The organism is Sulfitobacter sp. R86518, assembly GCF_042466275.1.
In the GTDB taxonomy this organism is placed as follows: Bacteria; Pseudomonadota; Alphaproteobacteria; order Rhodobacterales; family Rhodobacteraceae; genus Sulfitobacter; species Sulfitobacter pontiacus.
On record NZ_JAXHCA010000005.1, the window covers coordinates 2,950,315 to 3,064,187 of the forward strand.

A 113,873-nucleotide genomic window follows, 5' to 3' on the forward strand; every position below is an offset into this window, starting at 1 on the left:
GTGCGTTCATTCTGGTCTGCCTCGTGTTCAACGTGCTGACCGACGGGCGCTTTCTGACGCCGCGCAATATTTTCAACCTCACGATCCAGACGGTCAGCGTTGCCATTATGGCGACCGGTATGGTCTTCGTGATCGTGACCCGTCACATCGACCTGTCGGTCGGCGCGATGCTGGCCACCTGCTCTGCCGCGATGGCGATGACCCAGACCGATATCCTGCCGCGTATGCTGGGCATGGGGTTGGGGCATCCGATGATCCCCTGGATCGCCATCGTCGTCGGCCTGCTGTTTGGCACCATCATCGGCGCGTTTCAGGGCTGGCTGATCGGGTTCCTCACGATCCCCGCCTTCATCGTGACCCTTGGCGGGCTGCTGATCTGGCGCAACGTGGCGTGGTATATGACCGACGGTCAAACCATCGGGCCACTGGATGAAACCTTCCGCAAGTTCGGCGGCATCAACGGGACCTTGGGCGAGACATGGTCTTGGGTCGTCGGGCTGATCGCCGTGGTTCTGGCGCTTTGGGCGCTGTGGTCGTCACGGCGCAACAAGGTCACCCACGGGTTTCACGTGAAACCGGTTTGGGCCGAGGTGCTGGTGGGTCTGATCATCGCCGTGGGCATTCTGGGCTTTGTCGCCATCCTGAACGCCTACGAGGTTCCGACCGCGCGTCTGATGCGCGAGTTCAAGGCCCGTGGCGATGTGATGCCCGAAGGCTATACCGCGTCTTACGGTATCCCCTATTCGGTGTTGCTGCTGATCGCGCTGGCGATTGGCATGACCGTGATGGCCAAACGCACGCGGCTGGGGCGCTATATCTTTGCCACGGGCGGTAACCCCGACGCGGCAGAGCTGTCGGGCATCAACACCCGTCTGCTGACGGTCAAGGTCTTTGCCCTGATGGGGGCCTTGGTGGCGCTGTCCGCGGTTGTTGCCTCTGCCCGTTTGACCAACCACTCGAACGACATCGGCACTTTGGACGAACTGCGTGTCATCGCGGCGGCTGTCATTGGCGGTACGGCTCTGGCGGGCGGTATAGGGACGATCCACGGGGCCATTCTGGGTGCCTTGATCATGCAATCGCTGCAATCGGGCATGGCTATGGTGGGCGTTGACGCACCGCTGCAAAACATCGTCGTCGGTGCGGTTCTTGTCTTCGCCGTCTGGATCGACATCGTCTATCGCCGCCGTATGGGAGGGAAATCATGACACCGCTTGTAGAGCTCAAGAATATCTCGCTGTCCTTCGGGGGGGTGCGTGCCGTCGACAACGTGTCGCTGGACCTGTATCCGGGCGAGGTCGTCGGCCTGTTGGGGCACAATGGTGCGGGGAAATCCACGCTGATCAAGATCCTTGCCGGTGCCTATCAGATGGACGAGGGCGAAATCTGGATCGAGGGCAAGAAAGCCAGCATCCATTCGCCCCGTGACGCCCGCCGCCACAACATCGAGACCATCTACCAGACACTGGCGCTGGCCGACAACCTTGATGCGCCCAGCAACCTGTTTCTGGGCCGCGAACTGACCAATAAATTCGGCCTCGTGGATGATGCGCGGATGGAGGCAGAGACCCGCAAGATCATGGCGCGTCTCAACCCCAACTTTAAGAAGATAAGCGAGCCTGTCTCGGCGCTTTCGGGCGGTCAACGGCAATCGGTTGCGATCGCCCGCGCGGTCTATTTCAACGCCAAGATCCTGATCATGGACGAACCGACCGCCGCCCTTGGGGTGCATGAAAGCAAGATGGTTGCCGATCTGATCAAAGAGCTGAAGGCCCAAGGGCTTGGCATCTTCCTGATCAGCCACGACACCCGCGAGATGCTTGAGCTCTGCGACCGTGTGTCGGTGATGAAAAACGGCGCGCTGATCGGCACCGAAAAGGTCGGCGACGTGACCGAGGATGACATCCTGAGCATGATCATCATGGGCAAGGCGCGCGACGCCGCATAGGCGCTGACAAAGGGGAAAACCATGTTTCTGGGGCTTGATCTTGGCACCTCTGGGCTGAAGGCCCTGCTGGTGGACGACGCCGAAAACATCATCGCGGAAAGCGTGGCACCCTTGCAGGTGTCGCGCCCCCACGATGGCTGGGTCGAACAGGACCCGCGCGATTGGTTCACCGCCTGCGCCGATGCGATTGCAGGGCTGGGGGTTGATCTGGCCGCTGTGCAGGGCATCGGGCTTAGCGGGCATATGCATGGCGCGACCCTGCTGGATGGTGCGGGCACGCCGCTGCGCCCCTGTATGCTGTGGAACGACACCCGCGCCGCAGCTCAAGCCGCCGCGATGGATGCTGACCCCCTCTGGCGTGCGGTCACGGGCAACATCGTGTTCCCCGGTTTCACCGCGCCCAAAGTGGAATGGGTGCGCGACCATGAGCCCGATATATTCGCGCGGATCGCCAAGGTGCTGCTGCCCAAGGACGCGCTGCGCTTCTGGCTGACCGGCGACGCCGTTTCAGAGATGTCGGATGCCGCAGGCACAAGCTGGCTGGATACCGGCGCGCGCGACTGGTCCGACGCTTTGCTGGAACGATCTGGCCTGACGCGGGCGCAGATGCCATCACTGGTCGAAGGATCGCAGGTGTCAGGGCACCTAAGCGGCTCTATCGCTGCGCAACTGGACCTACCTGCGGGGATCCCCGTTGCGGGGGGCGGCGGCGATAATGCCGCCTCGGCCATCGGGATGGGTGTGGTGAAACCGGGTCAGGCGTTCGTCTCGCTTGGCACCTCGGGCGTGCTGTTTGCCGCGACGCCGGGCTATGCCGCGGCACCTGAAAGCGCGCTGCACAGCTTTTGCCACGCGTTGCCGGACCTGTGGCACCAAATGGGGGTGATCCTGTCGGCCACGGATTCGCTGAATTGGCTGGCTGGTGTTTTGAACGAGGACGCGCAAACGCTCACCTCTGATCTGAGCGCGCTACAGGCCCCCGGCCGCACGATCTTTATGCCCTATCTGGGGGGCGAGCGGACGCCCCATAACGACGCCAATATCCGGGGTGGTTTCCTGCATCTGGCCCATAACACCGACCGCGCCGCCATGACCCGTGCGGTGCTGGAAGGGGTCACCCACGCCCTACGCGACAGTTTCGACGCGATGCGGCACACCGGCACCCACATCGACAGCCTGATCGCCGTCGGCGGCGGGTCTAAATCCGACTACTGGCTGTCGGCCATTGCAACGTCGCTGAACATGCCGATCCAGCTGCCCGCCGCGGGTGACTTTGGCGGTGCCCTTGGGGCTGCGCGCTTGGGCCGTATGGCCGCCACTGGTGCCGGGGCCGAGATCGCCGTGCCGCCCCCCATTTCCCGCGTGATAGAGCCTGTTCCGGCCCTGGTAGATGCCTTTTCAGAGGCCCACGCCCGATATTCAGACACGTATAGCGCCGTAAAACATTTGCGCTAAGACAAGAAGGACCATCCCCATGACCAGCTTTTTCGACGGCATCCCGACGATCTCTTACGACCCGCAAGCGGACCATGATTTCGCCTATCGCAGCTATAATCCCGACGAGATGCTGATGGGCAAGACGATGGCAGAGCATCTGCGCTTTGCCGTCGCCTACTGGCACAGTTTCGCATGGGAAGGCGGCGACCCTTTTGGCGGCCAGACCTTCCTGCGCCCGTGGTTTGACACCACGATGGACGCCGCCCGCGCCAAGGCGGACACCGCGTTTGATATGTTCAAGATCCTCGGACAGCCGTATTTCTGCTTCCACGACGCTGATGTCCGGCCCGAGGGCGATACCTTTGCCGAAAGCACCGCGCGGCTGCACGAGATCACCGATTACTTTGGCGAAAAGATGGAGCAGACGGGCACCAAGCTGCTGTGGGGCACGGCCAACCTGTTTTCCAACCGCCGCTATATGTCCGGCGCTGCCACCAACCCCGACCCCGATATTTTTGCCTATGCCGCCGCGACGGTGAAGGAATGTATCGACGTCACCCACAAGCTGGGCGGCGAGAATTATGTGCTGTGGGGCGGGCGCGAAGGCTATGAAACGCTGCTGAACACCGACCTGAAACGCGAACGCGAACAGGCGGGGCGTTTCTTGCAGATGTCCGTCGAATACGCCCGCAAGATCGGCTTTAAAGGTGCCATCCTGATCGAGCCTAAACCGCAGGAACCGACCAAACACCAGTATGATTACGACGTTGCCACCGTCTATGGTTTCCTCAAGGATTACGGGCTTGAGAACGAGGTGAAGGTGAACATCGAACAGGGTCACGCCATCCTTGCCGGGCATTCGTTTGAACACGAATTGGCCATGGCCTCGGCGCTTGGGATTTTCGGGTCGATCGACATGAACCGCAACGATTACCAGTCAGGCTGGGACACCGACCAGTTCCCCAATTCCGTCCCCGAAGTCGCGCTGGCCTATTACGAAGTGCTGAAAGCGGGCGGTTTCACCACCGGCGGCACCAACTTTGACGCCAAACTGCGCCGCCAGTCGCTGGACGCCGAGGATCTGATCCTTGCCCATGTCGGTGCGATGGATGTCTGTGCCAAAGGCCTGAAAGCCGCCGCCGCGATGCTGGAGGATGGCAAGCTCGAAGCGGCGCGTGACGCGCGCTATGCCGGTTGGGCCTCTGAACGCGGCCAAGGCCTGCTGAACAGCGATCTGGAGACGATCAACGCGCAGGTCAAAGCCGATGCGCTGAACCCGCAGCCCGCCTCGGGGCGTCAGGAAGCGCTGGAAAATCTGGTTAACCGCTATCTTTAAGCTGTTACATGGCGCTGTTAGGGGTCTAGGCTGACCGATAAGGGGGCCCGAGATGTTCAAACGCTACGCCATTTACTATACGCCGCCGCCGGGGGATTTCGCCCGGCGGGGCGCGGCTTGGTTGGGCTGGGATGTGCAGGCGGGCAAAGCTGTGGCACATCCCGATATCGCAGGGCTTGATATTGCCAAGCTGACCCAAAGACCACGCAAATACGGGCTACACGGGACGGTCAAGGCGCCGTTCTTTCTGGCCGACGCCACCAGCGCGGCACAGCTGACCGAAGGCCTCGCCGCCTTTTGCAAGGGGCAAGCGCCGGTGCAGTTGGATGGGCTGGCGCTGTCGCAGATCGGGCGGTTTCTGGCGCTGGTGCCGCAGGGCGACACGACCGCGCTTGGCAGTCTTGCGGCCTCGGCCAATGTGGTGCTGGACGCGTTCCGCGCGCCGCTGTCGGATGCGGAGTTCACGCGCAAGAACGCCCCCTATCTGACCGATCAGCAGCGGATCTACCTCAAAACCTACGGATACCCCCATATTATGGAGTATTTCCGCTTTCACATCACCCTCACCGGGCCGCTTGCGCCCGATCAGATCGACCCCGTAAAGACGGCTCTGCACCGCTATTTAGGGTCCTATACCCCTGCCCCCTTCACCATCGATAGTCTGACGCTTTGTGGCGAGGATGCGCAGGGACGTTTTCACGAGGTCGAACGCTTCGCGTTTGGCAGCTGACCCACGAAAAACGCCGCCCTGCATTCCTGCAAGGCGGCGTTTTGTCAGACGGTATGAACCGGCTTAGTAGCGGTAGTGTTCCGGCTTGAACGGGCCTTCGGGTGTGACGCCGATATAAGCGGCTTGTTCGCTGCTCAGCTGGGTCAGTTTCACGCCGATACGATCAAGGTGCAAACGGGCGACTTTCTCGTCCAGATGCTTGGGCAGGATATAGACCTTGTTCTCGTATTTGCCGGTGTTTTCCCACAGTTCGATCTGCGCCAACACCTGGTTGGTGAAAGACGCGGACATGACGAAGGACGGGTGACCGGTGGCGTTGCCAAGGTTCAGCAGACGACCTTCGGACAGCAGGATCAGACGGTTGCCCGAAGGCATCTCGATCATGTCGACCTGTTCCTTGATGTTGGTCCACTTGTGGTTCTTCAGCGCGGCAACCTGGATTTCATTGTCAAAGTGGCCGATGTTGCCAACAATCGCCATGTCCTTCATCTCGCGCATATGCTCGATGCGGATCACGTCCTTGTTGCCGGTGGTGGTGATGAAGATGTCGGCACTGTCCAGCACGTCTTCCAGCAAGACAACCTCGAACCCGTCCATTGCGGCTTGCAGCGCGCAGATCGGGTCGGCTTCGGTCACTTTCACGCGGGCACCGGCACCGGCCAGCGATGCGGCAGAGCCTTTTCCAACGTCGCCATAGCCACAGACGACAGCGACCTTACCGGCCATCATCACATCTGTCGCGCGGCGGATACCGTCGACCAGTGATTCACGGCAGCCGTATTTATTGTCGAACTTGGATTTTGTGACGCTGTCGTTGACGTTGATCGCGGGGAAGGGCAGCTGGCCTTGCTTCACCAGATCATACAGACGGTGGACGCCAGTGGTGGTTTCCTCGGACACGCCCTTGATCTGGTCGCGCATCTTGGTGAACCAGCCGGGGGATTGTTCCATCCGCTTTTGGATCTGCGCCTTGATCGCGACTTCTTCTTCCGACGACGGCACGGGGATCACGTCTTCGCCAGCTTCGGCACGGGCGCCCAGCAGGATGTACAGGGTCGCATCGCCGCCATCATCAAGGATCAGGTTCGGGCCGTCGGGGAACTGGAAGGATTTGTCCAGATAATCCCAATGCTCTTCCAGCGATTGCCCCTTGATCGCGAAAACAGGCGTGCCGCCTTCGGCAATCGCCGCCGCCGCGTGATCCTGGGTAGAGAAGATGTTGCACGACGCCCAACGGACATCGGCCCCCAATGCGACAAGCGTTTCGATCAGAACAGCGGTCTGGATCGTCATATGCAGAGAGCCGACGATGCGCGAACCGGACAGCGGTTTGCTGTCGCCGTATTCCGCGCGCAAGGCCATCAGGCCGGGCATTTCGGTTTCTGCGATATCAAGTTCCTTGCGGCCATAGGTGGCAAGGCTAATGTCTTTAACGATGTAATCGTTGGCCATCGGGGCATCCCTTTTCAAAAGATCGGCTATGTATCGTATATTTGAAAAGGGCCGTAGCACTTTGATGCGGTGATCTCAACGGTGGCGGTCAAGCGTCACACGAAACGGTTACTCTGCCGAGGCGACGATCATCTCGTCCGTGGTCATCCCCGCCATCCAGTTTGCGCCCTGCGCGGTGACGCAGGCCATCCCGTTCGACAGGGTTTTTACAGCAGACCATGTGCCCGTGTCATCCGAGGCCCAGATTTGGACCGCGCCGTCGTCCTGTCCTTCAACCGGTGTTTCGCCGTACCAATCCACCAGCGACGCCTTCAGCTCTTGCGCGGGCATGCAGACATCGCTTGCCATTGCGGGTGCGGCCACGGTCCCGAGGCCAAGTGCGAGTGTGAGAGCAGAAATAACAGGTTTCATGATCGTCTCCTTCGTGGGAAGAACACGGCGAAACCCGCAAATGTTCCACGTGTCAAAGGCAGAGCAATAGAATGGCGCAGCAATCCCGTGCATGGCAACGTATGTTATCCGGCCGCAGGCTTGACCTGCTGGACCCGACGCCGGTCGATATAGAGATCGAGGATATCGCCCACGGGCTGGCCTTTGTCGCGCGGTGGAACGGGCAAACGCGGGGTGATTTTGCCTATTCCGTGGCCGAACATTCGCTGCTGGTCGAGACGATTTATGGCCGGATGAACCCCAAGGCCCCGCCGAAGTGGCGGTTGGCCGCGCTGCTGCACGATGCGCCGGAATATGTGATCGGCGATATGATCTCTCCGGTGAAGGCGGCGGTCGGGCCGGAATATGGCGCGCTGGATGACCGGTTGATGTCCGCGATCCATATCCGCTTTGGCCTGCCTGCGGCGCTGCCGAAATCGGTCAAGCAGCAGATCAAGCGCGCCGATAAGGTCAGCGCCTGGATGGAGGCGACGCAGATCGCCGGTTTCTCGGAGGCAGAGGCGTCCAAGTTCTTTGGCCGGCCCAACCCCGATCTGATGGAGGGGCTGTCGATTGTGCTGCGCCCGCCGGTGGACACGCGCAATGACTTCACCGCGCGGCATCTGGATTTGCTGGGCGCGCTGTGATGGTCAAGGTCCGCCCGCCAATCGCGCTGGATGCCGGCAATATGGCGCAACTGCTGAACGAGATCATCACCATCGGGGGCACCACTGCGATGACCCGCCCTGTCACCGGCAAGGATCTGACCGAATGGATGGCCAGCAACGCCGATCAAAGCGCGTGGCATGTGGCGCTGGACGATCAGGAGAACGTCGTGGGGTTCCAGTGGATCAGCCCGCACCCCGATCTGCCGCCCGAGGCCTGCGACATCGCGAGCTTTGTGCAGGTTGGTCGTACCGGTCTGGGCATCGGGTCGGCGCTGTTTGATGCCACCGCGCAGGCAGCGGCACGGCTGGGGTATGTCTGGATCAACGCCACGATCCGCGCCGACAACCACGGCGGGCTGACCTATTACCAAAGTCGCGGGTTTCGCGACTGGCACTATGACGAAGGGGTCTCGCTTGCCTCGGGTCAGGTCGTGGACAAGATCAGCAAACGCTACGACGTGTAGCGCGTTACTGCGGGGACCGTTTTGCCAGGATGCGCTGCAAGGTCCGGCGGTGCATGTTCAGCCGCCGCGCCGTTTCGGACACGTTTCTATCGCACAGCTCGTAGACACGCTGGATATGTTCCCACCGCACACGATCCGCGCTCATGGGGTTTTCCGGTGGCGGCGGCATGTCATCGCCCGTGGCCAGCAGAGCGTTCACGATGTCATTGGCATCAGCGGGTTTTGACAGATAATCCGTCGCACCGATCTTGACCGCGGCGACGGCGGTGGCGATGGCACCGTAGCCGGTCAGCACCACAACCCGCGCATCGGGGCGTTTGTCGCGCAGCACCTCGACCACATCCAGCCCGTTGCCGTCCTGCAACCGCAGATCGACCACCGCATAGGCCGCGGGCCGCGCGGTCGCGATGGCCACACCGGCGGCGACGGAACCGGCGGTTTCTACGTCAAAGCCGCGCTTCTCCATCGCCTTGGCAAGGCGTCGCAGAAACGGTTCGTCATCATCCACCAGAAGGAGGGACCGATCCTCGCCGAGATCAAGCGCATTTTCCTGAACCATATCATGCTCCGCTGGTTGAATGTTGTACCGGGACTTTATCCAGATATGTGGCTGTGGCCTAGCTTGGTCAAACTTTTACTGATGTTCCACAAAGCAGGCGACCTTGTCGGCCAGCTGCTCTGGCGGGACATCGCGGCGGAAGAAATCGACGAAACCTTCGCCCGGCATCACCAGATAGCTAAAGGTAGAATGGTCCACGAGGTAGTCTTCGCCTTCATCCTCATGCGCCTTGTAATAGGTGCGATAGGCATCGCTTGCCGCTTTGACCTGTGCGGGCGATCCGGTCAGACCGATCATCTTGGGGTGCATGTTGGCGGCGAAATCTCCAACAACTTCAGGGGTATCGCGGGCAGGATCGACGGAAATGAACACCGGCGTCACGGACATACCACGCGCCTCCAGCTCATCCACGGCGCGGGCGTTCCGGTCCACATCCAGCGGGCAGACGTCCGGGCAGAAGGTATAGCCAAAGTAAACGAGGCTGGGCTCGGTGATCACATCCGCGTCCGTCACGGTCTGGCCTTGGGCATTCACCAGTTCGAACGGCCCGCCCAATTCGGCACCACCGGCCACGGCAGAGTTCTTGCACTGCGCGTATTTGTCGCTGTCGCCATCGGTCCGGTATACCAGCATCAGGGACACCGCCAGAAACGCCAGCACGACCAACACCGCGCCAATTGCCAACACTCTTCTCATATTCATTCTCCTGCGCGGTTAGGCGCTCTTGATCCCGGTCGGACACAGACCTACGCTTTCCCTTTATCAACGTAACCGACATTTTGAAAAGGTGCGCCGATGACGCAGGCCGCTAACATTCCCGTGGGTAGAGGCCTGGGCAAGGGCGCGCGTGCCAACTGGATCCGCCTGCGCACAATGATCGTGCTGCGGTGGGTGGCGATTGCGGGGCAACTGACGGCGATCACCGTCGCGCAACGCATCTTTGGCCTGCAGCTGGAACTGGGGTTGTGCTATTTCGCGATTGGCGTGTCGGTGATCGGCAATCTGATCGCCATTCTGGTGTTTCCCGAAAACAAGCGTCTGTCTGAATATGAAAACCTGCTGATGGTGCTGTTCGATCTGGTGCAGCTAGCCTTTCTGCTGTTCCTGACGGGCGGGCTGCATAATCCGTTTTCGCTGCTGTTGCTGGGGCCGGTGACTATCTCTGCCACGGCGCTGAGCCTGCGGTCGACCATCGTGCTTTGTGGCACAGCCATTGGGCTGGCGACGGGGCTGGCGCTGTTTCACCTGCCGTTGATCACACAAGATGGGGGCGTGCTTGAGCTGCCGGGCATCTTTATCTTCGGCATCTGGATCGCGCTGGTGATCGCGATTGTGTTCTCTACCGCCTATTCCCGCCGCGTCACCACCGAGATCCATTCGATGGCCGACGCCTTGGCCGCCACCCAGATGGCGCTGGCGCGCGAACAGAAGCTGACCGACCTTGGCGGCGTGGTGGCCGCTGCCGCACATGAACTGGGCACGCCCCTTGCCACGATCAAACTGGCCAGCAGCGAGCTGTGGAATGAACTGCAAGACCAGCCCGATCTGGCCGAAGATGCCGCGCTGATCCGCGATCAGGCCGACCGGTGCCGCGATATTCTGCGCGACATGGGGCGGGCGGGCAAAGACGATCTGCATCTGCGCCAAGCCCCCTTGATGACGGTGCTTGAAGAAGCCGCCGAACCGCACCGGATGCGCGGCAAGAGTTTTACCTTTACCCTCGGGCCAGATGCAGGGGACGCCGCCGACCAGCCCGCGATCCTGCGCCGGCCAGAGGTTATCCACGGCCTGCGCAACCTGATGCAGAACGCGGTGGATTTCGCCGCCACAACAGTCTGGGTAGAGGCGAACTGGTCTGACACGGTGATCTCGGTCCGGATATTTGACGATGGTACGGGCTTTCCGCCGCATATCCTTGGCCGCATCGGTGACCCCTTCATGCGGCGGCGCCCTTCGGACCGCAGCAACGCGCGGCGCCCCGAATACGAAGGCATGGGGCTGGGGCTGTTTATCGCCAAGACCTTGCTTGAACGCTCGGGTGCGGAGCTTCGTTTTGCCAATGGGCCGGACAGCGCACCCAAGACGGACACCCCCGTCGGTGCGGTGGTCAAGGTCACATGGCCCCGCGAAAAGCTGGACGCGCATCACGGCGAAACGCCCCTGCCCACCGGAGAGAACACACGCTTCACGTGATCCCTGCGGCAGCGGCGTGGGGGGCACCAAAGACGATCTCGGCGATTTTCCGCGGTAGGTCACACGGCCATTCACACGGCGGTTAATAAACTGTTAACTATTTGGGCGCTTAACTGAGTGGAACCCTAAAGAATTGAGTCCCGCCGTGGCTTCCACCTTCGACATTGCGCTCGTGATCTTTGCCATTCTTTCGAGTGGCTATATCGCCTATCTATGGCTCGATAACGCAGAGACCGCCGACAAGGCCGATCCGCGGGGGGAGCCCGAGCTGTCCTATCTTTTTGACCACGGGGTGTTGCAGCACGCCTCTGGCACGACAGCGCAGTTTTGCCCGCTAGAGGCGGGGTTTCACGAATGGTCCGACTTGCATCACAACGTGTCAGGTCGCTTTGCGATGTTCCCCGACAAACCCCCTTCGACGCCCGAAGGCCAGTTGATCGTCCCGGCCACCGACCCCAAGATTCACACGCTGATCCGCATCACTTGGGAAAAACACCTGTGCCGCGTGGTGGTGCTGGACCCCAATGATATGGGTGTCGATCTGCGGTCAGAGGCGGAGGTCACGCTGACGCGGCTACGCTCTACCGTGTCGGTGCCGCTTTGGCATACGGACCATGCAAACCGACTGCTTTGGTACAACGATGCCTATCACGAGTTGTTTAACGCCTGTCACCCCGGTCAGGCGATTGAAACCCAGCGGCTGTTTCCCAGCGATTTCAGCAACGCGACCCACCGTCTTTCCTTGCGCGACCGGACCACGGGGGTGAAAGACTGGTACGCGGTCACCCACAGCCAATCGCGTAGCATCAACTGTTATCAGGCGACCTGCATCACCACATTGGTCCGCGCCGAAGAGGCGCAGCGCAATTTCGTGCAAACGTTGACCAAGACCTTTGCCCAGCTGTCCATCGGGCTCGCGATATTTGACCGCAAAAGCCAGTTGGTGCTGTTTAACCCGGCGTTAATCGACCTGACCGGATTGGGGGCGCAGTTCCTGAGCGCCCGCCCCGCGATCCAGACCTTCTTCGACAAGCTGCGCGAGGCGCGCAAAATTCCCGAGCCCAAGGATTATGCCACCTGGCGCACCACCGTGTCCGAGCTGATCAGCGCCGCCCATGATGGCCGCTATGAAGAGATATGGTCGCTTGAGTCAGGGCAGACTTTTCGGGTCAAGGGTCGGCCGCACCCCGACGGGGCCACGGCCTTTCTGATAGAGGATATCAGCGCCCAGGTCAGCCTGACCCGCACCTTCAGGGCAGAGCTGGAACAGGGGCAGGCGATGCTTGATACGCTGGACGATGCCATCGTCGTCTTTTCGTCGTCGGGTATTCTGACCTTCTCTAACACCGCGTATAATGACCTTTGGGGTGTCGATCCCGACATGACCTTTGCCGATATCTCTATCCACGACGCCATACAGGGCTGGCACCGCCGGTCCGCCCCCAATCTGCTGTGGCAGGAGATAGAGGATTTCGTGACCAACCGCGAAGATCGCATGAAGTGGAGCATGCCGCTGTATCTTGCCAATGGGACAGAGCTGACCTGCCTGTTTTCCCCCATCGTGGACGGGGCCACGCTGATCCGGTTTCACCAGCCGAAAAAGCCGGTGGCAGAGATTGAAAACCCCGAAGCCGAGAAACCGCCGCAAGACGCCTGACGCCCCGGTTTCGCCTTGCGGCGCACCACCGCGCCCAAGTAACCTTGGCGCATGGCATCACACGCACTTGATCTTACGCTGCATGACGCAGACCAAACCGCCCGATTGGCCGTGACCCTTGGGCGCGCGCTCACTGCCGGCGACATTGTTTTACTGACCGGCGACGTTGGCGCGGGCAAGACGCATTTCGCGCGGGCGCTGATCCAGTCGCTGCTGGCGGTGCCCGAAGACGTGCCCTCGCCCACCTTCACGCTGGTGCAGACCTATGACGCCCCCGCCGCCGCGATCTGGCATGCGGATCTGTATCGTCTGACCTTCTGTCTACGAGATCGAAGAACTGGGACTGACCGATGCGTTCAGCGATGCCATCTGCCTTGTGGAATGGCCCGACAGGCTGGGCGATCTGCGCCCCGAAGACGCGCTTGATCTGACGTTGACGGTCACCGGCGACGACACACGGCGGCTCTCTGCCACGTGGAACGACGATAAATGGCCCGAAAAGCTGGGGGCCTGGCGCAAATGAACGACCGTATGACTGCTATGGACCGCTTTCTTGCCGATGCGGGGTGGGCACAGGCGCGGCGCGATCTGCTGGCCGGGGACGCATCGAACCGCCGCTATGACCGTCTGATCCTTGATGATGGCCGCACCGCCGTGCTGATGGACGCCCCCGCCGACAAGGGCGAAGACGTGCGCCCCTTTGTCCGCATCGCCGATTGGCTGCGCGCCCAAGGGGCCAGCGCGCCCGAGATTTACGCGCAAGACGCAGGCAACGGCTTTCTGCTGATCGAGGATCTGGGCGATGACCTGTTTGCGCGGCTGATGGTCCAATCGCCCGCGATGACGCGGCAGCTTTATACCGCCGCGACGGACTGTCTGCTGGACCTGCACAAGGCCCCGCCCCCCGATTTGCCGCTCTGCGATGCCGATTGGCTGACAGAGGCGGCGCAGATGGTGTTTGACTGGTACGCCCCCGACAGCGGCGCCGCGGCGGAGTTTAATACCCTCTTCACCCCGCTGGCCCGTGCGCTGGACAATAGCCCCCGTGTGATCATCCTGCGCGATTACCACGCTGAAAACCTGTTGTGGCGGCCCGAGCGGACGGGCTCTGCCCGCGTGGGGCTGCTGGATTTCCAAGACGCGCTGCAGGGTCACCCCGCCTATGATCTGGTGTCGATCCTGCAAGATGCGCGGCGCGATGTGACCCCGCAGATCGAGGCGGCGATGATCGCCCATTACATCCAGCACAGCGGTCAGGATGATGCCGCCTTCCGCAGCGCCTATGCCTTGCTTGGCCTGCAACGTAACCTGCGGATCTTGGGGATCTTTGCACGGCTTTGCCTGCGTGACGGCAAGGCGCATTACGTCGATTTCATCCCCCGTGTTTGGGGCTATGTGCAGCGTAACCTTGATGACCCGGCGCTTGCACCCTTGGCCAAAGTGCTGCGTCCCGCCCTCCCCGCGCCGACCCCCGATTTTCTGAAGGATTTGAAAGCCAGATGCGCCACGCCCCAGATGCCGTGATGATGTTTGCCGCCGGCTTCGGCACGCGGATGCAACATCTGACCAAAGACCAGCCCAAGCCGATGATCCCAGTCGCGGGCAAGCCGTTGATCGACCACGCGCTTGATCTGGCGCGCGGTGTCGCGCCGCGGCGGATCGTTGTGAACCTGCACTATAAGCCCGACGCGCTGCTGGATCATCTGGCAGGGCGCGACGTGCAGACGATTGTGGAACAGCCCGATATTCTGGAAACCGGCGGCGGGCTGCGCAATGCGCTGCCGCTTTTGGGCGACGGACCGGTCTTTACCATGAACACCGATGCGATCTGGGCGGGGCCCAACCCGCTGTCCTTGCTGGCGGACGCATGGGACCCCAACAGGATGGATGCGCTGCTGATGGGCGTGCCGGTGGCGCAGGCCGTGGGGCATGGGGGCGACGGAGACTTTACGATGGGCACCGACGGCGCATTGAAACGCGGGCCGGGGGTTGTCTATGGCGGGGTGCAAATCATCAAAACCGACTTGTTAGAGACGATTTCAGAGCGTGCATTCTCGCTCAACCTCTTGTGGGATGTGATGCTGGACCGCGGGCGGATGTACGGGCTGTCCTATCCCGGCGGCTGGTGCGATGTCGGCCACCCCGGCGGGATCACCCTTGCCGAAGACATGCTGGACGCCGCCGATGTTTGAACCGCAGGACGCACCGCGCGTTTTTGGGCTGGCCCCGGGCGTCGACTTCCCCAAGGAACTGGTGCGGGGTTTGCTTGCACGGCTGGAAGGGCAACCCGCCCATGCCATCGGGCGGATCGATCTGGTGGTGAACACCCGCCGGATGCAACGGCGTTTGCGTGATATCTTTGACGCGGGCCCGCCCAGCCTACTGCCGCGCATCCATCTGATCGACAACCTTGATACCCTTGGCAGCGGCCTTGACCTGCCGCGCCCCGGTCCGGCTCTACGCCGCCGGTTAGAGTTGATTACGCTGGTGTCAAAGCTGCTGGATCAAGCGCCTGAACTAGCCCCGCGCGCGTCGCTTTATGACCTGTCGGACAGTCTGGCGCAGTTGATCGACGAAATGCAGGGCGAAGGCGTACCGGTCGAGGCCGTGACCGAGCTGGATGTCAGTGACCAATCGGGCCATTGGGAACGCGCGAAACAGTTCCTCGCCATCGCGCACCAGTATCTGGGGGAAAGCGTCACCCGCCCCGATCCGCGTGCGCGGCAACGTCAGGTCGCTCAGCGCCTGATCGCAGAGTGGGAGCAGAACCCGCCCCAACATCCGGTGATCGTCGCGGGCTCTACCGGATCGCGGGGCACCTCTGCCCTGCTGATGGAGGCGGTGGCAAAGCTGCCACAAGGCGCGCTTGTGCTTCCCGGTTTCTGTTTCGACATGCCGCAAGCGGTCTGGACCGATCTGGGCGAGGATCAGGAAAAGATATCGCAGGATCATCCGCAATACCGGTTCCGCGACCTGCTGCGCCAGCTCGAGATGTCGCGCAGCAAGATCGAGGCCTGGACCGACACACCGCCGCCCTCTGCCGCGCGCAATGCGTTGGTGTCGCTGTCCCTGCGCCCTGCCCCTGTGACCCACGTCTGGCTGACCGAAGGGCCGAAACTGCCCGATCTGCATCAGGCCACCGAAGGGTTAACCCTGATACAGGCCCCCACCCCGCGTGCCGAAGCGCTCGCGATTGCGCTGCGCCTGCGCCAAGCAGTCGAGGACGGTAAAACCGCCGCGCTGATCACCCCGGACCGGATGCTATCGCGTCAGGTGACCTCGGCGCTGGACCGGTGGAACATCCTGCCCGACGACAGCGCGGGCCTGCCGCTGCATCTGTCGCCTCCGGGTCGGTTCTTGCGCCACGTGGGCGATCTGTTCCTGCGCAAGCTGGATTCCGAAGCCTTGCTAACCCTGCTGAAACACCCGCTGACCCACAGCGGCGGCGATCGCAATTTTCACCAGCTCAACACCCAACGGCTGGAACTGCAACTGCGCCGCGACGGGCTGCCCTACCCTGATGCGGAAGGTGTGTTGAAACTGGCGCGCAAGACGGTATCGCGGTCGAAAGACCCCGCGCAGATGGATGTCTGGGCCGATTGGGTCGGCACCCATCTGACCGATTGCGAACTCACCGGCGACCGGCCGCTAGAGGAATGGGTCGCCCTGCATATGGCGCTGGCCGATGCCATCGCCGACGGTGCCACGCCAAGCCAGCCCAACGGGTTGTGGCAGCATCACGCGGGCGAAGAGGCGGCGAAGGTGATGAACGACCTTGCCGAAAACGCGCCCTATGGGGGCGAGATGTCGGCGGCGGATTACACCGATCTGGTGGGTGCCCTGCTGCAACAGGGCGAAATCCGCGACCGCGACGCGCCGCATCCCAACGTCATGATCTGGGGCACGCTCGAGGCCCGCGTGCAGGGCGCCGATCTGGTGATCCTTGGCGGGCTGAACGACAGCACATGGCCCGAAGCCCCGCCGCCCGACCCTTGGCTGAACCGCCAGATGCGCCTGAAAGCCGGTTTGCTGCTGCCCGAACGGCGGATCGGCCTGTCGGCCCATGACTATCAACAATCCATCGCCGCGCCCGAGGTCTGTTTGACCCGCGCGATCCGGTCGGACGAGGCTGAGACCGTGCCTTCGCGTTGGCTCAACCGTTTGGGCAACCTGCTGAACGGTTTGCCCGCGCAGGGCGGAGATGCGGCGTGGACGGCGATGATCAAACGCGGCGACCACTGGCTGGATCAGGCCCGCGCGCTGGAAACCGTGACCCGTGTGCCCCCCGCGCCGCGCCCGTCGCCGCGCCCGCCCCGTGCCGCACGCCCCCACGCGCTGTCGGTAACAGAGATCAAGCGCCTGATCCGCGACCCCTATGCGATCTACGCAAAACACAGCCTGAAGCTGCGTGCGCTGAACCCGCTGGTGCAATCGCCAGACGCGCCTGTGCGCGGCATCATCGTGCACGAGATCATGGAACGGTTCATCAAATCGGTGACAGCGGAGCCTGCGCTTTTGACGAAAAGCCACTTGTTAGAGACTGCCCGCACCGTGTTAGAGGCCGAAGCCCCCTGGCCCGCCGCGCGCGTCATGTGGCTGGCCAAGATCGAACGGATTGCCGATTGGTTCATCGAAAACGAATTGCAGCGACAAAGCTATTCCACCCCCGCCGCTTTTGAAAAAGCCGCCAAGGGCAGTCACGAGTTCCCCGATCTGGGCTTTACCCTTATGGGCTTTGCTGACCGGATCGACCGGACGGAAGATGGCGATATTCTGATCTATGACTACAAGACCGGCACGCCGCCCAGTGTGGCCGAGCAGAAAGCCTTTGATAAGCAGTTGCTGCTCGAAGCCGCGATGGTCGAGGAAGGCGGTTTCAAGGAAATCGGCCCCGCCCCCGTTGCCCAAGCCGCCTATATCGGGCTTGGCAGCAAACCGGTGGAACGCCCAGCGCCGCTTGAGGATGAACCCCCGCACGAGGTTCTGGCCAAGCTGCACGCGCTGATCACCAGCTACCTGTCGGATGAACAGGGGTTTACCGCGCGCCGTATGGTAAAAACCACCGATTTCGCGGGCGATTATGACCAGTTGGCCCGGTTTGGCGAATGGGATGCCACGACCGAACCCACGCCGGAGGATCTGACATGACCGCCCCCTTTGACGACGCCACCCGCGCCCAGATCGACGCGGCGCGGCCCGATGCCTCTACGTGGTTGGGGGCGAATGCGGGGTCGGGTAAGACCCGCGTGCTGACCGACCGCGTGGCGCGGCTGTTGCTGAACGGGGTCGAACCGCAGCATATCCTGTGCCTGACCTACACCAAGGCCGCCGCGTCAGAGATGCAGAACCGGCTGTTCAAACGGCTCGGTGCCTGGGCCATGCTGACCGACGCCGATCTGCGTCATTCGCTGTCGGAGCTGGGGGTCGAGGATGGCTTCACCCCCGAAAATCTGCGCATGGCCCGCACCCTGTTTGCCCGCGCCATCGAAACCCCCGGCGGGCTGAAAATCCAGACGATCCATTCGTTCTGTGCGTCTCTATTACGGCGCTTTCCACTAGAAGCAGGGGTCAGCCCGCAGTTCACCGAGATCGAAGACCGCGCCGCCGATCTGCTGCGGGCAGAGATCGTGGACACCATGGCCGAGGGGCAGGATGCCGCGCTGATCACCACGCTGGCGCGGATGTACACAGGCGAGGATTTCAGCAAGCTCACCCGCAGTATCGTCGGGCAGCGCGAAGGCTTTGCCACGGTGCTGTCATGGGAAGATGTGCTGGCGCTGTTCGATCAGCCCGCCGACCTGACCGAGGACAAGATCACAACTTCGGTGTTTCTGGGATCAGAGGCGATGATCCTTGAACAGATGATCCCGCCGATGCGGGCCAAGGGCGGGCTGGACGGCAAAGCGGCGGAAAAGCTGGCGACGATCCAGACAATGGATATCTCTGCCCTGCCCGTTCTGGAAGACGTGATGCTGACCGGTGCGGGTGCCAAGGAACCCTTTACCGCCAAGGTCGGCAGCCTGCCCACGAAACCGACGCAAAAGCTGCTGTTTGATCTGATGCCGCAGGTCGATGACCTGATGCGGCGGGTCGAAGATGCCCGTGACGCGCGGTTGGCGCTGCGGGCGGCGCAAAAGACCCATGTGCTGCATCAATTCGCGCATCGTTTCCTTGAAATCTATGCCCACGAGAAACAGAAACGCGGCTGGCTCGACTTTGATGATCTGATCCTCAAGGCGCGGGCGCTGCTGACCAACCCTGCGGTCGCGGCTTGGGTGCTTTATCGGATCGACGGTGGCATTGATCATATTCTGGTGGACGAAGCGCAGGATACCAGCCCGCGCCAATGGGATGTGATCGAACGGCTGGCGGATGAATTCTACAGCGGCGACGGCGCCCGAGAAGAGGAAGACCGCACGCTGTTTGTCGTGGGCGATAAAAAACAGTCGATCTATTCCTTTCAGGGGGCCGACCCGCGCGAGTTTGATCACAAACAGGATCTGTTCGAACAGAAAATCACCCAAGCGGGTCAGATCTTTCAACGGCGCAGCCTTGAATATTCGTTCCGATCGTCCTCGGCGATCCTGCAACTGGTGGATACAACGCTCGCCCCGCATACGGATGCAGGGTTTCAGGCCGATGCGGCGCATAAGGCGTTCAAATCCGCCCTGCCCGGCCGTGTTGATCTTTGGCCCGTGGTCGAGAAAACCGATGAACCCGATGACCGTGAATGGTCCGATCCTGTCGATCAGAAGTCGGCCCATCACCATACGGTCGTTCTGGCCGACCAGGTCGCGTCGCAGATCAAGGAGCTGACCGAGGGCGAACATTATCTTCCCGTCGATACCGATACCCCCGGTGCCTTTGCGCGGCGGCGTATTCGGGCGGGTGACTTTTTGATCCTTGTGCAGCGGCGCAGTGATCTGTTCTCGGAAATCATCCGCGCGTGCAAAACCGCCGGTGTGCCGATTGCGGGCGCGGACCGGCTCAAGGTCGGGGCCGAACTGGCGGTCAAGGATCTGGCGGCGCTGCTGAGCTTTCTTGCCACGCCCGAAGACAGCCTGTCGCTTGCGACGGCGCTGAAATCGCCTCTGTTCGGGTGGACAGAGCAGATGTTGTTCACCCTGTCCCACTACCGCAAGGAAGATCACCTGTGGCAGGCCTTGCGCAGCAGCGATGCCTACCCCGAAACCGTTGCCATCTTGCGAGATTTGCGGGCGCAGGTCGATTTCCTGCGGCCCTATGACCTGATCGAACGTATCCTGACCCGCCATGACGGGCGCCGTAAGCTGCTGGCGCGGCTGGGGTCAGAAGCAGAGGACGGGATCAACGCCATGCTCTCGCAGGCGCTATCGTATGAACGCGGCGCGATCCCCAGCCTCACGGGGTTTCTGGTGTGGATGCAGACCGACGACCTTGAGATCAAGCGCCAGATCGACAATGCCTCGGATCAGGTGCGGGTGATGACCGTGCACGGGGCCAAGGGGCTAGAGGCGCCGATTGTGATCCTGCCGGACACGGGCAAACGCCCTTTGGTGATCCGGGACGAGATCATCAAGATCGGTGACACGCCTGTGTGGAAACTGTCCGAAGGGGATATGCCCGCTGCCATGCGCGGCGCGCTGGACGACCGCAAGGCGCGCGAGATGGCCGAACGGCTGCGGCTGCTCTATGTGGCGATGACGCGGGCCGAAAAATGGCTGATCGTGGCCGCGGCGGGGGAGCTGCCCAAGGATGGCAACAGCTGGTATCAGATGGTCGGTGCCGCGATGGGTCAGGCCGGTGCCAAGCCGGTCGGCAGCTCGGGCGGGATGCGGTTTGAACATGGCGAATGGGATGCGCTGCCGGTGATCGACTCCGCCCCTAAAACCCACACCACGCCAGTGTTAGAGCCTGCTTTTAACACGCCCCTTACCGTTATCCCACTACGTGCCAAAACGCTTGCCCCCTCTGATCTGGGCGGCGCCAAGGCCCTGCCCGGCGATGATGGCCAATCGGAAGATGCGGCGAAATCCTACGGCAATCTGGTGCATAAGATGCTGGAAACCCTGCCCATGATGCACAGCGACCGCTGGAACGGTGTGCTGCAAACGCTGGCGCAGGGCTATGATGAAACCGTCGCCCAAGCCGCCTTGAGAGAGGCGATCGCGGTCTTGGATACGCCCGAACTGGCGCATGTCTTTGGCAAGGACGCCTTGGCAGAGGTGCCGATCACCGCGCCCTTGGGCACCGAACGGCTGCACGGGACAATCGACCGGCTGCTGGTGTCGGATACGGATGTATTGCTGGTGGATTACAAAACCAACCGCGTGGTACCCGATACGCCTGATCGCTGCCCCGAAGGGCTGTTGCGCCAGATGGGGGCCTATGCCGCCGCGCTGGCGCAGGTGTTTCCCGATCACCGCATCCGCACCGCTATTTTATGGACCCGTACCGCCACGCTGATGGAACTGCCCGACGCGCTGATCACAAACGCCCTATCGCGGGTGCGCGATCTTGACGGGACGCATGGGGCTACATAGGTTCCCACTCTAACCAACCCCGTGCAGGAGCAGCAACATGGCAACCGTCGCAGTCACAGACGCAACATTCGACGCAGAAGTTAAGAATTCCGATATCCCCGTTGTGGTGGATTTCTGGGCTGAGTGGTGCGGCCCCTGTAAGCAGATCGGCCCCGCGCTCGAGGAACTTTCCTCCGAGATGGACGGCAAGGTAAAGATCGTCAAAGTCAACGTTGACGAGAACCCGAACAGCCCCGCCCAGATGGGTGTCCGTGGCATCCCTGCCCTGTTCATCTTCAAGAACGGCGAAGTCGTATCGAACCTGGCGGGCGCCCGCCCCAAGGCCGCGCTGCAAGGCTGGATCGAAGAGTCGATCTAAGCTGCCGCACCCGCAGTAAGCACATTCAATGGCGCGTCAGGCAAAGGCTTGGCGCGCTATTTTTTTGATCCGCTCGAACCGCATGACATTGGCGATAGATCCATGTTCTTGAATCCGGTTCCAGTCGGTCAGGATCTGCACCCGCGTCAGGAAGTGCACCGTGGGATCATCGGGCGGCACCAGCGTGTACCCTTCAAAGAACGCGCCCCAGGCGGCGGGAGGAACGCTATGGCCTTTGGGCAAGGCGTCAAGGTCGCCGACCATCTGGGTATAGCTTTGCAGCAGCCGCGCGATGTCATAGCCCACGGGCGACGGTGTGGTCGCTGAAAAATCGAACGCTGCCGTCTCGTCGGGCGCCATCACCAGATTATACCCGTTCAGGTCGCCATGTTTCGCCGCGATCTGGCCCGCGTGCCCTTGGGCCTGCGGCGCGTAGTCCGCGATACTTCCCACATAGGCTGCAAAACGTTGCTTGCCGTTGATCCGGCGCGCACCGCTTTCAACACGCGCCACCAGACGGTGCAGGTGATTGACCATGAACCGCGGCTGAAACGGATGGGTGCCTTGCAAAGTGGCCCCGTGAAACGCCGCCAGCCAGCCGCCCGCCCGTCGCAACAAGGGGGCGTGATCCTCTGTCTGGCGGCACAGGTCCAGAAACGTATCGCCCTTGGCAAAGCGCATAAGATAGGCCTGCTGGCCCGGGTCCGCCGCAAGGATCTGTGGCACGCTAAAGCCGGGCACGCCGTCGAGCGCGTCACAGGCTGCCTGATGGGCCGCAAGCATCGCGGTGAACCTGTCGGTATCCCACGGGCGGGCCACGTGTTTGAGCACGACAGAGGCCCCGTCACGCCCGTCATAGCGCTGCACGATCTGGCGCTGGTTGCTGTCATCCTTGATCCACTCGGCCCCGCAGGTACAGGTTTCGGGCGCAATCCCCGCCTTGGCCGCCAATCCCTCAAATATCTGAAATCCCTTGGTTTTCAGGTCGTCTACCGGGGGCATTCAAATCCTTTCGGGACATTAGCCTTGCGAAACAGCGGCGGGGTTTTCATATAGGTTTGAACTATGGAGGCTACATGTCAAAGCAAGAATTCCCCGGCTGGCACGGGACCACCATCATCGGTGTGAAGAAAGACGGCGAAGTCGTGATCGCGGGCGACGGTCAGGTCAGCCTTGGCCAAACCGTGATCAAAGGAACCGCACGGAAGGTGCGCCGGCTCAGCCCCGGCGGGTTTGACGTTGTGGCAGGCTTTGCCGGATCGACCGCTGATGCTTTCACGCTGCTGGAACGGCTTGAAGCCAAGCTTGAAGCCACGCCCGGGCAGTTGGCGCGCGCCAGTGTCGAGCTTGCCAAAGACTGGCGCACCGACAAATACCTGCAAAAGCTCGAAGCGATGCTGATCGTGTCAGACGGGCGCGAGCTGCTGGTGATCACCGGCGCGGGCGACGTGCTGGAGCCTGAACATTCTGTCGCGGCCATCGGGTCGGGCGGGAATTACGCGCTGGCCGCGGCGCGCGGCATGATGGACAGCGACCGCGACGCTGAAACCGTCGCGCGGGATGCGATGAAGATCGCGTCGGACATCTGCGTTTATACCAATGGTAACCTCACGGTGGAGAAAATCACACAATGACCGATCTGACCCCCCGCGAAATCGTCTCTGAACTTGACCGTTTTATCATCGGCCAGAACGACGCCAAGCGCGCCGTGGCCGTGGCGCTGCGCAACCGCTGGCGCCGCAAGCAGTTGGGCGATGATCTGCGCGACGAAGTCTACCCTAAGAACATCCTGATGATCGGGCCCACCGGCGTGGGCAAGACCGAGATCAGCCGCCGCTTGGCAAAACTGGCGCGGGCCCCTTTCCTCAAGGTCGAGGCGACGAAATTCACCGAAGTCGGCTATGTCGGCCGCGATGTGGAACAGATCATCCGTGATCTGGTAGACAGCGCCATCGTCATGACCCGCGAATATATGCGCGAGGACGTGAAGGTCAGCGCCCATAAGGCCGCCGAAGAACGCGTTGTTGACGCGATTGCGGGCAAGGACGCCCGCGAAGGCACCCGCGATATGTTCCGCAAGAAGCTGAAAGCGGGCGAGCTGGACGATACGATGATCGAGCTTGAAGTCGCCGATACCTCTAGCCCGTTTCCGGCTATGGATATCCCCGGACAACCCGGCGGTGGTATGGGGATGATGAACCTTGGCGATCTTTTTGGCAAAGCCATGGGCGGCCGGACGGTCAAGAAACGTCTGTCAGTCGCCGAAAGCTACGAGGTGCTGATCAGCGAAGAGGCCGACAAGCTGCTGGATGACGAGACCGTCAACCGCGCCGCGATCGAGGCGGTAGAGCAGAACGGCATCGTCTTTCTGGACGAGATCGACAAGGTGTGCGCCCGCTCTGACGCGCGTGGCGGCGATGTCAGCCGTGAAGGCGTGCAGCGCGACCTGCTGCCCCTGATCGAAGGCACCACCGTATCGACCAAACACGGGCCGGTGAAAACGGATCATATCCTGTTTATCGCCTCGGGCGCCTTCCATATTGCCAAGCCGTCCGACCTGTTGCCCGAATTGCAGGGCCGCTTGCCGATCCGCGTCGAGCTGCGCGCGCTGACGGAAGATGATTTCGTTCGCATCCTGACCGAGACCGACAATGCGCTGACGCTGCAATATACCGCGTTGATGGGCACTGAAGAGGTCGAGGTCACATTCACCGACGAAGGTATCAAGGCGCTGGCCAAGATCGCCGCCGACGTGAACCAGTCGATCGAGAATATCGGCGCGCGGCGGCTTTACACCGTGATGGAGCGTGTCTTTGAAGAGCTGTCGTTCAGCGCGCCGGATCGCACCGGCGAAAAGATCACTGTCGACGGCGATTTCGTCGAGAAGAACCTGGGCGAACTGACACGATCCACCGATCTGTCACGCTACGTTCTTTAGGGCTTTTCAATCTGCCATGCGCCTGAGAATGATGGCGCATGGCATACTTCAGATTTATCCGCGCCAATTGGGTGTTCTTGTTGGCGGGTTTCCTGCTGACATTTACCTCGGCCTATGGGCAGACCTATTTCATCTCGCTTTTCGCGGGCGAGATTAAGGGCAGTTTCGGGCTGTCTGACGGTCAATGGGGCGGGATCTATACCATCGGCACGACGCTCTCGGCGATCACGATGATCTGGGCGGGTGTGCTGACAGACCGGTTTCGGGTGCGTCGGCTGTCATTCTGGGTAATGGTCGCGCTGGCGGGCGCCTGTCTGGCGATGGCCGCTGTGCCGAACTGGATCGCGCTGATCTTTGTCATCTATGCGCTGCGTCTGACCGGGCAGGGGATGATGTCTCAGCTTGGGGCCGTGGCGATGGTGCGCTGGTTCGAAGCCGCACGGGGCAAGGCGCTGTCGCTATCGTCTATGGGCTTTGCGGCGGGTCAGGCGATTTTGCCTGTCGTCTTCGTCGCCCTTTTCGCAAGCTTTCACTGGCGCAGCCTTTGGGTGCTGGCCGCCGCTTTGGTGCTGATCACCATGCCCGTGATGCTCCTGCTGCTGCGGCAAGAGCGTACGCCGCAATCCATGGCGCAAAGCACGCAATCGGCGGGGATGGACGGGCAGCACTGGACGCGGATGCAGATGATACGCCACGGGTTGTTCTGGCTGATGATCCCGCTGGTGATCGGTCCTCCGGCTTGGGGGACGGCGCTGTTCTTTCAGCAGGTCCACCTGACAGAGGTGAAGGGCTGGACGCTGGTCAGCTTTGTCGCGCTGATGCCGCTTTATACGGTGACATCCGTGATCGCGACCTTTGTGTCGGGCTGGGCAATTGACCGGTTTGGCGTGACGCGGGTCACGCCGGTGCAAATGCTGCCTTTCGCGCTGTCTTTCGCCGTGCTCGCCTTTGCCGATACGATTGCGATGGCGGGTGTCGGGTTGATGATCTTTGGCGTGGGGCAGGGTATGCAGGCCACCGCGACCTTCTGTTTTCTGGGCTGAATTCTATGGCACGCGCTATATCGGGTCGATCAAGGCCGTGGGCGCTGCGCTGATGGTATTCGGGTCGGCCATCGGGCCGGGGGTGACGGGGCTGTTCATTGATCTGGGCGTTGATTTCCCGCAGCAGATGATCCCGATTGCGATCTACTATGCCGTGGCCGCGATCATGGCGACTGTCGGGGTGCTACGCTATCGCAAGCGGTTGGTCGCGCCTGCCACGGCCTAACGGTGACGCCGTAGATAGACGTAATAGGCGCCGCCGCCGCCGTGGCTGATATGCGCCTGACTGACCTGAAGCACGGCTGACGACAGCGGCGGCATCGACAGCCATTGCGGCACCTGATGGCGCAGCACGCCGTGGCGCACGGGGATCGGGCCGCCTTCGTCCCGCATCTTGCCTTTGCCGGTGATCACCAAGACAAGGCGCCGCCCCTTGGCATGCGAGCCTAGAATGAATTTGGTCAGCGCAGGGTGAGCGCGGTCCAGCGTCATGCCGTGAAGGTCGATGCGACCCTCGGGGCGCATCTTGCCCCGCTTGAGCTTGCCAAACGCCTTTGAATCCATCTGCACCGGTGCCTGACGTAGCTGATCGGGCAGGGAGGGCATCAGATCATGGGTGTTTCGCCGCGGCTTGGGATCGGGCTTGCCCATGACAACAGAGCTGCGCTTGCGGATTTGCGGCGGCGTTGGCGTGGGGCCGTGGATCGGGGAGGTGTCGTCAATCTCGGCGCGGAACAGCTTGTCAACGTCGAGCTTTTCCGTCCGCTCTGTCACCTTTTTCCAAAGCGACAGATCATCCTTATCCAGACGCTTGCGGCTCATAGCAGCGGCTCCGGCAAAAGCGCATAGGCGCGCTGGATCGGCATCAGGACCATCATCCGCCCCGGATCACGCAGCTTGCCCGCGGCACGCCCCGCCTTGTCGCCGGTGCCAAAGAACACATCCGCCCGTTGCGCGCCCTTGATCGCCGACCCGGTATCCTGCGCGATCATCAAGCGGTGCATCGGTTCCTTGCCCTCTTTTTCGATCCAGACAGGGGCACCGAGCGGTACAAACTTGGGGTCCACAGCGACGGTGCGCAGAGTGGTCACCGACCGGTTCATCGCGCCAAGCGGCCCCTGATCGGCGGGCACCTGATTGACCTCGCGAAAGAATACATAGGACGGGTTGTGATACAGCAGCTCGCGTCCGTCATCAGGATTACGGCGAACCCAGTTCTTGATCACCTCTGCGCTGACCTGATGCGGGTCATAGACGCCGCGGCGCACCAGTTCGACGCCGATCGACCGGTACGGGTGGCCGTTCGCACCACGGTATCCCACGCGCAGATAATTTCCATCGGGCAGTCTGATACGGCCAGAGCCTTGGATTTGCAGAAAGAAAAGTTCGACCGGGTCGTCGACATAGGCGATCTCAAGGCCGCGGCCCTTCATCACGTCGGTATCCAGAATATCGCGGCGGGTCAGCCACGGGTTGTTCGCCTTCGCCTCTGGCGGCATGGCATAGACCGGATAGCGGTAGCGGTCGGAGGGGTAGAGATCGCCGTCAAGTTCAGGTTCGAAATAGCCTGTGAACATCGCCTCGTTTCCGTCCTCGATCAACACTGGCCGGAACAGAAGTTCAAAGAACTGGCGCGGGTCGGGGTCGGATTTGGCATAGGCGCAGATGTTGCGCCAATCGACATCCTTCATATCACCGCAGGTATTCAGAAACGCGCGCAAGGCGGCGGCGTGGTCGTCGGTTTCCCAACCCTCAAGCTGGTCGAACGACAGGATCGAATAGGACACATCTGTCGCAGAAGCGGGCGGCGCCATCAGGCCCGCCCACAGCAATGCACCCGCACAGGCACGTTTTAACCGTCTGTAGAAACGAGCAGCCAATTTGGATCATCCGAGCCCATGACACGGGCAAACACCCATGTGTCTTTTTGACGATTGACCTCTGTCGTGCTGCCTTCGACGATTTCACCATCGCGGTCTTTCACGACCGACGTCAGCTCGGCCACGAAACGGATCGTCAGCTCTGCCTCGTTGGTGGTCTTGTCCATCGTGGCGTTCTCAAGCTCCATCTCGCGGATGCCGATAAAGTGGCTTTCAACGGTCAGACCCTGATCTTCACGCGCGGCGACGCCTTCGACAAAGCTTTCGTAGATGTCTTCTGAAAGGAAAGGTTTGATCTCGTCCAGATTACCGTGTTCGTAGCCCATCACGATCATCTCGTAGGCGCCGCGGGCACCGCCCAGAAAGTCGCTGACCCCAAAGGAGGGCTCGACACGCTTCATCTCGGCCAGTGCGAGCGCGGTATCGGACCCTTCGGGCGCGTGATCGGTGATATCCAGATCAGGGCCACCTTCGATGACTTCGAACGCGGGGCCGCTGGGGCGTTCGGGTTTCTCGCTGACCTCGGCCGGTTTTTCAAAACCGGTGCGTGTGCCAAGCACATTCTTGAGCCGCAGGATCAGGAACACGGCAATAGCGGCCAGTACCAGAAGCTGTATCATGGGCGAATTCATAGGTACCTCGTGCTGAGAAACATGGAAACGTCGGTCTAGTGCCCCTATGTAGGGTGTGAACCGGGCCAAGTCCACTCTGGCCCATAGGAAAGGACGCATGCCATGTGGCTGTTTTTGGCTTTTATTGCCGTACCGTTGATAGAAATAACGTTGTTCATTCAGGTGGGTGGGGCAATTGGCCTCGGCTGGACGCTGGCGATTGTTGTTTCTACCGCGATCATCGGCACCTATCTGATGCGCGCTCAGGGTGCGCTGGCACTTGGCCAGATCAAATCGTCCCTGTCCGAAGTCCGTGATCCGACCGAACCGCTGGTGCATGGCGCGATGATCCTGTTTGCCGGCGCGTTGCTGCTGACACCGGGGTTTTTCACCGATGCCCTGGGCTTTGCCCTGCTGATCCCCGGCGTGCGTACCGCTGCGTTCAAAGCTGCACGAAGCAAGGTCAACGTGAGCAGTGTCCATATGGGCGGCACCTCGGGGCCACGGCGCCCGCAGCCCCATCGTCCGATGCAGGGGGATGTGATCGATGGCGAATACCACGAGCTGTCGGAACAGGACCGCGGGCCCAAACGCCCCTCTGGCTGGACGGATCACTGACGACGGGGCATTGACTGCGGGCCAGTTGAAGCGGGCCATTGAGCGCGGCAAGGCGATCTGATAAGCCCGACTAAATGAGTTTATTGTCTTAAGGAGCCTTTAAATGGCTGAAGAAGAAGCAACACAACCGACCCAGGCCGCACAGCCGCAGATGCGCATTCTGGGTCAGTTCATCCGTGATATGTCCTTTGAAAACATCATGGCGCAAAAAGGCGCGCCGACAGATGTGCAGCCCGACGTTCAGGTTCAGGTCAATCTGGATGCGAAAAAGCGGTCGGCCGAGAACCAGTATGAATCCGCGATCAAGCTTCAGGTCACGTCAAAAGCCAAAGGCGGCGACGCGACGCTGTTCCTGCTGGAAATCGACTATGTCGGTATCTTCCACGTTGAAAACGTGCCCGAAGACCAGATGCACCCATTCCTGCTGATTGAATGCCCGCGCATGATCTTCCCGTTCCTGCGCCGTGTTGTCAGCGATGTGACCCGCGACGGTGGCTTCCCGCCGCTGAACCTCGAAAACATCGACTTTGTTGCGCTGTATCGCAACGAGATCGCGCGCCGTCAGGCCGAGAATACGCAAAAAGCGGACGCCTAAAGCGTCTTCCACACAGCGCTGTCGCCCAGTTTATCGACAAATTCGGTATGGGCGGCGGCCTCTTGCGGGGTAATCCGCGAGGGTAGGGGCGTCGGGCGCGGTTTTGGCGTCCAATCGGGAGTGGTATCGCCCTCTTTCTTTTCCGGTTTGGTCGACAGGCCAAAGTCCGGTTGCCGCCCGCCGATCAGCTCTAGATAGACATCCGCCAGAATTTCACTGTCAAGCAAAGCACCGTGGAGCGTCCGCGACGTGTTATCGATGCCAAAGCGGCGGCATAGCGCGTCTAGCGACGCGGGCGAACCCGGAAAGCGTTTGCGCGCGATGGCCAGCGTATCAAGCGCCTGTTCCCACGGGATCTGGGGCAGCCCCATCCATTTCAATTCCGCGTTCAGAAACTTGATATCGAAGGCGGCGTTGTGGATCACCAGCTTTGAATCACCGATGAAATCCAGAAAATCCTGCCCGATCTGCGCAAACTTGGGTTTGTCGCGCAAAAAGTCGTCCCCCAGCCCGTGCACCTCGAAGGCTTCGGCGGGCATGCTGCGTTCGGGATTGATGTATTGGTGATAGGTATTGCCGGTCGCCACGTGACCCATCAGTTCAACCGCACCGATTTCAACGATCCTATCACCGCTTTCAGGGTCGAATCCGGTGGTTTCCGTATCCAGTACGATCTCACGCATGGGACAGCTTTCCTTTGATATCCTCGATGACAGCCTCCACCTGCGCGCGGGCATGGGGCAGGGTGTCTGTTTCAATCACATAATCGGCCAAAGCGCATTTTTCATCGTTTGGCATCTGTTTGGCGCGGATGTTTTCGAACTGTTCCAGCGTCATAGTCCCGCGCGCCATCACGCGCTTTTGCTGGATGTCAGCCGAGACCGTGACACAGGCCACCGCATCCATGCGTTTGTCACCACCGGTTTCGAAAATCAACGGGATGTCGAGCACGACGATCTTGGCCTTTGTCTCCGCCAGAAAGGCCGCGCGATCTTCGCCGACCAGCGGATGCACGATGCTTTCGATCGTTTTCAATACGGTGGGGTCCGCATCGATCAGGCTTTTGAGCGCGGGCCGCGACACTTCGCCCGCAACGACCGCATCAGGTAGCGTTTCCTGAAAGGCCGCGACGGCGGCCCCCCCCTTGGCATAGAGCCGATGCACCGCGGCGTCTGCGTCCCAGACGGCGCAGCCAAGATCAGCGAACATTTGTGCGGTGGTCGATTTCCCCATACCGATCGACCCGGTCAGACCCAGAAGAAACATCAGCGCAACGCCGCCAGACGTGTTTCATGGTCCACCGTCGGTCGCGCGCCAAACCACCGTTCGAACCCCGGCACCGCCTGATGCAAAAGCATGCCTAAACCGTCAACAGTGACGCATCCCGCCGCCTCTGCGGTTGCCAGAAGCGTGGTTTTCAACGGCGCATAGACCAGATCCGTGACCACCGTATCGGCGCGCAACCCATCAAGCGGCACGCGCAGCTCGGATTTTCCGATCATCCCCAACGACGTGGTGTTCACCACCAAGGACGCATGGCTGACCATCGTACCCGCCTGCGACCAGTCGTAGACCGTCACGCGGTTACCAAAGACCGACCGCAACCGTTCGGCCCGCACACGGGTGCGATTGGCGAGCAGGATCTCGGGCACGCCGGCGTCCAGTAGCGACGAGATGACGGCCCGCGCGGCGCCACCGGCACCAAAGACGCAGGCGGGGCCATTACCCGGCACCCAATCCGGCGCGCCCGCCTTGAGGTTTTCGATAAACCCGTAGCCGTCCGTATTATCGCCCTGAATTTTACCGTCTGCGCGGAAGGTGATCGTATTCACTGCCCCAATCATCGCGGCGCGGTCTGTAATAATATCTGCGATCTCGATCACCGCTTCTTTATGGGGGATCGTGACATTGGCCCCGATGAATCCCATTTTCGGCATGGCCTCAAGCACCTGGCGCAGATCTTCGGGTTCGACGTGCAGGGGGATATAAGCCCCCTTCAGCCCAAGCGTTTTCAGCCAGTGCCCGTGGATCTGCGGGGATTTTGAATGGGCAATCGGCGATCCGATCACACCTGCCAGCGGTATTTTAGCCAAGCTCATGCGGATAGATCCCCCCGTAGCGTCAGATAATTCAACAGTTCAAGCAGGGGTAACCCTAGGACATTAAAGTAATCCCCTTCAATGCCGCTGAACAGCCTGACGCCTTCCTCTTCCAGTTTATAGGCGCCGACCGCATGTTGGATACTGTCCCAGTTCCGCGCGACATACTCCTCTATATAGCTGTCGGACGCGTCGCGCATGCGCAGCCGCACCTGACCCACGTGACGCCAGATCGGTTTGCCATCCTCGACGATCACTGCGGCGGATAGCAAGCTATGGCGATCGCCGCGCAGGGATTTCAGCTGGGCAATCGCCTCATCTGGCGTGGCGGGTTTTGACAGTAGCGTCCCGCGATGGTCAAGCACCTGATCACAGCCCATCACCAAGGCGCCCGGGGTCTTGTCGCTGACTTTGCGGGCTTTCATCTCGGCCAGTGTATCGGCGATGTCGCGAGGGGGTGCCTGCTCTGCCAGCAGAGCCATCTTAATCATTTGTTCATCAATGCGCGCCACGCTCACCTCATGGGGGACGCAGGCCTGTTGCAGCAGTTGTGACCGGATCGACGACCCGGAGGCGAGGATGAAACGTTGGGGCATGGGGATAAACCTGTGTGCGACGCTAGGAAGTTCTTAGGGATTTTTCCCCCGAATGGCGAGAGTGCGCGAAAGCGTCGGGAAAACCCCTGCCTGCCAGCGGGAAATTCCAGCTTTATACGGGGCGGCATAAGGATAAATCGCAAACCCCCTGAACGGAGTTAATCCCAAGCTTATCCACAAAGCTACACAGTTTATCCCCTGAAAAATTTTTAATTAAGTATTTGAAAAAGGGTGAATTTATCCGCGCGGTGCCGAGTTATCATCGATACGGGATTCACAACATGCACAGGTGGATAAATCGAGGTACAAAACAGTAATCCACAGAAAATGAACCCCCTACTTACATCATCATCTTTCTTCTTTTCTTATTTATATTAGTAAGAAGGCACCAACCGGAGTGTGACATGACCGACTTGCTTGCCATCGCCTATCCTTGGGTAAAATCGCTTCATATTATCTCGGTCATTTCGTGGCTGGCGGCGCTGTTCTATCTGCCGCGGCTTCTCGTGCATCATACAGAGCAGGTGGGCCAAAGCGGCCAGACCCACGATCTTTTCAAGATGATGGAGTTCAAGCTTGCCACCGTGATCATGCGCCCCGCGATGATCGGCACCTGGATTTTCGGACTGGCGCTGGTGTTCACACCGGGCATCGTCGACTGGGCCGCTGTGTGGCCCTGGATGAAGGGCGCAAGCGTATTGGCGATGACAGGGTTCCACGGGTGGCTTGTCGGGCGTGTGAAGGCCTTTGCAGCGGGGGAGAACCGGCTGAGCGGTAAACGTTACCGGATCATGAATGAAGTCCCGACGCTGCTGATGATCATCATCGTATTCTCGGTCGTCGTGAAATTCTAAGCTGATTGACGAAACCCGCCATTCTGAGTATGTGTTTCCTGCACCCCGTCCGGGGACCGTATACATCTGTCCATTTTTATGACACGACCCGCCCGCATTCCGGGATCGGAACAGGATATTTCCATGACAACTGAAACACTTAACCTTGCCGATCTAAAGGCGCAGACGCCCAAGAATCTTTTGGCGATGGCCGAAGAGCTTGAGATCGAAAACGCATCGACCATGCGTAAAGGCGAAATGATGTTCCAGATCCTGCGCGAACGTGCGGATGAAGGCTGGGAAATCTCGGGCGATGGTGTGCTGGAAGTGTTGCAGGACGGGTTTGGTTTCCTGCGGTCGCCCGAAGCGAACTATCTGCCGGGGCCCGATGACATTTACGTCTCGCCCGAGATGATCCGCCAGCACTCGCTGCGCACGGGCGACACAATCGAAGGGCTGATCAAGGCGCCGGATGATGCGGAGCGGTATTTCGCGCTGACAGATGTCACCAAGATCAACTTTGAAGAGCCGGAAAAAGCGCGCCACAAGGTGGCCTTTGAAAACCTGACGCCGCTTTACCCCGATGAACGTCTGACAATGGAAGTGGATGATCCGACGATCAAGGACCGGTCCTCGCGTATCATCGATCTAGTATCGCCCATCGGTAAGGGCCAGCGCTGCTTGATCGTGGCGCCGCCACGGACCGGTAAAACGGTTCTGCTGCAAAACATCGCGAATTCGATCGAACAGAACCACCCCGAGTGCTACTTGATCGTTCTGCTGATTGACGAACGCCCCGAAGAAGTCACTGATATGCAGCGTAGTGTCAAAGGGGAGGTTGTTTCTTCCACCTTCGATGAGCCTGCAACGCGCCACGTGGCCGTGTCTGAAATGGTTATCGAAAAGGCGAAACGTCTGGTCGAGCATAAGCGCGACGTTGTGATCTTGCTGGATTCGATCACCCGTCTGGGCCGCGCCTTCAACACTGTTGTGCCGTCGTCGGGTAAGGTTCTGACCGGTGGTGTTGATGCCAACGCGCTGCAGCGCCCCAAACGTTTCTTCGGTGCCGCACGGAACATTGAAGAGGGTGGGTCGCTGACCATTATCGCCACCGCGCTGATCGACACCGGCAGCCGCATGGACGAGGTGATCTTTGAAGAATTCAAAGGGACCGGTAACTCTGAAATCGTGCTGGATCGCAAGATTGCGGACAAGCGCGTCTTCCCTGCGATCGATATTCTGAAATCCGGTACGCGGAAAGAGGATCTGCTGGTCGACAAAAACGATCTGCAAAAGACCTTTGTATTGCGTCGGATTCTGAACCCGATGGGCACAACGGATGCGATTGAATTCCTGATCGGGAAGTTGAAGCAAACCAAGACGAACTCCGATTTCTTCGACTCAATGAATAGCTAAATATTCACTTAAATCAGTGGGTTAAATGATATGGATACGATATTCGCCCAAGCCACAGCGCAGGGGCGGGCCGGTGTTTGCGTCATTCGTATCTCGGGCCCACAGGCGTTTTTTATCGCTGAAACCATCGCGCAGCCATTGCCCGCCCCGCGGGTGGCCGCCGTGCGGGCTATCAGTGACGCCGATGGGCAGGTCATTGATCGTGCGCTTGTCCTGACCTTCGAAGGCCCGAACAGCTTTACCGGCGAAGACACGGTCGAGCTTCACTTGCATGGGAGCATCGCGGTGGTGCGTGCGGTGCTGGCGCTGCTCTCTGGTTTTCACGGCACGCGCCTTGCGGAGCCGGGCGAATTTACCCGCCGTGCGATGGAGAATGGCAAGCTGGACCTCACACAGGTTGAGGGCTTGGGTGACCTCATCGAGGCAGAGACCGAAGCCCAGCGAAAACAAGCCTTGCGCGTTTTGTCCGGTCACTTGGGTCAAAAGGTCGATATCTGGCGCGAAAAACTGATCCGCGCAGCCGCTCTGCTTGAGGTGACCATCGATTTCGCGGATGAAGACGTTCCCGTCGACGTCTCGCCCGAGGTTACGGAATTGCTGAATGCGGTGAGCGCCGATATTCTGGCTGAAATCGCCGGTACCCATACGGCCGAACGTATCCGAACGGGTTTTGAGGTCGCGATCATCGGCCGGCCCAACGCCGGAAAGTCTACTTTGTTGAATGCATTGGCGGGGCGCGATGCGGCGATTACCTCTGCCGTGGCGGGTACGACGCGCGACGTGATCGAGGTCCGGATGGACCTAGGTGGCTTGCCGGTGACCTTGCTGGATACGGCGGGATTGCGCGAAGGGGCAGACGAGGTCGAATCCATTGGGATCGACCGTGCGAAAACCCGCGGCGCGCAAGCTGACCTGCGTGTGTTTTTGAGTGAAGAGGGTGAGGATTTGCCTGTTGCCGCAACTGCGGATGATATCGTCCTGCGACCAAAGGCTGACTTACGCGATAGCGCGGACAAAGCTATATCTGGTGTGACAGGGCAGGGCGTACCGCAGCTGATAGAAAGAATACAGGCCATCCTTGGCGCGCGAAGCCTGAACGTCGGCCTTGCGACGCACGAACGTCACCGCGTTGCATTGCAGAAATCAGCCGAGGGATTAGCCGCTGCGATGTTGGTTCTGGATCACGGTCCCGATCAATATGATATAGCAACAGAAGAACTGCGCCATTCGATTCGCGCACTTGAGGCGCTGGTAGGCCGAATTGACGTTGAGAACCTGCTGGATGTAATCTTTTCGAGCTTTTGCTTGGGAAAATAGATGGAGTGTTTCACGTGAAACATTTTGACGTGATAGTTATCGGTGGCGGCCATGCCGGAGCCGAAGCGGCCCACGCATCCGCGCGTATGGGCGCGAATACTGCTTTGATCACGATGTCGCGCGACGGGATCGGGGTGATGTCCTGCAATCCGGCAATCGGTGGTCTGGGTAAGGGACATTTGGTGCGCGAGATTGACGCGCTGGATGGCGTTATGGGCCGTGTCGCGGATAAAGCCGGCATCCAGTTCCGGCTTTTGAACCGCCGTAAGGGACCCGCTGTTCAAGGACCGCGGGCGCAAGCTGACCGTGCGATATATCGGAAAGAAATGCTCGCCGAGACCGAACGCCAAGAGAATCTGACCATCGTAGAGGGTGAGGTGACCGACTTCATTCTCGACAATGGTAAGGTTTCTGGTGCCGTTCTTGCCGATGGTGAACAGATCGCTGCGGCTGCGGTTGTTTTGACGACTGGGACTTTCTTGCGCGGGGTCATCCATATTGGGGATGTGTCGCGCTCCGGCGGTCGGATGGGCGATAAAGCCTCCGTCGACCTGGCAAACCGCATTGATTCGTTTAACTTGCCACTCGGCCGCTTGAAGACGGGGACGCCACCGCGTTTGGACGGGCGGACGATTGACTGGGAAAAGTTGGAATCGCAACCCGGAGATGATGAGCCTGTCTTGTTCTCTTTCTTGTCAGAGGCGACGTCGGTACCGCAAATCTCCTGCGGCATTACGCATACCAATGAAAAAACGCATCAAATTATTCGCGATAACCTGTCGCGCTCCGCGATGTACGGGGGGCATATCGACGGGGTAGGGCCCCGATACTGCCCATCGATCGAAGATAAAGTTGTCCGCTTTGCTGACAAAACCTCGCACCAAGTTTTCCTGGAGCCTGAGGGCGCCGATGACCACACCATCTACCCCAATGGTATTTCGACCTCGCTGCCTGAGGATGTTCAGCTTGCCTATGTGCGGTCGATGGTTGGGTTGGAAAATGTTGAAATCATCCAGCCCGGTTATGCGATTGAATATGACTATGTTGACCCCCGCGCCCTTGACCTCGCGCTTTCCGTGAGGACCGTGCCTGGCCTATATCTCGCTGGTCAGATCAACGGTACCACCGGCTATGAAGAAGCTGCTGCACAAGGTTTGGTCGCCGGATTGAACGCGGCACTTGCAGCTCAGGGTAAAGAGCCGGTAACGTTCAGCCGCGCCGATAGCTATATTGGCGTGATGATTGATGACCTGACCACCCGGGGCGTGACTGAGCCCTATCGCATGTTCACCTCTCGCGCCGAATTCCGGTTGTCGCTTCGTGCTGATAACGCTGACCAGCGCCTCACGCCTTTGGCAATAGCCTTGAGCTGCGTATCGCAAGAGCGGGTTGCGCATTTTAACGCCAAGATGGCCAAAATCGACGCAGCGATGGCAGAGCTCACGAAAACGCCCTATGCATCGAAAGCGATCGAGGCGGCAGGGATCAAGGTCCGCCAGGACGGAACGAAGCGGACCGGTTTCCAACTGTTGGCATTTCCGGATGTGACATTTGAGCAGATCGTCTTGATTAATCCGGCGCTTGAAACGGTAGAACCCGAAATTCGCCGCCAGGTCGAACGGGATGCACTTTATGCAAACTATATCGCGCGTCAGCAACGGGATATCGACCTCCTCCAGAAGGATGAGGCGCATGTTATTCCTGCGAATTTTGATTATGAAGCCATCGACGGGCTGTCAAATGAGCTTACCTCAAAGCTGTCGCTGACACGTCCGACCAACCTCGCGCAGGCGGCCCGAATTGACGGTATGACGCCCTCGGCCTTGACGCTACTTCTGTCTCACCTCAAGCGCGGCAGCCAGAAGAAGTCTGCATGATGGGCGCTTTTGAGGAGGATGTTTCACGTGAAACATTGGAGAAGCTTCAGCATTTCTCGCAATTGGTCGAGAAATGGACCGCGAAGATTAATCTAATTTCCAAGCCGAGCGTCCCCGAGATGTGGGAGCGTCACATTCTGGATTCGCTACAAATCTATTCCCACGCGCCGAATGCGGGCCATTGGGTAGATCTTGGAAGCGGTGGCGGTTTTCCGGCAATTGTCGTGGCGCTGATGTCGCAGCAAGAGAAGCGTGCGACGAAATTTACCTTGGTCGAAAGTGACCAGCGTAAATGCGCGTTTCTGAGAACAGCCATTCGGGAGCTTGAGCTGAACGCAAAGGTGGCGAACGCGCGGATTGAAGAGATCGAACCCTTGGAAGCAGACGTTCTAAGCGCGCGGGCTCTGTCCGACTTGACCGCTTTGCTGGGTTTTGCAGATCGCCATCTTTTACCTTCTGGCACTGCGCTTTTCCCGAAGGGGGAGAACTGGCGCGCAGAGGATGCCGCAGCGAAAGAGACCTGGGCATATACCTGCGACGCGATTCAAAGCCAGACGAACCCATCCGCCGCAATTCTTAAGATCAAGGAAATCAAACATGTCTGATCTGTCTCGACCTTCGGGGCCCAAAATTATTGCGATTGCGAACCAGAAGGGTGGAGTGGGTAAGACCACGACGACGATCAACCTTGCGGCGGCTTTGGTTGAGCAGAAGCAGCGCGTTCTGGTGATTGACCTTGATCCGCAGGGCAACGCGTCAACTGGTCTGGGCATTGAACTGGACGATCGGGAGTTTACGACCTACGAGCTTTTGCTTGAGGATATCGACCTCGATCAAGTGATTATGACGACTGAGACAGAGGGTCTGCATATCGTTGCCGCCACTGTCGATCTCAGTTCCGCAGATATGGAATTGATCGCTAATGAAAAGCGTAGTTTTCTTCTGCACGACGCCCTGCGGCAGACGCAGATGGACAGCTACGCCTTCGACTACATTCTGATTGATTGCCCGCCATCGCTGAACTTGCTGACAGTGAACGCGATGATCGCGGCGCATTCGGTGCTTGTCCCGCTGCAAAGCGAGTTTTTCGCGCTTGAAGGATTGTCGCAATTGATGCTGACCATCCGCGAAGTGCGCCAGAGCGGGAACAAGGATCTACGGATCGAAGGAATTTTGCTGACGATGTATGATCAGCGGAACAACCTGTCGCAACAGGTTGAGCAGGACGCCCGAAGCAATTTGGGCGAACTGGTATATAGAACCGTTATTCCGCGCAACGTACGGGTCAGTGAGGCACCCAGTTACGCGATGCCGGTTCTAAGTTACGATAGCGGGTCGAAAGGTGCCAAAGCGTACCGCGATCTGGCGAAAGAAGTACTGGCAAATAGTGCCGTATAAATAAGGGGTCAGGCAATGGCAGATAAAGACAAGCGGCGCGGTTTGGGTCGAGGATTGTCGGCTTTGATGGCGGACGTAGCGGAGACACAAACGGTGGCATCAGAAGGCGCGGCGGAACAGTATGTTCCTATTGAAAAGATTTCTCCTAATCCGGAGCAGCCGCGCAAGCGGTTTGATCCGCAGGATTTGGATGATCTTGCAAACTCTATCCGCGAAAAGGGCGTTATCCAGCCGCTGATCGTACGTCGCCGTGATGATGGGACGTTCGAAATTGTCGCGGGTGAACGCCGATGGCGCGCGTCGCAGATGGCGCAGCTGCACGAGCTTCCGATCATCGTGCGCGAATTCACCGATGTCGAAGTTCTCGAAGTTGCGATTATCGAGAACATCCAGCGGGCGGACCTCAACTCGATCGAAGAAGCGGCGGGCTATCGCCAGCTGATGGACCGTTTTGGCCACACGCAAGAGAAGATGGCGGAAGCCTTGGGCAAAAGCCGCAGTCATATCGCGAACTTGCTGCGCTTGCTAAACTTGCCCGAAAATGTTCTGGAAATGGTGCGTCAGGGCGATCTGACAGCGGGCCACGCCCGGACCTTGGTGCCGTCGAAGAACCCTGAAAAGCTGGCCAAACAGATTATCGCCGGCGGCTTGTCGGTGCGCGCGGCCGAGGCGCTGATCAAGAAAGAGCAGCAAGCTGAGAATGAAGGACCAAACAAACGGGCGGCCAAATCCTCGAGCGAAAAAGACGCGGACACCCGCGCGCTTGAAGGGGATCTGTCAGCAAACCTTGGTTTGAAGGTAACCCTGAACCACAAGCCGGGGCAGGAGGCGGGCCAGATGGTGCTGCACTACACGACGATGGACGAGCTGGACGAGCTTTGCCAACGTTTGTCGGCCTCTTAATCCGACAAAAGCTCGGCCAGGATCGCGTTTAGCACCATAAAGCCCTGATCCGTCACATAAAGCTGGTCTTTATCCCAAGAAATCATCCCGATGTCCTGCATCTGGGTGATTTTTTTTGTCGAAAGCGGTGCGCCGGAAAGCGCCTCGTACCGACGCAGGTCCACGCCTTCTTTCAGACGAAGCCCCATCATAAGAAACTCGCTACCTTGATCTTCGGTCGTTAGAAGCTCGCGGGGCTTTTCGGTGGCGCCGCTGGCAACAGCGTCAAGCCAGCGTTTGGGGTTACTAAAACACTCGGTCGCAAAGCGATTGCCGTTTTGGGTCAGGCGCCCGTGGGCCCCCGGACCGATGCCAAGATAATCACCGTAGCGCCAGTAGATCAGATTGTGCCGCGATTGCGCCCCGTCGCGGGCGTGGTTCGATACCTCGTAAGAGGGCATGCCCATCTCGCCGCAAATATCCTGAGTGGCCGCATACATATCGGCACCAAGATCATCGCTGGGCAGCCCGCGTAGCTTTCCCACCGCATAGCGATCGCCAAATGCGGTGCCTTGCTCGATGGTCAGTTGATACAGCGACATATGGTCTATCGCCAGGGATAGGGCCTGTTTCAGCTCGGTCTGCCAGTCGGGCAAGCTCTGGTTCTGACGGCCATAGATCAGATCAAAACTGACGCGTTCAAAGGTATTGCGGGCGATGTCAAAAGCGGCAAGCCCTTCGTCAACCGTATGGATGCGGCCCAGACGTTTTAGGTCCGCGTCATTCAGGGCCTGTATCCCCATTGAAATACGGTTGACGCCCGCCTGTCGGAAGGCGGCAAAACGGTCGGCCTCAACCGAACCGGGGTTCGCCTCGAGCGTGATTTCCAGATCATTGGCCGTGGGCCACAGTCGACGGATCGCGGCGATCACATCGGCGACGACATCGGGGTCCATCAGGCTGGGGGTGCCACCGCCGAAAAAGACGGCGTTCAACACACGCCCTTCGGTTTCGGCGGCACCGCGTTCAAGCTCCGCCAAATAGGCGTCGCGCCAGGCCCGTTGGTCGATTGTGCGACTAACATGGCTGTTAAAGTCACAATAGGGGCACTTCGCCTCGCAAAACGGCCAATGGATATAAAGACCAAAGCCCCCCTGGCGCCAATCCTCAGTCAAAGCAGGCAGAGATCAGTTTGGCGAAAGCGTCCGCACGGTGGCTGATTGCGTTCTTGGCGTCGGCGGACATTTCGCCAAAGGTCTGTTCGTGCCCGTCGGGTTGGAACATCGGGTCATAGCCGTGACCGACGTCGCCGCGGATCGGCCAGACAAGCGTGCCGTGCACGCGGCCTTCGAAAACCTCTTCATGTCCGTCGGGCCATACCAAAACCAGTGTCGCGCAGAACCGCGCGCGGCGCGGGTGGGGGGCGTTTGCCTCTTCCAGCAACCTATGGGTCTTGGTCATCGCCATGACGAAATCGCGGCCGTTGGGCGTTTCGGACCAATCGGCGGTATAGACGCCGGGGGCATTGTCCAGCGCTTCGACCTCGATCCCGGAGTCATCTGCCAGCGCGGGAAGGCCCGTCGCCGCGACCGCCGCACGTGCTTTGATGCGGGCGTTGCCGATGAAAGTGTTTTCGGTTTCCTCCGGCTCGCCCAGGTTCATCTCGGCGGCACCTTTGACGGTGACGCCGAAGGGGGCGAAAAGCTCGGTCATTTCCTGCAGCTTGCCAGCGTTGTGGGTGGCGACCAGGATCTGGTCGCCGGTGAATTTACGGGTCATGCGGTGGCTGCCTTTTGCTTCTCGACCAGCTCTGCCACGCCGTTTTCAGCGAGATCCATCAGCTGGTTCATCTGGTCGCGCGAATAGGTGGAGCCTTCGGCGCTCATCTGGATCTCGATCAGTTTGCCGGTGCCGGTCATAATAAAGTTACCGTCGACGCCTGCTTCGGAATCCTCGGGGTAATCAAGGTCAAGCACCGGCTGGCCCGCATAGATGCCGCAGCTGATCGCGGCAACCGGATCGACCAGCGGGTCGCTGACCACGTGGCCTGCCTTCATCAGCTTGTTCACCGCAAGTTTCAAAGCGACCCAACCCCCCGTGATAGAGGCACAACGCGTGCCGCCGTCGGCCTGCAGCACGTCGCAGTCGATGGTGATCTGACGTTCGCCCAAGGCGCTACGATCCACGCCGGCGCGCAGGGCGCGACCGATAAGGCGTTAAATCTCAACGGTACGGCCCCCTTGTTTGCCCATTGCCGCCTCGCGGCGCATACGGGTGTTGGTGGCACGGGGCAGCATGCCGTATTCCGCCGTGACCCAGCCCAGACCGGAGCCCTTGATAAAGGGTGGCACGCGGTCCTCGATCGTGGCGGTACACAGCACATGGGTGTCGCCCATCTTGATCAGGGCCGATCCTTCGGCGTGTTTGGTGAATCCCGTTTCAATCGATACGGCACGCAGTTCGTCAAGTTTCCGACCAGAGGGGCGCATAGGTATTTCCTTTTCCATTTGCCATTGGGGATAACTCTGCGTTGCGGCGCGATGCAACCCCGATTGACGTTTGCCCCCTGTCGCACATACTTCTCCCACTATGGACAAAACACCGACAGTTTTAGACGAGATGAACGACCGCTCGCGCGAGGTGTTCCGCCGCGTGGTCGAAGGCTATCTGGCGAATGGCGATCCCGTGGGGTCGCGCACGCTGACCCGGGATTTCAGCGAAAAGGTCAGCGCGGCGACGATCCGTAATGTGATGCAGGATCTTGAATATATGGGCCTGCTGGGGAGCCCCCATGTGAGCGCGGGTCGTATCCCGACGCAGATGGGGCTGCGCATGTTCGTCGACGGCATGATCGAGATCGGCGATCCAACCGAGACGGACCGTGAAAAGATCGACGCGACCGTTGGCAGCAACAACGCCGATGTCAGCGGCATTCTTGATCGGGTGGGGTCGGCGCTGTCGGGCGTGACCCAGGGCGCCTCGCTTGTGCTGACGCCCAAGCACGAGGCGCCGATCAAGCATATCGAATTTGTTTCACTGTCTCACGATAGGGCGCTGGTCGTTCTGGTCTTTTCCGACGGTCACGTGGAGAACCGGTTGTTCACACCGCCGCCGGGCCAGACCCCCAGCAGCATGCGTGAAGCCGCGAATTTCCTGAATGCGCTGGTCGAGGGGAAAACCATCTCGGAATTGCAGCGCACCATCGCGCATGAGATCAGCCAGCGGCGCCAGCAGATCGACGTTCTTGCGCAGCAGCTTGTCGAAAGCGGTCTGGCGCTGTGGCAGGGCGAAGGGGAATCCCCCGAGCGGTTGATCGTGCGCGGACGGTCGAATCTGATCAACACCGAAGGCGAGGCCGAGAACGTCGAATTGATCCGCCAGCTGTTTGACGACCTTGAACGCAAGCGCGATATCGCGGAATTCCTTGAATTGGCCGACGCGGGCGACGGTGTGCGCATTTTTATTGGTTCTGAGAATAAACTTTTTTCACTTTCGGGTTCCTCTCTGGTCGTTTCCCCTTATATGAACGCTGATCGTAAGGTGATCGGGGCGGTCGGTGTGATCGGCCCCACGCGCCTTAATTATGGACGTATCGTGCCGATTGTGAATTACACGGCGCAGCTGGTTGGAAAGCTGATTTCGAACCGCAGCTAGAGGTGAATTATGGCAGAGCCGAAAGAGAACGAATTTCTGGATGATATCGATGACGCAGAGGCCGAAGCCTATGCCGACGAGATGTCCGAGATTGACGACGAAGCGCTGGAACTGGACGAATTGCGTGCCGAGCGTGACCAGCTGAAAGACCGTTTCATGCGGGCCCTGGCCGACGCAGAGAACGCGCGCAAACGGTCTGACAAGGACCGTCGCGAGGCGGAAAACTATGGCGGGTCGAAACTGGCGCGCGACATGCTGCCGGTCTACGACAATATGAAACGCGCCCTGGAAGCCGCTACAGAAGAGCAGCGCACCATCTCCGGCCCGTTGCTGGAAGGGATCGAACTGACGATGCGCGAGTTGCTGAGCGTGTTCAAGAAGCACGGCATCGAAGTCATCTCGCCCGCAGTGGGTGACAAGTTCGATCCGCAGCATCATCAGGCGATGTTCGAGGCGCCCGTGCCAGACACCAAAGCAGGCGATATCATCCAGGTCGCCGCCGAAGGTTTCATGTTGCACGACCGTCTGCTGCGTCCGGCGCAGGTCGGGGTTTCCTCTACCCCCGCAGGGTAAACGCCCGGGATAGAGCGGCCCTTCGGGGAGGATTTAACACCATTTGGAAGCGAGGGAGGCGGTCAGGTTTTGGCCGCCTCTTTCAATTTATAGAGCAGGTCGAGCGCTTCACGTGGAGAGAGCTCGTCGGGGATAATCTCGGCCAGCGTTTCTTCGAGCTTGGAGCTTTGTTTTGGTTGAGGCGCAGGTGCCGGTGCCACGGCAAACAGGGGCAGGTCGTCGATCAGGGTTTTCTGCGTCGCGCCGCCTTCGCGTTCGCCCTTTTCCAACGCTTCAAGCACGACGCGTGCGCGCGCGATGACGGAAGGCGGCAGGCCGGCCAATTGCGCGACCTGTACACCGTAGGACCGATCGGCGGCGCCTTTGCGGACCTCGTGCAGGAAGATCACCTCTCCGTCCCATTCCTTGACCGCGACGGTGGCGTTATCGACCCCGCCCAGCTTGTTCGAAAGCGCGGTCATTTCATGGTAGTGCGTCGCGAACAAAGCGCGAGAGCGGTTGATATCATGCAGATGTTCCAGCGTGGCCCAGGCGATGGACAAGCCATCATAGGTCGCCGTGCCGCGCCCGATTTCATCCAGGATCACAAGCGCGCGATCGTCCGCCTGATTGAGGATTGCGGCAGTTTCGACCATTTCGACCATAAACGTGGAACGGCCTCGTGCCAGATCGTCAGAAGGCGCCGACACGGCTGAAAATCTGGCTGATCAGGCCGATGTGCGCGGTGGCGGCAGGCACGTAGCTGCCCATTTGTGCCATCAGGGCGATGATTGCGTTCTGCCGCAGGAAGGTCGATTTACCCGCCATGTTAGGGCCGGTCAGCAGCCAGATATTCGCGTTGTCGCCATCGGCGGACAGGGTGCAATCATTGGCGATAAAGGGGCTGCCGGATTGCTGGGCCAAGGCGCGTTCCACGACCGGATGGCGGCCCCCCTGAATGTCGAAGGCACGTGAATTATCGACGCGGGGTTTCACCCAGTTTTCGGACTGCGCCAGATCGGCCAGACCGGTGGCCAGATCAATCTCGGCCAATCCAGCCGAGGCGACACCGATCGGGCCGGAGTGATCCAGAATGGCGCGTTTCAACGTTTCGTAGAGCCGCTTTTCAATCTCCAGCGCGTGGTTGCCCGCGTTGAGGATCTTTGTCTCCATCTCGGACAGTTCCACGGTTGTGAAACGGACCTGATTGGCGGTGGTCTGACGGTGGATAAAGGTATCGGACAGCGGCGCCGACAGCATTTTCTCGGCGTGGGTCGCTGTGACTTCGGCGAAATACCCAAGCACGTTGTTGTGCTTGATCTTCAACGTCGAGATACCGGTGAGCGTGATGAAATCCTGCTGCATCTGGGCAATGACGCTGCGGCCTTCGTCCCGCAGGGTGCGCACCTCGTCCAGCTCTGCGTCATACCCCGGCGCGATAAAGCCGCCGTCGCGGGCCAGCAGGGGTGGTTCGGCGATCAGCGCATCGTCGAGCAGATCAATCAGGCTGTCATGGCCGGTAAGCCCCTTGGCGGCCTGCGCCAGCAGATCGGGCAGGGCGGCGGCTTGCATCTTGTCGGCCAGATGGCTGGCTTCGGTCAGGCCGTTGCGGATGGCGGCAAGGTCACGGGGGCCGCCACGGTCCAGCGACAGGCGCGACAGGGCGCGGTCCAGATCAGGGACGTTGCGCAGATGCTGGCGGATGTCATTGCGGATCGACGGTGTGTCATAGGCAAAGCTGATCGCGTCCAGACGGGATTGAATCGTCTCTAACACACGGGAAGGTGACGAAATACGCCGTTCCAGCAGCCGGGCGCCACCGGCGGTCACTGTCTTGTCCATAACGGACAACAGCGTGCCGGCGCGACCACCGGTCAGCGCATGTGTCAGTTCAAGATTGCGACGTGTGGCAGCGTCGATTTGTACGCTGCGTGCCTCGGCCTCTTTCTGCGGCGGGCGCAGGAGGGGGAGTTTGCCCTTCTGTGTAATCTCGAGGTAGTCGATGATCGCGCCCATGGCCGAGATATCGGCGCGTTCAAAGCTGCCGAAGGCGTCGAGCGACCCGATGCCGAACAGATCGCAGACCCGTTTTTCAGCGCTGCTGCTGTCAAAGGCAGAGCGTGCGATAGGGGTTAGCGCGATGTCGAAATCAGAGACTAATTCGCGCAAATCAGCCTCTTTCGCTTCTGACACGATCAGCTCTGACGGGGACAGACGGGCCAGTTCGGGGCCAAGGCGCGACAGGGTCAGGGGCATCACGTGAAACGCGCCGGTCGAAATATCGACCCAGGCCAGCGCATGACCGTCGCGGACCTCTGCAAATGCGGCCAGATAGTTGTGGCGCCGCGCTTCGAGCAGGGATTCCTCGGTCAATGTGCCGGGGGTGACCAGCCGCACGACATCGCGTTTGACCACGGATTTATAGCCGCGTTTCTTCGCCTCCGCCGGGCTTTCCATCTGTTCGCAGACCGCCACGCGGAAGCCTTTGCGGATCAGCGTCAGCAAATACCCTTCGGCGGCATGGACCGGAACGCCGCACATGGGGATGTCTTCGCCCCCGTGTTTGCCGCGTTTGGTCAGCGCGATATCCAGTGCTTCAGCCGCGGCGACGGCATCGTCAAAGAACATCTCGTAGAAATCGCCCATGCGGTAGAACAGCAGCGCTTCGGCGTACTGGGATTTAAGCTCTAGATATTGCGCCATCATTGGCGTGATTTTTTCTTCGGTCACCCTGCGCCCCCGGTTCGAGTTAACGTTGTGTACAAAACCGCGCCTCCGGACGAAAGGGCGGACCGGCGTTGCACGCGCGGCGTCGCCGCGACGTCGTGCAAACCGTGAGCGCCATCATGATTGTGTGAGGGGCCGATCGGCGATATCAAGCGGGAAACCATGAGGAAAGCCGTTCTAGTGACCAAAAACCGCATCACGTCCGAAGAGGCGCTCGCCTTTCACCTTGAACCCACGCCGGGCAAGTTCGAAATCACCGCAACCGTCCCGATGACGACCCAGCGGGATCTGAGCCTCGCCTATTCCCCCGGTGTTGCCGTTCCCTGTGAAGCGATCGCCGAAAATCCCGAACTGGCATATGACTATACCAACAAGGGCAATATGGTCGCGGTAATTTCCAACGGCACTGCTGTTTTGGGCTTGGGCAACCTTGGTGCGCTGGCGTCGAAACCGGTGATGGAGGGCAAGTCGGTGCTGTTCAAACGGTTCGCCGACGTGAATTCGATCGACGTCGAGCTGGATACCGAAGACCCCGAGGCGTTCATCAATGCGGTCAAGCTGATGGGGCCGACGTTCGGCGGGATCAACCTTGAGGATATCAAGGCGCCGGAATGTTTCATCATCGAACAGCGTCTGAAAGAAGAGATGGATATTCCCGTCTTTCACGACGACCAGCACGGCACCGCGGTGATCTGTGCTGCCGGTCTGCTGAACGCCTTGCGCATTTCGGGCAAGAAGATCGAAGATGTGCAGATTGTGTTGAACGGTGCGGGGGCGGCGGGGATCGCCTGTCTTGAACTGCTCAAGGCGATGGGGGCCAAGCACAACAACTGTATCATGTGCGATACAAAAGGTGTGATCTATCAGGGCCGTACCGAGGGCATGAACCAGTGGAAGTCGGCCCATGCCGCGCAGACCGAGCTGCGCACGCTGGAAGAGGCGATGAAGAACGCGGATGTGTTCCTGGGTGTGTCGGTCAAAGGGGCGGTGACGCCCGCGATGGTCGCCAGCATGGCGGATAATCCGGTGATCTTCGCGATGGCGAACCCCGATCCTGAAATCACGCCGGAGGAAGCGCACGAGGTGCGCCCCGATGCGATTGTCGCCACAGGCCGCAGTGATTACCCCAATCAGGTAAACAACGTTTTGGGCTTTCCTTACCTGTTCCGCGGGGCGCTGGATATCCACGCCCGCGCCATCAACGACGAGATGAAGATCGCCTGCGCCCACGCTTTGGCCGATCTGGCGCGCGAGGATGTGCCGGACGAAGTGGCGCTGGCCTATGGCAAGAACCTGAGCTTTGGTCGGGATTACATCATCCCGACGCCGTTCGATCCGCGTCTGATCCATCGTATTCCGCCTGCTGTTGCACGTGCAGGTATGGACACCGGTGCCGCGCGGCGCCCGATCATCGATATGGACGCCTACGAGCTGAGCCTGAAGTCGCGGATGGACCCGACGGCGAATATCCTGCGCGGGATCAATGCCCGTGCGCGGGCCAATCAGGCGCGGATGATCTTTGCAGAAGGGGATGACCCCAAGGTTCTGCGAGCTGCGGTGATGTATCAACGCTCCGGTCTGGGCAAGGCGCTGGTCGTCGGGCGTGCCGACGACGTAAAGGCCAAGCTGACGGCGGCGGGGATGGAGGATGCGTACCGCGAGCTTGAGGTCGTGAATGCGGCCAATACCCAGCACCTCGAGACGTATAAGTCATTCCTTTACAATCGCTTGCAGCGCAAAGGGTCGGATAGCAAGGATATCCACCGTCTGGCCGCCCGTGACCGCCACGTCTTTGCCGCGCTGATGTTGGCGCATGGGCATGGTGATGGTCTGGTGACGGGTGCAACCCGCAAATCCGCCCATGTGCTTGAACGGCTGAACCACGTGTTCGATGCCAATGCAAAACACGGCGCCGTCGGGATCACTGCGCTGCTGCACAAGGGGCGGATTGTGTTCATCGGCGATACGCTGGTGCATGAATGGCCGAACGAAGAAGACCTTGCGAATATTGCTGAAAAAGGGGCCAAGGTCGCCCGCCACATGGGGCTTGAGCCGCGGGTTGCCTTTGTCAGCTTTTCGACATTCGGCTACCCCGTGTCCGAGCGGGCAGAAAAGATGCAGCGTGCCCCCGATGTGCTGGACGCACGCGGGGTCGATTTCGAATACGAAGGCGAAATGACCGTTGATGTGGCGCTGAATGCCGAAAGCCAGAAGAACTATCCGTTCTCGCGGCTGACAGGGCCTGCGAATATCCTCGTCGTGCCGGCGCGGCATTCGGCCAGTATCTCGGTCAAATTGATGCAGGAAATGGCGGGCGCCACGGTGATCGGCCCGATCCTGACGGGGTTGGATAAGTCGATCCAGATCTGTTCGACCACATCCACCGCGAATGACATCCTGAACATGGCTATTCTGGCGGCCTGCAAGGTCGGCGAATGATCTGGAACCTCGGCTCTATCAACGCGGATAATTTCTACTATCTGCGGCATCTGCCGGCGCCGGGGGAAACGATTGCCGCGCATGATTTCCGGCAAGGGTTGGGCGGGAAGGGGGCCAATATGTCGGTCGCCGCCGCCCGCGCCGGAACGCGCGTTATGCATATCGGCGCCGTGGGGCCGGACGGTAAATGGGCCGTGGACCGTTTGCTGGAAGACGGCGTCGAAACGCAGCATATCAGCATGATCGACACGGCCACCGGTCACGCGAATATCTGTGTGGCCGAGGATGGCGAAAACTCTATCGTGTTGTTTTCAGGGGCCAATCACAAGATCACCACCCAAATGATCGGGGCCGCCCTGGCAGAGGCATCGCCCGGTGACTTTCTGCTGATGCAGAACGAAACCCTGGGCCAACGCTTTGCCGCGCAGACCGCGCATACTCTGGGCCTGCGCGTCGCCTATGCCGCCGCGCCCTTTGATGCTGAAATCGTGGCGCAGGTTCTGCCCAACATTGATCTGCTGGTGTTGAACGAGGTCGAGGCAGAGGCGCTTGAAAAAACCACAGGCGCCCGCATCGACGCGCTGCCGATCGACGATATTATCGTGACCTTGGGTGCTGAGGGGTGCAAATGGGTCTCTAACAAGGCGAAAACGGTGCAAAGCTTTCCGGCCTATCCGGTCAAAGCCATCGATACCACGGGGGCGGGGGACACGTTTACCGGCTATCTGATCGCTGCCTTGGACCGCAAACTGTCGATGCCGGATGCAATCGCGCTGGCAATGCAAGCTGGCGCCTTGATGGTCACGCGCCAAGGCACAGCGGATGTGATCCCGGACCTCAAAGACATCCAGGATCACGGTTTTGACGAAGATTAACGCTCGCGATTAACGCGGGGTCAACGTTATTTCGCGAAGGGCGCGGCGCTACCCCAAAGTTGCTTCACGCGCTGGTCGCGCCCGCAGCCGTTGCGATAGCGCTTGTAGGCGACGGATTTCTTCACACCCAAGCCGACGCTGGTAAAGGCCAGACGATCATCGCTTTTGTAGTAATCCTGATGGTAGGCATCGGCGGGGTAGAACGCGGCTTTGCCCAAGATCGGGGTTACGACGGTCTTGCCCAAAGCGGCCTGCGCATCGGCCTTGGCCTTTTCTGCAGCGGCCTTCTGCCCGTTACCGTCAGCAAAAATCGCGGTGCGGTAGCTATCGCCGCGGTCGCAGAATTGCCCGCCCGCGTCCGTCGGATCAACCGACCGGAAGAACATCGACAGCAACTGGTCTGCAGACACAACCGCCGGATCATACTGGATCTGCGCCGCTTCATAGTGCCCGGTGCCGCCGGCGACGACCTGTTTATAGGTGGGGTTTTTCACGCTTCCGCCCGCAAAACCCGATACGACCTCTTTCACGCCTTTCACGCTTTCAAAGTCCGCTTCAACGCACCAAAAGCAGCCGCCCGCGACTAAAAGCGTCTCTGTTCCGGCGGCTTTTGCGGTTGTCGCCTGTGCTGCAAGGCCCAGACCAATGGCGGCGCTTAACGCGATCATGCGCATATTTGTGGCAAATCCCATGGAATACTCTCCTTTGTTTTGCCTGACGGTGACCGCAATGCTTGCGCGACGCAACTCAGGTGCCCGTGATGTCACAGCCAAGTGATGTCGGTTTCACCCTTGGCCCCGCGGCACGAAGTTCTTAGCGTCAGCCCCAAAGAAGGAGCAATTTGATGCAAACCCACGTCACCACGCACCAAGCCGAAGAAGATGCCCGCAATGAAGACATTTTGATCTATTTAAACGGTCAGATTGTCCCCAAGGCACAGGCCGTGGTCAGCGTCTATGACAGCGGTTTCATGCTGGGCGACGGCATCTGGGAAGGGCTGCGGCTGTATGATGGTACATGGGCCTTTCTGAACGATCACTTTGACCGCCTGTTCGAGGCGTCCAAAGCCATTGACCTTGACATCGGGATGACGCGAGACGCCCTGATTTCAGCCTTGTTAGAGACGCAAAAAGCCAATGGTATGACCACTGATGCCCACGCGCGTCTGATGATCACACGGGGGCCAAAAACGCGGCCCTTCCAGCACCCGTCGCTGTCGCAATCGGGCCCCACCATCACGATCATTATGGAACACTCGCGCCCGAATATGCCGCGCCCGATCCGGCTGGTCACAGTACCGCATCTGCGCGGGCTGCCGATGACGCAGGACCCAAAGCTAAATAGTCATTCCAAATTGAACTGTATTCTTGCGTGTATTGCCGCGGAAAAAGCGGGTGCCGACGAAGGGCTGATGCTCGATATTAACGGTTTCGTGAATACAACAAACGCCTGTAACTTTTTCATCGTCCGCAAAGGGGAGGTTTGGACCAGCACCGGCGATTACTGCATGAATGGAATCACCCGTCAGAAGGTGATCGACCTGTGTCGCGCCAATGATATCCCGTGTTTCGAAAGGAATTATTCATTGGTCGACACCTATGGTGCTGACGAGGCCTTCTTGACCGGCACATTCGGGGCGCAAACACCTGTCGCGATGATCGACGGCCGTCAGATTGGCACGGGCGACATGGGGCCGGTAACAAAAAAGCTGCGCGGTTTGTACAAAGACCTAATCGCAAAGGAATGTGCCTGATGCGTATCGCAATGTGGTCCGGCCCGCGCAATCTGAGCACGGCGATGATGTATAGCTTCGGCAACCGCGCTGATTTCACCGCGATGGATGAACCGTTCTATGCGTCGTATCTTAAGGCCACCGGCGTCGATCATCCGATGAAAGATGAAATTATCGCGGGCCATGAATGCGACCCCTTGAGCGTCGCGGCGCGCTGCGCAGAGCCGGGCACGCCGCATCGCTACATGAAACACATGCCCCATCATATGATTGACGGGTTTCCGATGGATTGGGCAGAGGGCTGCGTGCATGTCCACCTGATACGCCACCCCGCCCGCGTGATCGCGAGCTATACCGCGAAACGGGAAGCGCCGAATTTTAATGATATCGGCTATGGCCAACAGACCGCGCTGTACGATCAAATCGGTGGGCTGGTCATCGATTCCGCTGATATTCGCGCGAACCCCGAAGGCATGTTGCGTAAACTCTGTGATGCCATCAACCTGCCCTTCGATCCGGCAATGCTTTCCTGGGCGGCGGGCCCACGTGCCGAAGATGGCATCTGGGCATCTCATTGGTATGGTGCCGTGCACAAAAGCACCGGTTTCGCAGGGGCAGAGGGGCCGTTGCCCAGGCTTGAACCTGCCGCAGAAGCACTGTGTGCCAAAGCACTCCCACATTATAAAATTCTTTATGATCAACGGCTTAGGTGATTTCGGGTAAAAATCTTCGATTTATCGAAACTAAATCATCTCATGTTGCGTGAATTATCAGGAAGAACCACGCAACAAGGAGATTTAACATGAAGATGTTTACAGCAACCGCTCTGGCTCTCACGCTTGCCACGGGTACAGCCTTCGCCGCCGCACACAGCAACGCGATGGTCGAAGCGATGGATCAAGATGTATCCAACGGTGTGGTCAGCGCCGATAAGGTGATGGCAACTGAAAACGGCTGGATGGTCGTTCACCGCACAGATGCCGAGATGAAACCCGGCCCCGTTGTCGGCTACGCGCCTCTGCGTGCCGGTGAAAACGTCGACGTTGCCGCCATTCTGCAAGAAGAAGTGAAATCCGGCGATATGTTGATGCTCATGGTCCACTCCGAAGAGGGCGGCATGAAAACCGGCGGCTTTGAATACACATTGGGTGCCAAAGAAGACGGCCCGATTAAGCCAGACGGTAAATTGGTGATGACGGTTATTACTGCAGAGTAAACCGTTCTAACCCAAAAGAAGGCCCGGACAGAATATCCCCCTGTCCGGGCCTTTTCTGTTTACCCTTTGAGGCGCTTATCGCGTGCGGCCAAGAGCTTGAGACGCAACGCGTTCAGCTGAATAAAGCCCGCCGCGTCTTTTTGATCATAGGCACCAGCATCATCTTCAAATGTCACGTGGGCTTCGGAATACAGCGAATGATCCGACCAGCGGCCGACGGTACGCACGTGGCCTTTGTACAATTTCAGTCGAACTGTACCGGTTACATGGGTTTGCGAGGCATCAATCGCCGCTTGCAGCATGGTGCGCTCGGGGCTGTACCAGAAACCGTTATAAATCAGCTCCGCATAGCGCGGCATCAGCTCGTCCTTCAGGTGCATCGCCCCACGATCGAGAGTGATTGATTCGATCCCGCGGTGTGCTTCAAGCAGCAAAGTGCCGCCCGGCGTTTCGTAAATACCGCGGGATTTCATCCCGACAAAACGACCCTCGACAAGGTCAAGGCGCCCGCAGCCATGTTTGCCGCCAAGTTCGTTCAATTTAGCCAGAAGTGTCGCGGGCGACATGGCCTCGCCGTTGATGCTTACCGCATCGCCACGTTCAAACCCGATCTCTACATACTCGGGCGTATCTGGTGCTTGCTCTGGCGAGACCGTGCGCTGGTAGACATAGTCGGGCGCGTCCACGGCCGGATCCTCCAACACTTTGCCTTCCGAAGAGGTGTGCAGCAGGTTCGCATCCACGCTAAACGGCGCTTCGCCACGTTTGTCCTTCGCCACGGGGATCTGATGTTTTTCGGCAAATTCGATCAATTTAGTCCGGCTGGACAGGTCCCATTCTCGCCATGGCGCGATCACCTTGATGTCGGGATTCAGCGCGTAGGCCGCCAATTCGAAGCGAACCTGATCGTTGCCCTTGCCTGTCGCGCCATGCGCAACGGCGTCGGCACCGGTTTCGGCGGCGATTTCAACAAGGCGCTTGGAAATCAGAGGGCGCGCGATGGAGGTGCCCAACAGATATAGGCCTTCGTAGACCGCATTGGCGCGGAACATGGGGAAGACGAAATCGCGCACGAATTCTTCACGCACGTCTTCCACGTAAATCTCGGATGCGCCCATCATTTCAGCTTTGGCGCGGGCGGGCTCAAGCTCTTCGCCTTGGCCGAGGTCAGCGGTAAAGGTAACCACCTCGCAGCCATATTCGGTTTGCAGCCATTTCAGGATGATCGAGGTATCAAGCCCACCAGAATAGGCGAGCACAACTTTTTTGGGCGCGGACATGATGTTTCCTTTTCGGTTTGCACCGCGAAGTACCTGTTTTTCAAGGCGTGAGCAAGATTGAAGGCTGCGTTGACCGCGTCACCTGGGAATCGTATCGACAAGTATTCAACGGGAAGGTCGATGAGATGACAGATATGTTTAAAACCGCAGCACGCAGCGCAGCGCAACAGATGCGAGAGGTGTTTCCCGCCACCCCCTTGATGCGCAACGAACATCTATCAGAAAAATATGACGCTGACATATGGTTGAAACGCGAAGACCTAAGCCCCGTTAGATCATATAAGTTGCGCGGAGCGTTCAACGCGATGCGCAAAGTGATCGCCGAGAAGTCTGTTTTCGTTTGTGCAAGCGCGGGCAACCACGCCCAAGGTGTTGCATTTATGTGCAGTCATTTCGGTGTGAAAGGTGTGATTTTCATGCCCGTCACGACGCCTCAACAGAAAATTCAGAAAACCAAGATGTTCGGTGGGCTTCAGGTCGAGGTTCGCTTGATCGGCGACTACTTTGACAAAACGCTTGCCGCGGCGCAGCAGTATTGCGTGGAAGAGGGTGCGCATTTTTTATCTCCTTTCGATGATGAAGATGTCATTGAGGGGCAAGCCTCCGTTGCGGTTGAAATAGAGGAGCAGTTAGGGCGCGTGCCCGACCACATTCTGCTTCCCGTTGGTGGCGGCGGTCTTTCGTCCGGCGTTTACAGCTATTTTCAAAATGCGTGCCGGTATAGCTTTGTTGAACCTGAAGGGGCCCCTAGTTTGGCCAAAGCTTTGGCCGCGGGTGCACCGGTGGATGTGTCTCCTATCAATAGTTTCGTCGATGGGGCCGCGGTCGCAAAAATTGGCCAACGTAACTTTGCACGGTTGGATCGTGTCGCTAAGAGTGATGTGATCCATCTGGCCGAAGACCGCATCTGCGTCACGATCATCGAAATGCTGAATGTTGAAGGCATCGTGTTAGAACCTGCTGGTGCCCTTTCTATTGAGGCGCTGGGCGAAGTAGCTGACCAGATCAAGGGCAAGACCATTGTATGCGTAGCATCCGGCGGAAACTTCGATTTTGAGCGTCTGCCAGAGGTGAAAGAGCGGGCGCAGCGGTACTCCGGCGTCAAGAAATATTTTATTCTGCGGATGCCGCAGCGCCCTGGTGCACTGAAAGAGTTCTTGAGCATTCTCGGCCCGGACGATGACATCTGTCGATTTGAATACCTGAAGAAGTCTGCGCGAAACTTCGGCTCTGTCCTGATCGGAATTGAAACACGCAGCCCTGACAGTTTTGGGCCGTTCTTGGCGCAACTTAAAGACGCAGGATTTACCTATACGGACATCACGAATGACGAAACCTTGGCTCAATTTGTTCTATAGGCGCACTGCAGGTCCCCGTGTTTGATAGGAAATGTTCTTTCGATTTTTCATAGCTGGTAAGGATCTCCTTCCAAATAGATGTGATTTGATGGCTGCCGGCAAAATTGCCTTCGGCCTGCGCGCATTGTTCTGACAATTCGACAAACCCCACGCTTAATGCGCTGCCCTTCACAAAGTGAAGTATATCGCGAAACTGATCGGTCGTTACGCCCATCGTTAGCTGAGCATTGGCTTCTTCCACCTCCTTAAAAAACACGCACATAATTGTGCTGAAGTCGTCGCGCCCAACAGCGGTTTGCAAGGTCGCGACCTGTTCCCAGTCAATCACTGATTCGCCCTCTTTCTCCGGCCAATGTGGGGCAAAATTCTTAACAAAGCGTGCAGGGCGATCATCACTTAAAAACTTTTGGGCTTCACCGAATCTTAATCTGTCGTTGGCTAGGCTCGGGGCGAAGTTGCCGAAAGCTTTTGAATGTTGCAGAACAAGATTGAAAAAATAGCCCGACCAAACACGCCGCAGCGGTTTCGCGCGATCAAAACAGCTATGGTTGTCGACGATAGCGCGCTGCAACGGCGAATCTTGATGGCGACACTGTCGCGATGGGGATTCGATGTGCAGGAAGCGGCCTCTGCTGAAGAGGCATTGGCGGTCTGCGAACAAAATCTACCGGATCTGATCATCAGCGATTGGATTATGCCGGGTATGTCGGGGCTGCAATTTTGCGAGGCGTTTCGCAAACTTTCGAAGGGCAGCTACGGGTACTTCATTTTACTGACGGCAAAATCTGATAAATCCGAGGTGGTTAAAGGGTTGGACAGCGGTGCGGACGATTTTGTCAGCAAGCCAGTCAACGTTGACGAGCTACGCGCGCGAATTATGGCCGGCGAACGCATTTTGACGATGCAGCGTGAATTATCGTCGAAAAACCGTGTCATTAGTGAAGCTTTGGACGCGTTGCAAAACGTACATGACGCATTGGATCGGGACCTAGACGAGGCGCGAAAGTTTCAGAAATCCCTTTTGCAGGAACCGTTTTGCGCCTTCGATGCGGGTGCCGTGTCTTTAATGCTCAGGTCTAGCGGGCATGTAGGGGGCGATCTGGTGGGATATTTCACAGCGGGAAATAGCATCGGGATCTACGGGCTAGATGTGTCCGGTCACGGGGTGAGCTCGGCTCTGATGGCCGCCCGATTGGCCGGTATATTTTCCGCCGTTGCACCTGAGCAAAACCTGGCATTGGCACGCCAATCTGACGGGACGTATAAAATGCGCCCGCCCGACCAAGTAATCGCCGAGCTGAACAGCCTAGTGCTCTCTGACATGGAATCGGAGCAGTATTTCACACTTTTCTTGGCGGAAATTGAACTTGATACCGGCAGGATCAGGGCAACCCAGGCCGGCCACCCACACCCCTTTATTCAGCGACGCAACAGCAGGTTGGAAAACTTTGGGAGAGGCGGCCTCCCCGTAGGGCTGATTGCCGATGCGCAATATGAAACAGTCGCGAGCCAGCTTTACCCTGGCGACCGCCTGATCGTGCTTTCCGACGGGGTGACGGAATGTCCTGACCCGATTGGGCAAATGCTGGACGATAATGGTTTAAATCAGGTTCTACATGATCTGCACCCCATCAGGGGGCCGCTTTTCTTTGACGCGCTCACGTCGCGCCTAGAAGATCATGCGGGGACGGCTGACTTTCCTGATGATGTTTCCGGCATCTGCTTCGAATTTCAGGACCTTGCCGCCAGAAACCGTTCAAGAAAGTGCCGATCCCCATCGTTGCCTAGCACCGAAACGGCCTCTTCCCCCGACAGGACAACTGTTGCGTGGTCAGGCTCTATCGGGGGGGCAATATGACGGATGGGATGGGCGACATAGACATGGCAAATTTTCTCGGCCCAGATGTCATACTCCGGCATATAGACGTATCGTCGGAATGCGCCCAACCGCCGGGGGCGCGCAATGGTCCAGCCAATCTCTTCCATCACCTCGCGGTGGAGCGTTTGGAGAGGCGATTCACCGGGGTCAATGCCACCGCCTGGCAACTGAATATCAATATGTGGCCTAAGCTGGGCGGTCATCAAAAAGCGGTCCTTGAGGGGCAAAATCGCATAGGCTCCGGGGCGCGACGTGTATGTTTTTCCTGGAATGGGCGGTTCCCCAACGCGTCGCATCATATGACTCCCCCTTTTCGCACGGCTTGTTGCCCTTATATAGACGCGGTATGCCAACCGTCTGCCGGTAAGGAAAGTCAAATGACCCAAGGAAACAAAATCGCGTGGGACGACACCGTTCTACCCTTTCAACTCGATGCCTCTGATATTCGGGGGCGCGTCGCGCGTCTGGATGGCGTGCTGGAAGGGATTTTGCGTCAGCATGACTATCCCGAAAAGGTAGAGGCGTTGGTCGCCGAAATGGCCTTGCTTACGGCGCTGATCGGGCAAACCATTAAACTGCGTTGGAAATTGCAACTGCAGGTCCAATCCAAAGGGCCCGTGCGCATGATTGCGACAGACTACTACGGCCCGACGGAGGATGGTGAACCCGCGCGCATCCGCGCTTACGCTAGTTATGATGCCGACCGGATCACCGATGGGCCGGCCTTTGATCAGGTGGGCGAGGGGTATTTTGCCATTATGATCGATCAGGGCAACGGGATGACCCCCTATCAGGGCATTACGCCGCTTACGGGTAAATCGCTGTCCGAATGTGCAGAGGCGTATTTCGCGCAGTCCGAACAGCTGCCCACACGGTTTGAGCTGAGCTTTGGCAAATCCACCTCCCCGGGGGAGGATGAGCATTGGCGCGCCGGCGGTGTTATGCTGCAACATATGCCCAAAGCCTCGCCCTTTGCCGCGCAAGGGGAAGGTAGCGGCGAGGTGCTGCAAGCCACTGATCTGGTCGAGGGTGAAGAGGGGGATAACTGGCGCCGTGTCAACGTGTTGCTGGATACGGTAGACGAGCTTGAACTGATTGGGCCGAGCCTGCCGCCGACAGATCTTTTGAAACGTCTGTTTCACGAGGAGATGCCGCGCGTATTCGACGCGCAGGCGGTCCGCTTTGGCTGCACCTGCTCCGAAGATCGTGTGCGGCAAAGCCTGTCGATCTATTCGGCGGGGGATATCGAAACGATGACGACAGATGACGGCCGCGTCACGGCCGACTGCCAGTTCTGTGGCGCGCATTATGATCTGGACCCGAAAACAGTCGGGTTCGAGGCAGAAGACAACAGTGGCAGCTGATCAGCTCGCCCATTTTCGGAAGGCGCTGGCACAAACTGGTGTCACGTCTTCCGATTTTGACCTCAACAAAGGGTCTATGCCACCGGCGAACCGGACATTGCGGCCAGCTGGTGTTTTGGCCCCGATCGTTGAACGGGGCGGACGGTTGGAACTTATCCTGACCAAACGGTCGTCCGCGCTAAAGCACCATCCGGGGCAAATCGCCTTCCCGGGGGGCAAGCAGGATGGCGGTGATGCGGATGTTGTTGCCGCAGCTCTACGCGAAGCGCGGGAAGAAATCGGCCTGCCCTCGGATCTGGTCGACGTCTTGGGTACGCTGCCCGAACATGAGACAGTTACCAACTTTCTGGTGACGCCCGTTATCGCCTTCGTGAAAAAAGACTTCGAAATTATCCCCGAGCCCGGCGAAGTTGAGGAAGTCTTTACCGTTCCACTTGATCATGTGCTCAACGCCGAAAATTACGTGGTGCAGTCGCGCCGGTGGCAGGGGCAACGACGGTATTATTACACGGTTCCTTATGGTCCCTATTACATTTGGGGGGCAACCGCGCGTATGTTGCGGGCATGGACAGAACGTATGATGTGACCCTTCCCGCCAGCACGCGCTGGCTTTCCGACCCCGATGCCCAAGCCGTATGCGATGCGGTGACGGACGGCGGGCATGCGATCTATTTTGTCGGGGGCTGTGTGCGGAACGCGCTTTTGGGCGTGGCGGATAGCGATGTCGACATGTCGACCAATGCATTGCCCGAGCGTGTCATGGCTCTTGCCGCGCGCGCTGGGCTGAAAGCCGTACCGACGGGCGTGGAACATGGAACTGTCACCGTGGTCAGCGGCGGTAAGGGGTTCGAGGTGACGACCTTCCGCCGGGACGTGGAAACGGACGGGCGACGTGCGGTTGTCGCTTTTTCGGACAGTATCCTCGACGATGCGTTGCGCCGAGATTTTACGATGAACGCGCTTTACGCGGATTCGCAGGGGCGGGTGATCGACCCGCTTGAAGGTCTTGTTGATTTGCGCGCCCGGCGGGTGAGGTTTATCGAGGATGCCGCCCAACGTATCCGCGAAGACTACCTGCGCACCTTGCGCTATTTCCGGTTTTGCGCGTGGTATGCGGACCCGATCGAGGGCTTCGATCCGGAGGCTTTGGCCGCGATTGCAGCGCATACCGACGGGTTGGAAAGCCTGTCGGCAGAGCGGATCGGAGCAGAGCTTACGAAGCTGTTAACCGCGCCGGACCCTGCGCCAGCGGTCGCGGCGATGCGCCAAACCGGCGTTTTGGGGACCATTCTGCCGGGGAGCGATGACCGCTGGCTCGGGATGGTCGTGCATTTCGAACAGCTGTTGCAGATGTCTGTGGACTGGCGCACGCGGCTGGCAGCGCTTGGCGGTGAGGATATCGACCAGCGCCTGAGGCTGAGCAAGGCGGACGCGAAATACCTGCATCGGCTGAAAGAGGCGGCATATGGCGCGGAATTTATCGCAGCGATTGCCCATATCGACGGCGGCGATATGGCGCGCGCGGTTGTTGTGCTGCGCGCGTGCCTGTCTGAAACGCCACCCGATGCGGCAGTGCTTGATCGTATCGCGCAGGCCGAAGCTGCCGTATTTCCCGTGCAAGCTGCTGATTTGATGCCGGAATACACCGGACCTGCTTTGGGCAGGCGGCTGGCCGCGCTTAGGGCGCTCTGGATCGCTTCGGGGTTTGCGGCGACGCGCGACAGTTTGTTGGACACGCCAGAAAGCTGACGCAACCTGTGGTCTTTTCGGCGCGGCTCTTTCTATAGTGGCGGCGAACACGCGCCCCACAGGTGAATTATGTTTCGATTTTTCGAAAATCTTGTCGATCCCTATGCGGACTACGCTGAGCAAGACACGCCGCCCACGCGGCTGTGGCCCTTTTTCCGCAACTACAGCGCGCCGTTCAAAACGGTGTTCTGGGTCACGGGTGTGCTTTCCGTTGTCGTCGCGGCGATCGAGATCGGCTTGATCTACTATATGGGCCGTCTTGTCGATCTGATGGACGGCAGCCCGGCCGAGGTATGGCGCAGCTATGGGGCGGAGTTTATCGTTGTCGCGCTGCTTATCCTGATCGCGCGTCCCGCTGTGCAGGCGGTTCATGTGTTACTGCTGAACAACGCTGTGTTGCCAAATTACGGCACGCTTTTCCGGTGGCGCGGACACCGGCAGGTGCTGCGGCAATCGGTCGGCTGGTTCGAGGATGACTTTGCCGGGCGCATCGCCAACCGCATCATGCAAACGCCCCCCGCTGCGGGGGAGGTCGTGTTTCAGGTCTTTGACGCGATTTCCTATGCGCTGGCCTATCTCATCGGCGCAGCGATTTTGTTAACCACGTCGGACTGGCAACTGCTGATCCCCTTGGTCGCGTGGTTCGCGCTTTATGCTGTGCTGACCCAATGGACGATCAAGCGTGTGGCGGTCGCGTCGCAGGCCGCGTCGGATGCGCGGTCAGAAGTGACGGGCCGCGTGGTCGACAGTTACAGCAACATTCATTCGGTCAAGATGTTTGCACACCATGACCGCGAGATTGAATATGCCAAGGGTGCCATCGAGAATGCGCGCGTCACTTTTCAAAAGGAAATGCGGATATTCACCATCATGGATATCTGTCTGGTCAGCTTGAACGGTTTGTTAATCGTCGGGGTCGTAGGCTGGGCGTTCTATCTGTGGTCCACCGGCAACGCGACGGTGGGCGTGGTGACGGCTGCGACGGCGCTGACACTGCGGTTGAACTCCATGACCGCCTGGATCATGTGGGCGCTTTCGACGTTCTTCCAGCAGCTTGGCGTCGTGGCCGAGGGGCTTGAAACGATTGCGCAGCCAATCACCTTGGTTGACGACAGCGATGCCAAGCCGCTGGCCCTGACCGACGGGCGGGTGGAGATGCGCGGGCTGACCCATCATTATGGCCGTGGTTCGGGCGGGTTGGATCAGGTGAATATCACCGTGCAGCCGGGGGAAAAGATCGGCCTGATCGGGCGGTCGGGCGCGGGCAAATCGACCTTGGTCAAGCTGCTGCTGCGGTTTTATGACCCCGAAGGCGGACGTATTCTGATTGACGGGCAGGATATCACCACCGTTCGGCAGGACAGCCTGCGACAGGCGATCGGGATGGTGCAGCAGGACAATGCCTTGCTGCATCGGTCGATCCGCGAAAATATCCTTTACGGTCGTCCCACCGCGACGGAGGCAGAGGTGATTGCCGCAGCGAAACAGGCCCAAGCACATGATTTTATTCAGGATTTTAACGATCAGGGCGGGCGGTCCGGCTATGACGCACAGGTTGGCGAGCGGGGGGTGAAACTGTCAGGCGGGCAGCGGCAACGCATCGCGCTGGCACGGGTCATCCTCAAGAACGCGCCGATCCTTTTGCTGGACGAAGCCACGAGCGCGCTTGATAGCGAGGTAGAAGCCGCGATCCAGCAGACCCTGTACGGCATGATGGAGGGTAAGACCGTCATCGCCATCGCGCATCGCCTGTCCACTATCGCTGAAATGGACCGTATTCTGGTCATGGACGGGGGCCGTATCGTCGAAGAGGGCACGCATGAGGTGCTTTTGGCACAAGGCGGGCTATATGCAGATTTCTGGAACCGGCAATCCGGCGGGTTCCTTCGCACAGAAGAGCCGACATCGTAATGCCTTTGACATGGATCGACCCGTTTTCCCCCGCCAAGACAGAGCCGCCGCGCCGTCTGGCGGCCTTTTTTCGCTGGGCGTTGAAGGGCAGCGGCCCTGCGCTTGGCGTCGCGGGGGTGCTGTCGATTTTCGCCGGCGTGATAGAGGTGATGGCCGCCCTAGTTCTTGGGTGGGTTGTGGACGCGGCGCTTGCGGCCGAGGCGGGGGCCGTATTCTCGGATCATACGGGGCTGCTCTTGGCGGGGCTGGCGTTCTTTTTGCTGCTGCGTCCGGCGCTGTTTGGTGTCAGTTCGTATATGCAGTCGATCGTGGTCGCGCCGAATGTGTTCAACCTCGTGCTCTCGCGCTTGCATCGCTACACGCTGGGGCAGGCAGTCACGTTTTTCGACAATGATTTCGCGGGCCGGATTTCGCAGAAGGAAATGCAGACCAGCCGCGCGCTGACCGATGTCGTGACCGAGGTGCTGCATACGGTGCTCTTCGCCGCCGCGTCCTTTGTCGGTGCGGTGATGCTGCTTGGCACGGTGGATTGGCGCATCGCTGCGGGGCTGGTGCTTTGGATGGTCGGCTATGTCTTCCTGATCCGCCACTTCATGCCGCGGGTCCGCAAACATTCCAAAGCGCGGGCAGGGGCGCGCGCGATGGTGACGGGGCAGGTGGTCGATACGATCACCAACATCAAGACCGTCAAGCTCTTCGCCCATGCCGATCACGAGGACCGCGCCGCCTTGGGGGCGATGCGCAAGTTTCTGGATACGAGCCTCGATTTCGGGCGAGTGAGTGTCTCTTTCCGGTTCTGGCTGATGACGATTGCGGGGTTTCTGCCGGTGCTGCTGGTGGGGGGGGCGCTTTGGTACTGGTCGCTGGGTCTGGTGACGGCGGGCGATATCGCGGCGACGGGGGCGGTGTCGTTGCGGCTGGCGCAGATGACGGGCTGGGTCAGTTTCACGCTGATGGCGCTTTATGCGAATGTGGGCGAGGTTGAAGACGGGATGCGCACGCTGGCCGCGCCGCAGCAGCTGCGCGATATAGACGGCGCGGCAGAGCTGGAGGTGCACGAAGGGGCGATCCGCTTTGACGGGCTGCGCTTTACCTATGGCCGCGATACGGGCGGTATCGAAGAGCTGAGCCTATCGATCAAACCCGGGGAGAAGCTGGGCATCGTCGGCGCATCGGGGGCGGGGAAATCGACGTTGGTGTCGCTTTTATTGCGGCTCTATACCGCGGAACAGGGTCACATTTCGATTGATGGGCAGGATGTCTCGGGTGTGACCAAGCAAAGCTTGCGGCGTCAGATCGGGATGGTCACGCAGGAGACCGCGATGTTCAACCGGTCGGCGTTCGACAACATCCGCTATGGCAAGCCCGACGCGACAAAGGAAGAGGTCATCGCCGCCGCACGCAAGGCCGAAGCGCATGAGTTTATCGAGAAGATGCAGGATCACACGGGCCGCAACGGCTATGACGCGCATCTGGGGGAACGGGGGGTGAAGCTGTCGGGCGGGCAACGTCAGCGTATTGCGCTGGCCCGCGCGATCCTCAAGGACGCGCCGATCCTGATATTGGACGAGGCGACAAGCGCGCTGGATAGCGAGGTCGAAGCCGCGATCCAAAGCGCGCTGACCCGCGTGATGGAGGGCAAGACCGTGATGGCCATCGCCCACCGTCTGTCGACCCTGACCGAGATGGACCGCATCGCCGTGATGGACGCGGGCCGGATCGTAGAGATCGGCACCCATGAGGCCCTGCTTGCCAAAGACGGGCTTTATGCCCGCTACTGGCGGCGGCAGTCGTGCGGGTTTTTGGATATGAAGGCCGCAGAATAAGGCTTTTGCTGCGCCCGGCTTCGCGGTAAGCCCTGCGCATGACAGAATATACAATCCAGCGACTTGGCCACCTGGGCGACGGCATTGCGCCCGGCCCTTTATTTGCTCCTATGACCCTGCCGGGCGAGGTGGTGACAGGCACGCCTGACGGTCAGACCCTTACCGACATCCGTATCGTCACCCCGTCAGAGAACCGGGTGTCGGCGCCGTGTCGCCACTTCAAAGCGTGTGGCGGCTGCCAGTTGCAGCATGCGTCGGATGACTACGTCGCGGATTTCAAGCTGGGCGTGGTCAAGGCGTCGCTGGATGCCCACGGGATAGAGACTGTTTTCAAGCCGCTGCAAACCTCGCCTGCGCAATCGCGCCGTCGGGCCACCTTTGCGGCGAAACGCACCAAAAAGGGCGCGATGGCCGGCTTCCACGGGCGCGGTTCTGATGTGGTGATCGAAATTCCCGGGTGTCAGTTGCTGGACCCTTCGGTGATGGGCGCGCTGCCGATTGCCGAAAAGCTTGCCGTGATCGGCACCAGCCGCAAGGCTGCTCTTGCTGTGACGGTGACCGCGTCGCGCGGGGGGCTCGATATCTCGGTCCAGAACGGGAAAGAGCTGGACGGCCCCTTGCGGCAAGAACTGGCGCATCTGTGCGACAGTCTGGGGCTGGCGCGGCTGACCTGGGACGGCGAGGTGATCGCGATGCGCACGCCGCCCGTACAGCGTTTCGGTGCGGCCAAGGTGACACCCCCGCCCGGTGCCTTCCTGCAAGCCACTCCGCACGGAGAGGCGGCGCTGGTCACCGCCGTCCGCGAGGCTGTCGGTGAGGCGCGCCATGTGATTGACCTGTTTGCGGGCTGCGGCACGTTCAGCCTGCCCCTGGCCGATCAGGCAGAGGTACACGCCGTCGAAGGTGACGCCGCCATGACCGCCGCGCTGGATCACGGGTGGCGCATGTCGACGGGGCTTAAACCCGTCACGACAGAGGCGCGCGATCTGTTCCGCCGACCCTTGCTGCCGGACGAGCTGGCCAAGACCGACGCCGTGGTCATCGACCCGCCGCGCGCGGGAGCCGAGGCCCAGATCGCCGAGATCGTCAAAGCGATGCCGCCGGTGCTGGCCTATGTGTCGTGTAACCCCGTCACCTTCGCGCGGGACGCCGCCGTGCTGATTGCCGCCGGTTATACGTTGAATTGGGTGCAAGTCGTTGATCAATTCCGCTGGTCCTCCCATGTGGAGCTGGCAGCGCAGTTCACTGCGCCGGAAGTACAACGCAAACGTAAATAACGCAGATCTATGGTGGGCACGGTAAATATGCGGGAACGTCTGGGAAGATGGGTCGAAGGGCGGGCCGTCAGCAATTTCATCATCGGTGTGATCGTGTTCAACGCCGCCTTGCTGGGGATGGAGACAGCCTCCGCCCTGATGGAGAGATACGGCACGCTGATCCTATTCCTTGATCGCGTCTGCCTGTTCATTTTCATCGCCGAGATCACGCTCAAGATCATCGCGCGTGGGGTCGGGTTCTTCCGCAACGGGTGGAATGTCTTTGACTTTACGGTCGTTGCCATCGCGCTGGTGCCCGCGGTGCAGGGGCTGTCTGTCTTGCGGGCGCTGCGTATCCTGCGGGTTTTGCGGGTGCTGTCCGTCGCCCCGCGTCTGCGCCGCGTCGTCGAAGGGTTTATTACCGCGTTGCCCGGTATGGGGTCGGTGTTCCTGCTGATGACGATCATCTTTTACATCGGGTCCGTTATCGCGACCAAATTGTTCAGCGACCAGTTCCCCGAATGGTTCGGGTCATTGCCCGCCAGCGCCTATAGCCTGTTCCAGATCATGACGCTGGAAAGCTGGTCGATGGGGATCGTCCGCCCGGTGATGGAGGTCTATCCCTATGCCTGGGTCTTCTTCGTGCCATTTATTCTGGTCACGACCTTCGCCGTGGTGAACTTGTTGGTAGGTCTGATCGTGAACTCGATGCAGGACGCGCATAACGAGGAAGAGACCGTGCGCACCGATGCCTACCGGCTTGAGGTGATGGAAAAGCTGGAAGCGATCGAAAAGAAGCTGGCAGAGCACAGCCGACAGTAACGGCTTTTTGACCGCATCGATATTTGCTACATGATAGGGCATCCACATAAGGCCGAAAAGGTCGCGGGAACGAGGCATAGTGAACATGAAACGCAGAAACCTGATTCTGGGTGGCACCGCGCTGGTCGCGCTTGGGGCCTGCAGCAGCAGTAAATTCAAACGGTACAACGGGCCGCAAGTCACCTACGTGATCGTCAACAAGGGCGACCGCCGGATGTATCTGATGCACCACGACAAGGTGCTGGAATCATACGATATCAAACTGGGGTTCGCGCCTGTGGGCCATAAGGTGTACGAAGGTGACGGGCGCACACCCGAAGGGATCTATATGATCGACCGGCGCAATCCGAACAGCCGGTTCCACCTGTCGATCGGCATCAACTACCCCAATGAAATGGACCGCGCCCGCGCGGAAGCTTTGGGCAAAAGCCCCGGTGGCGATATCTTTATCCACGGTCAAAAGACCGCCAAGGACAAGAATTGCACCGATTGGACGTGGGGATGTATCTCTGTCTCGAACGACGAGATGGAGGAGATCTATGCGATGGTCGGGGATAACACCCCCATCGCACTGAACCCCTGATATCTAGTTAAAAGCGGGGGTGACCTTGGCGGTCACTTCCCCATCACCATGGTCCACCAGATCTTGCCGTTGTTTTCCTGATGCCAGGAAAAGCCCATGTTCAAAGCGTCCTTCGACATGATGATGCGGCGGGTGTCCGGCTTCTCCATCCACGCGGCAAGTGTTTCGAGCTCGGTCTCGTAGGTTTCCGAAATGACTTCGCCGACCAGCGCGCCGGTGTATCCTACGCGTTGGATACGATCGACAGGGGACGACCCGTCAGACCCGAAGTGCCAGGGGCGGTTCTGCACCGCCATATCCCGAGAATGGGTCGCGGCGGCGGCGTTCAGTTGTGCGTCTAGTTGAACCGGTGCCAGACCGGAGGCACCGCGCAGCGCGTTCACGGAATCAAGCATGCGGAATTGCAGCTTGCCGGTATCGTTGCGCCCGATCTTATAGACGGTAGGGCCGGGGCGACCGTCGGATGCAAGCGGGGTCGGTGCAGGGGTACAGGCCGCCAGCGCCACGGTCAGGGAAATAAGGATTGAAAACAGACGGATCATGGCGCAGCTCCACGCAGTTGGGTTTGTCGTGCCATACAGCTTGATGCGTTGCAGATCAAACGCACATGAGCGTGAGCGCGCCTGTTAACGCTTGTTTGATTTGAAACTGCGACTTTCGAGCCATATACGACAGTATTATACTAGGTTGTAACTACCTTCAGGAGACATCTGATGTCTGATAAGAAATTTACCCTTTCGTCGCGACGTGCTTTCCTTGCTGGCAGCGCCGCAATGCTGGCAACGCCCGCGCTGGCGCAAAGCAGCGTCAACAGCGAAGCGACGACGGAGACGGAGCGTGATCTGACCGAGACGGTGCGTCGCAACACCTCCAGCTTCCGCACGCTGGATTGGCAGCCTTACTTCAGCGACACCAAGAACGGGGCCATTCTTGTCGATATCGACAGCCGCGCGGTGCATTACTGGTCCGAGGATCAGTCGATCTACAAACTGTACCCCTCAAGCGTACCGCTGACCGAGGAACTGACCCGCCGTGGGCGTACCAGCGTGATCCAGAAGGTCGTCGGCCCCACATGGCGTCCGACCCCGTCGATGTTGGAACGCAACCCAGAGTGGCCAGCGGTGATCGGACCGGGCCCTGACAACCCCTTGGGCACCCACGCGCTGTACCTGAGCTGGACGTACTACCGTATCCATGGCACGCATGACACACGCAAGATCGGGCGCCGTTCGTCGAATGGCTGCATCGGCCTGTACAATGAACATATTGCTGAACTTTTTGGCATGGCGAACGTCGGCACCCAAGTGTTGCTTATTTGACAACTTTTTAGCGATTGTGGTGCTCAAAAGCTAAATCCGGGTTTGCAATTGCCCGCTGATGCTGTTTAGAAAGTTTTACGAGGTAAGTCTTGGGCGCGTGCTATCACACTGTGAAGTACGCCTTTTCTGGAGGTTATGTTATGAAGAAACTCGTTCTCGCCGCTGCTCTGACAGCTGCTGCATCGAATGCATTTGCTGGTTCGCTGGCAGAGCCAATCATCGAAGCACCCGTCATCGTTGAAGAGTCCACCTCTTCTTCCTCGGGCATCCTGATTCCTCTGCTGCTGCTGGCCGTTGTTGCTGCTGCAGTTGCTTCCGACTAATTCGGTCGAAGTTTCAGTTAGAAAAAGGCGGTGTTCTACACCGCCTTTTTTTATGTCTGCCGTTTGGTATCAGATAACATCGGACAAAAGAAAAGCGCCTGTAACGACAGGCGCTTTCTTTGTTTTCAGGTCCAACCCGCGCGATGCTAGGGCTTAGTCGATCCAGCCTTGCAGGTTTTCCTCGATCACATTGGACAGCGCCTTGATGTGCAAGTCGTCGTCATTGAGGCAGGGGATATAGTGAAACTCCTCCCCGCCCGCGTGTTCAAAGCTTTCCTTGATCTCTTCGTTGATCTCTTCCAGCGTTTCGATGCAATCGGCTGAAAAGGCAGGGGCGCAGACCGCGATCTTTTTGTTGCCGGCTTCGGCCTGCCGCGCGACCTCTTCCACCGTATAGGGCTGCAACCATTCTTCGGGACCGAATTTCGACTGGAAGGTCGTCATGATCTGTGTGTCGTCCCAGCCCAGCCGTTCCTTCAGCAGGCGCGTCGTTTTCTGGCATTGGCAGTGATAGGGGTCGCCCTCCATCAAATAGCGCAGCGGGACACCGTGATACGAGCACAGCAGCTTGTCGGGCTTTGTCTCCATCTTGGCGTAGGCCTTCTCGATCGAGGTAGCGAGCGCTTCGATATAATCGGGGCGGTCGAAATAGGGTTCAACCGTGCGGGCGGCGGGCTGCCATTTCTCTTTGGCGAGCGCCGCGAAAAACGCGTCATTCGCGGTGGCAGAGGTGGCACCGGCGTATTGCGGGTACAGCGGAAAGAACAGGATCTTCTGGCAGCCCGCAGCGGTCATCGCCGCCACCTTGGATTGGGTCGACGGGTTGCCGTAGCGCATGCAGTAATCGACCATGACTGCGTCACCATACCGCGCCTGCATCGCGTCTTTTATCTTCGCGGTTTGCTGTTTGGTGATGGTCATCAGCGGGCTTTCCCCCGCCTCGTGGTTCCAGATCGACTTATACGCGGCACCGCTGGTGAAGGGGCGTTTCGACAGGATCACCAGCTGAAGCAGCGGTTGCCATTTCCACGGGCTGTAGTCGATCACGCGGCGATCCGACAGAAATTCCGATAGATAACGGCGCATTGACCAGTAATCATAGTTGTCCGGCGTGCCGAGGTTCGCCAGCAGGATACCCACCTTGGGGGCGGGCACGGTGGGGTGGTCAGGTTGTGCATGGGCTGGGCGCTGCTGCGTCATCTGGCATTCCTTTTCTGCGTTTAGCGCTGAGATAAACGGTTATGGTCGCGCGTCAATCGCGCAGCGGCGTTTCTGCCGTGGCCAGCGCATCGGCCAAGCGTTGCTGCGCAGAGCCGGGTCGCAGGGGTTTGGGCTGGCTGTCCGCCGGTGCCCAGCCCGCCAGAAAGACCAGCTCAAAGCTTGCTTTGATGCGCCCCTCTGGCGTGGCGTAGTGGTCGCGGTAAAGCTGCCCCGCTGCGTCAAAGATCGCGCGGCCGCTGGGGCGGCGCAGGCGGCTGGTCAGGGCGTTGGCCTCTCCCATGGCGCGCAGGTCGCGCATCAGGTGCCAGATATCGCTGTATTCTGTCGTCAGCGTCACGGAATCCGCCACCGGCAGCGCAAGCCCCGCCCGTTGCAGCAGCCCGCCGATATCACGCAACTCGGCCATAGGGGCGATCCGCGGCGACAGCCCACCGGTGATCGACGCCTCGGCCTGACCCAGACAGGCGCGCAGCTCGTGCAGGGTCTGCCCGCCGAAACCAACGCTTAAAAACAGCCCGTCGGGTTGCAGGGCACGGCGTGACTGGATGATCTGACCCACCGGATCATTCGCCCAATGCATCCCCATCGCATGGACCACCAGATCATGCGCGCCCTGGGTCAGCGCAAGCGTATCGGTGTCCTCCACCAGCGTCGCGTTCGGGTGCAGCGCACCCCAGACCTGCGGGAAGCCGGTAACAATCGCTGCTGACGTAAAGGTTCTGTTAACCAGCGACAGCCGATCATCGACCTCTTCAAGCGCGGCGCGGTGCAGGAACAGGGCGTCATCGGTGGCGCGGCTGCGGTTGCGGGTCAGCGCCGCGCGATCGGTCAGGGTGTGTGAAGCGTTCATGAAAGGATAATAAGATCATGCGAGACCAGTTACAAACCGCTGTTGCGCTGATTTACCCGCCGTCCTGTCTGGCGTGCGGGGCGTGGGTGGCTGCACATGGGGGGCTGTGCGGCCCGTGCTGGCGCGACACGGGGTTCATTGAAGGTGTGGTCTGCGAAACCTGCGGTATTCCCTTGCTGGGCGATCTGTCCGAGACAGACGTGCGCTGCGACGCGTGCCTTGCCGCGCCGCCGCCGTGGGACCACGGGCGCGCAGCCCTTTTGTACCGAGATACCGGCCGCCGGCTGGTGCTGGCGCTGAAACACGGCGACCGTCAGGACATCGCCAAACCCGCAGGGCACTGGATGGCGCGGGTGATCGCGCCCTTCGTCACGCCTGAAACTTTGGTTGTGCCCGTGCCGCTGCATTACGCGCGGCTGTGGAAGCGGCGGTTCAACCAATCGGCCCTGCTTGCCCGTGCGCTTGCCCGTGAACACAAGCTTGGGTGGTGCCCCGACGCGCTGCGCCGCGTCCGACGCACCGCCGCGCTAGAGGGGAAGGGACGTCGCGAACGCATTGCCCATCTGGATGGCGCGATCACCGCCCATCCCCGCCGCGCCGACCTGCTGCGTGACCGTCCGGTGCTGTTGGTGGATGACGTGATGACTTCGGGCGCGACATTACAGGCGTCGGCGCGGGCCTGTCTGGACGCACGCGCAGGGCCAATCTGCGTCGTGACACTGGCAAGAGTGGCAAAAGATACTTAAGTCTTGATCCAACCCATTTGTTGAAAGGACATCAACATGCAACCTGTTGAGATCTATACCTCCCCGCTGTGCGGCTTTTGCCATGCCGCCAAACGTCTGCTGAATGAAAAAGGCGTGAGCTTTGCCGAGGTCGACGTGCTTGCCCAGCCAGAGCGTAAGTCCGAGATGATCGAACGCGCAAATGGCGGGCGCACCGTGCCGCAAATCTTTATCGGCGACACCCATGTCGGCGGCTGTGACGACCTTTACGCGCTTGAGCGTGCGGGCAAGCTGGACGCTTTGTTGGCCTCCTGATGCAGGCGGCGCTGATCCAGCTGAATGTCAGCGATACACCGGCCCGCAATCTGGCGGGCACGGTAGAGATGGTGCGCGATGCCGCGGCGCAGGGGGCGGCGTTTATCCTCACGCCCGAGGTCACGAACTGCGTCTCGACCAGCCGCGACCACCAGCGCAGCGTTTTGCAGCACGAAGACGATGACATCACCCTCGCCGCCCTGCGGGATGTGGCGCAAGAGGCGCGCATCTGGCTGCTGATCGGGTCGCTTGGGCTGAAAACGCGGGATGCGGACGGGCGCTTTGCCAACCGGTCGTTCCTGATTGATCCGCAGGGGCAGATCAAAGCCCGCTACGACAAGATCCATATGTTCGACGTGGATATCGACGCGGGCGAAAGCTACCGCGAATCGGCGGGCTACCGTCCCGGCGATCAGGCGGTTGTGGCGCAGACGCCTTTCGCCAATATCGGGATGAGTATCTGCTATGACATGCGTTTTCCCAAGCTCTATCAGGCGCTGGCGGATGCGGGGGCCACGATCCTGACCATGCCCGCCGCGTTTTCGCCCGTGACCGGTGCCGCGCATTGGCACATGCTGCTGCGGGCCCGCGCGATCGAGACAGGGTGTTTCGTGTTAGCCCCTGCGCAGACCGGCACCCATGCCAGCGACAGCCACAAGACCCGCGACACCTACGGCCATTCGCTGGTTGTTGCCCCGTGGGGCGAGGTGCTGCTGGATGCGGGCACCGCGCCGGGCATTTATCCGTTCACGCTGGACATGGCGCGTGTACATCAGGCACGTACCCGCGTACCCAGTCTTGCCAACCGGCGGGATTTCAAGGCACCTTAGTAACGGCTTATGACGGAAAATCGAAACTCACTTGCGATCACGTTGATCAGCGAATTGCTGTCGGCTGATCAACGGATGCGCAACCGGCTGACCCGGGCGCTGCCCAAAGGCATGGAGATTTCGCATTTTTCGGTGCTGAACAATCTGGCCTGGCATGACGGCGAAAAGACCCCCGCGCAGCTGGCCGAGACGTTCAATGTCACCCGTGGCGCGATGACAAATACGCTGAATAAACTGGTCTGGGCGGGCTATGTGCATATCCGCCCCGATTGGGACGATGCGCGGCGCAAGATGGTGGCGATCAGCCCCGCAGGGCGCAACGCGCGGGATCATGCGATCCGGCAAATCTCGCCATTGATCAATGACGTGGCCGATGATCTGGGCGAGGCGCAGGTGCGTGCCACGCTCGATACCCTGCGCGCCCTGCGGCGCCAGCTGGAAGGCTGACGCCGGTTTGGGTCACTCTGGCTTCAGGCTGGCGGTGACGTAGTTGACGCTCAGGTCACGGTCCGACAGACGCCACGACCATGTGATCGGGTTGAACACGAAGCCCTTGCGATCCACCGCCGTCAGGCCCGCCTTGTGCAGCAGGTCAAAGAGTTCATCCGGCGTGATGAATTTCGACCATTCATGGGTGCCCTTGGGCAGCCAGCGCATCACGTGCTCTGCCCCGACAATCGCCATCATGAAAGACTTGGGGTTGCGGTTCAGCGTCGAACAGATGTGCAGCCCGCCGGGTTTCAGCAGGGTGCGGCAGGCGATCAGGTAATCGATAGGAGAGGCGACATGTTCGACCACCTCCATGTTCAGCACCACGTCGAATTGTTCCCCCGCTTCGGCCAGCGCCTCGGCGGTGGTGTGGCGATAGTCGATGTCGAGCCCCGATTGTTGCGCATGGACCTGCGCGACGGGGATGTTGCCTGCTGCGGCATCGGCACCGACGACGGTCGCACCCAACCTCGCCATGGGTTCCGACAGCAGCCCGCCGCCGCAGCCGATGTCCAGAATCCGCAGCCCGCGAAACGGTTCGGGCGATTTCAGGTCACGGTCGAACTCTCCGGCGATTTGGGAGGTGATGTAATCCAGACGGCAGGGATTGAGCATATGCAGCGGCTTGAACTTGCCGTTCTCGTCCCACCATTCGGCGGCCATGGCCTGAAACTTTTCGATCTCGGCGGGGTCAACAGTGCTTTGAGGCGCTTGCATTCTGATCTCTCTGTGCTCTTTTGGGTCCAATGACTATATAGGGCTGTAATGGACAAAATCCCGGACCAAAAGCGCGCAGTGCAATATCTTCACCCGCCGATCGACCCGTTCGATCAGCGGATGATGGATGTGGGCGATGGTCATTCGATCTATGTCGAACAATGCGGCAACCCCGATGGCATCCCCGTTGTGGTCCTGCATGGCGGCCCCGGTGGCGGGTGCAGCCCGTCGATGCGGCGCTATTTCGATCCGGCAAAATATCACGTGATCCTGTTTGACCAGCGCGGGTGCGGGCGGTCCAAGCCTTTTGCGTCGGTCATCAATAACACCACATGGGATCTGGTCGCGGATATTGAACGCATCCGCGAAGCGCTTGGCATCGAGAAATGGATCGCTTTTGGTGGCAGCTGGGGCGCGACGCTGGCGTTGATCTATGCCGAAACCCACCCCGAGAGGGTGCGCAATATCATCCTGCGCGGCGTTTTCATGATGACGCAGGCGGAGCTAGACTGGTTCTATGGCGGCGGCGCGGGCAAGTTCTGGCCCGATCTTTGGGCGCGGTTTACCGGCCTGATCCCCGAAGCCGAGCACGGCGATCTGATCGCGGCCTATCACCGGCGGCTGTTCTGCGGTGACCGCATGACCGAGGTGAAATACGGCAAGGCCTGGGCCGCGTGGGAAAACGCGCTGGCTTCGATCCATGCGTCGGGCGGGTCGTATGAGGGACCGGGGGAATATTCGCGCACCTTCGCCCGGCTCGAGAATCACTATTTCACCAACGCCGGATTTCTTGAGTTTGACGGCCAGATCCTTGCGCATGTGGACCGCATTGCCCATATCCCCGGCGTGATTGTGCAAGGCCGCTACGATATGATTTGCCCCCCCTCCAGCGCGTATGAACTGGCGCAGGCTTGGCCCAATGCCGAGCTGAAGATGGTGCGCAACGCCGGTCACGCGCTGTCCGAACCCGGCATCAGCGCCGAACTGGTGCGCACGATGGACAGGATTGCTGCGCAATGACCCGCTCTTTGATGGATCGCCGTGCTTTATTTGCCTCGGGTGCTGCGGCGGCCTTGCTGGCGGCGACAGGCGTGTCGGCGGCGTCCATGCCCAAAGCGGGCGGGCGGTTGCGGATGGCGCTGTCGGGGGCGGCGCGCAGCGATACCTGGGGGCAGGGCGATGGCCTGTTCATGCAGGTGGCGCGGCAGGGACTGATCTTTGATACGCTGACCGAAATCGCCGCTGACGGCACCCTGCGCGGAGAGCTGGCAACAGCCTGGCAAGGCAGCGCCGACGGGCGCGTCTGGCTGGTCGATCTGCGCAAGGATGTGCTGTTTCACGATCAACGCCCCATGACCGCGCGCGATGTTGTCGCGTCCCTCGCGCTGGACGGTGTGGTAGAGGCGACGGGCCCCCATCAGCTGCGCATCACGATGGATGCGCCCGCGATGGACTTGCCCTTTACGCTGGCGGACCCGCGCCATGTGATACGCGCCGCCCACGCGATGGACGACGGCATCGGCACCGGCCTGTACCGTCTGCGAAGATTTACGCCGGGTCAGCAGGTTTTGGCCGAACGTGTGGCGGATCACTACAAAGGGCGCAGCGCCGGCTGGTTCGATACGGTTGAACTGGTTTCCATTCCCGCGCAGCAGGTTCGTGCGCAGGCGATGGCTGAATATCTGGTCGAAGCGGCAGACCTGAATGATGGCGAAGCCCTTCAATCCTATGATGATATTGCCTTGCTGCCCCATGCACGCGGGGTGACCCATGCGGTGTCACGCAGCATCGCCATGCCCCTGCGCACCGGCCAGCATCGCCCGCTGGACAACCTGCGCGCCGCCGAACGCTGGTGGCTGGCCTAAGCAGGGCAGGCACACGGGGCTTGCAGTTTCACATATACGGGCGTATATGACGTCTCAACAGCGGCGCATCGGGGTCCACACCTGAGGCTCCACCGATCTTGAACACGGGCCGCGCGCCCGTTTTTTTGTGCCTGCTCGAAACTGCAGGATGATAGTGAGATTATGAACAACGACCTGATTGCAAAAGCAGCCATTGATCGCCGCATGGCCGAGATCATCACACCGGTGATCGAGGATATGGGGTTTGAACTGGTGCGCGTTCGCCTGATGTCGGGCAAGTCGACGACGTTGCAGGTGATGGCAGACCGTCCCGATGGCGGTATCGAGGTGGACGAGCTGGCCCTGATCAGCCAATCCATCAGCGCTGTCATGGATGTGGAGGATCCGATCCTTGATGAATACACCCTTGAAGTGTCGAGCCCCGGCATCGACCGCCCGCTGACGCGGCTCAAGGATTTCGAGATGTTTGAGGGCTATGAGGCCAAGATCGAGACCGGCGAACTGATCGACGGCCGCCGCCGCTTTAAGGGCGAGCTGGCAGGCGTCGAGGATGACGAGGTGCTGATCAACGTCGAGGAAGGCACCATCGGGCTCAAGTTCGATTGGCTGACCGACGCCAAACTGGTTCTGACCGACGATCTGATCAAAGAAATGCTGCGCCAACGCAAAGCGTCCGGTGCGATTGACGAAACCAAATTCGATGACATCGAGACCGAAGGGTCCACCGAGGGAGACGACTAAATGGCCATTACATCTGCCAACCAGCTGGAACTGCTGCAAACCGCCGAGGCTGTGGCCCGCGAAAAGATGATCGACCCCAATCTCGTGGTTGAAGCGATGGAAGAATCGCTCGCTCGGGCGGCGAAGTCGCGCTACGGCGCTGAGATGGACATTCGCGTTTCCATCGACCGCAAGACCGGTCGCGCGACCTTTACCCGTGTGCGTACGGTTGTGGCCGATGACGAGCTTGAGAACTATCAGGCGGAGTTCACGGTAGAGCAGGCCAAGCAGTATATGGCTAACCCCGAAGTCGGTCAGGAATTCAGCGAAGAAGTCCCACCGGTTGAAATGGGCCGTATCGCCGCGCAATCCGCCAAGCAGGTGATCTTGCAGAAGGTCCGCGAAGCCGAGCGCGACCGCCAGTACGAAGAGTTCAAAGACCGCGCCGGCACGATCATCAACGGTCTGGTCAAGCGCGAGGAATATGGCAACGTTATCGTCGATGTGGGCGCTGGCGAAGCGATCCTGCGTCGCAACGAGAAAATCGGCCGCGAAAGCTATCGCCCGAACGACCGTATCCGCGTGTACATCAAGGATGTGCGCCGCGAACAGCGCGGCCCGCAGATCTTCCTGAGCCGCACCGCGCCCGAATTCATGGCCGAGCTGTTCAAGATGGAAGTGCCTGAAATCTATGACGGCATCATCGAGATCAAGGCCGTTGCCCGTGACCCCGGTTCGCGCGCGAAAATCGCTGTCATCTCTTATGATGGCTCCATCGACCCTGTGGGGGCCTGCGTTGGTATGCGCGGCAGCCGCGTTCAGGCCGTTGTGAACGAGCTTCAGGGCGAAAAGATCGATATTATCCCGTGGAACGAAGACCAGCCGACGTTCCTTGTGAACGCGCTTCAGCCTGCCGAGGTCTCCAAGGTTGTTCTGGACGAGGAAGCCGGCAAGATCGAAGTCGTCGTTCCCGAAGAACAACTGTCGCTGGCGATTGGTCGTCGTGGTCAGAACGTGCGTCTGGCGTCGCAGCTGACCGGTCTGGACATCGACATCATGACCGAAGAGCAAGAGAGCCAGCGCCGTCAGGCAGAGTTCGAACTGCGCACCAAGCTGTTCATGGACAATCTGGATCTGGATGAATTCTTTGCCCAGCTTCTGGTCTCCGAAGGGTTCACCAACCTTGAAGAAGTCGCCTATGTCGAAGTGGACGAGCTGCTGGTCATCGACGGTGTTGACGAAGACACCGCAAGCGAACTGCAAGCCCGCGCCCGTGACGTGATCGAAGCGCAGAACAAAGCGGCGCTTGATGCGGCGCGCGCCTTGGGTGTGGACGACACGCTTATTGAATTCGACGGCCTGACACCCCAAATGATTGAGGCACTGGCCAAAGACGACGTTAAAACGCTCGAAGATTTCGCGACTTGCGCGGATTGGGAGCTTGCCGGCGGCTGGACTACCGTGAATGGCGAACGCACCAAGGATGAAGGTACACTTGAACCTTTCGATCTGTCGCTGGAAGATGCGCAAAAGCTGATCATGACCGCGCGCGTCCTGCTGGGGTGGGTCGATCCTGCGGAGCTTGAAGCGGATGATGTCGACGAAGAGTTCGATGCCGACATCGACACGGACGAGGAGGCCGAGGCCTGATCGCGGGGCCTTGGGGAACGATATGACACGTGGTGGCGTTTCTAAAGACCGGCAAGACGGTCCCGAACGAAAGTGTATCGCCACTGGCGAGGCGCAGCCCAAAAACGGGCTGATCCGCTTTGTCATTGGTCCCGACATGCATGTTTTCCCGGATATAATGGGGAAACTGCCCGGTCGGGGGATGTATGTGTCAGCGGATCGGGCCGCGTTGGAAAAAGCGGCCAAGAAGGGTCTGTTCGCCCGCTCGGCCAAGCAACCTGTCAAGGTTGCGGATGATTTGGTGGATGAAGTTGAAAAGCAACTTGTCCGCCGTGTGGTTGACCTGATTTCGTTGCAACGCAAGGCGGGCAAGGCCGTTGCGGGCTACGAAAAAGTCAAAGGTTGGCTGCAAATGGAAGAAGCCGAAGTGTTGATCCAGGCAGTAGATGGATCGGGCCGCGGCAAATCGAAACTAAGCACGCCGCATTACGGCCATTACATTGGCTGGCTGACGGCAGACGAATTGGGTTTGGCTTTCGGACGCCAAACTGTGATACATGGGGCGCTCGCCTCTGGTGGTCTTACCTCTCGTGTTGTAGAGGAGGCTCAGCGGTTAAAAGGCGTGCGCATAAACGAGGGTGGCAACGGTCACCCGAAAGGATAGACGAGCTTCATGAGCGATAGTGACGGCAAAAAGACATTGGGCCTGCGGGGAGCGTCTTCGCGTCCCGGCAACGTAAAGCAAAGCTTTAGCCACGGGCGGACGAAAAACGTCGTGGTCGAGACCAAGCGCAAGCGCGTTGTGGTGCCCAAACCTGCTGGCGCAAAAGCCGGCGGCGGTAGCAATCCATCGCTCGGGGATCCCTCCAAGCGTCCGGCAGGGATCACCAATTCCGAAATGGAACGCCGGCTGAAGGCGGTTCAGGCTGCCCGCGCCCGCGAGGCGGAAGAAGCCGAAGCACGCGCAGCCGAGGAAAAGGCCCGCGCGGAAGACCGCGAGCGTCGTCGTGCCGAGATCGAGGCGAAAGAAGCCGAAGAGCGTGAGCGCGAGGAAAGCCTGAAGGCGAAAGCCGAAGAGGACGAGCGCCGCAAGAAAGAAGCGGAAGCCGCAGCAGCCGCTGCCGCAGCCCCCGCAGCGGCCCCTGCTGCGCCGCGTTCGCCGAACATCAAATCCGGCGCACCGACCCCTGCGGCCCGCAAGAAAGAAGGCGACCGCGAGGAAACCAACAAGCGCAACAAGGGTGGCGACGATAGTCGTCGTTCCGGCAAACTGACGCTGAACCAGGCTTTGTCCGGTGGCGAAGGTGGCCGTCAACGGTCCATGGCGCAGATGAAACGCAAGCAGGAACGCCAGCGCCAGAAGGCAATGGGCGGTTCGGTTGAGCGTGAAAAGGTCGTGCGCAACGTCAACCTGCCTCCGGCGATCGTGGTTTCCGAACTGGCGAACCGGATGGCCGAACGCGTTGGCGCTGTCGTCAAAGCATTGATGACAAACGGCATGATGGTCACGCAGAACGAAACCATCGACGCTGACACAGCCGAGCTGATCATCGAGGAATTCGGCCACAAAGTGGTGCGCGTTTCCGACGCTGACGTTGAAGACGTGATCAAGGAAGCCGAAGACGATCCGAAAGATCTGGTATCGCGTCCTCCGGTCATCACGATCATGGGCCACGTTGACCACGGTAAGACATCGCTGCTTGACGCGATCCGCAAAGCCAAGGTTCAGTCCGGCGAAGCGGGCGGTATCACGCAGCACATCGGTGCCTATCAGGTCACAACCGACAACGGTCAGGTTCTGAGCTTCCTCGATACACCGGGCCACGCGGCCTTTACCTCGATGCGGTCACGCGGTGCGCAGGTCACCGACATCGTCGTTCTGGTGGTCGCGGCGGATGATGCAGTGATGCCTCAGACGATCGAAGCGATTAACCACGCGAAAGCGGCCAAGGTGCCGATGATCGTGGCGATCAACAAGATCGACAAATACGAAGCGAACCCTGACAAAGTCCGTACGGACCTGCTGCAGCACGAGGTCATCGTTGAAAAGATGTCCGGTGAAACACAGGACGTCGAAGTATCGGCCACCACGGGTCAAGGTCTGGACGAACTGCTGGAAGCCATCGCGCTGCAAGCGGAACTGCTGGAACTGAAAGCGAACCCGAACCGCGCCGCGGTCGGTGCCGTGATCGAAGCGCAGCTTGACGTGGGCCGCGGCCCCGTTGCGACTGTTCTTGTTCAGAACGGTACGCTGCGTCAGGGCGACATCTTTGTTGTGGGCGAGCAGTACGGTAAGGTCCGTGCGCTGATCAACGATCAGGGCGAGCGCGTGAAAGAAGCAGGCCCGTCCGTGCCGGTAGAGGTACTTGGGCTGAACGGGACACCGGGTGCGGGCGACGTTCTGAACGTTACCGACACCGAAGCGCAGGCGCGCGAGATTGCGGAATACCGCGAAAAAGCCGCCAAAGACAAACGCGCTGCGGCTGGTGCTGCGACGACGCTGGAACAGCTGATGGCGAACGCCAAGGTGAACGAAACCATTAGCGAGCTGCCTTTGTTGATCAAAGCAGACGTTCAGGGTTCTGCCGAAGCGATCGTTCAAGCGATGGAAAAAATTGGCAACGACGAAGTCCGCGTGCGCGTCCTTCACTCGGGCGTGGGTGCGATCACCGACACCGACGTTGGTCTTGCCGAAGCCTCCAACGCGCCGATCATCGGTTTCAACGTCCGTGCAAACGCCTCGGCCCGTGCCTCGGCCAACCAGAAGGGTGTCGAGATCCGGTATTACTCGGTCATCTATGACATGGTTGATGATGTGAAAGCTGCCGCAAGTGGCCTGCTGAGCAACGAGATCCGCGAACACTTCATCGGCTATGCGTCGATCAAAGAGGTGTTCAAAGTGACTGGCGTTGGCAAGGTTGCGGGCTGTCTGGTCACCGAAGGCAAAGCAAGCCGCGCCGCTGGTGTGCGCCTGCTGCGCGACGATGTCGTGATCCACGAGGGCACGCTGAAAACGCTCAAGCGCTTCAAGGACGAAGTTGCCGAAGTACCGTCAGGCCAGGAATGTGGTATGGCGTTCGAGAACTACGAAGACATCCGTCCGGGCGACGTTATCGAAATCTTCACACGCGAAGAAGTCGTGCGCACGCTGGACTAAGTTACACTTCGTCCGATATCTGATGATCAGAAGCCCGGTTAAATGTCCGGGCTTCTGTCGTTTCGAACACCCGTTTATCTTCGTTAAAGCTTAACCGATCGACACAGACCTGATCGTCCGAGATCTTCACAAGGTTGAAATCATTCGGCTCTCCGCGCACGCGAGACGACAGGCTGGTCCCCGCATGCAACTGGATCGCCGTGGTGCCGCCGGATTCGACGGTAAAATTCTCTGCGTGCCACGTGTGAAGGTGCCCCGACAGGATCAGGTTCGCCCCGCAAGACAGCAGCTTTTCCAACGCGATTTCCGCACCGGGTATGGGCTTTTTCTTGGTGTGATTGGGATGCTCTAGCGGGTGATGCACCACTAACACGCGGGCTTTGCGCGCGGCGGTGTCGTCCATCGCCTTGCAGGCATGCGCGATACGCCCTGCCGTCAGCTTTCCCGTCTGCCACGAAAAGCGATCGACCGAGTTGATGCCGATGACGACCATATCGTCGTCTTCATACCGCGGCGTCAGATCGGCGTTGATCCATTTGCGATACCGCCGCCACGGCATGAAAAACCGCTGGAACGGGCGGTCAAGCAGGACATCATGGTTCCCCGGCACACCCAAGACAGGCGCGTTGATCCGCTGGATAAAGTTATGCGCTTCCTCGAACTGGCTCCGCCGCGCGCGCTGCGTGAAATCGCCCGAGATGGCGACAATATCGGGGTTCAGCTCGTTCACACAAGAGAGAAGCGGTTCCAGCAGGTCGGGTCGATCCTTGCCGAAGTGTAAATCTGAGAGATGTACCAATGTGCTCATCTGACGGCCTCGTTAAATTCGGCAGGAACGATCAGTTGCAGGGCCTCGCGCTGCATGTGCAGTTTGAACGGGCCCTTCATGCGGCTTAGCTCTCCGTCGCGGGCGACGGGACGTGATTTATGCGGCATCTCAAGCGTGATCTCGTTCCCGCAGTGCATTTGATAGTCGGTTTCACGTTTCGCGACCCCAAGGGCTAGCGCGGCGGCGTGTTTGAACAACCCCCAGCGGTTCGTATCGGGGGCAACCAGCAGCACCATGCCGCCCTTGGCGATACAGTCTTCGCCGCTCAGCCCCATTTGGTTCAGCTGAAAGGCGTTGCTGATCGCAAAGACCAGCGGTGTCCTATGCTTAAAGGATTTGCCATCAATCGTCACCGTCAGCCTGAGCGGCGCGCGGAGTGTTGCCAGCGCTTTGACCACCGACCAATAGGCCGCGACACGGCTGCGGCCCCAGCGGTCATAGATGCCTTCGCGGGTTTTCAGGATGGCGGCATAGGCCCCGATGCTGGCGTTGTTCAGAAACGCGTTGCCATTGATCTTGGCGATGTCCGTGGGGCGCAGGACACCCTTGGCGATGACATCCACGGCTTCGTCAACGGTTTCGGGTAGGTTCAGCGATCGGGCGAAATAGTTGAAGGTGCCCGCGGGGATAATCCCCATCTGGTTGGGCACATGCGCCAAGCCCGAGGCGACGCCGCTGATCGTTCCGTCGCCGCCTGACGCGACGATGGTGGCATCAGGGTTCGCCTCGGCAGTGGATTGCGCCACCTGTCCCAAATCCGCGCCATTGGGCGAGAATTCAACGAAGCTGACGGGAATGTTGTGGTGTTGAAACCTGTCTGAAATCCGGGACTTACGCTCTGTCCCGTCTTGGCGGCCGGAGCCCTTGTTCAGAATAACGATAACACGTTGAGGCTTCATGATTGATCCATCCTTGATGACCTAAGCAAACGCTTGGGGCAGGGGGATGGTTCAGATGTTTTGCGTGTGCTTGATCAGTTCCGACGCTGGATTGGCTTGCCGGTATAGATCGCGTCATCAACTTTAACCGATACGCGGCCGTCGGGCATGTCGCGGACGAAAATACCCTGGACGGATACGGTGGAACCGATGGTGATTGTGCGAAGCATTGCTTCCTCCCAGAAGAACCTGAAGTTGCATCTTTATAAGCGACAATTTGCCTAAGTCTAGCAACAAAAAAGTCAAGGAAGCAGTATTCACGCGCGTAAAGAAACAGCAGCGAGGTCGCGCTGGCCCTAAAGCCAGTCGCGCAGGATCGGAATCAGGGGAATGTCCGCAGGGGGCATCGGATAATCTTTCAACGCATTGGCACGGACCCATTTCAGGGTCTGCCCCTCGCGCGCCTGCGGTGTGCCATTCCATTTGCGGCAGGCAAACAGCGGCATCAGCAGGTGGAAATCGTCGTAGGCATGGCTGGCAAAGGTCAGCGGGGCAAGGCAGGAGGCCCATGTGTCGATGCCCAGTTCTTCTTGCAACTCGCGGATCAGCGCGGCTTCGGGGGTTTCGCCGGCTTCGACCTTGCCGCCCGGAAACTCCCACAAACCGGCCATGGATTTGCCGGGCGGGCGCTGTGCCAAAAGCACGCGCCCGTCCACGTCGATCAGGGCAACCGCCGAGACAAGGATAACCTTCACGAACGATAGTCCGCGTTGATCTCGATATAGCCGTGGGTAAGGTCACAGGTCCAAACCGTTGCTTTGCCGTCGCCAAGGCCCAGATCAACGCCGATGGTGATGTTCTGGCCCTTCATATGCGCCGCCGCTGCCTCTTCCGAGTAGTCGGGGCTGCGCCAGCCGTCTTTGGCCACCTCGATATCGCCAAAGCGGATTGACAGACGATCCCGATCAGCAGCGGCACCTGATTTACCGACGGCCATTACCACGCGGCCCCAGTTCGGGTCCTCGCCCGCGATGGCGGTCTTGATGAGGGGGGAATTCGCGATGGCCATGCCGTGGGTCTTGGCATCATCATCCGTAGCGGCACCGGTCACGGCGATCTCGACGAATTTGGTCGCCCCTTCGCCGTCTTGCACAACCTGATGCGCGAGGTTCAGCATGACGCCGTGCAGCGCTTCCGAGAACGCATCGCTTTCGCTGGCATCTACGCCCGACGCGCCAGTTGCAGCCAGGATCAGACTGTCGGATGTCGATGTGTCGCTATCCACGGTGATGCAGTTAAAGGTGCTATCGGTATGGGTCGACAGCATCTTTTGCAGCGCCGGTTGGCTGACAACCGCATCGGTGAAGATATAGACCAGCATCGTCGCCATATCTGGCGCGATCATGCCCGATCCCTTCGCAATCCCCGCGATAGAGACTGTTTTATCGTCAATCTCGACCTCGGCACGTGCCCCTTTGGGGAAGGTGTCCGTGGTCATGATCGCCTTGGCCGCATCGGAAATGCCCTTGTCGGACAACGCGCCCTTAAGGTCCGCCAGAACAGCCGTAATCCGGTCGTGGGGCAGCGGTTCGCCGATCACACCGGTCGATGAGGTGAAAACACGCGATTGGGGAATATTACAGACATCAGCAACCGCAGCGGTAATTGCTTCGACCGCGGTGACGCCGCCCTTGCCGGTGAAGGCATTGGCGTTGCCCGAATTGACCAGGATTGCGGCACCGGTGTCTGATGTCGCGCCGATCTTGGCCTGACAATCCAGAACCGGCGCGGCGCGGGTGGCAGAGCGCGTAAACGCCCCCGCCACCGTAGAGCCCGGGGCCAATTCGGCCAGCATCACATCGGTGCGGCCTTGATACCGTACCCCCGCCGCGATGGTGGCGAAACGCACACCATCGATGACAGGAAGATCAGGGAAGTGATCGGGTGCCAGCGGGGATACAGCGGTGATTTTGCCCATTTGTTACTCCAGCAGGCCGAGGTTGGTCAGAACCGAAGGGTCGATAGTGTCAGCCGCCGACCGGTCGACATCTGCGGCTTCGGTGGTCTTTTCGATCAGGGTCTGTGCCTTGACCTGACGGACCTGGGTTTCCAGCTCGTCCTTCACGTCTTCGAGCTTGGGCGCTTCTTTCTGGCGCTTGTCGTCCAGTTTGATCACGTGCCAGCCGAACTGGGTTTCAACGGGTTCAGACACAGTGCCGACTTCAAGCTCGGCAACGGCGATTTCAAACGCGGGCACCATCATGCCGGGCCCGAACCAACCCAAAGTACCGCCCGCAGGACCGGAAGGACCGGTGGACTTTTCTTTCGCCAGCTCGGCAAAATCCGCGCCTTCATCCAGCTCTTTCTTGACGGCTTGGGCTTCTTCTTCTGTTTCTACCAGAATATGCGACGCGCTGAATTCCTCGGTCGGTTCCGCATCGGCGTAAGCTTCGTCATAGGCGGCTTGCAGCTCTTCCTCGGTGACGTCCTGGGCCATTGCTCTCTCGATCACTTCGCCCGCGATCAGCTGGCGACGTTCGTTTTCAAGCGCCATCTCGATCCGCTTTGGCACTTCGCCGTCAAAGTCTTGCGACAAGGCGGTTTGCTGCACAAGCTGATCCAGAATGCCTTTGAAAAGGACTTCGGGGGGAAGCTGTTGATATTGTTCGGGCAGAGTGGCGCGGGCAATGATCATGCTGCCAATCGTGATGTCGGTGCCATTGACCGTGGCAACCACGGTTTCAGCGGTGACGTCTGTCTGCGCATCCGTGTTTTCGGCAGTGTCGTCCTGCGCAACAGCGGGCAGGGCGAGCGAAGCTGCCACCACGAATGGTGCCAGAAAAGTGAGAGGTTTTTGCATGTATCTGTCCTTGGTTTGGCAGCCACAAGGGGCTGCTACATTGACACGGTTTAGTGCGGCCCTTACATCGCCCTATGGGCGCGGCCTTGGCGCACGTTCAGTCTTGTATCTAGGGGCTGTCCGGCGGCTCGGCAAGCAGATGGACGCCTTGGAACATAACTTCGGCAGGAGATTGCATGCTGGGCATCGGAACACTCGCCAAAAAAGTCTTTGGGACCCCAAACGACCGTAAAATCAAGGCGACCCGCCCGCTGGTTGAAAAGATCAACGCGCTGGAAGAAGAATTCTTGGCTTTGACCGACGACGGTCTGAAGCAAAAAACGGAAGAGCTGCGCAAGCGGGCGATTGACGGCGAAAGCCTTGATGATCTGCTGCCGGAAGCTTTTGCGAACTGCCGCGAAGGCGCACGCCGGACCTTGGGTCTGCGCGCCTTTGACACGCAGTTGATGTCGGCGATTTTCCTGCATCAGGGTAACATCTCCGAGCAGAAAACCGGTGAGGGTAAAACCCTGACCGCGACGCTGGCCGCTTACCTCAATGCGCTGACCGGCAAGGGCGTGCATGTGGTCACGGTGAACGAATACCTCGTGAAACGGGACGCCGACTGGATGGGCAAGGTCTTTGCCTCGCTGGGGCTGACCACGGGCGCTGCGGTGTCCGGCATGACCGAGGAAGACAAACGCGCCGCCTATAATTGCGACGTAACCTACGCCACGAACAACGAGCTGGGCTTTGATTATCTGCGCGATAACATGAAGTCTGAGCTGAGCCAGATTTTCCAGAAACAGCACAACTTTGCCATCGTGGATGAAGTCGACAGTATTCTGATCGACGAGGCGCGGACGCCGCTGATTATCTCTGGCCCGTCGCAAGACCGCTCCGAGATGTATAAAATCGTCGACGATGTGATCCCGCTGCTGCAGGAAAGCCACTACGAGCTGGACGAGAAAACCCGCAACGTGACCTTTACCGACGAAGGGAACGAGTTCCTCGAGCAAGAGCTGCACAGCCGCGGCCTGCTGGAAGAAGGGTTAACGATGTATGACCCCGAAAGCACCACCATCGTGCACCATGTGAACCAAGGTTTGCGGGCGCATAAGCTGTTCCAGCGCGACAAGGATTACATCGTGCGCGACGGCGAGGTGATGCTGATCGACGAATTCACCGGGCGTATGATGTCCGGTCGTCGTCTGTCCGACGGGTTGCATCAGGCGATCGAAGCGAAGGAAGGTTGCCAGATCCAGCCCGAGAACGTGACGTTGGCCTCGGTCACCTTCCAAAACTACTTCCGGCTTTATGACAAGCTGGCGGGCATGACGGGTACTGCCGAAACCGAAGCCGAAGAATTCGCCGAGATTTACGGGCTGGGTGTGGTCGTTGTCCCGACCAACGTGCCGGTTGCCCGTGTGGACGAAGACGATCAGGTCTATCGTTCGGCGCTGGAAAAATATCAGGCTATGATCGAAAAGGTCAAAGAAGCCAATGCGATAGGCCAACCGGTTCTGGTGGGTACCACCTCTATCGAGAAATCCGAAATGCTGAGCCAGATGCTGACCGAAGCGGGCATCAAGCATAACGTTCTGAACGCGCGCCAGCACGAGCAGGAAGCGCAGATCGTGGCGGATGCGGGCAAGTTCGGCGCGGTCACCATCGCGACAAACATGGCTGGTCGCGGCACCGACATTCAGCTGGGCGGCAACGTCGAGCTGAAGGTGATTGAAGCGCTGGACGCTGATCCTGATGCCGATCCCGTTGCGATCCGTGAAAAGATTGAAGCGGAACACGCTGACGAGAAGAAAAAGGTGCTCGACGCAGGGGGGCTTTATGTTCTGGCGTCCGAGCGTCACGAAAGCCGCCGGATCGATAACCAGCTGCGCGGCCGTTCGGGCCGTCAGGGTGACCCCGGCCGGTCGTCCTTCTACCTGTCTCTCGAAGACGATCTGATGCGTATTTTCGGCTCTGAACGGCTTGAGAAAGTGCTAACGACGCTTGGCCTGAAAGAGGGCGAAGCGATTGTGCACCCTTGGGTCAACAAGTCGCTGGAGCGCGCGCAGGCCAAGGTCGAAGGGCGCAACTTTGACATTCGTAAACAGCTGTTGAAGTTCGACGATGTGATGAACGATCAGCGGAAGGTCATCTTTGGCCAGCGCCGCGACATCATGGAAGCTGCCGACCTGCAAGAGATCACCGCCGACATGCGCGAGCAGGTGATCGACGATTTGATCGACCAGTTCATGCCGCCGAAAACCTATGCAGATCAGTGGGATACACAAGGTTTCCAAGCCGCGGTTGCGGATCAGCTGAACCTGGATGTGCCCGTTGCAGCATGGTGTGAGGAAGAAGGCGTCGACGATGAGGTCATCCGCGAACGTCTTGTCGAAGCCAGCGAAAACATGATGGCCCAGAAGGCTGAACAGTTCGGCCCCGAGAATATGCGCAACATCGAAAAGCAGGTGTTGTTGCAGGCGATTGACGGCAAGTGGCGTGATCACCTTCTGACGCTGGAACATCTGCGGTCGGTCGTCGGTTTCCGCGGCTATGCGCAACGTGATCCGTTGAACGAATACAAGAACGAATCCTTCCAACTGTTTGAAAGCATGCTGGACAGCCTGCGGACCGAAGTGACCCAGAAGCTGGGTCAAATCCGTCCGATGACAGAGGAAGAGCAGCAGCAAATCCTGTCGCAAATGCAGGAACGTCAGGCCGCGGCGCAGGTTAACGCCGCGCAGGCGGCGGAAGAGAACAGCGAAGCGCCGGCTTCGACCGCCGCAGCCGCGTCCGGTTCGACCGCTGTGGCGGGGTTCGACGAGAATGATCCAAGCACGTGGGGCACCCCTGCGCGCAATGATGAATGCCCCTGCGGGTCGGGCAAAAAGTTCAAGCATTGCCACGGCAAGCTTGCGTGAATGATCTTCCCCAAGGCTGGTTGCCGGCCTTGGGGGTGCTCCGCACGGTGGGGTAAGATTTAGGTAGGATCGGTAGACCAAGCTGCGCTTTTCAGCAAACGGAGAGCGACATGCCAATTACCGACAATTTCAATGACTATACCGCAGGATTGACCGGCCCTATTTGCGGGGCCTTTGATATTGTGCCCGACGATACCGCCGACCTGCCGCAGATCACCCGTGGCTTTATGGTCGGTGGGGCTGGTGATGTCGCGGTGACGCTAAAAAGCGGGGATGCAATCACTCTGCCCGGTTTGATGGCGGGGGTCGTCTATCCGTTTCGCATCTCAAAAGTGCGCGACAGCGGCACCACCGCAACGGGGATCAAAGGGTTGGTCTAGCGCCTTGTCACCGCGTTAACTGTTGTTGCGCCCCGTCAGTATCCGGTGGGGCGCAGCAGGACGGGCAGAGTGCGCGCGATGATCTTGAGATCGCCCATAAAGCTTGGCTGGCGGGCATAGCGTTCATCAAGCGAGGCGCGTTCGGCAAACAGCAAGATGCCGCGCCCCGATACCTGCCAAAGCCCTGTGACCCCCGGGCGCACCCGTTGGTAAGCGTGGCGGGCATCACCGTAGCTGTGCAGCTCCGCCCGGGTGACGGGGCGCGGCCCGACCAAAGACATATCGCCGCGCAGTACGTTCCAGATCTGGGGCAGTTCATCCAGACCGGTGCGACGCAGGAAATGGCCACCGGGGATCACGCGCGGATCTTTGGTCAGCTTTTGGTACAACGCCCATTCCAGCGCGCGATCAGGTCGCGCCAATAGAATCGCCGGCAGCGCGGCCTGTGCATCAGGGACCATCGTTCTGATTTTCCAACAGCGGAAAACCTTACCGGCACGCCCAACCCTCGGGTGGGCATAAAGACCGCCCTGACCCGTGGATGCCACCAGACAGTATAAAACAATAATCACCGGCAGGATCAGCGGCAGCAGCGCGAGGCTGACGGCAAGATCGAACACCCGTTTCCCGCCGCCTTCGTATAGCGGTGCCCGACGTGCATGGACATCACTGCCCTGCCGTATCCCGATATCGATAAACGCCATCGTCACCTCTTACCCATAGCAACCAAACACCGGCGCATGTGCCGGTGTGTCAGCTAAAGCAGAGGTATCCTAAGGTGTGGTTAAAATCGGGATGCCGTCAGATCAGAGGTAGTTAAACTCGACCTCGCCATTGTGGATCGTTGCGGCGGTGAGCTTGTCCGTCGCGTAGGCACCGGTGTCGATCGACAGCACGCCGCCCTTGATCATCGGCGTGTCGACTATTGTGTGCCCGTGTACGACCCAGATGCCGTCACGGCGGCGTTTGCGTCCGAAATCCTCATGCCCCCAAAGCAACGTCCGGCTTTCCTGATCCTTGATATGGATCAGTGGGTTAGCAGCGGCGTGGACAAAGGCGACATTGCCCGACACCCAAGAGGTTGGCAGGTTGATCACCCAGTCGAGCAAGGCCTCGCCCATAGCGTCTTGCAGGGCGTCGCGGGCGCGTTCCAGATCGTCACCAGAGGAGGTTTGCGACACGCCCGAGACGCCAAAGCTCGACAAAGTCTGGAGCCCGCCGTACCGGAGCCAGCGCGGACCATTCTCTTTCGGATTGTCGATAAACTTTAGCATCATCTGTTCGTGGTTGCCCATCAGCGTGATGATATCGGGCTGTTCGTGCAGCGCCCGCAGAACCTGCGCGCTTTGTTCGCCGCGGTCGACAAGGTCGCCGACGCAGATCACCTGTGTGCCGGCCGGAGGTTCGGGCATTCTTTCAAGCAGATCAAAACGCCCGTGAATATCTCCGATCGCAATCACGGGTACATCCGGTGTGATCGGATCGAAATGAGGTTCGGGCTCGGGGTCAGATTGACGGCGTTTAAACCAACGGTTCAGCATAGGTCTTGGCGTATCCTCTGTGTTGCAAAACTGGCGCAACGAAATGGTAAATCCGTTGATTTGACGGCACACAAAGTGTAGTCCTTCCTAAACTTCTCTACGGTCCCGGTATTCGCAACAATTAATTAATAGGTAGGTTAGCAGATGCAAGGGCGCTCGAGGAAACTAGCTTGTTCGATGCTAGCCGGGGCGTTTTGCGTCACTAGTCTTGCCGAAGGTTCAGCGCAATCTTTAGCGACCTACGGCACACCCGGGTTGGTTGAAATGCCGACGGCCCGCGTGTTGAAGGACGGCGATCTGGCCTTCACGGCAAGCACGTTTGGCCCCAACTACCGGTATTCAGCAACGTTCCAGGTCTTGCCGCGTCTCTATGGGACATTCCGGTATTCGCAGATTAAGAATATCAGTGCCAATGCGTACCTTGATGGCGATACCTTCGACCGCAGCTTTGATGTGCATTACCAGATTTGGGATGAAACCGACCTACGCCCTGCTTTCGCCGTGGGGATGCGAGACTTTCTGGGCACTGGTATCCTGAGCAGTGAATATTTTGTGGCCACCAAAAGCTTCGGGTCGAAGCTGGAGGTTACCGGCGGTCTGGGATGGGGGCGGCTTGCGGGGCGGAACTCATTCTCGAATCCGTTCAGTATTTTGTCTGACCGGTTTGACACACGGACGCGCGACGCCAACACGGGCGGCCAGCTAGAAACAGGGAACTGGTTCCGCGGGCCGACGTCGGTCTTCGCGGGCGTGCAGTGGAATGTGTCGGACCAGATGACGCTATTCGCCGAATACTCCCCCGATGAATATACGCTGGAATCGGTGAACACGGGCATCGACGTGTCTTCGCCCCTCAACGTGGGGTTGGAGTATCGTTTCAACAACGGTGTGCACCTCAAGGGGTTTGTCGTCGGGGGGCATGAGGTCGGCGCGCAGCTGAGCTATGTCATCAACCCCAAGAAACCGTCTGTACCCGGCGGGTTGGAGCAGGCACCGCGCACCATCGGCGCGCGCAACCGGTTGGCGATTGCGGAGTGGAACAACTCTGCTGCCGGGGGCGGGCGTGATGCGGTCGAGGCCGTGTTGCAGCGTGTGCTGGCGGAAGACGGGCTGGAGCTGCAAGGGTTCACCATGTCGGGCAACCGCGCGACCGTCCGCGTGGAAAACACCCGTTTCGACAATGAGGCCCAAGCGGCAGGGCGCACGGCGCGGGCCATGGCGGTGACGCTGCCCCCCGCAATCGAAGAGTTCACGGTCGTGTTTCTGGAGCGCGGCGTGCCGCTGAACCAGATCGTGACGCAAAGATCCGATCTGGAAGAGCTGCAGTTTGATTACGATGGTGCCTGGCGCAGTCTGGCACGGGCGCGTCTTGAAGATGGGCATGCTCAGGGCCGCGAAGGCGAGTTGGCGGATATCTACCCGGTCTTTGACACGTCGATCGGCCCATATCTCGCCACGTCCTTTTTCGACCCTAACAGCCCGATTAGGGCCGATTTCGGCGTCCAGCTTAAGATGGATTACCGGCCACGTCCGGGGCTGACCTTTGCGGGTCGTTTCCGCTATCCGCTGGTGGGCAATATCGACAAATCGTTCCGCGTGTCGAATTCCGTGATCGAGCCGGTCCGCTCTAACGCCGTGCGCTACGCGAAGGAATCTGAGCTTGAGGTGAACAGCCTCACGGCCGAGTATTTGTTCCGCCCGGGGAAAAACCTGTTTGGCCGGGTCTCGGCAGGGTATCTGGAAGGGATGTTTGGCGGCGTGTCGACCGAGGTGCTTTGGTATCCGATGGATAGCCGGCTCGCACTTGGGGCAGAGCTGAACTATGTCAAACAACGTGATTTCGACATGCTGTTCGGGTTTCAGGACTATGACGTCGTGACGGGCCATGCCTCTGCCTATTATGATCTGGGCAATGGGTTCTTCGGGCAGCTAGACGTGGGGCGCTACCTTGCGGGTGACTATGGCGCGACGTTCTCTTTGGATCGTGAATTTAACAACGGGTTCAAGGTTGGCGGTTATTTCACGCTCACGGATGTGTCCTTTGATGATTTTGGTGAAGGGTCTTTCGACAAGGGCCTGCGGTTCGAAGTGCCGCTTTCGTGGCTGACCGGACGCCCGTCGCGGACGAAAGTCCAGCAAACAATCAAGCCGATTACACGCGACGGCGGGGCGCGTCTTGCTGTCGCCAACCGTTTGCACGGGGTCGTGCGCGACTATCGCGGCAAAGAGCTGCGGGACAGCTGGGGGAGATACCTGCGATGATCTTACGTGCGTTGACCTTTGGTCTGTGTCTGGCGGGCCTCACAGCCTGTAGCGCCAGTCAGAACCTTCTGGCGCGTGGTGTTGCCGTTGCTGTGGACGACGATTCAGTCGTGCCCAAAACCGCGCAAGGGTTTCCGCCGCGCTTTGCCGCGCTGGTGCAGGATACCGCGACCCCCGCCTTGCTGCTGAGCGTGCAAAGCCGTGCACAGACCGGCCGCATGCTGCGCGAGGCGCGTGTGAACGGTGTCGATACATGGCTGAGTTCGGATTTAACCGCGCTGATGCTGGAAGACGGGATGCTGCAAGGGACACGCGGCCTTGGGTCTGAACTCTTCGCCGCGGATGTGTCGGAGCCCAAGGCGCTGATCCTGTCCGGGCGGCGCGGTTATTCGGACCGGTTGCACAGCAATCTGACGGGACTGGATGAGATTTCTACCCGCGCGTATCGCTGTCTGGTGGAGCCGCAAGGCAGCGCGACGCTCGCGCTTGAGATCGGCACCGTGCCGACGCGGGTTGTAACCGAGGATTGCAAAAGTCTGGACCAGTCGTTTCGGAATACGTATTGGGTCAGTGTAAAGAGCGGTGCCATTGTACAGGCGCGGCAATGGGCGGGCGATGAGGTCGGGTATTTGATGACCAAGGCCGCCGCCCGTTAAGGTTAACAGGGGCCGAACCTGTCTGGGGGCGAGGTGTCACATGATGAATGGGAGTATTAAAGTGCGATACCTATTGGTAGCTGTTTTGGGCCTGACCCTTGCAAGCTGTGGTACGGTTTACCGAACACCTGAAGTTGTAGAGGGCGTCGCTGGCGGCACCAATGTACGGGTGATGAACCTCACTGCTGAATCCGTCATTCAGGCGAATAGATCCGCCTATGCGCCGCGGAGCCTGCCCGATGTGTTTTCCCGCACCGCAGGCTCTGGCTCGGGGCTGCGTGGAACCGGGGCGCTGCCATCGCCCACACTCGACATTCAGACCCGCCCTAACGCGCTTGAGCTGCGCCTGCCGCCCCCGGTTGATCCCGGTCCCTACGAGATTGGTATCGGTGATGTGGTGCTGCTGGCCACACCGCGTGCCGCCGGATCGGTTGAACAGTTGACCGGGCTGCTGGCCGCACAAAACGCGCGCCAAGGCTATACGGTGCAGGATGACGGATCGATCAACATTCCCGATGTGGGCCGTGTGCGTATTGCGGGTTTGACCATTGAAGACGCCGAAGCGGCCTTGTTCCAGCGTCTGGTCGAGAACCAGATTGACCCGACTTTCAGCCTCGAGATTTCCGAGTTCAACTCGCGCCGTGTGTCCATCGGGGGCGCCGTGTCGCAGCCGACTGTTGTGCCGGTAACGCTGACGCCGCTCTATCTGGAAGAAGCCTTGGCCGCTGCCGGCGGGATCACGGTCGAGGATCAGGACTATGCCTCGATCCGTTTGTACCGTGATGGTACGCTGTATCAGATCCCGCTGTCGCAGCTTTATTCCCGGGCGAGCCTGACCAAGACCCGCCTGCTGCCCGGCGATGCGATCTTTGTTGATACGGAATATGAACTGGCGCGTGCGCAGGAATATTTCGCGCAGCAGATCACTTTGGTTCAGGCGCGTCAGGCGGCACGTGCCTCGGCATTGCAAGAGCTTCAGCTTGAGGTGTCCTTGCGCCGTGATAATCTGGACGAAGCCCGTGACAACTACAAAGCACGCCGTGATCTAGGTGCCGATGATCGCGACTATGTCTATCTGGCGGGGGAAGTCGGGACGCAGTCGCGCTTTGCCTTGCCGTACGAGCGTAAGGCAAGTCTGGCAGATGCCTTGTATGATGCGGGTGGTGTAGCGTCGTCGACCGGCGATGTATCGCAGGTGTATGTGCTGCGCGCCTCCTCTGACCCGCGCGAGCTGGGGGCCATTACCGCGTGGCATCTGGATGCCCGCAACGCCGCGAATTTCGCGCTGGCCCCGCGGTTCGAGCTGCGCCCTGATGACATCATCTTTATCGCGCAGCAGCCCGTCACCAAATGGAGCCGCGCTGTTTCGCAGATCCTGCCGCAGATCCTGAGTGTGGGGAACGCGGTCAGCAATTGATCTGACCACGATTGATGACCAAAGGCCGGGCAGAAATGTCCGGCCTTTTACGTTTCAAAGGGTCTGTCTAACGGCCAGAGGTTTCGCAAATTGAACCCATCGGTGCCCTATTTCAGCCACATCGCCTTATTACCCCTGAACGGGTCAATTATTCAGGCGGTGTGATATGTATCTTTCTGTTGTGATCCCTTGCATGAACGAAGAAGCCTCGATCCCGGGGCTGGTATCGCGGCTGACGCAGGCGATCGCGCCGTGGAAAGATCGGGCCGAGATTATTCTGGTGGATGATGGATCTACCGATGCCACGTGGAAAGCGATCGAGACCGCGCAAGCGGGCTGTGCGCAACTGGTGGGTATCAAGCTGTCGGCCAATCGCGGGCATCAAATCGCGCTGACCGCCGGGCTTGAGGCGGCACAGGGCGAACGCATTTTTATGCTGGATGCCGATTTGCAAGATCCGCCGGAATTGCTGGTCGATATGATGTTCATGATGGATCGCGGGTTTGACGTGGTTTACGGCCGTCGTAGCGAGCGCCAAGGCGAGACCATGTTCAAGAAGGCCACGGCGCATCTGTTCTACCGCTTCCTCAATGCCATGTCCGATGTCCCGATCCCGCAGGACACGGGCGATTTCCGTTTGGTCAACCGTCGCTCGCTGGATGCGGTGCTGGCGATGCCGGAAAAGGCCCGTTTTATTCGGGGGATGTTCGCTTGGGCAGGCTTTAAACAGGTGGGTATTGAATATATCCGCGCACCACGCGCCTTGGGCGAAACCAAATACCCCTTCCGTGCCATGATGCGCTTTGCCATCGACGCGATGACCGCCTTTTCGACGAAGCCGTTGAAACTTGCGACGCGTCTGTCTTTTGTCAGCTTGTTCATGGCCGCGTTGATGGCTGTTTATGTGATCTATTCGCTGGTTATGTACCAGACGGCACCGGGTTGGGCGTCGGTGGTGCTCGCGGTTAGCTTCTTCTCGGGGGCGCAGCTTTTGACGCTGGGTATTCTGGGGGAGTATATCGGTCGCCTTTATGTCGAGGCCAAGGACCGCCCGCTGTATTTTGTCAGCGATGATACGCGCGACATGGTCCCCGACGTGAAACGGCTGCGTGCCTGATGCGTATTTTTGACTATAAGTGCGCCCGCTTTGGTGTTGTCGGCGCTGCGACGGCATTATCCTACATGGCATTGTATCCGGCGTTTCTGGCGGCGGGGGTTTCACAGCCGGGAGCCAATGCGGTGGCGTTTTTTCTGGCGATCGTATTGCAATACATCGGCCATGCTCTGTTCACCTTTAGACGGCGGCTGATCAATCGCAGCCAGATCACCAAATTCTCCATCATGGTTAGCTGCGGATTTGGCGTGTCGATGCTTGTCACGGGCCCTGTGGCAGTGGCTTTGGGGATGCCAGCCTGGGCGGCGGCGCTGGCCGTTGCGCTGTATCTACCGGTGCAGAACTATATTTTGATGACCCTATGGGTGTTCGTCTTGCCGCACCCCAAGACGGAGTACATTTCATGAGCCATATCTACAGTGATACATTTTTTGACTACATCAACCAAAGTGCGCGCGCGTCGGCAAAACCGTTTGTGTCGTTGCTGTTTCCTTTGCTGAAGCCCAAGACGGTGATCGATCTGGGCAGTGGGCGCGGTGTTTGGATGGATGAATGGCGCAAAGGTGGCGCTGAGGACGTGCTGGCCGTAGTCGGGGATTATGTAGACCGGGCGCAACTGGCAGTCGCGCCAGAGCAGTTCATGGCCGCCAATCTGACACAGCCGGTAAAGACGGGCCGCCGCTTTGATCTGGCGCAGAGCCTTGAGGTCGGGGAGCATCTGCCCACCGAAGCCTCGGATGTTTTGGTCGATAGTCTCACGCGGGCGTCTGATCGTGTGTTGTTTTCCGCTGCGGTCACCGGACAGGGGGGCGAGTTTCACGTGAATGAACAGCCATTGTCCTTCTGGCAGGATATTTTCGCGGCCAAAGGCTATGTCGCCTATGATTGCGTGCGCCCTGCATTGAAAGACAACAAGGATATCGCGCCCTGGTATCGTTACAACGCGATCCTTTATGTGAATGAGGCCGGGCGCGCGGGGTTGCCGAAAGATATCCTCGCGACCCAAGTGCCTGCGGGCCAAAAGCTGCGCAACGCGGGTAGCCTTGGTTGGCGGTTGCGTTTGGCTGTGGTTAAGACCCTGCCACGCGGCGTTGTCACTGCCATTGCGCAAGCGCGGGCGATGGTGCTTGCCCTGCGGGCGCGCCGTGCCAAGACCGTGGGTCGCGCGGCTGTATGACGGCGGCGGTCGGGCGGCAGTTGGCGATGCGGGCCGAATCTGAACGGCTGCAGCTGGCACCGGTCTTCCTGATCACACTGGTGGCGGCGTTCTTGCTGACGGGGCAAAATCTGCTGGATCCGATGATCCGCCATGATGACTACCCCGCCTTTTTCGCGGATGCGCCCGCCTTTTGGAACAAGACCCTGCACGAGGGGCGGTGGCTGAACTACATCTGGCACCTGCGCGAGGTGGTAACGCCTGCCTGGCTGAACTTTGCCCTGTATCAGAGCCTATGGGCGGCGTTTGTCGCTGCGTTTGCCGTTGCGGCGATGGGGCCCGGTGCGCAGCGCTGGTTTACTGTTGTGCTGGCCCTGCTGCTGGTGGTCTGCCCGTCCGAGATGCTGATCTCGCTCTGGTTCAATACGCTCATCCCCGGGTTGGCTGTTGTGGCGCTGTTTGCGGTGCTGGCCTGTTACCTGTCCAGCGCGCAGCTGCGCTGGCTGTTGCCGATTTTCGTGATCGTCAGCTTTATGGCCTATACGACCTATCCGCTGCTGCTGTTGGCGATTTGCATTGCGCGTACGCGGGAGCGGTCAATCCGCGATCTGGCAGGGCTGATGGTGTTGTTTTGCGCAAGCTTCGTTGTCGCGGTGCTGACGGTCTATACGTTGAACTGGCAGGTTCATGGTGTATTTGGCGTGCCTGTGGCCGATTGGCGTGATCCGACCGCGGGGGACGGGATTGGCGGGATGATCGCCAACCTGCCGAAGCTGGGGGAAACATTTACGCTGTTCCTCAACCGGACCGGCATCGGGTATCCGCCGCTGATCGGGCTTATTCCTTTCGTCTATATCCTTGCCCTGAATGTGCTGCGCAAGCGCGCGCCGCTAGAGGCTTTGTATCTTGCGGCTGGTATGGCGATCGGGCTGGCGCTGACAGTGGTTCAGGCGCTGAAACTGGGGGTGATCGTTCCGCCGCGCGCGTTTATCTTCTTTTGGGTTTTCTTTGCGCTGACCGCGGTGCGTGCGGTTCAGATATTGAGCGAGGATGAGGGTCTATACGGCCGTTTAGGGCGCAATCTATTGCTGTTGATCATCGGTGTGTGGTTCATCCAGCTGTTTCTGGCTTATGGGCAGTCCAATGATTGGCGTAGCGATACCAAACTCTGGGCGCAGGAGGTGCGGGCGACGGAGGGGCCGGTCTATGTCTATGGCGATTCGTCGAAAATTGCCGCTGGGCTAAAGGCCGGCATACAATCTTATAAAGCGCTGCCGTTCCGGCTGAAACAGTTGACCGGAAAGACGGCGGTGGCCTGTGATGAGGTGCCTGATACCTGCCCGTCCCGGCCAGATATGACTGCCGGTGATAACGAGGTTCATTTGCTGCGCGAAGGGAATGCGCTGTTCATGCTGTTTACGCCAAAACCATCGGACGAGACTGAGGATTAAGCGGTAAAGATGCTGTCCATGTGTTCGGCCAGATAGATGCGCAGCCAGGGGGTAAAACGCTCTGGCGTGGTTTGGGTCTGGCGGGCGAGGTCGGAGAGGTCGACCCAGGCGGTATCCATCACTTCGGCGGGGTTCGGGGTCACATCGGTGAGCGCGACGGCTTCGGCGACGTAAATCTCTACCAGCTCATGTTCGGTCAGGCCGCCGCCCACATCGGCGCGATATTCTACCTGGTCGCGATGGTCGAGCCTTAGGCCGCTGATCCCCAGCTCTTCATCCAGTCGCCGTTTGGCGCAGGTGAGCGCGGGTTCCTCCCAGAACGGATGGGTACAGCAGGCGTTCGCCCAAAGACCGGGGGTGTGATATTTGCCAAGCGCCCGTCGCTGGATCAGGGTTTCGCGTCCGCGCATGACGAAAACCGAGATAGCCTTATGGCGCAGACCGCGCTGGTGGACCTCAAGCTTTTCGACGGGGGTAAGCTTGCCGTTGACCCAGGCGGGGATCATCGTGGTCATGTGGCTGCCCCATTCGGGTGGCGTTGTGGCGATGTCATATCCGGCTGCCCCGCTCCTTGCGGCCCGCTGGCCCCTCTGCGCTAGGCGGTCTTGTAGCGGGTCGGTTTTGGATTGTCAGCCGCTGGTTGCGAAATGACGGATAAGGGCAGTTTCGCAATACCGCCTGCGTTAAGGATGGCGGCGATGCGATCTGTGTCATAGCCAAGCTCGGCGAGGATAGTGCGGGTATCGGTTTGACCGTCGGGCATCCGTGGCGGCGTGGTTTTATGGGTCGAGTATCGCGGCGCTGGCGCAGGCTGTAGCACGTTCCCCGCGGTGACGAATGTATCACGTGCGGTGTTGTGAGGGTGGGAAGGTGCCTCTGCCAATGACAGAACGGGGGCATAGCAGGCATCGTGGCCGATCATGATCTCCTCCCATTCGGCGCGGGTCTTGGTTTCAATCAAGCGGGCAAGCTTGTCGCGCATGGCGTCCCATTGACGTTGGTCGTTTTGGATCTGCATGTCGGGATCGTCTGACAGACCGCAAAGGTGCAGTAGTTGAGCGTAGAATTGCGGCTCTATCGGGCCAATAGAGACGAATTTTTCATCCACTGTCTTATAGACATCATAGAAATGCGCCCCTGTATCAAGCATGTTCACACCCCGGTCATCCTGCCACCAGCCTTGACCGTGAAACGCATAGATCATCGACATCAACAGGGCCGATCCATCGGTCATCGCAGCGTCGATCACAGTGCCTTTACCACCGCGCTGTACGTCCAAAAGGGCAGAGACCATGCCAAATGCAAGCATCATGGCGCCGCCCCCGAAATCGCCGACCATATTGGCGGGGGGCGTGCGGTGGTGCAGGCTCGCGTTAACCTGTCTGCGGCAGGGTGGGCCCTGATCACCATCTACCGAACAGGAGTCACCATATGACCGATACATCCCCCGTTCTCGCCCTTCCGTATATTCAACCGTCGCAAGCGCAAAAGCATGTGACCCATAACGAGGCGCTGCGGCTTTTGGATGCGATTGTGCAACTGTCGGTCCTGTCTTTCACCGAAACTACGCCGCCCGCGACCGCAGGCGAGGGGGATCGGTATCTGGTGGCCTCAAACGCTGAGGGGGATTGGGCGGGGCATGACCATGCGGTGGCAGTGTTCGTGAATGGGGCGTGGCAGTTTATCGCGCCGATGCCGGGCTGGGTGGCATCTGTGGCCCCCGGCCAAACCCAAGTGGTTTACGACGGCGCGCGCTGGGCGGTGCCGACGTTGCAAGATGTGCCTCGGCTTGGTGTCGGGGCGACGCCGGATGCGTATAATCGGTTGGTTGTGGCGTCGGATGCGGTGCTGTTCAACAATGCCGGGGCGGGGCATCAGGTGAAGATCAACAAGGCAGCCGAAGGAGACACGGCCAGTCTGCTGTTCCAGACCGCCTTTGGAGGGCGGGCCGAGATGGGGACCTCGGGGAGCGATGATTTCGCCATTAAGGTCAGCGCAGACGGCGCAAATTGGGCGGAAGCTTTGCGCATTGAAGCGGCGAGCGGGCGTGTGACCGCCCCAGTCTCGGGTTGGCGAGAGCGGCTGACTGCCCCCCGCATTTACTATGTGGACCCCCTTCAGGGTGGCGACGGGCAAAGTGGGCGGGGCACGGGGGCGGCTGCCTTTGCGTCGCTAGGCCGTGCGATGGAGGAAGTCGTCCGTTTGGACAGCGCAGGCTACGCCGTCGCGGTTCAATTGGCGGATGGCAGCTATGATCTGGGCGCTTCGCCAGTCGCGGTAAGCGCGGCATTGGGGGGAGGTCTGGTTGAGCTTGTCGGGAATGCCGGCGACCCCGACGCGGTCACGATGACAGCGACAGGATCGGTGATCGAGCTGGTTTCGGGGCGTCTGAGTTTGCGGGGTATGAGGATAGAAACCTCCGGTGCCGACCCGGCGATCCGGGTGTTGCCGGAAGCGGTGTTAGAGGTTGATGAGGTCGTCTTTGGCACGGCGGGGGGACATCTGGATATCGTTGGCGGACGCGTCGAGGGGGCGGGTTCGTACGTTATCGACGGCGATGCCGCGTATCATCTGCGTCTGTCGCAGGGGGCCGTACTGGCACGGGGGATGCAGACGGTGACGCTGGCGAATACGCCCGACTTTGCCACTGCGTTTGTGAGTTGCGAGATGGCCGGGCAGGCGGATTTCAGCGGGCATGGTTTCACCGGCACAGCCACGGGCAAACGTTTTGACGTGAGCAGCAACGCTGTGGTGCAAAGTGGCGGGACCGTGCTGCCGGGCGATATCGCGGGCACGACGCAAAGCGGTGGCCTATACCTCTGATCTGCGAAAACCTGACAATTGTATGAAAGGGCCACATTGCCGCCTTAAAATCTGAAGCTGCCGTTAAGGATTTCGGCCCATCTTTATCCCCGGAACATGTAGAGGAATAAACCGATGGAGCTTGAGCATAAAACCACATTGTCGCCGCGGAAGGATATGGCGCTGACCGGGGGGACGGATATGGCGGTTGTCCAATCCTCTGCCGGAGCGGTGCTGTACACGACCTCGCGCTTTGGTGGCGGTGACTTGCTGGCCTATCGCATTGATGCGGAAGGGGGGCTCCGGTTTCTGGACAGTCGGGCCATCGCCGGGGACACGCGGGCCGGGGTCACCAGCAGGCTGGAGGTCGTAGACGGTGCGCTATTGCTCACGGGGGCGGATAACGCCGCGCTCACCCGCGTTGCGTTAACAGATGATGGGCGCTTTGGTAATGTTTCTGCCGTGACCGGTGGTGCCGTGCCTGCCCAGTTACTGGCCGTTGAGACGCTGGATTTAGGCGGTCAGAGCTATCTATACGGGCTGGTGCGGGGGGCGGATAGCATCGGGTCATGGCGCGTGGGCGACGATGGGGCGCTGACGCGCATATCGGGCGATAGTGGGGTCGCGTCAGAGGCAGGTCTGACCGGCCTGAGCGTCGGGTATGTCGGACGCACGCCGTTTCTGCTGGCGTCCTCGGCGCGGGACGACGCATTTATTTCGTTCAAATTGGATGGGAATGGTATTCCGCGAGAAGTCTCTCGTATCGCGGCGGAGGATGGCGTGGGGATCGGCAGGCCAAGCGCAACAGCCTTTGTAGAGGTTGGGGGGCATGGATTTGCGATACTGGCCGCGGCGGGAAGCGCGAGTTTGAGCGTCGCGATGCTGGAGGAAAATGGCGCATTAACCTTAACGGATCACGTCCTCGACACGCGGGACACGCGCTTTGACGGGGTGCATGTGATCGAGACCGCAACACATCGCGGCCGCGCCTATGTGGCGGCGGCGGGCGGAGATGACGGTGTTTCGGTCTTCGAATTGATGGACGATGGCCGGTTGATGCATCTGGTGTCGGTCGAAGACACGGAAGGGAGCACGCTCGACGCGGTGTCGGCGCTTAACTTTTCGGTACAAGGAGATTTGCTGCACCTCGCCGTCGCGTCAGGTGCCGAAGCGGGGCTAAGCATCTTTACGGTGGATATTTCTGACCGGGTTGCGGCGGCAACAGGGGGTGATCAAGCTGACACGCTGACAGGCGGCACGGGGGGCGATTTGCTATCCGGCGGGGATGGCGCGGACCATATCGCTGGGCGCGCAGGGGATGATATTTTGCGAGACGGCGGCGGCCGTGATCTGCTGACCGGCGGTTCCGGCCGCGATCTTTTTGTCCTTTCCGCAGATGGGGAGGCCGATACGATTGCCGATTTCGACAGCGCGCAGGACAGCATTGATCTGTCGGCCTGGCCGTTCCTGAGGCACGGGTCGCAGCTGACCATATCTTCGACCAAAGACGGTGCGGTTCTGTCCTTTGGTGAGGAACGGCTAGAGATAAAAACATCGAACGGACAGTACCTTAGCGAGGATGATGTTCAAGCGCTCGATCTGATTGGGCAATCGCGTTTCATGCCGGATTGGACCCTGCCAGAGGAACCCGATACGCCATCCCTTCCCACCGCACCGATCCCGTTGGTTCTGGTCGGCACGCCACAGTCGGACGTGCTGGAAGGGGATGCGGCCGATGATCATATCAGCGGGCGCGCGGATGGCGACAGGCTGATCGGTGCAGGCGGCAATGATACGATTCTTGGCGAAGCTGGGGCCGATACGATCTATGGCAACGGCGGAAGCGATCTGATTGACGGTGGGACCGAGGGGGATCAGATCTGGGGCGGTATCGGCTGGGACACGTTGCGCGCTGGTGATGGGGACGACGCCCTGTGGGGCGGCGACGGGTATGACGCGCTTGGCGGTGGCGATGGGAACGACACGTTAACCGGCAATAACGGTGCGGATCGGCTCTATGGGGATAGGGACGATGACCATCTGATCGGCGGGTTAAATGCCGATAGCCTGTGGGGCGGTGCCGGCAAAGACCGTTTGGAGGGTAGCGCCGGTGCGGATCAACTGCTTGGCGGCAGCGGGAATGATCAGCTTTTCGGAAATGCGGGGGCAGATTTCTTGCAGGGGGATAGCGGGAATGACCGTCTTGCCGGGGGGATCAACAACGATACGGTTAACGGTGGGTCCGGGAACGATACGCTGTCGGGCGACAATGGTGCCGACCAGCTGATCGGCGGCGACGGCGATGATTTGATCAAAGGCAATGCCGGTCACGATACGCTTGACGGCGGCGCGGGAAACGACGTGCTATCCGGTGGCATCGGGGCAGATCGGTTTATCTATGGTGCAGGCCAAGACACAATCCTGAGCTTTCAAAACGAAATTGATACTCTTTCGCTGGATTCTGCCCTCTGGGGTGGGGGAAGTTTATCGATGAGCCAACTTCAGTCGTTCGCACGCAAAGGGGCCGAAGGGCATATCGTGCTGGATTTTGGCAGCGGCAAAACACTGGACCTGTTGGGCGTCGAAAATCTATCTATCCTAAACGACGACTTCGCAAGCTTTTAAAGTTTAAACTGCCACGCTGGGATCGTTACCGTTCCAGAATGTCACGGTGATAGCGCCTTAATAACACAAGGCCAAAAAGGCCCAGTATTGCGGCAACGGCATAGACATAGGCTGAGGAGACATAGGGTACGTCGTAGTTATGATAAAATCCGGACCTGACGCGGCCGACCACGTGGATCAGCGGATTGAACCAAAGATAGCTGCGGTAGGGTTCGGGTATCGTTTCGTATAAAAAGATGACGCCGGACAGTAGCAAAAGCGGCCGCGTGCAAATCCCGTAGACACGTTGCCAGACCTGAAACATCGACATCATGAAACAGTTGAACACCCCCACGCCCAGTGAAAGCGCGGCAATCATAGTCAGAGCTGACACGATGTCTGATGCATTTATTGTGGCCCGCGTATCAAACAGAAAAATGATCCCACTCAGTACGATAAAGCCTACAAGAAGCTGAGTGAGAAAATTGAGGATGAACCGCCCCAAGATGGCGTCGACGAAAGTCACGCGCGGGTAGGCTAGTAGCTGTTTCGAATAGTTGATCGCCTGCGCGACCTTGTTGCTGAGATCGACGAACATCAAAAAGGGCAGCAAACCTGTAGCGTAAAAGATTGGAAAATTGTTTCCGAGGGGGGGGCATACGAAACCCGATCGAGAATATTGCGGTCAACAGCGCGATCCCGAGAACGGGTTCAGCCAATGCCCAGATATATCCACCCGGGGACCGGCCATAGCTGGTCCCGATTTCGCGAAGTATCAGCGCGACGATAATGCGTGGCGTCGCAAAGACCATTGTATTTCGTCCGCGTGCGACCCGACCTATCATCCTGTTACCCTCTGCGCGCTGTTGATCTGCCATCGGGCGGGCGTAGCCGCGCCAAAACGATTAAAAATGAAGTCATACTGTAGGGCAAAGGCCTCTCTAAAACTGTGTTTTAGGTGCTCTGGCAACATGGCGTGACGACCAGAATTACTGCGAAGATCAGCTTTGGGTGAAATCGGCGAAATACCTAAGAACGTGCAGATATCGCGCATGGTATGAGCGTGAAAAAGGTCTTCGTAAAATACATATTTAATTCGATGTAGGGGGATCACTGCTTCCAGCTCGCTCATCGTGCGCCGATAGTTCGCCCGCTCTAACTTAGGCAGCCGTTTACTGGCGATCAGATGCTGCGCGCGCGCCTCGCAAGCCGTTTGAAAGTCAGCTACCTGGGCGGCATCCGCGCTAACGGCCATTCTGATTTGGGACCACATACGATCAATCGGATCCCTCAAAATAAAGATGAAACAACTTTCGCCAAGGCTCCCCATCTCAGAGAAGTCCTTTGCGTCCAATATCGCATAAGCCGGGGTGATGTCGCAGATCACAGGCTGGCCGCTAAATCCCTGAGTGAGATAGGAAAGATAGGCCTCGTGATGTTCAGGCGCATCCGTGTAGATGGACAAAAGGTCAGCCAATTCGCTGAGGACCCTAAGATTGCGCCAATTCTTGGGGCCGCGTTCTGACACCAATTCCCTTGCCAAGGTTTTCACCGTGTTCATACGTAGGTCAAAAACCTGGTCAGACTTACCCGCGATCACATTGAAATAATGAAGTTCCTTATTGCGCGAAAAATGAATCTGACTGCTGGTGCGTAAGGTTTCATAAAGCCAAGTCGTGCCGGCTTTCTGAGCCCCGATGCAATAGGCAAGCTTGGTGTTTTCCGGCAGAAGAGTAAGAGCCATACGGTACGCCTTGGGATGAGCTGATCATTTCCCCATGTTGTATTCGTGATGTGCTATCGCATCGTTAATGTCGGCAAAATATTCTAGGTTACCGGCCTCTAAAACAGCGCCTGCAGTGCATAGTTCTCGTAGCATGCCATTGGAGTGGCTTACAAATATTGCACCAGATCGGGAAAGGCGGTCCATAAAAATGGAACGACTTTTCTGTTTGAACCGCGCATCTCCGACAGCGGTGATTTCGTCAATCAAATAGGTGTCAAACTGCAGCCCCATGGAAACGCCGAAAGCCAGACGCGACTTCATACCGGCGGAGTATGTTCGGAATGGAAGATGAAAGTGAACCCCAAGCTCGGAAAAATCGGCGACGTAATCGACCAGTGCAGACGTGTCTGCACCATAAATCCGTGCCACGAAGCGCGTGTTTTGTGCCCCCGTCATGTCGGGGTGGAACGACCCAGCAAAACCAACTGGGAAGGATACACTGCCATCAGAGATGACCTCGCCCGATGTAGGGTCAGTTGCCCCCGCAATGATCTTGAGCAGCGTAGATTTTCCAGCGCCGTTCCGCCCTAGCAGCCCGACAGAAATACCAGTGGGAAAAATAACGTTAATATTTGAAGCGACTGTCTTCCGTCTCCCCCGCACATGATAGGATTTGGTCAAATTTCGAAAGCCAATCATCGGCGAGCCTAGTGTCGATCTCGTAAGGAGTGCCAAACCAGCATAATGAGCGCCCACAGGGCGAAGCTAGATGCGAATGTGACGCCTAGAAGAAATGGGCGATTTGGATAAATCGACGTCTCTGCAAGTGTCGGAGGAATATGCGCCGCCAAGTATTTTGATCTTTTTCGTCCCTCTGCAACCGCTGTATCAAAGGCGGCTTGACTGGCGGTATAAGACTGTTCAGCAAATTCCAAATCGACCTTTAGGCTTTCAAACTGCCCAAAAAGATCCGCGAAACCAATGGTTTGCATTGAACCCTGCTTGGCGTTCAATTTTTGATGCTCCTGCGAGATACGCGCTGCTATTATGTCGCGCCTTCGTTGCGCTTGCTTCAAGCGGGAATCGGTTGGCGTGCTGGTTTGCTGAAGCATGTCGATGCTAATCAACGTTTCCGTCATTTCTGCTTCTAAAGATGCCAATAACCCAGTTTGAATTTGAAGCGGTGTATCGGGGCTCACCAATTGGTTCCTCATGCGGAATTCGGCCAGCGTAAGCCGCGTTTTCTTGAGGCGCTGCGCTGCGCGCGCCAAGTTTTCTTCAGCATGTTGGGTAGCATCCTCGCGCGCTATCGCGGAAAGTTCATGTATCAGTTTTGCGCTTTCAGCATAGATTTCTTGGACAATGGCCCGCGCGTCTTCGGGAGCAAATGCTTGCACCTTAACCTCGATCAGACCGGTGCTACTATCGCTATACACATTGACCATGCGACCCCAGTATTTGGTCAGTTCCTCGATCGTACCAGGGGCGTGGTAGCCGAAGACCGGATCAGAGTTTGTTGCGGGGGGCGACCATATTTTTCGCAAATTCAGAGACTTATCGATTTTCTCTACTAAGTGCTGACTTTGAATGAATTGATACAGAACTTCTTCGTCCGCGGCACCGGACCCCGAGAGATTTGCAACCCCACCCAAGAGTTCGACCGGCGAGCTCATATCCTCGCTATGGACAGCAAATCCAGCGATAGAGGTATAGCGATCTGCAGCGCGCTCCCAAAGGTACCATGACACGAACAGGCTGGTTCCGAGAACGATGATGATAAAGCTGACAAACGAAAGCCGATGACGTAGGTGAAGGCGCGCTTGCGGCACAGGCGGGACGATCGACGTGACTGGCAGTGTCAGAATGGTCGCTTGAGAGGCGGTTTCTCGTTTTTTTTCCCGCGCCGCAACGGCAAGCGCCCTATCATGCCGTTTTATTTCGATGCGTCGCAAAGCTTCCTCACGCTCGCGCAGTTTTTGTTGTTTGCGCGCCGCGTGCGTATGGTGCGTGGTCGTTGATTGGGCAGGATTATGGGTCATGATCTCAGTGCTTAATACAATAGTCCTCACAGTTTATTAATTCGCGCGAAGTAGTTCAGAGAAAGTCGATTAAACTACGAAGGACTTTGGGATGGCGGAACCGCATGTTCACATTTTAATGGGGACGAAGAACGGTGGCATGTTTTTGGCAGATCAGCTGGCCTCAATCCGCGGGCAATCGCATCAGGATTGGAGCCTTTGGGCAAGCGATGACGGCTCAACCGATGGCACCTGGGAGGCGCTTGAAAATTTCAAAGCGGAAACACCGCACCATGATATTCACTTGCTCAAAGGGCCTCAGAGGGGCGTTGCCGTCAATTATTATAAATTGTTGAAAAACAAAGATTTAGCCGGGAAATGGGTGGCGTTTTCCGATCAGGATGATGTCTGGCTGCCTCACAAACTATCCCGTGCTGTCGCGCTCGTCGGGCGGTTGGGTGGTAGATGTGTTTACAGTAGTCGAAGTTACTATGTGAACGAAACGGGGGAGCGTTTGGGAACGTCCCCGACGCTGAATCGCCCTTATCGGTTTGGAAATGCAATCGTACAGAATGTTTTGCGCGGAAATACGATTGTGATTCCGCCTATCTTCACCAACTATCTGCGTAGCATTTTAAGTACTACCGACGTTGCGGAAACTCCTTTTCATGATTGGTGGATGTATCAAGCGATCACAGGCGCAGGGTTTGGTATTCTTTATGATCAGAAATCTGGGGTATTATACAGGCAACACGGTGCAAATCTCGTGGGCGCGCCCGTTCGTCATTTACGGCGCAGGGCTCGATGCATGGCGGATGGCACATTGGTGAATTGGATCGATGCAAATGCGGCGGCGATGTACCGAATTGCTCCTGTTCTAACGGCGACCGCCCGCGAGCAATTATTGAGGTTTCTCGATTGGCGTTCCCAAAGTCACACTAAGGGTCGCGCGGCACTGACTTCGCTCGGAATCTACCGGCAAACACATGCGGGCGATCTAGCTCTGCGCGCGCTTGCACAACTCAAACGGTTCTGAATCGGTGTTAAATTAACAAGCCCTCGTCTTTGAGGTGATCAAGCAGGGATATGTCAGCCTCAGCAAACGCAGCCAGTCTTTCCTGTGCCGGTTTATCGTTGATCAGAGTCATTAGATCTTGCCATCGGCTTGTCTGAACGCCTTTTGGCCCAACATTGATGCGCGTTTTCACAATCGAAGGACGACGCCCCGTCAGGTTTTGAATGTCATTTTCAAGCAGATTTAAACTGCTTAAGCGATAAACCCTATCTAGTTTCCGCGCGCCGCCCATCGCTTGACCAACAAGCATATCTTTCGAGAAATGGCAGACCTCGGCCGCCCCGCGAACTTTCCCGGTGGCGAGATAGCTACAGTAAAAATTGTCGTAGTGATCCTTAATGAACTGTTGCCAAGCGGTACTTCCGCCAAAGAAATACGCGGCGGGGGAGCAATTTTTTACTTTGTACAACCCCATATGCCCAGGCGACGAGAGTAGGCTGTCCGTGAGGCGCGAGGCCTTATTTCTTAAATAAAAATAGAAAGAAGCGATCCTTTCAAATGGATCGCGAAGTACCGTGAACGCAAAGGTATCTGTCTGGGTCTCACGAAGGCGGCACCAATCTAGGTGACCCGAGTAAAGGTCATACCCGTTGGGAAACTGACCGTCTGAAGAAGCTTGGTGGTGAACGCGAACAGGAGAGGTTCGAGCGCTGCCATAGATTTTAGTGAGCTCCGAGTGCACAGATTGGCCCGCGGTTTTGGGTATGTGTAAAAATGCGACTTTTCTCACTGAGTGTTTTCCGATCTCAGATCCAGCGTCGGGGGGGCGAAAGGCGCGGCATCTTTGAGCATTGTGTTTACCCCTCTACAAAATTCCAGCACATCCGACGGATCAAGGTGGTCCATTTGCCACGGCGCAAACTGCCACCAGCGGCACTTTAACATGAGACTGATGAAGCTCGGCGGTAGGCGCATTCGTTTGAGAGAGGCCGGATTCCCCGCGACGACTGCATAAGGGGCAACGTCACGGGTCACGACCGAATGCGCCCCGATTATTGCGCCGTCGCCAATGGTGACCCCGGCGGCGATATACGCCCCGTGCCCGATCCATACATCATTTCCAATTATAGTGATTTTTACCTTGGTGGGCGGCTTGCTGTGAGCTGTCCTATAATTGTGGTAGTGTTCGGCTGCCTCAAAACCGTCGCCAAGTTCGAATACTCTGTCCCCAAGATAGAAAGCGGGACTTGTGGATACCCAGTCCAACGGGTGGTTTTGCCGACCTATTTGAACGGATTCGCCGAATGAACAATATCGGCCGATACGTGCGGCAAAACAGTATCCCGAGACTTGATACGAGAACGTTCCCATCTCTAACGAGTGTTCATACTGTGTCCATTTTAGGCTCCCCGGGGCTTCGAGCACGGTATGTCTGGGCAGGTTGATCGACGTAGCACCCCGGTTCAGTACCTCGATGCCATTGTTTCGCAAAAATTTTAGGGGCACTGAGATTTGGCTCATGAGGCCACCGCCCAGGTTTTGGTGATGTGATTTTTAACGTGAGACAGCAGAATATCCGCCAAATCCTGTTGGGTTGAGTAGGGAATAGGGAAACCGTTTTCAGCTTTGGTAACTGCTTCGCCCTGAGCACCAATTGCGAACGCATGGGTGGGCAAACCGGATGTCAGAGCTTCGTGCGTGGTAAACGAGAATGTCTCCGGCCACACGGAAGGTATTAACCAATCTGTCACGCCGTATCGGGCGGCAATTTTTCCCAGATCTGATATGGTATATCTCCCATGGATAGGCACCGAGGGGGGGAGGGGAATGGCGGGATCGAAGTTCCCGACGATGACCATACCGACACCTTGCACATCTATCGCATCAGCGGCTCGGCTGATGATCTGTGCGCCTTTCTGAAGACCAATGTCGCCCAATACACCGATCACCGGGCGCTTTGGGCTGAGGGGCCGAGGGATACGGGGCACGGCGTCTGAAATTCTATGCGGTGTAACTTGAATTTTATCGGCGCAGTTGGGGAATGCTGCGCGCACAATTTCTTTGCTATTTTTAGAAAATACCACGATCTCTTGGGATGCGGTCAGGAGTTTTCCCCACTCGCTTTGCCACCGAATCATGCTTATCGGTGTGCCGGTGGTTGCTGGGGCATTTAGGTGAGGTGGGGGTAGGCCATCGTACACTCCTTGATCGTTCAGAAGAGTGTAGTTGGGCGAGATTGCGAAGTAGTCATGAAAGAGAAACTCTATCACCTGTTGGCCGGTTTGGCTCAATTCTAGAACTGCACTTGGAATAGTCAGCGGATCTTGATCCCCAACCGCGCAGGAATAGATTAATCGTCGCCGTTTTATGGGGTGTAGAAGTTGTTTGACGTAGTCGAGGTTGTTGGTCCCGCCGGAGATTATTCCGTCATGGCAATGCAATTCGATTTGCCATCGCATGGCACCGCCGACCCTGATTACAACAGCGGAACGGCCCAACGCGTGATGTTTTGATTTCACCCGATGTTGCAGATACGATTCAGCGCCGCCACCCATACTGTGGGCGATATATACCGAGACCGGATACGTGTCTTGTGCCCCTAGCCAAGCCAATGCCAAAGCGAGGCGGGGCGATTTGAATGGGTCAGAGGCAATGAACTGCTGCACCTCTGTATCGTATTCGGGATAACGTTTTGAAATAAGATCGTTATTTTTCGCGATAAGACGCGTCTTCTCTTCCGATCCGAAACTTTGTCCACCGCGATGCTCTACGAAAAGGTTAACCGCACTATAATGCAGTCCGCCCGCTGCTCTGATGCGCTGGCACCAATCGACCTCTTCGCCGTATCCCCGACCAAAACTGACATCCAATTGCGGTTCAGTTCTGAGATAGCTGGGATTGATCGCCATGCAAAATCCCACCCCGGTCGGCGTGGCCACGCGATAGCTTTTCGAGTTAAGCTGCGCGGCGGTCACATCTATAAGATCCCCCTGTCCGGCGGCAAGTTTTTGGGGTGCACATATGAGGGGGGCGGTGAAAATTTCCGCGTCGTTGGACATTGGGGTTACAGTGGCGGCGCGTGGATATTCAACGAGGGGACGGATAAGGCGGCTCGCCCAGTTCGCTGGGACTAGGGCGTCAGAATTCAGTAAAATTACCGTGTCGGACCAGCGTTGTGCATAGCGCAAGCCTTTGTTTACGCTTTTTACAAACCCAAGGTTTTGATCATTCTCAAGCAGTGTCGCACGGTCATTGTGGGCCAAGGACCACGCGCGCAGCAACGGTAGAATCCGTTTATCGGTTGAGCAATCTTCGATCAGAATAATGCGCCACTGAAGATCGGTATTGTCGACGACGCGCCGCAGCGCCTCTTTCAGTAGGTCATGCGCGTTGAATACCGGCAGTATTATCGTCACCGATGCCGTTGTGACGGGAGGCGCATTGGCGCGGAAAAGGTCAGGGTCAAGTTCGCGCGCATGGTGAACGGGGCATAGCCCCAGCCCCCGTTTGATCCGCGTGCGAAAAGCGGGGTCTCGTCTGACGCGCCAGCAGCCATAGGCAGGCAACTGCAGCACCAGCGCGATGACGAATTTGATTACCAATCGCGCTTGAACCCACCAAAGGTGAGGGAGTTCTAGACTTCGCGCAATTGTCCAGGTGCCATTGCGAACACGGTGAAATTCGACCCCAAACCGCCCGATCTCTTGCAAGCCGGTCGGGCCGAGCGGCGTGGTCAGGTCGAACCCGACCCGTCGCGCGCCACCATAGGCTTTGGTCACGTCGTCACGGATCAAGTCAGCTTTAGCGCTTACTTTGACGCCGTTCATATGCAGCACGATATCATCCGCGAACGTCCAGCCCGCCAGCCTCAAGTTCCCGTCATTTACGGCAAATACATCAACGGCACCCACCGTGGCACCGGACGGGTCCGTAATGTGCATTGGACGCCCCACGGCCCTTAGGTGGGCGGCGATATAGCGGGCAAAGAGAGCTTTGAGCTGTTTATACAAAATCAATCATTTCGATTCTATGTTGCGTTGATAGAGCTCTAGATCAGCACGCTCACTCTTAAGGGGAGGTTAAGTTTATTCAGCATTACAACAGAATTTCTGTTCGGATTTTACGGGAGGTGACATAGGTGAGCAAAACGCAACTTGGCGTTTTGGTGACGGATAATGGTCAGAACAATCAGGTAGATATATCGCCAACAGCTACCTGCGCCGAAGGGGTGCGGATTAATATATACGGGCGCAATAACCACGTGGTGATCGGCGAGGGTACTGTGATCTCCGGTGGCTTGGTTGAGCTCAGGAATCACGAGAGCGCCGTCTATATTGGCGCAGATTGTCGTTTGGCGGGGTCATTTCGATGCCGCGCGCGTGAGACGCATATTCGCATTGGCGATCGCACCACGATCATGATGGCTCACCTCAGTCTGCATGAAGCGGGCGCGATTACGATTGGAGAGGATTGCATGCTGTCCGGGGATATCACCATGGATGTCAGTGATATGCATTCGATCCTTGACGTAGAAACGGGGGAGCGGATCAACCCGCCCCAAGATATCGAAATCGGGGATCATGTCTGGTTGGCCCATGGTGTCAGGATCATGAAAGGAGCGCAGATAGGGCAGCATTCAGTGATCGGTAGCCGTTCCATGGTTCTTGGGGTGATCCCCGCACATAGCTTGGCTGTGGGCGCGCCGGCGCGTGTTATGCGCGCTGGTATCACCTGGGATCGCCGACGGCTAAGCCCCAAAGATCAATAAGTATTGGGTCCCTGTGCGGAGCCGTTGGTGATTTACACTATCGAAAGAGGAGATACGTGATGGCAATATCATGGGGATTGCGGATAGATTTTGCTTTGCTCATCCCACGCAAACTAGCTATGAGATGCCCTGAGTGGTCCCGTAGCTCAACTGGATAGAGCACCTGACTTCTAATCAGGATGTTGGGGGTTCGAGTCCTCCCGGGATCGCCAGACGCACCGAGTGTAGCTACAGCACAGTGATTGGTCCTT

General features: G+C 58.9%; 106 protein-coding genes, 1 tRNA gene and 5 pseudogenes (2 of these 112 only partly in view). 70 read left to right on the forward strand and 42 right to left on the reverse strand.

The window, feature by feature from the left end:
- The 5 genes in view from SJY36_RS15475 to SJY36_RS15495 are tightly spaced (at most 52 nt apart) and all read left to right on the forward strand, a layout consistent with a single transcriptional unit that may run on beyond the window.
- Positions 1–1,208, forward strand: the 3' portion of a protein-coding gene (locus SJY36_RS15475) for a sugar ABC transporter permease (protein ID WP_037942469.1). The gene continues 112 nt to the left of window position 1, outside the view; the window shows 1,208 of its 1,320 coding nt (coding positions 113–1,320); the start codon falls outside the window, past its left edge; the stop codon is at positions 1,206–1,208.
- Entirely contained in the window at positions 1,205–1,948 is a 744-nt protein-coding gene (locus SJY36_RS15480; RefSeq protein ID WP_005850705.1) for an ATP-binding cassette domain-containing protein, read from the forward strand. The genes SJY36_RS15475 and SJY36_RS15480 overlap by 4 nt, the downstream gene beginning before the upstream one ends.
- A 21-nt stretch (positions 1,949–1,969) precedes the next feature.
- Complete coding sequence (gene xylB / locus SJY36_RS15485) at positions 1,970–3,403, forward strand: xylulokinase (protein WP_386176287.1); 1,434 nt, start codon at positions 1,970–1,972, stop codon at positions 3,401–3,403.
- A gap of 19 nt (positions 3,404–3,422) precedes the next feature.
- Positions 3,423–4,721, forward strand: a complete 1,299-nt coding sequence (gene xylA, locus SJY36_RS15490; protein WP_386176289.1) for a xylose isomerase — start codon at positions 3,423–3,425, stop codon at positions 4,719–4,721.
- 52 nt (positions 4,722–4,773) lie between these two features.
- Entirely contained in the window at positions 4,774–5,451 is a 678-nt protein-coding gene (locus SJY36_RS15495) for a DUF1045 domain-containing protein (protein WP_386176291.1), read from the forward strand.
- Between the two features lie 63 nt (positions 5,452–5,514).
- On the opposite strand, the gene ahcY is transcribed toward SJY36_RS15495, so the two are convergent.
- Positions 5,515–6,903 (reverse strand): adenosylhomocysteinase, encoded by a 1,389-nt coding sequence (gene ahcY / locus SJY36_RS15500; protein ID WP_386176293.1) that lies wholly within the window; start codon positions 6,901–6,903, stop codon positions 5,515–5,517.
- A 108-nt stretch (positions 6,904–7,011) separates the two neighbouring features.
- Positions 7,012–7,314 (reverse strand): hypothetical protein, encoded by a 303-nt coding sequence (locus SJY36_RS15505; RefSeq protein WP_005850714.1) that lies wholly within the window; start codon positions 7,312–7,314, stop codon positions 7,012–7,014.
- Positions 7,315–7,385: 71 nt separating this feature from the next.
- Between SJY36_RS15505 and SJY36_RS15510 the strand changes: the two genes are divergently transcribed.
- Both SJY36_RS15510 and SJY36_RS15515 read left to right on the forward strand, forming a co-directional pair.
- Entirely contained in the window at positions 7,386–7,979 is a 594-nt protein-coding gene (locus SJY36_RS15510; RefSeq protein WP_037965663.1) for an HD domain-containing protein, read from the forward strand.
- Positions 7,979–8,464 carry a GNAT family N-acetyltransferase gene (locus SJY36_RS15515; protein ID WP_037942458.1) on the forward strand — a complete coding sequence of 162 codons (486 nt, stop codon included), beginning with the start codon at positions 7,979–7,981 and terminating at the stop codon, positions 8,462–8,464. Before SJY36_RS15510 ends, SJY36_RS15515 begins: the two co-directional genes overlap by 1 nt.
- A 4-nt stretch (positions 8,465–8,468) precedes the next feature.
- Here SJY36_RS15515 and SJY36_RS15520 read toward each other — a convergent pair whose 3' ends face one another.
- Positions 8,469–9,023, reverse strand: coding sequence for an ActR/PrrA/RegA family redox response regulator transcription factor (locus SJY36_RS15520; protein ID WP_037942457.1), 555 nt, complete (start codon positions 9,021–9,023; stop codon positions 8,469–8,471).
- Positions 9,024–9,098: 75 nt separating this feature from the next.
- Positions 9,099–9,719: an SCO family protein gene (locus tag SJY36_RS15525; protein WP_181358622.1), complete on the reverse strand. Its 621-nt coding sequence runs from the start codon at positions 9,717–9,719 to the stop codon at positions 9,099–9,101.
- 99 nt (positions 9,720–9,818) lie between these two features.
- Here SJY36_RS15525 and regB point away from each other — a divergent pair, with 99 nt between their 5' ends.
- The 8 genes and pseudogenes from regB (at position 9,819) to trxA (ending at position 21,753) form a co-directional block, all read left to right on the forward strand.
- Entirely contained in the window at positions 9,819–11,216 is a 1,398-nt protein-coding gene (gene regB / locus SJY36_RS15530) for a sensor histidine kinase RegB (protein WP_037942455.1), read from the forward strand.
- 145 nt (positions 11,217–11,361) lie between these two features.
- Positions 11,362–12,873, forward strand: coding sequence for a PAS-domain containing protein (locus SJY36_RS15535; protein ID WP_180828492.1), 1,512 nt, complete (start codon positions 11,362–11,364; stop codon positions 12,871–12,873).
- 51 nt (positions 12,874–12,924) lie between these two features.
- A pseudogene (tsaE, locus tag SJY36_RS15540) lies at positions 12,925–13,396 on the forward strand (tRNA (adenosine(37)-N6)-threonylcarbamoyltransferase complex ATPase subunit type 1 TsaE).
- Positions 13,397–13,413: 17 nt separating this feature from the next.
- Positions 13,414–14,397, forward strand: a complete 984-nt coding sequence (locus SJY36_RS15545; RefSeq protein ID WP_386176298.1) for an aminoglycoside phosphotransferase family protein — start codon at positions 13,414–13,416, stop codon at positions 14,395–14,397.
- The gene (locus SJY36_RS15550; RefSeq protein WP_386176300.1) at positions 14,373–15,065 is read left to right on the forward strand and encodes a nucleotidyltransferase family protein; all 693 of its coding nucleotides are present in this window, start codon (positions 14,373–14,375) and stop codon (positions 15,063–15,065) included. The genes SJY36_RS15545 and SJY36_RS15550 overlap by 25 nt, the downstream gene beginning before the upstream one ends.
- Positions 15,058–18,021: a double-strand break repair protein AddB gene (gene addB, locus SJY36_RS15555; protein ID WP_386176302.1), complete on the forward strand. Its 2,964-nt coding sequence runs from the start codon at positions 15,058–15,060 to the stop codon at positions 18,019–18,021. The genes SJY36_RS15550 and addB overlap by 8 nt, the downstream gene beginning before the upstream one ends.
- The gene (gene addA, locus SJY36_RS15560; RefSeq protein WP_386176304.1) at positions 18,018–21,395 is read left to right on the forward strand and encodes a double-strand break repair helicase AddA; all 3,378 of its coding nucleotides are present in this window, start codon (positions 18,018–18,020) and stop codon (positions 21,393–21,395) included. Before addB ends, addA begins: the two co-directional genes overlap by 4 nt.
- A gap of 37 nt (positions 21,396–21,432) precedes the next feature.
- Positions 21,433–21,753 carry a thioredoxin gene (gene trxA, locus SJY36_RS15565; protein ID WP_005850739.1) on the forward strand — a complete coding sequence of 107 codons (321 nt, stop codon included), beginning with the start codon at positions 21,433–21,435 and terminating at the stop codon, positions 21,751–21,753.
- Between the two features lie 36 nt (positions 21,754–21,789).
- Here the strand turns inward: trxA and SJY36_RS15570 are convergent, their stop codons facing one another.
- Positions 21,790–22,755: a phosphotransferase family protein gene (locus SJY36_RS15570; RefSeq protein WP_386176306.1), complete on the reverse strand. Its 966-nt coding sequence runs from the start codon at positions 22,753–22,755 to the stop codon at positions 21,790–21,792.
- A gap of 74 nt (positions 22,756–22,829) precedes the next feature.
- On the opposite strand from SJY36_RS15570, the gene hslV reads away from it, so the two are divergent.
- The 3 genes and pseudogenes from hslV (at position 22,830) to SJY36_RS15585 (ending at position 25,960) form a co-directional block, all read left to right on the forward strand.
- The gene (gene hslV, locus SJY36_RS15575) at positions 22,830–23,387 is read left to right on the forward strand and encodes an ATP-dependent protease subunit HslV (RefSeq protein ID WP_005850743.1); all 558 of its coding nucleotides are present in this window, start codon (positions 22,830–22,832) and stop codon (positions 23,385–23,387) included.
- Positions 23,384–24,691: an ATP-dependent protease ATPase subunit HslU gene (gene hslU / locus SJY36_RS15580; RefSeq protein WP_009825703.1), complete on the forward strand. Its 1,308-nt coding sequence runs from the start codon at positions 23,384–23,386 to the stop codon at positions 24,689–24,691. Before hslV ends, hslU begins: the two co-directional genes overlap by 4 nt.
- 38 nt (positions 24,692–24,729) lie before the next feature.
- Positions 24,730–25,960, forward strand: a pseudogene (locus SJY36_RS15585) (MFS transporter).
- On the opposite strand, the gene SJY36_RS15590 reads toward SJY36_RS15585, so the two are convergent.
- The 3 genes from SJY36_RS15590 to SJY36_RS15600 are packed head-to-tail and all read right to left on the reverse strand — an operon-like array spanning position 25,957 to position 28,246.
- Positions 25,957–26,556 (reverse strand): Smr/MutS family protein, encoded by a 600-nt coding sequence (locus tag SJY36_RS15590; protein ID WP_386176308.1) that lies wholly within the window; start codon positions 26,554–26,556, stop codon positions 25,957–25,959. The pseudogene SJY36_RS15585 and the gene SJY36_RS15590 overlap by 4 nt on opposite strands.
- Positions 26,553–27,548, reverse strand: a complete 996-nt coding sequence (locus SJY36_RS15595; protein WP_037942861.1) for a murein transglycosylase A — start codon at positions 27,546–27,548, stop codon at positions 26,553–26,555. The genes SJY36_RS15590 and SJY36_RS15595 overlap by 4 nt, the downstream gene beginning before the upstream one ends.
- 38 nt (positions 27,549–27,586) lie before the next feature.
- Positions 27,587–28,246 (reverse strand): Tim44/TimA family putative adaptor protein, encoded by a 660-nt coding sequence (locus tag SJY36_RS15600; RefSeq protein WP_005850752.1) that lies wholly within the window; start codon positions 28,244–28,246, stop codon positions 27,587–27,589.
- 102 nt (positions 28,247–28,348) lie between these two features.
- Here SJY36_RS15600 and SJY36_RS15605 point away from each other — a divergent pair, with 102 nt between their 5' ends.
- Together SJY36_RS15605 and secB are read left to right on the forward strand one after the other, a co-directional pair.
- On the forward strand, positions 28,349–28,843 hold the full coding sequence (locus tag SJY36_RS15605; RefSeq protein WP_009825706.1) for an FxsA family protein: 495 nt from the start codon (positions 28,349–28,351) through the stop codon (positions 28,841–28,843).
- 103 nt (positions 28,844–28,946) lie between these two features.
- A complete protein-coding gene (gene secB / locus SJY36_RS15610) occupies positions 28,947–29,438 on the forward strand; it encodes a protein-export chaperone SecB (RefSeq protein ID WP_005850756.1) in 492 nt (163 codons plus the stop codon).
- On the opposite strand, the gene dnaQ is transcribed toward secB, so the two are convergent.
- The 4 genes from dnaQ to SJY36_RS15630 are packed head-to-tail and all read right to left on the reverse strand — an operon-like array spanning position 29,435 to position 32,133.
- Entirely contained in the window at positions 29,435–30,121 is a 687-nt protein-coding gene (gene dnaQ / locus SJY36_RS15615; RefSeq protein ID WP_005850757.1) for a DNA polymerase III subunit epsilon, read from the reverse strand. The two genes, secB and dnaQ, sit on opposite strands and share 4 nt — an antisense overlap.
- Complete coding sequence (gene coaE / locus SJY36_RS15620; RefSeq protein ID WP_005850759.1) at positions 30,114–30,704, reverse strand: dephospho-CoA kinase; 591 nt, start codon at positions 30,702–30,704, stop codon at positions 30,114–30,116. Before coaE ends, dnaQ begins: the two co-directional genes overlap by 8 nt.
- Positions 30,704–31,537 carry a shikimate dehydrogenase gene (locus SJY36_RS15625; protein WP_260004375.1) on the reverse strand — a complete coding sequence of 278 codons (834 nt, stop codon included), beginning with the start codon at positions 31,535–31,537 and terminating at the stop codon, positions 30,704–30,706. The genes coaE and SJY36_RS15625 overlap by 1 nt, the downstream gene beginning before the upstream one ends.
- Positions 31,534–32,133, reverse strand: coding sequence for a nucleoside triphosphate pyrophosphatase (locus SJY36_RS15630; protein WP_037965696.1), 600 nt, complete (start codon positions 32,131–32,133; stop codon positions 31,534–31,536). The genes SJY36_RS15625 and SJY36_RS15630 overlap by 4 nt, the downstream gene beginning before the upstream one ends.
- 404 nt (positions 32,134–32,537) lie before the next feature.
- Between SJY36_RS15630 and SJY36_RS15635 the strand changes: the two genes are divergently transcribed.
- The 7 genes from SJY36_RS15635 to SJY36_RS15665 all read left to right on the forward strand — a co-directional run bounded on the left by SJY36_RS15635 (position 32,538) and on the right by SJY36_RS15665 (position 39,877).
- A complete protein-coding gene (locus SJY36_RS15635) occupies positions 32,538–32,987 on the forward strand; it encodes a CopD family protein (protein ID WP_386176312.1) in 450 nt (149 codons plus the stop codon).
- Between the two features lie 123 nt (positions 32,988–33,110).
- Entirely contained in the window at positions 33,111–34,382 is a 1,272-nt protein-coding gene (gene rho / locus SJY36_RS15640; RefSeq protein WP_005850767.1) for a transcription termination factor Rho, read from the forward strand.
- A 30-nt stretch (positions 34,383–34,412) separates the two neighbouring features.
- Positions 34,413–35,699 (forward strand): tRNA uridine-5-carboxymethylaminomethyl(34) synthesis GTPase MnmE, encoded by a 1,287-nt coding sequence (gene mnmE, locus SJY36_RS15645; RefSeq protein WP_386176314.1) that lies wholly within the window; start codon positions 34,413–34,415, stop codon positions 35,697–35,699.
- Positions 35,700–35,713: 14 nt separating this feature from the next.
- Positions 35,714–37,576, forward strand: a complete 1,863-nt coding sequence (gene mnmG / locus SJY36_RS15650; protein WP_386176316.1) for a tRNA uridine-5-carboxymethylaminomethyl(34) synthesis enzyme MnmG — start codon at positions 35,714–35,716, stop codon at positions 37,574–37,576.
- On the forward strand, positions 37,573–38,181 hold the full coding sequence (rsmG, locus tag SJY36_RS15655; RefSeq protein ID WP_386176319.1) for a 16S rRNA (guanine(527)-N(7))-methyltransferase RsmG: 609 nt from the start codon (positions 37,573–37,575) through the stop codon (positions 38,179–38,181). The genes mnmG and rsmG overlap by 4 nt, the downstream gene beginning before the upstream one ends.
- Complete coding sequence (locus SJY36_RS15660; RefSeq protein WP_005850775.1) at positions 38,174–38,974, forward strand: ParA family protein; 801 nt, start codon at positions 38,174–38,176, stop codon at positions 38,972–38,974. The genes rsmG and SJY36_RS15660 overlap by 8 nt, the downstream gene beginning before the upstream one ends.
- Positions 38,975–38,989: 15 nt before the next feature.
- Entirely contained in the window at positions 38,990–39,877 is an 888-nt protein-coding gene (locus tag SJY36_RS15665) for a ParB/RepB/Spo0J family partition protein (protein ID WP_132997652.1), read from the forward strand.
- Here SJY36_RS15665 and hemW read toward each other — a convergent pair.
- The 3 genes and pseudogenes from hemW to rph all read right to left on the reverse strand — a co-directional run bounded on the left by hemW (position 39,874) and on the right by rph (position 42,345).
- Positions 39,874–41,031 (reverse strand): radical SAM family heme chaperone HemW, encoded by a 1,158-nt coding sequence (hemW, locus tag SJY36_RS15670; RefSeq protein ID WP_386176322.1) that lies wholly within the window; start codon positions 41,029–41,031, stop codon positions 39,874–39,876. The genes SJY36_RS15665 and hemW overlap by 4 nt on opposite strands.
- Entirely contained in the window at positions 41,024–41,635 is a 612-nt protein-coding gene (gene rdgB / locus SJY36_RS15675) for an RdgB/HAM1 family non-canonical purine NTP pyrophosphatase (RefSeq protein WP_386176324.1), read from the reverse strand. Before rdgB ends, hemW begins: the two co-directional genes overlap by 8 nt.
- Positions 41,632–42,345 (reverse strand): annotated as a pseudogene (rph, locus tag SJY36_RS15680) (ribonuclease PH). Before rph ends, rdgB begins: the two are co-directional and overlap by 4 nt.
- Before the next feature lie 130 nt (positions 42,346–42,475).
- On the opposite strand from rph, the gene hrcA reads away from it, so the two are divergent.
- Positions 42,476–43,510, forward strand: coding sequence for a heat-inducible transcriptional repressor HrcA (gene hrcA / locus SJY36_RS15685; protein ID WP_005850786.1), 1,035 nt, complete (start codon positions 42,476–42,478; stop codon positions 43,508–43,510).
- A 9-nt stretch (positions 43,511–43,519) separates the two neighbouring features.
- Positions 43,520–44,083: a nucleotide exchange factor GrpE gene (locus SJY36_RS15690; RefSeq protein WP_005850788.1), complete on the forward strand. Its 564-nt coding sequence runs from the start codon at positions 43,520–43,522 to the stop codon at positions 44,081–44,083.
- 62 nt (positions 44,084–44,145) lie between these two features.
- Here the strand turns inward: SJY36_RS15690 and mutS are convergent.
- A pseudogene (mutS, locus tag SJY36_RS15695) lies at positions 44,146–46,768 on the reverse strand (DNA mismatch repair protein MutS).
- A 201-nt stretch (positions 46,769–46,969) separates the two neighbouring features.
- Between mutS and SJY36_RS15700 the strand changes: the two are divergent.
- Together SJY36_RS15700 and SJY36_RS15705 are read left to right on the forward strand one after the other, a co-directional pair.
- Positions 46,970–49,228 carry an NADP-dependent malic enzyme gene (locus tag SJY36_RS15700; RefSeq protein WP_005850791.1) on the forward strand — a complete coding sequence of 753 codons (2,259 nt, stop codon included), beginning with the start codon at positions 46,970–46,972 and terminating at the stop codon, positions 49,226–49,228.
- The gene (locus tag SJY36_RS15705; RefSeq protein WP_386176327.1) at positions 49,225–50,103 is read left to right on the forward strand and encodes a ribokinase; all 879 of its coding nucleotides are present in this window, start codon (positions 49,225–49,227) and stop codon (positions 50,101–50,103) included. Before SJY36_RS15700 ends, SJY36_RS15705 begins: the two co-directional genes overlap by 4 nt.
- Positions 50,104–50,129: 26 nt before the next feature.
- Here SJY36_RS15705 and msrA read toward each other — a convergent pair whose 3' ends face one another.
- Positions 50,130–50,795, reverse strand: coding sequence for a peptide-methionine (S)-S-oxide reductase MsrA (gene msrA, locus SJY36_RS15710; protein ID WP_386176329.1), 666 nt, complete (start codon positions 50,793–50,795; stop codon positions 50,130–50,132).
- A 152-nt stretch (positions 50,796–50,947) separates the two neighbouring features.
- On the opposite strand from msrA, the gene SJY36_RS15715 reads away from it, so the two are divergent.
- The 3 genes from SJY36_RS15715 to SJY36_RS15725 all read left to right on the forward strand — a co-directional run bounded on the left by SJY36_RS15715 (position 50,948) and on the right by SJY36_RS15725 (position 53,051).
- Complete coding sequence (locus SJY36_RS15715) at positions 50,948–51,856, forward strand: D-amino acid aminotransferase (RefSeq protein WP_386176331.1); 909 nt, start codon at positions 50,948–50,950, stop codon at positions 51,854–51,856.
- Positions 51,856–52,548 carry an HAD family hydrolase gene (locus SJY36_RS15720; protein ID WP_386176333.1) on the forward strand — a complete coding sequence of 231 codons (693 nt, stop codon included), beginning with the start codon at positions 51,856–51,858 and terminating at the stop codon, positions 52,546–52,548. Before SJY36_RS15715 ends, SJY36_RS15720 begins: the two co-directional genes overlap by 1 nt.
- A gap of 89 nt (positions 52,549–52,637) precedes the next feature.
- Positions 52,638–53,051: a hypothetical protein gene (locus SJY36_RS15725; RefSeq protein ID WP_005850801.1), complete on the forward strand. Its 414-nt coding sequence runs from the start codon at positions 52,638–52,640 to the stop codon at positions 53,049–53,051.
- Between the two features lie 59 nt (positions 53,052–53,110).
- Here SJY36_RS15725 and SJY36_RS15730 read toward each other — a convergent pair whose 3' ends face one another.
- Entirely contained in the window at positions 53,111–54,331 is a 1,221-nt protein-coding gene (locus tag SJY36_RS15730) for an argininosuccinate synthase (protein WP_005850804.1), read from the reverse strand.
- A gap of 125 nt (positions 54,332–54,456) precedes the next feature.
- On the opposite strand from SJY36_RS15730, the gene ilvA reads away from it, so the two are divergent.
- Entirely contained in the window at positions 54,457–55,689 is a 1,233-nt protein-coding gene (gene ilvA, locus SJY36_RS15735) for a threonine ammonia-lyase IlvA (RefSeq protein WP_386176512.1), read from the forward strand.
- Here ilvA and SJY36_RS15740 read toward each other — a convergent pair.
- A complete protein-coding gene (locus tag SJY36_RS15740; RefSeq protein ID WP_386176335.1) occupies positions 55,652–56,260 on the reverse strand; it encodes an Hpt domain-containing protein in 609 nt (202 codons plus the stop codon). The two genes, ilvA and SJY36_RS15740, sit on opposite strands and share 38 nt — an antisense overlap.
- 12 nt (positions 56,261–56,272) lie before the next feature.
- Between SJY36_RS15740 and SJY36_RS15745 the strand changes: the two are divergent.
- Positions 56,273–57,409, forward strand: a pseudogene (locus SJY36_RS15745) (SpoIIE family protein phosphatase); the annotation flags it as partial.
- Positions 57,410–57,420: 11 nt separating this feature from the next.
- Here SJY36_RS15745 and SJY36_RS15750 read toward each other — a convergent pair.
- Positions 57,421–57,867 (reverse strand): NUDIX hydrolase, encoded by a 447-nt coding sequence (locus SJY36_RS15750; protein ID WP_081781276.1) that lies wholly within the window; start codon positions 57,865–57,867, stop codon positions 57,421–57,423.
- Between the two features lie 78 nt (positions 57,868–57,945).
- Here SJY36_RS15750 and SJY36_RS15755 point away from each other — a divergent pair, with 78 nt between their 5' ends.
- The 8 genes from SJY36_RS15755 to SJY36_RS15790 all read left to right on the forward strand — a co-directional run bounded on the left by SJY36_RS15755 (position 57,946) and on the right by SJY36_RS15790 (position 67,079).
- Positions 57,946–58,932 (forward strand): Hsp33 family molecular chaperone HslO, encoded by a 987-nt coding sequence (locus SJY36_RS15755; protein WP_386176338.1) that lies wholly within the window; start codon positions 57,946–57,948, stop codon positions 58,930–58,932.
- Positions 58,877–59,518: a CoA pyrophosphatase gene (locus tag SJY36_RS15760; protein WP_386176340.1), complete on the forward strand. Its 642-nt coding sequence runs from the start codon at positions 58,877–58,879 to the stop codon at positions 59,516–59,518. The genes SJY36_RS15755 and SJY36_RS15760 overlap by 56 nt, the downstream gene beginning before the upstream one ends.
- Entirely contained in the window at positions 59,497–60,681 is a 1,185-nt protein-coding gene (locus SJY36_RS15765; protein WP_386176342.1) for a CCA tRNA nucleotidyltransferase, read from the forward strand. The genes SJY36_RS15760 and SJY36_RS15765 overlap by 22 nt, the downstream gene beginning before the upstream one ends.
- 69 nt (positions 60,682–60,750) lie before the next feature.
- Positions 60,751–62,592: an ABC transporter ATP-binding protein gene (locus SJY36_RS15770; protein ID WP_386176344.1), complete on the forward strand. Its 1,842-nt coding sequence runs from the start codon at positions 60,751–60,753 to the stop codon at positions 62,590–62,592.
- Positions 62,592–64,418, forward strand: coding sequence for an ABC transporter ATP-binding protein (locus tag SJY36_RS15775; RefSeq protein ID WP_386176346.1), 1,827 nt, complete (start codon positions 62,592–62,594; stop codon positions 64,416–64,418). The genes SJY36_RS15770 and SJY36_RS15775 overlap by 1 nt, the downstream gene beginning before the upstream one ends.
- Before the next feature lie 38 nt (positions 64,419–64,456).
- Entirely contained in the window at positions 64,457–65,695 is a 1,239-nt protein-coding gene (locus SJY36_RS15780) for a class I SAM-dependent RNA methyltransferase (RefSeq protein WP_386176348.1), read from the forward strand.
- A gap of 9 nt (positions 65,696–65,704) precedes the next feature.
- Positions 65,705–66,496: an ion transporter gene (locus tag SJY36_RS15785; protein ID WP_386176350.1), complete on the forward strand. Its 792-nt coding sequence runs from the start codon at positions 65,705–65,707 to the stop codon at positions 66,494–66,496.
- A gap of 85 nt (positions 66,497–66,581) precedes the next feature.
- Positions 66,582–67,079 (forward strand): murein L,D-transpeptidase family protein, encoded by a 498-nt coding sequence (locus SJY36_RS15790; RefSeq protein ID WP_386176352.1) that lies wholly within the window; start codon positions 66,582–66,584, stop codon positions 67,077–67,079.
- A gap of 32 nt (positions 67,080–67,111) precedes the next feature.
- Here the strand turns inward: SJY36_RS15790 and SJY36_RS15795 are convergent, their stop codons facing one another.
- Positions 67,112–67,621: a CAP domain-containing protein gene (locus SJY36_RS15795; RefSeq protein WP_005850828.1), complete on the reverse strand. Its 510-nt coding sequence runs from the start codon at positions 67,619–67,621 to the stop codon at positions 67,112–67,114.
- Positions 67,622–67,792: 171 nt separating this feature from the next.
- On the opposite strand from SJY36_RS15795, the gene SJY36_RS15800 reads away from it, so the two are divergent.
- Entirely contained in the window at positions 67,793–68,398 is a 606-nt protein-coding gene (locus SJY36_RS15800; RefSeq protein WP_037942384.1) for a L,D-transpeptidase, read from the forward strand.
- A gap of 140 nt (positions 68,399–68,538) precedes the next feature.
- A complete protein-coding gene (locus tag SJY36_RS15805; protein ID WP_005850832.1) occupies positions 68,539–68,721 on the forward strand; it encodes a hypothetical protein in 183 nt (60 codons plus the stop codon).
- A 153-nt stretch (positions 68,722–68,874) separates the two neighbouring features.
- Here SJY36_RS15805 and hemH read toward each other — a convergent pair whose 3' ends face one another.
- Entirely contained in the window at positions 68,875–69,921 is a 1,047-nt protein-coding gene (hemH, locus tag SJY36_RS15810) for a ferrochelatase (protein ID WP_009825741.1), read from the reverse strand.
- 52 nt (positions 69,922–69,973) lie between these two features.
- Positions 69,974–70,792 (reverse strand): SAM-dependent methyltransferase, encoded by an 819-nt coding sequence (locus tag SJY36_RS15815; RefSeq protein WP_243250964.1) that lies wholly within the window; start codon positions 70,790–70,792, stop codon positions 69,974–69,976.
- A 17-nt stretch (positions 70,793–70,809) separates the two neighbouring features.
- Between SJY36_RS15815 and SJY36_RS15820 the strand changes: the two genes are divergently transcribed.
- From SJY36_RS15820 to SJY36_RS15835, 4 genes are read left to right on the forward strand one after another with little or no spacing between them, the layout of a single operon-like run.
- Positions 70,810–71,538: a double zinc ribbon domain-containing protein gene (locus SJY36_RS15820; RefSeq protein ID WP_386176354.1), complete on the forward strand. Its 729-nt coding sequence runs from the start codon at positions 70,810–70,812 to the stop codon at positions 71,536–71,538.
- A gap of 36 nt (positions 71,539–71,574) precedes the next feature.
- The gene (grxC, locus tag SJY36_RS15825; RefSeq protein WP_005850844.1) at positions 71,575–71,832 is read left to right on the forward strand and encodes a glutaredoxin 3; all 258 of its coding nucleotides are present in this window, start codon (positions 71,575–71,577) and stop codon (positions 71,830–71,832) included.
- Positions 71,832–72,662 (forward strand): carbon-nitrogen hydrolase family protein, encoded by an 831-nt coding sequence (locus tag SJY36_RS15830; protein WP_386176356.1) that lies wholly within the window; start codon positions 71,832–71,834, stop codon positions 72,660–72,662. The genes grxC and SJY36_RS15830 overlap by 1 nt, the downstream gene beginning before the upstream one ends.
- Before the next feature lie 9 nt (positions 72,663–72,671).
- The gene (locus SJY36_RS15835) at positions 72,672–73,109 is read left to right on the forward strand and encodes a MarR family winged helix-turn-helix transcriptional regulator (protein WP_005850847.1); all 438 of its coding nucleotides are present in this window, start codon (positions 72,672–72,674) and stop codon (positions 73,107–73,109) included.
- A 12-nt stretch (positions 73,110–73,121) separates the two neighbouring features.
- Here SJY36_RS15835 and ubiG read toward each other — a convergent pair whose 3' ends face one another.
- The gene (gene ubiG, locus SJY36_RS15840) at positions 73,122–73,868 is read right to left on the reverse strand and encodes a bifunctional 2-polyprenyl-6-hydroxyphenol methylase/3-demethylubiquinol 3-O-methyltransferase UbiG (protein ID WP_064217204.1); all 747 of its coding nucleotides are present in this window, start codon (positions 73,866–73,868) and stop codon (positions 73,122–73,124) included.
- A 48-nt stretch (positions 73,869–73,916) separates the two neighbouring features.
- Between ubiG and pip the strand changes: the two genes are divergently transcribed.
- The 6 genes from pip to infB all read left to right on the forward strand — a co-directional run bounded on the left by pip (position 73,917) and on the right by infB (position 81,239).
- Positions 73,917–74,888, forward strand: coding sequence for a prolyl aminopeptidase (pip, locus tag SJY36_RS15845; RefSeq protein WP_132997665.1), 972 nt, complete (start codon positions 73,917–73,919; stop codon positions 74,886–74,888).
- Positions 74,885–75,733, forward strand: coding sequence for an ABC transporter substrate-binding protein (locus SJY36_RS15850; RefSeq protein ID WP_009825747.1), 849 nt, complete (start codon positions 74,885–74,887; stop codon positions 75,731–75,733). The genes pip and SJY36_RS15850 overlap by 4 nt, the downstream gene beginning before the upstream one ends.
- Positions 75,734–75,895: 162 nt before the next feature.
- On the forward strand, positions 75,896–76,474 hold the full coding sequence (gene rimP, locus SJY36_RS15855; RefSeq protein WP_005850854.1) for a ribosome maturation factor RimP: 579 nt from the start codon (positions 75,896–75,898) through the stop codon (positions 76,472–76,474).
- Positions 76,475–78,103 carry a transcription termination factor NusA gene (gene nusA, locus SJY36_RS15860; RefSeq protein WP_005850855.1) on the forward strand — a complete coding sequence of 543 codons (1,629 nt, stop codon included), beginning with the start codon at positions 76,475–76,477 and terminating at the stop codon, positions 78,101–78,103. It abuts the gene before it with no gap.
- Between the two features lie 22 nt (positions 78,104–78,125).
- Positions 78,126–78,746, forward strand: a complete 621-nt coding sequence (locus SJY36_RS15865) for an RNA-binding protein (RefSeq protein WP_005850857.1) — start codon at positions 78,126–78,128, stop codon at positions 78,744–78,746.
- Positions 78,747–78,755: 9 nt separating this feature from the next.
- A complete protein-coding gene (gene infB, locus SJY36_RS15870) occupies positions 78,756–81,239 on the forward strand; it encodes a translation initiation factor IF-2 (RefSeq protein WP_386176360.1) in 2,484 nt (827 codons plus the stop codon).
- Position 81,240: 1 nt separating this feature from the next.
- Here the strand turns inward: infB and SJY36_RS15875 are convergent, their stop codons facing one another.
- From SJY36_RS15875 to SJY36_RS15900, 6 genes are all read right to left on the reverse strand, one after another.
- On the reverse strand, positions 81,241–82,047 hold the full coding sequence (locus SJY36_RS15875; protein WP_005850860.1) for a metallophosphoesterase: 807 nt from the start codon (positions 82,045–82,047) through the stop codon (positions 81,241–81,243).
- Entirely contained in the window at positions 82,044–82,967 is a 924-nt protein-coding gene (locus tag SJY36_RS15880; RefSeq protein ID WP_184583729.1) for a diacylglycerol kinase family protein, read from the reverse strand. The genes SJY36_RS15875 and SJY36_RS15880 overlap by 4 nt, the downstream gene beginning before the upstream one ends.
- Before the next feature lie 74 nt (positions 82,968–83,041).
- A complete protein-coding gene (locus tag SJY36_RS15885; protein ID WP_005850863.1) occupies positions 83,042–83,176 on the reverse strand; it encodes a hypothetical protein in 135 nt (44 codons plus the stop codon).
- Between the two features lie 126 nt (positions 83,177–83,302).
- Positions 83,303–83,701, reverse strand: a complete 399-nt coding sequence (gene mutT / locus SJY36_RS15890) for an 8-oxo-dGTP diphosphatase MutT (RefSeq protein WP_005850865.1) — start codon at positions 83,699–83,701, stop codon at positions 83,303–83,305.
- Positions 83,698–84,924, reverse strand: coding sequence for a bifunctional glutamate N-acetyltransferase/amino-acid acetyltransferase ArgJ (gene argJ, locus SJY36_RS15895; RefSeq protein ID WP_386176362.1), 1,227 nt, complete (start codon positions 84,922–84,924; stop codon positions 83,698–83,700). Before argJ ends, mutT begins: the two co-directional genes overlap by 4 nt.
- Positions 84,925–84,927: 3 nt before the next feature.
- Positions 84,928–85,806, reverse strand: a complete 879-nt coding sequence (locus SJY36_RS15900) for a peptidylprolyl isomerase (RefSeq protein ID WP_386176364.1) — start codon at positions 85,804–85,806, stop codon at positions 84,928–84,930.
- 176 nt (positions 85,807–85,982) lie between these two features.
- On the opposite strand from SJY36_RS15900, the gene secA reads away from it, so the two are divergent.
- Positions 85,983–88,712, forward strand: coding sequence for a preprotein translocase subunit SecA (secA, locus tag SJY36_RS15905; protein WP_386176366.1), 2,730 nt, complete (start codon positions 85,983–85,985; stop codon positions 88,710–88,712).
- Positions 88,713–88,822: 110 nt separating this feature from the next.
- Positions 88,823–89,092, forward strand: a complete 270-nt coding sequence (locus tag SJY36_RS15910) for a hypothetical protein (protein ID WP_005850873.1) — start codon at positions 88,823–88,825, stop codon at positions 89,090–89,092.
- A gap of 35 nt (positions 89,093–89,127) precedes the next feature.
- Here SJY36_RS15910 and SJY36_RS15915 read toward each other — a convergent pair whose 3' ends face one another.
- Positions 89,128–89,796, reverse strand: coding sequence for a sugar transferase (locus SJY36_RS15915; RefSeq protein ID WP_278425918.1), 669 nt, complete (start codon positions 89,794–89,796; stop codon positions 89,128–89,130).
- A gap of 102 nt (positions 89,797–89,898) precedes the next feature.
- Positions 89,899–90,633 (reverse strand): metallophosphoesterase, encoded by a 735-nt coding sequence (locus SJY36_RS15920; RefSeq protein WP_386176369.1) that lies wholly within the window; start codon positions 90,631–90,633, stop codon positions 89,899–89,901.
- Between the two features lie 177 nt (positions 90,634–90,810).
- Here SJY36_RS15920 and SJY36_RS15925 point away from each other — a divergent pair, with 177 nt between their 5' ends.
- The 7 genes from SJY36_RS15925 (at position 90,811) to SJY36_RS15955 (ending at position 98,689) form a co-directional block, all read left to right on the forward strand.
- Positions 90,811–92,895 carry a YjbH domain-containing protein gene (locus SJY36_RS15925; protein ID WP_386176371.1) on the forward strand — a complete coding sequence of 695 codons (2,085 nt, stop codon included), beginning with the start codon at positions 90,811–90,813 and terminating at the stop codon, positions 92,893–92,895.
- Positions 92,892–93,551, forward strand: a complete 660-nt coding sequence (locus SJY36_RS15930) for a YjbF family lipoprotein (RefSeq protein ID WP_386176373.1) — start codon at positions 92,892–92,894, stop codon at positions 93,549–93,551. Before SJY36_RS15925 ends, SJY36_RS15930 begins: the two co-directional genes overlap by 4 nt.
- Before the next feature lie 172 nt (positions 93,552–93,723).
- Positions 93,724–94,968 carry a polysaccharide biosynthesis/export family protein gene (locus SJY36_RS15935; protein WP_386176514.1) on the forward strand — a complete coding sequence of 415 codons (1,245 nt, stop codon included), beginning with the start codon at positions 93,724–93,726 and terminating at the stop codon, positions 94,966–94,968.
- A 166-nt stretch (positions 94,969–95,134) separates the two neighbouring features.
- Positions 95,135–96,085 (forward strand): glycosyltransferase family 2 protein, encoded by a 951-nt coding sequence (locus SJY36_RS15940; RefSeq protein WP_386176375.1) that lies wholly within the window; start codon positions 95,135–95,137, stop codon positions 96,083–96,085.
- Positions 96,085–96,489, forward strand: coding sequence for a GtrA family protein (locus SJY36_RS15945; RefSeq protein ID WP_386176377.1), 405 nt, complete (start codon positions 96,085–96,087; stop codon positions 96,487–96,489). Before SJY36_RS15940 ends, SJY36_RS15945 begins: the two co-directional genes overlap by 1 nt.
- A complete protein-coding gene (locus SJY36_RS15950) occupies positions 96,486–97,259 on the forward strand; it encodes a hypothetical protein (protein WP_386176379.1) in 774 nt (257 codons plus the stop codon). The genes SJY36_RS15945 and SJY36_RS15950 overlap by 4 nt, the downstream gene beginning before the upstream one ends.
- Before the next feature lie 26 nt (positions 97,260–97,285).
- Complete coding sequence (locus SJY36_RS15955) at positions 97,286–98,689, forward strand: hypothetical protein (RefSeq protein ID WP_386176381.1); 1,404 nt, start codon at positions 97,286–97,288, stop codon at positions 98,687–98,689.
- Here SJY36_RS15955 and idi read toward each other — a convergent pair.
- The gene (gene idi / locus SJY36_RS15960) at positions 98,686–99,204 is read right to left on the reverse strand and encodes an isopentenyl-diphosphate Delta-isomerase (protein WP_074636718.1); all 519 of its coding nucleotides are present in this window, start codon (positions 99,202–99,204) and stop codon (positions 98,686–98,688) included. The genes SJY36_RS15955 and idi overlap by 4 nt on opposite strands.
- 80 nt (positions 99,205–99,284) lie before the next feature.
- On the reverse strand, positions 99,285–100,133 hold the full coding sequence (locus SJY36_RS15965) for a CoA transferase (RefSeq protein WP_386176383.1): 849 nt from the start codon (positions 100,131–100,133) through the stop codon (positions 99,285–99,287).
- On the opposite strand from SJY36_RS15965, the gene SJY36_RS15970 reads away from it, so the two are divergent.
- On the forward strand, positions 100,121–101,512 hold the full coding sequence (locus SJY36_RS15970; RefSeq protein WP_386176385.1) for a DUF2793 domain-containing protein: 1,392 nt from the start codon (positions 100,121–100,123) through the stop codon (positions 101,510–101,512). The two genes, SJY36_RS15965 and SJY36_RS15970, sit on opposite strands and share 13 nt — an antisense overlap.
- A 114-nt stretch (positions 101,513–101,626) precedes the next feature.
- Entirely contained in the window at positions 101,627–104,116 is a 2,490-nt protein-coding gene (locus tag SJY36_RS15975; protein WP_386176387.1) for a calcium-binding protein, read from the forward strand.
- 25 nt (positions 104,117–104,141) lie between these two features.
- Here SJY36_RS15975 and SJY36_RS15980 read toward each other — a convergent pair whose 3' ends face one another.
- From SJY36_RS15980 to SJY36_RS15995, 4 genes are all read right to left on the reverse strand, one after another.
- Positions 104,142–104,693, reverse strand: coding sequence for an ABC transporter permease (locus tag SJY36_RS15980; protein ID WP_386176389.1), 552 nt, complete (start codon positions 104,691–104,693; stop codon positions 104,142–104,144).
- A 243-nt stretch (positions 104,694–104,936) separates the two neighbouring features.
- The gene (locus SJY36_RS15985) at positions 104,937–105,839 is read right to left on the reverse strand and encodes a sulfotransferase (RefSeq protein WP_386176391.1); all 903 of its coding nucleotides are present in this window, start codon (positions 105,837–105,839) and stop codon (positions 104,937–104,939) included.
- Positions 105,840–105,863: 24 nt separating this feature from the next.
- Complete coding sequence (locus SJY36_RS15990; protein WP_386176393.1) at positions 105,864–106,520, reverse strand: ABC transporter ATP-binding protein; 657 nt, start codon at positions 106,518–106,520, stop codon at positions 105,864–105,866.
- 8 nt (positions 106,521–106,528) lie between these two features.
- Entirely contained in the window at positions 106,529–107,860 is a 1,332-nt protein-coding gene (locus SJY36_RS15995; RefSeq protein WP_386176395.1) for a capsule biosynthesis protein, read from the reverse strand.
- 91 nt (positions 107,861–107,951) lie between these two features.
- On the opposite strand from SJY36_RS15995, the gene SJY36_RS16000 reads away from it, so the two are divergent.
- The gene (locus tag SJY36_RS16000) at positions 107,952–108,875 is read left to right on the forward strand and encodes a glycosyltransferase family 2 protein (RefSeq protein WP_386176397.1); all 924 of its coding nucleotides are present in this window, start codon (positions 107,952–107,954) and stop codon (positions 108,873–108,875) included.
- A 7-nt stretch (positions 108,876–108,882) separates the two neighbouring features.
- On the opposite strand, the gene SJY36_RS16005 is transcribed toward SJY36_RS16000, so the two are convergent.
- The 3 genes from SJY36_RS16005 to SJY36_RS16015 are packed head-to-tail and all read right to left on the reverse strand — an operon-like array spanning position 108,883 to position 112,864.
- Positions 108,883–109,644 (reverse strand): sulfotransferase family 2 domain-containing protein, encoded by a 762-nt coding sequence (locus SJY36_RS16005; RefSeq protein ID WP_386176399.1) that lies wholly within the window; start codon positions 109,642–109,644, stop codon positions 108,883–108,885.
- Positions 109,641–110,375: a CatB-related O-acetyltransferase gene (locus SJY36_RS16010; protein ID WP_386176401.1), complete on the reverse strand. Its 735-nt coding sequence runs from the start codon at positions 110,373–110,375 to the stop codon at positions 109,641–109,643. The genes SJY36_RS16005 and SJY36_RS16010 overlap by 4 nt, the downstream gene beginning before the upstream one ends.
- Positions 110,372–112,864, reverse strand: a complete 2,493-nt coding sequence (locus SJY36_RS16015; protein ID WP_386176403.1) for a glycosyltransferase — start codon at positions 112,862–112,864, stop codon at positions 110,372–110,374. Before SJY36_RS16015 ends, SJY36_RS16010 begins: the two co-directional genes overlap by 4 nt.
- Before the next feature lie 128 nt (positions 112,865–112,992).
- Here SJY36_RS16015 and SJY36_RS16020 point away from each other — a divergent pair, with 128 nt between their 5' ends.
- Both SJY36_RS16020 and SJY36_RS16025 read left to right on the forward strand, forming a co-directional pair.
- Positions 112,993–113,622, forward strand: coding sequence for an acyltransferase (locus tag SJY36_RS16020; RefSeq protein WP_386176405.1), 630 nt, complete (start codon positions 112,993–112,995; stop codon positions 113,620–113,622).
- Positions 113,623–113,757: 135 nt separating this feature from the next.
- Positions 113,758–113,834 (forward strand) — tRNA-Arg (locus tag SJY36_RS16025).
- 16 nt (positions 113,835–113,850) lie between these two features.
- Here SJY36_RS16025 and selD read toward each other — a convergent pair.
- Positions 113,851–113,873, reverse strand: partial view of a selenide, water dikinase SelD gene (gene selD, locus SJY36_RS16030; protein WP_386176407.1) — the final stretch only. The gene runs 2,146 nt beyond the window's last position; only the last 23 of its 2,169 coding nucleotides appear in the window; its start codon lies beyond the right edge, outside the window; the stop codon is at positions 113,851–113,853.

Bases quoted from the DNA above. Each gene is read 5' to 3' on its own strand.
- SJY36_RS15480 (WP_005850705.1), top strand. From the start codon at position 1,205: ATGACACCGCTTGTAGAGCTCAAGAATATCTCGCTGTCCTTCGGGGGG.
- xylB (WP_386176287.1), top strand. From the start codon at position 1,970: ATGTTTCTGGGGCTTGATCTTGGCACCTCTGGGCTGAAGGCCCTGCTG.
- xylA (WP_386176289.1), top strand. From the start codon at position 3,423: ATGACCAGCTTTTTCGACGGCATCCCGACGATCTCTTACGACCCGCAA.
- SJY36_RS15495 (WP_386176291.1), top strand. From the start codon at position 4,774: ATGTTCAAACGCTACGCCATTTACTATACGCCGCCGCCGGGGGATTTC.
- ahcY (WP_386176293.1), bottom strand. From the start codon at position 6,903: ATGGCCAACGATTACATCGTTAAAGACATTAGCCTTGCCACCTATGGC.
- SJY36_RS15505 (WP_005850714.1), bottom strand. From the start codon at position 7,314: ATGAAACCTGTTATTTCTGCTCTCACACTCGCACTTGGCCTCGGGACC.
- SJY36_RS15510 (WP_037965663.1), top strand. From the start codon at position 7,386: ATGGCGCAGCAATCCCGTGCATGGCAACGTATGTTATCCGGCCGCAGG.
- SJY36_RS15515 (WP_037942458.1), top strand. From the start codon at position 7,979: ATGGTCAAGGTCCGCCCGCCAATCGCGCTGGATGCCGGCAATATGGCG.
- SJY36_RS15520 (WP_037942457.1), bottom strand. From the start codon at position 9,023: ATGGTTCAGGAAAATGCGCTTGATCTCGGCGAGGATCGGTCCCTCCTT.
- SJY36_RS15525 (WP_181358622.1), bottom strand. From the start codon at position 9,719: ATGAGAAGAGTGTTGGCAATTGGCGCGGTGTTGGTCGTGCTGGCGTTT.
- regB (WP_037942455.1), top strand. From the start codon at position 9,819: ATGACGCAGGCCGCTAACATTCCCGTGGGTAGAGGCCTGGGCAAGGGC.
- SJY36_RS15545 (WP_386176298.1), top strand. From the start codon at position 13,414: ATGGACCGCTTTCTTGCCGATGCGGGGTGGGCACAGGCGCGGCGCGAT.
- SJY36_RS15550 (WP_386176300.1), top strand. From the start codon at position 14,373: ATGCGCCACGCCCCAGATGCCGTGATGATGTTTGCCGCCGGCTTCGGC.
- addB (WP_386176302.1), top strand. From the start codon at position 15,058: ATGTTTGAACCGCAGGACGCACCGCGCGTTTTTGGGCTGGCCCCGGGC.
- addA (WP_386176304.1), top strand. From the start codon at position 18,018: ATGACCGCCCCCTTTGACGACGCCACCCGCGCCCAGATCGACGCGGCG.
- trxA (WP_005850739.1), top strand. From the start codon at position 21,433: ATGGCAACCGTCGCAGTCACAGACGCAACATTCGACGCAGAAGTTAAG.
- SJY36_RS15570 (WP_386176306.1), bottom strand. From the start codon at position 22,755: ATGCCCCCGGTAGACGACCTGAAAACCAAGGGATTTCAGATATTTGAG.
- hslV (WP_005850743.1), top strand. From the start codon at position 22,830: ATGTCAAAGCAAGAATTCCCCGGCTGGCACGGGACCACCATCATCGGT.
- hslU (WP_009825703.1), top strand. From the start codon at position 23,384: ATGACCGATCTGACCCCCCGCGAAATCGTCTCTGAACTTGACCGTTTT.
- SJY36_RS15590 (WP_386176308.1), bottom strand. From the start codon at position 26,556: ATGAGCCGCAAGCGTCTGGATAAGGATGATCTGTCGCTTTGGAAAAAG.
- SJY36_RS15595 (WP_037942861.1), bottom strand. From the start codon at position 27,548: ATGGCGCCGCCCGCTTCTGCGACAGATGTGTCCTATTCGATCCTGTCG.
- SJY36_RS15600 (WP_005850752.1), bottom strand. From the start codon at position 28,246: ATGAATTCGCCCATGATACAGCTTCTGGTACTGGCCGCTATTGCCGTG.
- SJY36_RS15605 (WP_009825706.1), top strand. From the start codon at position 28,349: ATGTGGCTGTTTTTGGCTTTTATTGCCGTACCGTTGATAGAAATAACG.
- secB (WP_005850756.1), top strand. From the start codon at position 28,947: ATGGCTGAAGAAGAAGCAACACAACCGACCCAGGCCGCACAGCCGCAG.
- dnaQ (WP_005850757.1), bottom strand. From the start codon at position 30,121: ATGCGTGAGATCGTACTGGATACGGAAACCACCGGATTCGACCCTGAA.
- coaE (WP_005850759.1), bottom strand. From the start codon at position 30,704: ATGTTTCTTCTGGGTCTGACCGGGTCGATCGGTATGGGGAAATCGACC.
- SJY36_RS15625 (WP_260004375.1), bottom strand. From the start codon at position 31,537: ATGAGCTTGGCTAAAATACCGCTGGCAGGTGTGATCGGATCGCCGATT.
- SJY36_RS15630 (WP_037965696.1), bottom strand. From the start codon at position 32,133: ATGCCCCAACGTTTCATCCTCGCCTCCGGGTCGTCGATCCGGTCACAA.
- SJY36_RS15635 (WP_386176312.1), top strand. From the start codon at position 32,538: ATGACCGACTTGCTTGCCATCGCCTATCCTTGGGTAAAATCGCTTCAT.
- rho (WP_005850767.1), top strand. From the start codon at position 33,111: ATGACAACTGAAACACTTAACCTTGCCGATCTAAAGGCGCAGACGCCC.
- mnmE (WP_386176314.1), top strand. From the start codon at position 34,413: ATGGATACGATATTCGCCCAAGCCACAGCGCAGGGGCGGGCCGGTGTT.
- rsmG (WP_386176319.1), top strand. From the start codon at position 37,573: ATGATGGGCGCTTTTGAGGAGGATGTTTCACGTGAAACATTGGAGAAG.
- SJY36_RS15660 (WP_005850775.1), top strand. From the start codon at position 38,174: ATGTCTGATCTGTCTCGACCTTCGGGGCCCAAAATTATTGCGATTGCG.
- SJY36_RS15665 (WP_132997652.1), top strand. From the start codon at position 38,990: ATGGCAGATAAAGACAAGCGGCGCGGTTTGGGTCGAGGATTGTCGGCT.
- rdgB (WP_386176324.1), bottom strand. From the start codon at position 41,635: ATGACCCGTAAATTCACCGGCGACCAGATCCTGGTCGCCACCCACAAC.
- hrcA (WP_005850786.1), top strand. From the start codon at position 42,476: ATGAACGACCGCTCGCGCGAGGTGTTCCGCCGCGTGGTCGAAGGCTAT.
- SJY36_RS15690 (WP_005850788.1), top strand. From the start codon at position 43,520: ATGGCAGAGCCGAAAGAGAACGAATTTCTGGATGATATCGATGACGCA.
- SJY36_RS15705 (WP_386176327.1), top strand. From the start codon at position 49,225: ATGATCTGGAACCTCGGCTCTATCAACGCGGATAATTTCTACTATCTG.
- msrA (WP_386176329.1), bottom strand. From the start codon at position 50,795: ATGGGATTTGCCACAAATATGCGCATGATCGCGTTAAGCGCCGCCATT.
- SJY36_RS15715 (WP_386176331.1), top strand. From the start codon at position 50,948: ATGCAAACCCACGTCACCACGCACCAAGCCGAAGAAGATGCCCGCAAT.
- SJY36_RS15720 (WP_386176333.1), top strand. From the start codon at position 51,856: ATGCGTATCGCAATGTGGTCCGGCCCGCGCAATCTGAGCACGGCGATG.
- SJY36_RS15725 (WP_005850801.1), top strand. From the start codon at position 52,638: ATGAAGATGTTTACAGCAACCGCTCTGGCTCTCACGCTTGCCACGGGT.
- SJY36_RS15730 (WP_005850804.1), bottom strand. From the start codon at position 54,331: ATGTCCGCGCCCAAAAAAGTTGTGCTCGCCTATTCTGGTGGGCTTGAT.
- ilvA (WP_386176512.1), top strand. From the start codon at position 54,457: ATGACAGATATGTTTAAAACCGCAGCACGCAGCGCAGCGCAACAGATG.
- SJY36_RS15750 (WP_081781276.1), bottom strand. From the start codon at position 57,867: ATGATGCGACGCGTTGGGGAACCGCCCATTCCAGGAAAAACATACACG.
- SJY36_RS15755 (WP_386176338.1), top strand. From the start codon at position 57,946: ATGACCCAAGGAAACAAAATCGCGTGGGACGACACCGTTCTACCCTTT.
- SJY36_RS15760 (WP_386176340.1), top strand. From the start codon at position 58,877: ATGATCTGGACCCGAAAACAGTCGGGTTCGAGGCAGAAGACAACAGTG.
- SJY36_RS15765 (WP_386176342.1), top strand. From the start codon at position 59,497: ATGGACAGAACGTATGATGTGACCCTTCCCGCCAGCACGCGCTGGCTT.
- SJY36_RS15770 (WP_386176344.1), top strand. From the start codon at position 60,751: ATGTTTCGATTTTTCGAAAATCTTGTCGATCCCTATGCGGACTACGCT.
- SJY36_RS15775 (WP_386176346.1), top strand. From the start codon at position 62,592: ATGCCTTTGACATGGATCGACCCGTTTTCCCCCGCCAAGACAGAGCCG.
- SJY36_RS15780 (WP_386176348.1), top strand. From the start codon at position 64,457: ATGACAGAATATACAATCCAGCGACTTGGCCACCTGGGCGACGGCATT.
- SJY36_RS15785 (WP_386176350.1), top strand. From the start codon at position 65,705: ATGGTGGGCACGGTAAATATGCGGGAACGTCTGGGAAGATGGGTCGAA.
- SJY36_RS15790 (WP_386176352.1), top strand. From the start codon at position 66,582: ATGAAACGCAGAAACCTGATTCTGGGTGGCACCGCGCTGGTCGCGCTT.
- SJY36_RS15795 (WP_005850828.1), bottom strand. From the start codon at position 67,621: ATGATCCGTCTGTTTTCAATCCTTATTTCCCTGACCGTGGCGCTGGCG.
- SJY36_RS15800 (WP_037942384.1), top strand. From the start codon at position 67,793: ATGTCTGATAAGAAATTTACCCTTTCGTCGCGACGTGCTTTCCTTGCT.
- SJY36_RS15805 (WP_005850832.1), top strand. From the start codon at position 68,539: ATGAAGAAACTCGTTCTCGCCGCTGCTCTGACAGCTGCTGCATCGAAT.
- hemH (WP_009825741.1), bottom strand. From the start codon at position 69,921: ATGACGCAGCAGCGCCCAGCCCATGCACAACCTGACCACCCCACCGTG.
- SJY36_RS15815 (WP_243250964.1), bottom strand. From the start codon at position 70,792: ATGAACGCTTCACACACCCTGACCGATCGCGCGGCGCTGACCCGCAAC.
- SJY36_RS15820 (WP_386176354.1), top strand. From the start codon at position 70,810: ATGCGAGACCAGTTACAAACCGCTGTTGCGCTGATTTACCCGCCGTCC.
- grxC (WP_005850844.1), top strand. From the start codon at position 71,575: ATGCAACCTGTTGAGATCTATACCTCCCCGCTGTGCGGCTTTTGCCAT.
- SJY36_RS15830 (WP_386176356.1), top strand. From the start codon at position 71,832: ATGCAGGCGGCGCTGATCCAGCTGAATGTCAGCGATACACCGGCCCGC.
- SJY36_RS15835 (WP_005850847.1), top strand. From the start codon at position 72,672: ATGACGGAAAATCGAAACTCACTTGCGATCACGTTGATCAGCGAATTG.
- ubiG (WP_064217204.1), bottom strand. From the start codon at position 73,868: ATGCAAGCGCCTCAAAGCACTGTTGACCCCGCCGAGATCGAAAAGTTT.
- pip (WP_132997665.1), top strand. From the start codon at position 73,917: ATGGACAAAATCCCGGACCAAAAGCGCGCAGTGCAATATCTTCACCCG.
- SJY36_RS15850 (WP_009825747.1), top strand. From the start codon at position 74,885: ATGACCCGCTCTTTGATGGATCGCCGTGCTTTATTTGCCTCGGGTGCT.
- rimP (WP_005850854.1), top strand. From the start codon at position 75,896: ATGAACAACGACCTGATTGCAAAAGCAGCCATTGATCGCCGCATGGCC.
- nusA (WP_005850855.1), top strand. From the start codon at position 76,475: ATGGCCATTACATCTGCCAACCAGCTGGAACTGCTGCAAACCGCCGAG.
- SJY36_RS15865 (WP_005850857.1), top strand. From the start codon at position 78,126: ATGACACGTGGTGGCGTTTCTAAAGACCGGCAAGACGGTCCCGAACGA.
- infB (WP_386176360.1), top strand. From the start codon at position 78,756: ATGAGCGATAGTGACGGCAAAAAGACATTGGGCCTGCGGGGAGCGTCT.
- SJY36_RS15875 (WP_005850860.1), bottom strand. From the start codon at position 82,047: ATGAGCACATTGGTACATCTCTCAGATTTACACTTCGGCAAGGATCGA.
- SJY36_RS15880 (WP_184583729.1), bottom strand. From the start codon at position 82,967: ATGAAGCCTCAACGTGTTATCGTTATTCTGAACAAGGGCTCCGGCCGC.
- SJY36_RS15885 (WP_005850863.1), bottom strand. From the start codon at position 83,176: ATGCTTCGCACAATCACCATCGGTTCCACCGTATCCGTCCAGGGTATT.
- argJ (WP_386176362.1), bottom strand. From the start codon at position 84,924: ATGGGCAAAATCACCGCTGTATCCCCGCTGGCACCCGATCACTTCCCT.
- SJY36_RS15900 (WP_386176364.1), bottom strand. From the start codon at position 85,806: ATGCAAAAACCTCTCACTTTTCTGGCACCATTCGTGGTGGCAGCTTCG.
- secA (WP_386176366.1), top strand. From the start codon at position 85,983: ATGCTGGGCATCGGAACACTCGCCAAAAAAGTCTTTGGGACCCCAAAC.
- SJY36_RS15910 (WP_005850873.1), top strand. From the start codon at position 88,823: ATGCCAATTACCGACAATTTCAATGACTATACCGCAGGATTGACCGGC.
- SJY36_RS15915 (WP_278425918.1), bottom strand. From the start codon at position 89,796: ATGGCGTTTATCGATATCGGGATACGGCAGGGCAGTGATGTCCATGCA.
- SJY36_RS15920 (WP_386176369.1), bottom strand. From the start codon at position 90,633: ATGCTGAACCGTTGGTTTAAACGCCGTCAATCTGACCCCGAGCCCGAA.
- SJY36_RS15925 (WP_386176371.1), top strand. From the start codon at position 90,811: ATGCTAGCCGGGGCGTTTTGCGTCACTAGTCTTGCCGAAGGTTCAGCG.
- SJY36_RS15930 (WP_386176373.1), top strand. From the start codon at position 92,892: ATGATCTTACGTGCGTTGACCTTTGGTCTGTGTCTGGCGGGCCTCACA.
- SJY36_RS15935 (WP_386176514.1), top strand. From the start codon at position 93,724: ATGAACCTCACTGCTGAATCCGTCATTCAGGCGAATAGATCCGCCTAT.
- SJY36_RS15940 (WP_386176375.1), top strand. From the start codon at position 95,135: ATGTATCTTTCTGTTGTGATCCCTTGCATGAACGAAGAAGCCTCGATC.
- SJY36_RS15945 (WP_386176377.1), top strand. From the start codon at position 96,085: ATGCGTATTTTTGACTATAAGTGCGCCCGCTTTGGTGTTGTCGGCGCT.
- SJY36_RS15950 (WP_386176379.1), top strand. From the start codon at position 96,486: ATGAGCCATATCTACAGTGATACATTTTTTGACTACATCAACCAAAGT.
- SJY36_RS15955 (WP_386176381.1), top strand. From the start codon at position 97,286: ATGCGGGCCGAATCTGAACGGCTGCAGCTGGCACCGGTCTTCCTGATC.
- idi (WP_074636718.1), bottom strand. From the start codon at position 99,204: ATGACCACGATGATCCCCGCCTGGGTCAACGGCAAGCTTACCCCCGTC.
- SJY36_RS15970 (WP_386176385.1), top strand. From the start codon at position 100,121: ATGACCGATACATCCCCCGTTCTCGCCCTTCCGTATATTCAACCGTCG.
- SJY36_RS15965 (WP_386176383.1), bottom strand. From the start codon at position 100,133: ATGTATCGGTCATATGGTGACTCCTGTTCGGTAGATGGTGATCAGGGC.
- SJY36_RS15975 (WP_386176387.1), top strand. From the start codon at position 101,627: ATGGAGCTTGAGCATAAAACCACATTGTCGCCGCGGAAGGATATGGCG.
- SJY36_RS15980 (WP_386176389.1), bottom strand. From the start codon at position 104,693: ATGTTCGTCGATCTCAGCAACAAGGTCGCGCAGGCGATCAACTATTCG.
- SJY36_RS15985 (WP_386176391.1), bottom strand. From the start codon at position 105,839: ATGGCTCTTACTCTTCTGCCGGAAAACACCAAGCTTGCCTATTGCATC.
- SJY36_RS15990 (WP_386176393.1), bottom strand. From the start codon at position 106,520: ATGATTGGCTTTCGAAATTTGACCAAATCCTATCATGTGCGGGGGAGA.
- SJY36_RS15995 (WP_386176395.1), bottom strand. From the start codon at position 107,860: ATGACCCATAATCCTGCCCAATCAACGACCACGCACCATACGCACGCG.
- SJY36_RS16000 (WP_386176397.1), top strand. From the start codon at position 107,952: ATGGCGGAACCGCATGTTCACATTTTAATGGGGACGAAGAACGGTGGC.
- SJY36_RS16010 (WP_386176401.1), bottom strand. From the start codon at position 110,375: ATGAGCCAAATCTCAGTGCCCCTAAAATTTTTGCGAAACAATGGCATC.